The sequence below is a fragment of the Variovorax sp. H27-G14 genome, assembly GCF_046156345.1.
Classification (GTDB): Bacteria; Pseudomonadota; Gammaproteobacteria; order Burkholderiales; family Burkholderiaceae_C; genus Variovorax.
In genome coordinates, this window is sequence record NZ_JAYLVN010000011.1 from 1 (window position 1) to 112,202 (window position 112,202).

Genomic DNA, 112,202 nt, shown 5'->3' on the forward strand with positions numbered 1-112,202 from the left:
GCAGCGTAAGGGCACTACAGAAGCGCTCAAACACATCGAATGCCGGTGCAACGAGCCGGCGAGCGCTGCGACACAACACGCGCGCTCGTCATCAAGTCAATTTACGACTTGATCAGATGTTCCCTAGCGGGGTCTTCTGGAGTTCTTCCGGCTTGCACTCGTCGGTGGCCACTTGGTCACGCCGCCGGTAGCCCGCTCGCTCCTCGTCGGGAAACAGAACGCTCGGGCTTGCCTTTCCGATGAGAAGAAGCTTTGCCGCGACCTGTGCGTCACTATGGCACCGAGGGCAAGCCTTCCCGGATTGCTGCGAAGCAGACATAGAACTCCTCTATTGACTGATGACGACGAGAGACCGCTTCTGGCCGTCAGGCGTCTCCGGCCAGTTTCACATCCCTCTCGGCCTTCCCGAGCAACCAGATTTCACTGCCAATCGGGACACTCTCCCTGGTGGCTGCAGGCAGCGTGCAAAAGAAGCTGAGCACTTTCGCCGGTGGGGTCTGGAATGGGATTTGGAAGAAGGCCCCGCAGTCAAGGCTCTCGCCGTCTGGTCGGACCACGCGAATCTGCTGGTTGACATCGAATCGATAGGCGGACGCGGGGAAGCCGGGGGCGATCATTAGTCCGCGCCCGGACACCAAAAACGTATCCTCGACACGGCAGAGCAAGAATTCGGGCATGTGTATTCAGGTTTGAAGTGGACGTCCGGTTTGGAGCAGATTGAGCACCAAAGCCGACTGACCGCTGCTGGCCGAATTTTGCCTTTTTGGACGCCCGCTGTGCGGGCGCCGCGAACATCATGCGTCAGTTTGCTCGGCCATCTCCAGCGCATCTTCCACCTCGATGCCGAGGTAGCGCACGGTGCTTTCCAACTTTGTATGTCCGAGCAAAAGCTGAACCGCGCGCAGATTCTTGGTCCGGCGGTATACCAGTGAGGCCTTCGTGCGCCGCATCGAATGCGTGCCGTAGGCCGCAGGATCCAATCCGATCTCCTCGACCCATCCGTCGACGATGCGCGCGTATTGGCGCGTTCCAAGGTGGGGAGATGTGCTCACCCGGCTCGGAAACAGAAAGTCCTCGGCGCGAAGGTGGGTGACCTTCATCCAATTCGCCACAGCTTCTCTTGTTGGGTCCGTGAGTTCGAATTGAACAGGACGCCCGGTCTTTTGCTGGATCACGCTGGCCCGAGCGGCAGCACGGTCGCCGGTGGCGACGTCGCGTACACGTAGTTTGACCAGGTCGCATGCTCGAAGCTTGCTGTCAATGCCCAAGTTGAACAGCGCCAGTTCGCGGGTTCGGCAGGAAAGCTGCAAGCGCACACGGATCGCCCAGATCTCCTTGAGCCTGAAAGGCCTCTTCTGTCTGACGCGCTTGTCCTTGTTCCATGGGGGGCGGGGTGTTGAGGCGGTCGGGAATTCCATGTCGGTCTCCTTCGCAGTTTGGGGACCGACACTTTGCCCCTGCTTGGATGGCTTCGCTGGGCCCCAAGCGGCCGTACGGATTTCTCGCAAGCTGCCGCTCAATTTTCGCTGCATACGGAACATGGCGTCGGTTACTCGGTTGCAGCCTTGTCAACTATCAATGGAGTCCAGATTGGACCGGAAGCGGGTACTGGCGAATATCCATCTCCTCGAACGGACACCTATCTCGCACGCGGCGGCGGCGAAACCGCCATCTCTAGGACAGACTTGGAATAGCTGGTTGCCCCGTCACGGTCCGGGCGCTTCAGCTCATCCATCACATACGCAGTGCTGACGGTGGCTCCGACGACGAAGAGCCGGCGATCTGACTTCCGACCTGCATAGATCGACTCCTCAACTGTCGATCCATCGGTTTGCTTTAGGCGGAAGCTGTTGACTTGAGCCGCCCAGCGAGAGTCTTGCCCGGCAAAAAACATTTCCGTGATTTCCCCGGCAATGACTTTCATCTTGATCCTTCCGACCCGAATGCTCTCCCACCAAGCGTCGGAACCGAAGAGGCCGTGCGTACCGCGGAGGCCGAGAAAAGGCTTCTCCAAGTTGAGTGTCATCGCCTGCACCTGCGCAACGTACTCCGGCTTTGCCTTGAGTTCGTCCCTTAAGGTGTAGACGATTCGCATCGGGTTCGCAAGCCTCTCAAGGTTCAGGTACATGCGATCTGGCTCCATAAGTAAGGGACGGCTGCTCCTGCGGAGTCATGAGCTTTGAGAAGTCGCCGATTGCATTCGCACGCTGTTCTGCGACGAGCGGTGTGATGTCTTCGATCGAAAAAAGTACGTCTGCCCATAGCCAACCCTCGATCAGCGAGATGCGGACGTTTGCGAATGCTACGAGTTGGCTCATATCAGATGAATTGCAGCATTGTGTCAAATGTCTGGTGTTGGCCGAAGCCGGCTGGCCGGCGGTAGTCAATGCGCGGCGTCGGAACGGTTACGCGGCGCGCTGCAGGCAGCAAAGTAACTCGCGGCGGGCGTCCGAAGCGGTTTCCCGCATTCAGAGCAAGGTGGCCCGTAAAGGCTTAGGCGATGGTGGTAAAGAGCAAGAGGATTGGTTTCTTTGAAGCCAGTGATGCGCTCGTACGTCGCTAGCGCTTGCTCTCCAAGGTCCGCCTGTGCCTGACGTAAGTCAGTTCCTGTTTTCTCACGATATTCCCGTATCTGCGCCATGAAACTCGTAGGGAAGACAAGTTGATATTCCTCCTCAGTGAGAATCGAAAGGTCGATTTTGCATCGCCAGCAATACATAGAGATGGCCACTCTTCCTCGATCCTTTCTATGAGGCACATGCCTTCCGGCAGCAAAAACAGCGTGTCCGGCTGAACGACCGGTTTTGGCCGGCGACGGAAGTCTAGGTTGCGCTTCCAAAGCTAACGAAGTTGCCACGCCGGAACGGCCACAGTTCAAATGGCGATGAAGTCACGTCGACTGCTCAGCAGGCAAGATGGCCGAATATCACCTTGTCGCTCGGAAACAGCGGAAACGACATATCTTGTTTGATGCATATTTCTTCTCCATCACGGGTGACATGAATGTCCACCAGCACAAAAGTTGGGTCGTCACGCGACAGGTGGTACCTAAAATATTTCGGCGGGTCGTGCGGCACAGCGTAGGCGCCGGTCCTTGCTTCAATCTGCTCAAGCATTTCAGCGATATTGGTGCACGGCAACATCAATCCAGGCTGTGCGACGAACGCATTCAAAGATTGGTCGAAGACCAACACTTGGCCGCGAGGATGTACTTCAGGCATTTGATTGGCTTGGATTTGGCAGTGGCAATCTCGAATTCGGCCTGTCTAGCGAAGGGCTGTTCCTGGCCGACTGTAGCCTCACGCGCGGCTGGTGCAAAGTGCCCCAAGCAAGCCAGTCACGAGCGACAACTGTCGAGCAATCTATTCGTCCGCGCGGGCCGTGCCCATCGCTTCAATCAAGCGCCGTGCCAAGACGTCGCTTGATCACGACGAAGCGCCACGCCGCGAGGCACGTCAACAAGGCGCCCACACCCCAGGACGTCCAGAGGGCCGCCAAAAGCGTGAACCCTTGCGCGATGTCACCCATGTGCGCCCAGAACGACTGGCTCGCGTTTCGAAAGCTCATCAGCCAGGCGCGCTCGAGATACCACACCGCAGGCGGCATTGCGGCGACGCACGATGCGTAGCCAAGGCTTGCGGTTAGCGGGCCGATGAGACCGCGCCAGACGGCTCGCCGCCAAATGAGAAAGGCGACAAATGCAAGGGTTGCGAAGGCAAAAAATCCCACCAGCACGAGCGTATTAAGCAAAGCATTTGTCATGTTCTGATGGACGCGCAGTTGTTTCCGTAGAAGTGAATTGCACTGTACCGATGCAGCCGGCACCGCCGCTTCAATCGATTGAAGGAATCTCTAGACGCTCAGCAAGGGCGCACTGAAATAGCCGACCGTTCGCAGCCCGGCCGGCGCCGCCGTGGCGGCCAAGGCACCGCGGCACAGGGCATCGGTCCATCTGCAGACCGGGGCGAAGAACGACGGCTCGTGGCCGCGTGCTGCCGCCGCCCAATAGCCGCAACGACGAATGGCTGCCGCCTGGCTGAACATCGGCCCACTGTTCCTTGCCATCAAGGGAGGGTCAGGTCCAAACCGAGCATCCTGCTAAGCCCGAAGGCGAGGAGCGAAAGGACCAGAAGCGATAGCACGAAGACTGCAGCCACCTTGCCGCCCGCGCGCAGCACCGCGCTCTGCTTCTCCTTCCCCTCTTTCCCCTGCTTCCCCTTCTCATAGTGCCACTTGATGGCGAAGAACATGCCCGCGCCGAACACGAGAACCTTGAACGCAATGAAGACTATCGGGACCCAATCCATCATTTTTCAGTATTTCCAGGCTATTACTTTGCACTATCTATCGTGAGGGGCGCGGGTCTGCAATCAGTCTCAAGCCGACACCCGACGCGCAACCGCGTATGTCCGCTCCCGCCGGGTTCTGCTTGCGATGTCGCTTCATCGAACTGCTCAACCGTCCACTCTGTGATCGCGCCACCGCCAGGGTGACCAGCCAAGCGGCCGGGTGCTCGCTGTTTGAACAGCCGGCATTGACCGTTTCTGCTTGGAACTCGACCCGGTTTCGGGCTTGACCTGCAATCTCGAACGTCGCGCAGTATCGAGCATCAGCGAGTGCTTCGCTGATGCGGGGAACGGTTTCCGAGATCTGGTCTGAACTCATGGTTGAAGAGACGAAATGGTTCAAGAAGATGGTCGACAGAAAGGCTGCCCTTTGTTCAATGGTCAGCCCTGTCGCATTGGTGGGCTTTCCAAACCAGTCAATGCCCGCGGCGATTGAAGTCATGCTGCGACTTTGCCGAGAGCGGCTCCCGCCACCTTCACCCGGTTGCGCCCGGCCGACTTGCCATCGTAGAGGGCCGCGTCGGCTTCTTTCAGGGCAGCTGTCAGAGCATCTGCGCTCTTGAAGGCGTTCGAAATTCCGAGCGTGATCGTGCAATGCAGCGGGTGGTCGATCCCCTCGACAACGGTCGCGGTGTTTTCGATGACCGTGCGCAAGCGCTCTGCCAGGTGCGTGACTTCGTCAACGTCGGTGTTCATGCAGACGACAACGAATTCTTCACCGCCCGTGCGGACCGTCAAATCTCCCTCGTGCACGTGGGTGCGCAGAACGTCTGCCACACGGCACAGCACCAGGTCCCCCGCGTGGTGACCGTAGCGGTCGTTGACGCGCTTGAAGTGGTCCACATCGGCCATCACCAAATAGGCCGAAGCGGCCGTGCGTGATCTGAAATGTCGTTGCAGCGCTTCCGTGAGTCTTCGGCGATTGAGCAACTTCGTCAAGGGGTCGCGCGCGGCCACGTTGCGCAACTCGTCGGTCAGCCGGCGCAACACCAACCAGATGATCGATGGCGGCAGCACGGTGGCCAGGAATGACATGTAGACATAGAACACGAGCTGAAAACTTCCGCCCATGCGCAGTGCATCCAGCCCCGTGCCCAGAAGATTCACAAACTTGATCGCGTTGAGGATGCAGATGCCGCTGATCAGCACTGCAAAAAATATCATCTCGCCGTACAGGTCCCTGGCAAACGTGAGCACGCCGTAGATCACGGTGATGGTCATGACCAGGAACAGCAGCGCGGACATGCCGGACAGCATGGCGTATCGGGAGACCGGACCGAAGCCCCATTGCACCAGCAGCTGCGCCACGGTGTAGGCGCCGGCCATTGCAAGCAGCGGGCGCCACAAGGGGACGGATCGGCCAAAGAACCGCATGGCGCCCAGCCAATAGGCCACCGGCGCAACGAGCGTGAGCGTGTGATTGGCGACGCTCATCCAACTCCAGGCGGGGCCTCCTTCGGCAAATTGCAGTGCATATGCCGAGCCCAGCAACAGGTTGCCCACCGCAAAGAAGTCCATGCCCATCTTGTTGCCGTGCAGGCGCTTGCTGATGAGAAAGAACATCGCCGAGAAGCACAAAAGGTGTGCGCACAGCATGCCGATGAGAATGGTTGAGACCATGTTGATGCCGAGAGAAGGGGCCAGAAGGACTGGCTCGCAAGGCCAGGTGGCATCGAACTGGCGCTGCGCATAAAGGCGTGGCAGCCATTGCCAGAAAAAGGCATCGGTGGCTCGATGTCCGGTGTCTGAATGTGGCCGTATTGTGCCGGTCGCGGGCAAGAGTCTCAGCTTCCCTGTAGCAGCCACTGCACCGTGACTCGATGGGAGACCATCATGAAAACCGCGGGAAGGGCCATCCATCTCTGGACATGTGAATCAAGCGTGCTGGATCAACGCCGGATGATTTCCGTTTCTCCAGCAGACTTCACTGCATGCCCCGCGGCAGAACGGAACGGCCAACGCCACAGCGGCGCTCATCGTGCGCAGGGCATCGGGTGCTCCCCGCAGCGAAATAAAGGAGGAGGGGCGCAGCCCCGGGGGACATTCGCGGAGGGGAGCACCCGGTGTCCTGTGCACCCGCCCTGAAGGAAGCAAAAAACTCAGCGCAGCGCTTCCACCAGATCCAGCACCATCCGGTCGCCACCAAACTTCTCGATCCCCTGCGTCAACAGCGCATCCACAGCCTGAGCAATGCCATGCCCTGCAGACGACTGCTCAGCCATGTCGTTGTAGTACCCCAGGTCCTTCTTCGCATTCGCCATCGAGAACTTCAGCGAATCGGTGCTGCCCGTCAGCAGCTTGGGCTTGACGCGCTCCAGCGCCACGCCGTTGCCACCGCCCTTGGCCAGCACGTCCACGAACACATCGGGCTTCACACCCGCGCGCTCCGCACAGGCCGCGGCCTCGCACAGCAACGCCACGGTGCCCAGCGACACAAAGTTGTGCAGCAACTTCATCGCATGCCCTGCACCGATGCCGCCCACGTGCGTGATGTTCTCGGCAAAGCAGCGCAGCAGCGGCAGGCATGATGCCAACACCTCCGCGTCCCCACCCACCAGCAGGTTCAACCGGCCTTCGGCTGCTTCTTTCGCGGTGCGCGTCATCGGCGAATCGATGAACTTGCCGCCCTTCGCGCTCACCGCCTCGGCCACCTTGGCGGTGGAGGCTGGCACGGCCGTCGAGCAGTCGATCACCACCGTGCCGGGGCGCAGCGTGCTCAAGGCGCCGCTGTCGCCCAGCATCACCGCCTCGACCTGCGGCGTGCCCGTGACGCACAGAATCAGCACGTCGACCTGCGCGGCCAGCGTGGCCACATCTTTCACCGACGTGGCACCGGCCTTCAGCAGGCCGTCGATCGGCTGGTTGCCCGCGTGCTCCAGCACCGTCAGGTGGTGACCGTGCTTGACGATGTTGCTGGCAATGCCGTGGCCCATCAGGCCGACGCCGACGAGGCCGACGCGCATTTTTTCTTGAGGGCTGGAAGTTTGTTGTTCAGTGGAGGTCATGGTCATGTCATCCGTGCTTGATTGCGATGGTCTTGAGGGTCGTGAAACCGAGCAGGGCCTCAAAGCCCTTCTCGCGGCCGAAGCCGCTAGCCTTCACGCCGCCGAAGGGCAGTTCTACACCACCCGCCGCACCGTAATTGTTGACGAAGACCTGCCCGCAGTGCAGCTTGTGCGCCATGCGCAGCTGGCGCGCGCCGTCGCGGGTCCACACGCCGGCCACCAGGCCAAAGTCCGTGCCGTTGGCCAGGCGCACCGCCTCGGCCTCGTCGGCAAAGGGCATCACCACCAGCACCGGGCCGAACACTTCGCGCTGCGCCAGGTCGCTGTCGTGCGGCACGTCGCGAAACAGCACGGCCTCTTGATAGAAGCCGGTGGCCGACGCATGGGGCGACACCGTGCCGCGCGCCGCCACCTTCATGCCGTTCGCCTCTGCAGTGGCGACCATGTCGCGCACCTGGCGGAACTGCTTTTCGTTGATGAGCGGGCCCATGTCCAGGTCTTCGGCGGGCGTGCCCGCGCGAACCGCGGCAAAGCGCTTGGCCAGCCGCTGCACCACCTCTTCATAGATCGATTGCTCCACCAGCACGCGGCTGCCCGCCGAGCAGGTCTGGCCCGCGTTCTGGACGATGGCGTTCACCAGCACCGGCTCGGCCGCGTCCAGGTCGGCGTCGGCAAACACGATCTGTGGCGACTTGCCACCCAGCTCCAGCGTTACCGGGCAGTGGCGCTCGGCCGCGGCCAAGCCCACGCTGCGGCCGGTCATGGTCGAGCCGGTGAAAGAAATATGGTCGATGCCCGGGTGCGCGCACAGCGCCGCGCCGGCTTCCTTGCCGTAGCCCGTCACCACGTTCAGCGCGCCAGCGGGAAAGCCCACTTCAGTTGCAATCTCGGCCAGGCGCAGCAGCGAGAGGCTGGCATCTTCGGCCGGCTTCACCACGCACGCGTTGCCCGCGGCCAGCGAGGCGCCCACGCTGCGGCCCGCAATCTGCATCGGGTAGTTCCAGGGAACGATGTGGCCCGTCACGCCGTGCGGGTTGCGCACGGTGAGCACGGTGTAGCCGCGCTCGTAGGGCAGCGTGTCGCCGTGCAGCTTGTCGCAGGCGCCGGCGTAGTACTCCATGTAGCGGGCCAGCGCGGTGGCGTCGTTGCGCGCCACGCGCAGCGCCTTGCCGGTGTCGCGCGCTTCCAGCTGGGCCAGCTCTTCATGGTGTTCCAACACGGCGGCGCCCAGCTTGGCTAGCAAGCGGCCGCGCTGCAGCGCGGTCATCGCGCCCCAGGGGCCGTCGAAGTTCTCGCCCATGGCCTGGCGCGCGGCGCGCACGGCGGTGTCGATGTCGGCGGCTGTGCCGCGTGCGATCTCGCCGAATTTTTTGCCATCGCTCGGATCGATCACGTCGATGGTGGCGTTGCCTTCGGACGGCACGCGGCCCCCGTCGATGTAGTGGGTTGCGTTCATGTGTTTTGTCTCCTTGCAGTCAGCGCCGTCAGACGCTGCAATGTCACTTTGGTTCCGGCCAGGGCTTTTGCGCTTCGCGGATCTGCTCGAACGCGCGGCTGAACTGCAGCACGCCCAGGTCGTCGAAGCGGCGTCCGGCAATCTGCAGGCCAATGGGCAAGCCTTCGGCCGAGTAGCCGCAGTTGATCGATGCGGCCGGTTGCTCCGACATGTTGTACGGCACGGTGAAGCCGATGTGCTCCAGCGGCAGCATCGGGTCGTTGGTGGGCGAGGCGTGGTCCGCGGGCGCGGGCATGTTCGGCGACACCGGCGAGAGCACGAAGTCGTAGGCCTTGGTGGCCGCCACCGTGGCCACGCGCGTGGCGATGAACTGGCTATAGGCGTCGAAGATGTGCGCACCCGAAAAACCGGCGGCGCTCTCGGCCCATTCGCGGATGTACGGCAGGATCTTGCCGCGCTGCTCGGCCGTCATGGCCTGCATGTCCAGGCAGGAGCGCATGCGCCAGAAGTGGTCCATGCCCTGCAGCATCTTCGGCGTCATGAAGGCGCCTATTTCTTCCACCTGCGCGCCGGCCGCTTCGATGCGCTTGGCGGCGCGGCGAATGGCAGCGGCAATCTGTGGGTCGAGCGGCAGGCCGCAGCCCGCGTCCATGTGCAGCGCCACGCGCTTGCCCTTCAGGAACGACGGGTCGACCTCGAAGGCGTTCCAGTCGATCGATGGCTCGGGCAGCTCGGAGTAGTCGCGGTCGTCCGGCTGCGCGAGCGAGGCCATCACCAGCGCGGAGTCGGCCACGGTGCGCGTCATCGGCCCGGCGCAGCGGCCCATGTAGGGCGTGCTCAGCGGAATGCGCCCGAAGCTGGGCTTGAGCGTGTAGATGCCGCACCAGCTCGCTGGCAGGCGCAGCGACCCGCCGATGTCGGTGCCCACGTGCAGCGGGCCGTAGCCGGCCGCGGCCGCCGCACCGGCGCCGGCGCTGGAGCCGCCCGGCGTGCGCGACAGGTCCCATGGGTTGCGCGAGAGTTCATGAAAGCTCGACAGGCCCGACGACAGCATGCCCAGGTCGGGCATGGTGGTCTTGGCGACCAGCACCGTGCCGTCTTCCTTCAGGCGCGCGGCGGGGGGCGAGTCTTGCTGCATCGGCACCAGCGCGTAGGCGGCGGTGCCCAGCGGCATCGGGTCGCCTTCGGTCGCAAGGTTGTCCTTGATGGTCACGGGCACACCGTCGAGCGTGCTGCGCGGCGTGCCTGCAAGCCAGCGGGCCTCGGAGGCGCGTGCCTGTTCCAGCGCGAGCTCGGGGCGGAAGAGCCAGGTGGCGTGCAGCTCCGGCTCGTAGGCGGCAATGCGCTCGTTGACCGAGCGCGTCACTTCCACCGGTGACAGTTCCTTGGCGGCGTAGGCGGCGTGCAGCTCCTGCACGCTCAGGGAATACAAAGGCTTTGTCGTCATCGCATCAACCCCAGGAAATGGCGGCCAGGTCGTTCACCACGATCGGCATGTTCGGCCACAGGCCCTTCACTTCCTTGCGCGCGATGGTCGGAAACACCGCCTGGTACAGGAAGCCGTTCACCGCGTCGGTGGCCAGCATGCGTTGGGCGTCGCCCAGCAGGTCGGCGCGGCGCTTCTTGTTCTCTTCGTTCTGAATGGTGACGAACAGGTCGCGAAATTTCTTGGAGTCGTAGCCCCAGTAGTAGTCGGCCTCGGTGTACTTCACCAGGTCGAACGGCTCCACGTGCGCCACCATCGTCAGGTCGAAGTCGTGTGCGCCGCCAAAGGTGCCGCTGAGCCACTGGGCCCACTCCACGTTCTGAATCTTCACGACGATGCCGATCTGCGCGAGCTGCGCCGCAATCATCTCGCCGCCCTGGCGTGCGTAGGAGGGCGGGGGCAGTTGCAGGCGCAGCTCCAGCGGCGTTTTGACGCCGGCTTCGGCCAGCAGCTTCTTGGCCTTTTCGATGTCGAAGGGGTTGATCGACGTCGTGTCGATGAAGCCCGGCGCGCCCATGGCGTAGTGGCTGCCAATGGGCTTGCCGAAGCCGTCCGCCGCGCCCTGCACGATCGCGTTGCGGTCGATGGCCGCCAGAATGGCGCGCCGCACGCGCACGTCGTCCAGCGGCTTCTTGCGGTTGTTGATCGTCAAGATCACCTTGCCGCGCGTGCCCACTTCAATCACCTGAAAACGCGGGTTGCCCTTGAACTGAGCCACCGAGCGCGTGCCCGCGCGCGGAAAGATGTCGATGTCGTTGGCCATCAGCGCGGCCGTCTGCGCGGCGGTGTCCGACATGAAGCGGAACACAAAGCGCTCTGTCTTGGCCAGGCTCGGGTCGCGGTAGGTCGGCGACTTCACCAGCGTGCAGGAGGCGCCGCGCTGCCAAGCGCTCAGCTTGTAGGGGCCGGTGCCCACGGGGGCGGTGGCGTTGGTGTCGGCGCTCTTGGGCTCGACGATGCAGGCGGTCGACTGGCCGAGCATGAAGGGCAGGTCGGAATTGGGCAGCGTGCTGTTCACGCCCACGCTGTGCTCGTCGAGCACCACGGTGCCTATTTCGCTGAAGAAACGCTTGTCCTTGTTGGTGCTCTTGGCACCGCCGGCGCGGTCGAACGCAAACTTGACCACCGCCGCATTGAAGGGCTGGCCGTTCTCGAACTTCACTCCCTTGCGCAGCTTGAAGACGAAGGTCTTCATGTCGGGCGAGAACGACCAGCTCTCCGCCAGCATCGGCGTGACGGAGCCGTCGGCGTTCACCTTGGTGAGCGTCTCGAAGATGTTGTACTGCGTGATTTCCGCAATGGCCGATGCGGCGCCGGTGGTCGGGTCCAGGCCCGGCGGTTCTAGCGGCATGCCGATCGTCAGCGTGTTCTTGCCGGCCTGCGCGCGCGCCTGGGGTAAGAAGACCCCCGGAATCGCTGCCGCCATGGCGGAACTCATCAGTGTGCGGCGCTTCAACATTCGATAGGTCCTGGAGGTGAGGGGAAAAAAGGGAACGCCCGCGTCAGCGGGACGGCGTGTGCAGCACCGCCGAAAGCAGCGTGCGCGTGTACTCATGCTGCGCATGCGCGAACAGGTCGGCCGGTCGGCCGCGTTCGACGATGCGGCCCTTGAAGACCACGCAGACCTCGTCGCACAGGTGGTTGACCACCGCCAGGTCATGGCTGATCAGCAGGTAGCTGATGCCGTACTGCTGCTGCAGGTCCTGCATGAGGTTGAGCACCTGCGCCTGCACCGACACGTCGAGCGCGCTCACGGGCTCGTCGGCCACGATGAGTTTGGGCCGCGTGATGAGCGCGCGCGCAATTGCGATGCGTTGGCGCTGCCCGCCCGAGAACTCGTGCGGGTACTTGTCCATGTCGGTGGTGCGCAGGCCCACGGCGGCCAGTGTTTCCGACGCGCGTTCGCGTTGTTCGGCGCGGCTGGTTTCTGCCAGGGCTTCCAGCGGTTCGGCCACGATGCGCGCGACCGTCTGGCGCGGATCGAGCGAGCCGTAAGGGTCCTGAAACACCATCTGAAAGTCTCGACGCGCGGTGCGCAGATCGTTCTTCGACAGCTTGTGCAGGTCGCGGCCTTCAAGCGACACGGTGCCCGATGTGGGCGTGTCCAGCGCCATCACCAGGCGCGCGATGGTCGACTTGCCCGAGCCCGATTCGCCCACGATGCCCACGCTCTTGCCGGCATGCACGTCGAAGCTCACGCCGTTGAGCGCCTTCACGGTCGGCGGCGGACCGAAGAGCTTTTCGCGCGGCAGCGCGTAGTGGCGGTACAGGTTGTTGACGGCAAGCAAGGGCTGGCCGGGAGAGGTCTTGGCTTGGCTCATGCGGTGGCGCCCCGGGCGGTCATGGCGGCAATTTCGCCCAGGCGCAGGCAGCGCACCGTGTGGTCGCCGGGCAGCAGCGTGGCCTGCGGGCGCGTGCTGTGGCACAGGTCGATGGTGTGCGCGCAACGCCCGGCAAAGGCGCAGCCGCGCGGCATGTCGACCAGCTCGGGCACGCTGCCGCGAATGGTCGGCAAGCGGCCGGCGCGCACCGCGCCCAGCGCAGGGCGCGCCGCGAACAGGCCGCGCGTGTAGGGGTGGGCGCGACCGGCGAAGACGGTGTCCGTCGGGCCGCTTTCCACGGCGCTGCCGCCGTACATCACCAGCATGCGCTGCACGCTGTTGGCAATCACGCCCAGGTCGTGCGATATCAGGATCAGCGCCATGCCCATTTCGGCGACCAGGTTCTGTATCAGGTCGAGCACCTGCTTCTGAATGGTCACGTCCAGCGCGGTGGTGGGCTCGTCTGCAATCAGCAGATCGGGCCCGCAGGCCAGCGCCATGGCAATGCCGATGCGCTGGCGTTGCCCGCCGGAGAACTGGTGCGGATACGCATCGAGGCGCGAGGCTGCATCCGGAATGCCCACGCGCTCCAGCAGCGCCAGCGCTTCCTTGCGGGCCTGGGCCTTCGTGAGGCCGCGGTGCAACTGCAGCGGCTCGCCGACCTGGCGCGCAATGGTGTGCACCGGGTTCAACGCGGTCATCGGCTCCTGAAAGATCATGCCGATGCGGTTGCCGCGCACCTGGCACATCTGCTTTTCAGGCAGGCCGACCAGCTCCTGCCCGTCGAGCTTGATGCTGCCCGTGACCTGTGCGCTGGAGGGCAGCAGGCCCATGAGCGACATCACGGTGATCGACTTGCCGCAGCCCGACTCGCCCACGATGCCCAGCGTTTCGCCGCGCTCCAGCGAGAAAGAAATGCCGCGCACGGCCTGCGCCGGCCCGCGCTGTGTTTGCAGGCCGATCTGGAGGTTGTTGACTTCGAGGAGGGGCATGGCGTTCTCAGCGTGCGCGGGCAAGGCGGGGGTCGAGCAAGTCGCGCAGGCCGTCGCCCAGCATGTTCAGGCCGAGCACTGCCAGGGCAATCGCCATGCCGGGGAAGACGGCCAGCAGCGGCTGCTGGAACATGAGGGTCTGCGCTTCGCTGAGCATGCGGCCCCACGAAGGCTGCGGCGGCTGCGTGCCCAGGCCCAGGTACGACAGCGCCGCCTCGGCCAGGATTGCGATCGCGAAGCGAATGGTGATCTGCACGATCAGCACGGCCGATATGTTGGGCAGCACATGCTGCATGGTGATGGCGAAGCTGCCCTTGCCGCAGGCGCGCGCGGCGGCCACGTACTCGCGCGACCAGATGGCGTTGGCCGATGCGCGCGTGATGCGCGCGAAGGTCGGAATGTTGTAGATGCCGATGGCCACGATGGCGTTCACGATGCCCGCGCCGAACACAGCGGTCATCATGATGGCCGAGAGAATGGCGGGAAAGGCGAGCGTGAAGTCCGACAGGCGCATCACGGCTTCTTCCACCCAGCCGCGCTTGGCGGCGGCCAGCAGGCCCAGCGCGGTGCCCGCCACCAGGCCGATGCCCACGGCGATGACGCCCACCAGGATGGACGCGCGCGCGCCCACCAGCAGCAGCGAGGCCACGTCGCGCCCGTAGGCGTCAGTGCCCAGCCAGTGCGAGCCCGACGGCGCCTGCATCTTGTTGGCCATGTCCATCGCATAGGGCGACCAGGGCGTCCACACGAAAGACAGGAGCGCGGCGATGAGCAGCAGCGCTGCCAGCACGGCGCCAATGACAAAGCTGCGATGCCTTACGGCGCGTTGCCAGAAGCCGGGGAGCTTGAGCGCCGCGGTGCTGGGAGCGACAGTGGCGGTGGTGGCTGTGGTGGCGTTCATATGTCGCTGGCCTTGATGCGCGGGTCGATCACGGCGTAGAGCACGTCGACCACGAAGTTCACGATGACCACCATGGCCGCGAGCAGCATCACGCAGTTGCGCACGACGATGAGGTCGCGGTTGCTGATGGCCTGGAATATGAGCCGGCCCAGGCCCGGGAGGTAGAACACGTTCTCCACCACGATGGTGCCGGCGAGCAGCTCGGAGAACTGCATGCCCATCACGGTGATGACGGGGATCATGGCGTTGCGCAGCACGTGGGTCCAAAGCACCATGCGCTGCGACACGCCCTTGGCGCGCGCGGTGCGCACGAAGTCTTCGCGCATCACTTCGAGCACGGCGGATCGCGTGATGCGCGCGAGGATCGCGGCCTGAACGACAGCGAGCGAAAGGGCAGGCAGCAGCAGCGACTTGATGCCCGCGAAGAAGCCTTCGCCCCAGCCCTCGAAGCCGCCAGCGGAGAACCACTGCAGCTTCACGGAGAACACGAGGATGAGCAGAATCGCGAACCAGAAATTCGGAATGGCAATGCCGACCTGCGCCATGCTCATGAGGCCCACGTCGCCTAGTTTGTTGTGGCGCGCCGCGGCGGTTACGCCCACCAGCAATGCGATGACGGTGGTGAAGAACATGGCGAGCAGCGCCAGGGGCATCGTGAGCGCGAGGCGTTCGAGGATGAGGTCGAGCACGGGCGAGCTGTAGGCGTAGCTGTCGCCCAGGTTGCCGGTGAGCAGGCCGCCGATCCAGTGCCAGTAGCGCGTCCACGCGGGCAGGTCCAGCCCGAGTTTGGTGGCCAGTGCCGCGACGGCTTCGGGCGCGGCGTCGGGGCCCATGAGCATTTGCGCTGCGTTGCCAGGCAATATTTCCAGCACGAGGAACACGATGATCGATGCGCCGACCAGGGTGCCGAGCAGCGTCAATGTGCGCTTGAGCAGGAACAGGCCCATTTCAGTGACTCCGCTGTGGTTGGGTTGTATTGCGTTCAGGGCCCTGTTTTTTGGGGCGCTGTTGTTCAGGGCGCGTGCACAGGCCGCCGGGTACTCCCCTCCGCGAATGTCCCCCGCTTCGCTCCTCCTTTATTTCGCTGCGGGGAGTACCCGACGCCCTGTGCACAGGGCACGCTCGTGGGGATCCCGCGATCAACGACCGCTCCTGACAGCGCACACGCCGATGGGGTGCCTTGCGCAGCGAAATAAAGGAGGAGGCCGCAGGCCGGGGGACATTCGCGGAGCAAGGTACCCGTCGGCGTGGGCGCGCCCTGAACGACGCACACCAAGCTCAACGACACAAGCCCAAAAAAGCGTCATGCCGAAATGCATTCAGCAATAGCGCGACCGACGTCCACGGTATTGGCCGTACCGCCCATGTCGCGCGTACGAGGCCCTTCGCTCAAAACCGTCTCGATGGCAGCAACCACGGCCGCCGAGGCTTGTGCGTACACCGGGTCGTTGTTGCCCAAGTGGTCCAGCATCATTGCGGCCGACCAGATCTGGCCGATCGGGTTGGCGATGCCCTTGCCCGCAATGTCCGGCGCCGAACCATGCACCGGCTCGAACAGCGACGGAAACTTGCGCTCCGGGTTCAGGTTGGCCGACGGCGCAATGCCAATGGTGCCCGTGCAGGCCGGCCCCAGGTCGGACAGGATGTCGCCGAACAGGTTGGAGGCCACCACCACGTCGAACCAGTCCGGGTGCTGCACAAAGTGCGCGCACAAAATGTCGATGTGGTACTTGCTGGTCGCAATGTCGGGGTGGCGCTTGGCAATTTCGGCCAGGCGCTCGTCCCAGTAAGGCATGGTCACCGAGATGCCGTTCGACTTGGTCGCGGCCACCAGGTTCTTGCGCGGGCGGCGGCTGGCCAGCTCGAACGCGTATTCGATGATGCGGTCCACACCCACGCGGGTGAACACCGCCTCTTGAATGGCCATCTCGCGCGGCGTGCCTTCGAACAGGCGCCCGCCCACCGAGGTGTACTCGCCTTCGGTGTTCTCGCGCACCACCAGAAAGTCGATGTCGCCGGGCTTGCGGTGCGCCAACGGACTGGGCACGCCGGGCATCAGGCGCACCGGGCGCAGGTTGACGTACTGGTCGAAGTCGCGGCGGATCTTGATCAGCAGACCCCACACGGCAATGTGATCGGGCACCTTGTCGGGTGCGCCCACCGCGCCGAAGTAAATGGCGTCGTGGCCCTGGATCTTGTCGGCCCAGTCGGCCGGCATCATCAGGCCGGTGCGTACGTAGTGGTCGGAGCCCCAGTCGAAATGGTCGTACGAAAAGTCGATGCCAAAACGGCGGCCGACAGCGTCGAGCACGCGCAAACCTTCGGGCATGACCTCGACGCCGATACCGTCTCCGGGAATGACGGCAATCCTGTGCTTTTTCTGCATTGACTCAACCTGTTCCAAATTTCGTTGCTGTTGCGGACCCGGGCTCGTGACACAGGGCCAGACAAAAATTCTAGAAGCGTGTTCCGTGCCTGCTGATGGGGTTGGCACCCAAACTGCCTTGACAAAATCAGAAGGCGGCGCAAGCCCGTTTCCCTTGGCTGCGACCGATATTCCTGTCATTAAACTGACTTTGACTTCGCAAAATTAGAAGGCTTGGAACACTTTCGTACCGCCGGCCGTGCATGCCCATGGCGCGCGCAGACCGGCTTCATGAAGATTTTCTGAATGCCGCAGCCCTGCGCGCGCAGATACTCCGTGCGCCAGCGACGCACGACCCGGCGTCAGCCAGCACCACCCGGTGCTGCCCGGTGCCACCCGGCTTCAGTGGCCCGCAGACCCATGAACCTCTTCACCGTTTTCGCAAAGGCGTTCGTCCCGCGTGCAAAACGCTGGCTCCAGCCTTCGCTTTTGCGGCGCCTGCTGCTCGCGCAGACGGTGGTGGTCGCGCTGCTGTGGAGCGCCACGGTGGCGCTGTTTCTGTACGACTCCAACAAGCTCTCGGAGCTGCTGCGCTACGACAAGGTCTTTGCTGGCGTCATCGCAGCAGCGCAGAACCTGGCGGGCGAGCCCGATCGGCAGCAGGAGACCCTAAAGGCCTTCGACATGGCATTGCTGGAGACCTCCGGCGACTTCGACTCCAGCGACGACAAGGCACCGGTCATGCAGGTGTGGCAGCACGGCCGGCTGGTCTACAACTCCGAGGCGGGCCTGCCGGCCATTCATACGTCGGTGCTGGGGCGGGTGGAGAAGGTTCGCATCGGCCAGCGCGTGTGGCAGGCGCGCACCATGGCCTCGCCGCTGCACGACACGCTGGTGATGCTGGCCGAGCCGCGTTTTCTGCACCTGAACTTCACCATTGACAACCGCAGCTACTACCTGCTGCCGCTGGGGATCAGCCTGCCGTTTCTGGTGTTTCCCGCATGGCTGTCGGTGCTGCTGGCGCTGCGGCCGTGGCGGCAGGTGACGCGCGAGACGGCCACGCGCGGCCCGGCCGACCTGACGCCGCTGTCCTTCGAGTCGCCGCACAAGGAACTGCAGCCGCTGGTGCGCGGCATCAACGGACTGCTGCGCAGCCTGCGCGAACGCAATGCGCGCGAGCGCGGGCTGATTGCCGACGCGGCGAACGAATTGCGCACGCCACTCGATGCCATGCGCCTGAACGTGCAAGCGCTGAAGGCGCAGACCGCCGACGCAGGCCAGCGCGAACTGATGGCCAACCTGCTGCGCAGCAACGACCGCGCGTCCCGGCTGGTGCGGCAGCTGCAGCAGCTGATGCGCAGCGACGAGATGCCGAACAACGCGAAGCCGGTGGCGCTGAACCTTGGCGAGCTGGTGCAGGGGCGCATTGCGCTGGTCGAGAGCTTGGCGCAGGCGCGCGGCATTGCGATCGACTTTGTCGCGGATGTCGCGGATGTCTCGGGTGTTGGTGAGGCCGGCATGCAGGTATTCGGCGAGCCCGAAAGCCTGATCTCGATGGTGAGCAACGTGGTGGAGAACGCCATCAAGTACAGCCCCGACGGCGGCACGGTCACCGTGCGGGTGACACAGGCGCTTGGCGAGGCCGTGCTGTGCGTGACCGACCAGGGCCCGGGCATTCCGCCGGCCTTGCATGCGCGCGTGTTCGACCGCTTCTTTCGCAACCCGGACCAGACGCAGTCGGGCAGCGGGCTGGGGCTGGCGATTGTCAAGGCGGTGCTGGACCAGCACGGCGGGCGCGTGGCGCTGGGCGAGGGTGTGCAAGGCCGCGGCCTGCGCGTGACGGTGTGGCTGCCGTTGTGGGCCGGCTGACACGGCACTGCATGGCCCGTACCATGGGCCGATGCGAACACTCTCACTCCCCACCGGCGGCGAGATGCCGGTCCTGGGCCTCGGCACCTGGCGCATGGGCGAAAACGCCGACCAGCGCACGGCCGAGGTCAAGGCCGTGCGCGACGCCATCGCGCTGGGCTACCGCCTCATCGACACCGCCGAGATGTACGGCGAAGGCGGCGCCGAGACAGTGGTGGGCCAGGCCATCGGCGAGGCGCTGCGCGCGGGCGACGTGCGGCGCGAAGCGCTTTTCGTCGTCAGCAAGGTCTACCCGCACAACGCCAGCCGGCGCGGCACGCGCGAGGCCTGCGAGCGCAGCCTGAAGCGCCTGGGGCTGGACGCCATCGATCTCTATCTGCTGCACTGGCGTGGGAACCATCCGCTGCACGAGACCGTCGCGGCCATGCACGCGCTGCTGGCCGACGGGCGCATCGCGCACTGGGGCGTGAGCAACTTCGACACCGACGACATGCAGGAACTGGCGCAGTGCGTGGGCGACGGCCCGGCCTGCGCGGCCAACCAGGTGTACCTGTCGCTCGGCGAGCGCGGCCCGGAGTTCAGCCTGCTGCCGTGGCAGCGCGAACGCGGCATGCCGTTGATGGCCTACAGCCCGATCGATCAGGGCGCGCTGGCGCACGACAAGGGGCTGGGCGAATTGGCCGCCAGGCTCGGCGTGACGGCCGCGCAACTGGCGCTGGCCGCGGTGATGGCGCGGCCCGGTGTGGTGGCGATTCCGAAGGCGGTGCGCAGCGCGCACCTGAAGCAGAACCTGGCCGCCGCCGAACTGCAGCTCGATGCGGCGACCCTTGCGGCGCTGGACCGCCTGCATCCACCGCCACGGCGCAAGACGCCGCTGGCGATGATCTAGAAAAAACTCAATGTGCCTCGGCCTGCTTGGCCGCGGCAATGACGGCCTGCTCGTCGTGCTTCGCGCCATTGAGGAACAGGTTCAACAGCACCGCCACGATCGACGCCAGCAAGATGCCGGACTCGATCAGCGAGTGAATCGCGTGCGGCATCCACTGCTTGAAGTTGGGCGCAATCAGCGGGATCATGCCCACGCCGATGGCCACCGCCACGATCATCGCGTTGTGCCGGTTGGTCTTGAAGTCCACGCCCGACAAAATGCGGATGCCCGTGGCGGCCACCATGCCGAACATCACCAGGCCCGCGCCGCCCAGCACCACGGTGGGCAATGACTCCACCAGCGCCGCCATCTTGGGCAACAGCCCCAGCACGATGAGAATCAGCCCGCCGGCCACGCACACGTAGCGGCTCTTGATGCCGGTAACGGCCACCAGCCCCACGTTCTGCGAGAAGCTGGTGTACGGAAAGGTGTTGAAGATGCCGCCAATGAGCGTGCCCAGGCCGTCGGTGCGCAGGCCGCGGGCCAGGTCTTTCTGGCTGATCTTGCGTTCGGTCATTTCGCCCAGCGCGAGGAACATGCCGGTCGACTCGATCATCACCACGATCATGATGAGCGTCATGGTGAGGATGAGGATGGGGTCGAACTGCGGCATGCCGAAGTGAAACGGCAGCACCACGTCGACCCATGCGGCCTTGCCCACCTTCTCGTAGGTCATGAGGCCGGTAACAGACGCCACCACGGCGCCGATGACGATGCCCAGCAGCACCGAGATGTTGGCGACGAAGCCCTTGGCGTACTTCACGATCAGCAGAATCGACACCAGCACCAGCGCGGCCACGCCAAAGCCCGAGAGGTCCGCGTACTTGGGGTTGGGCACGGTGGGCATGATGGCAAAGCCCTTGGGCACGGCCGGTATGGAGCTGCCGGGCGAGGTGACCTCGGCCAGCCACCTGGCGTACACCGGGTCGACCAGCGCGGGCGCGGTCGGGCCCACGGGGTTGCCGAAGATCCAGTTGATGCCCACGCGCATCAGGCTGATGCCGATGACAGTGATGATGGTGCCGGTGACCACCGGCGGAAAGAACCGCAGCATGCGGCTCACGAGCGGCGCGATCAGTATCGACACGACCCCCGCGCCAATGATGGCGCCGAAGAGCAACTGCGCACCGTTCTGCCCCGGGTTGGCGTTGGCAATGGCCACCATCGGCGCGACCGATGCAAAGGTCACGCCCATCATCACGGGCAGCTTGATGCCGAAGAACTGCGTGGCGCCCAGCGCCTGAATCAGCGTGGCAATGCCGCAGCAGAACAGGTCGGCGGAGATGAGCAGGGCGACCTCGTCGGGCGAGAGCTTGAGCGCGCGCCCCACGATGAGCGGCACCGCGACGGCACCCGCATACATCACCAGCACGTGCTGCAGGCCCAGGGCCGCGAGCTTGCCGGTGGGAAGGCGCTGGTCCACGGGGTGCACCGTGGAGAGCTGAGGGGAAGCGTCGACCGTCATCGTGTATCTCCAGTGAGAGAGAAGGCGTGGGCGGAGCGATTCGATGCAGCGCCCACACATCGTGTACGCGAAACTGTATACAGTTTATGGACACAATCGCTTCAGGAAAACCCGAGGAAGCGTGCACGCTGGTGCAGGGCGCACCGATGCAAGGATCAGGCCGGCAGTGCCCGTGTCTGCACCAACGCCTGCACCCGCGCCTAGGCCTGCGCCCGTGCCTCGCGCACCGTCAGCCCCGAAGGCGCCTGTTTTGCCTCGTGCTTGGCGATGGCGGCCTCGCTGGCCACGTCTTCGGCGTGCCTGAACATGCCCGGCGGTATGCGCACCGCGCCAATGGCCAGCGTGGTGAGCGGCGTGAACCGCATCACGCCCTGGCGGTCTTCGGCCTCGATGCCGCCGGACTCGCGGGCGGCATCGTCGTACAGGTCGCGCGCCTGGTGGTTGAACTCGGCAATCACGCGGGCGCAGCGCGCGTGCCAGTCGGGGCTTTGGAACAGCAGCAGAAAGTCGTCCCCGCCGATGTGGCCCACAAGGTCGCGGTGCGGGTCGGCATGCTGCACGGCCGTGCGCGCAAGCAGCAAGATCATTTCGTCGCCGCGCCAGTAGCCGTAGTGGTCGTTGAACACCTTGAAGTTGTTCAGGTCGGCGTAGCAGGCAACAAAGTCGGCGCCGCTGTCCAGCAGGCGCTCGATGTGAATGTTGATGGGAATGTTCCCCGGCAAAAAGGTCAGCGGGTTGGCATGCCGCGCGGCCTCGATGCGCGCCTCCGTCACCGCGCGCACCAGCTGGTGGCCGGTGCCCAGGCCCACATAGCGCTTCTGCTCGGTGACGATGAAGCCTTCGCTCAGGTAGCGTTGGTCTTTCGACATCAGGATGCCCAGCAGGCTCTCCACGTTGTCCTCGCGCTCCACGATGCGGGGCGACTCGCTGCCGTACGACAGGCAGGGCCGCCGGCCATGCACCTCGCGGAAGTACAGCCGCGCGTAGTCGTTCATGAACGCCTGGCGGTTGATCAGCGCCACGGGCCGCCCCTTGTCGACCACGGCCAGCGCATGCAGGTCGGGGTGCTGCTGAAAGATGGCCGAGACCTCGTCCACGGGCGTCTGCGGGCTGAGCGCCGGCGCCTGAATGACCGACAGGCTGCGCAGCACGTTCGGCTGCGAAGGCTGGGTGGCATACGGCATGACCGCGATGCGCGTGTCCCGAATGACCTTGGCCACGGGCGCGGGCAGGGTCGGCTGCAGCGTGGGCGCCGGCTGGCCGAGCAAAAAGCCCTGGCCGTGGGCAATGCCCAGGTCGCGCAGCACGCGCAGGTCTTTGGCGTCTTCCACGCCTTCGGCAATGAGCTCGGTGCCCAGGGCATGGCTGAAGCCGACGATGGCGCGCACCAGCTCCACGCTCTGCGGGCTGCCGGCAATGCCGCGTGTGAGCTGCTTGTCGAGCTTCACCATGTCGGGGCGAAGCTCGCGCCAGCGCCGCAGGTTGGAGTGCGCTTCGCCGAAGTCGTCCAGCGCCAGGCGCGCGCCCATGGCGTGCAGCGCCTGCACCGCGCGCGCCAGCCCCTCGGCGGGGCCGCTGGCCGCGTGCTCCGTGAGCTCGACCGTGACGTCGCGCGCCGAGATGTCGTTCTGCGCGAGCATGCGCGCGAGCCAGCAGGCCGAGCCCACGCCGCCCATGGCCGCGGTGAGCGCGTCGGGGCTCAGGTTGACGAAAAGCCGGCCCGGCGCGGTCAGGCGGCCCCATTCGGCGAAGACGGTCTGCGCGCAGTGCAGCTCGAACTCGGTCAGCCGCGACTCGCTGGCGGCCAGCGCAAACAGCGCCTCAGGTGTGTGCAGTGCCGTGTTGGCGGGCCCGCGAACCAGCGCCTCATGGCCGAAGACCGTGCCGTGCCGCAGGTCCACGATGGGCTGAAAGAAGGCCGTGATGGTGGGGTACGGAGCAGCCGCGTCGCTGGGCCGAGGTTGCCGGGGCATGCTGGAAGGTGGGTTCAACGGTGCCGCCTGCGCAGGATGCTGTGGAACCGGTTGGCTTCGAGCATGACGTGGGTGTGTGACAGTCGCGCCGGCCTGCGGCCTTCAGGCGAGCAGCGCCTTCACCAGGTCGAGCTGCCGGTCGGGCTGGCCGGCCTCCAGGTCCAGGCTGGCCTCGATGCGTACCAAATGCTCGGTCATGTGGGCCACGGCGCCTTGCACCTCGCCCTTGCGGCACAGGCGCAGAAACTCGGCATGCTCGTCCGACGAGCAATGCGGGTCGTTCGACGAGTGGTACAGCATGGCAATGAGCGAGCTGCGCGCCACCAGTTCGCGCACCAGTTCGGCCAGCGTGTGGTTGCCGGTGGCCTCGGCCAGCGCCACATGGAAGTCGCCCAGCAGCTTCTCGCGCACCGTGCCGGTGGTGGTGGTCTGGCGCAGCGCGGTGCGCTCGAACTTGATGTGCTGCTCCAGCAGCTGGTAGTCACGCGGGCGGGCGGCGGCAATGAACAGGCGCACCACCTCGCTCTCCAGAATGCGGCGCACCGCGAACACCTCGCGCGCTTCGGCCACCGTGGGCTGGCAGACGAAGGCGCCCTTGTCGGGAATCATCTCGATGAGCTTGTCCTTCGACAGCATCAGCAGCGCGGCGCGCACCTTGGTGCGGCTCACCGAATACACCCGGCCCAGCGCCTCTTCGCGCAGCCAGGTGCCGGGGGGCAGGCGCTTTTCGACGATGGCGGTGGCAATGTCGTTGGCAATGCTCTCGATGGAGCTGTTCTTGTCGGCGGGCGCCGCGCCGGCTGCGGCCGCCGCCTCCACGGGCGTGGGCGCGGCAAGGCTGGACGGAGTCTTGAGAGATTTGGAACTGGCGCGGGGCATGCGCGGATTGTGGCCTAGCCGGCCGGTGGGGCCGAGAGCGTGAACCCCTGCAGCGCACCCACCATGGTCTTGGGCAGCGGCCTGGCCAGCTCCCCGCGCTTGCTGGTGCGCAGTTTCAGGGTGACCAGCGACTCGATGAGCTTGGTGCCTGCGGCCACGCCGTCGATCACCGGCACGCCGAGCAGGCCTTCGATGTGCGCGCACAGGTCGGTCATGCCGGCGCAGCCGAGCACGATGCAGTCGGAGCCGTCCTGCTCCAGCGCAATGCGGCACTCCTGCACGATGCGCTCGCGGGCGTTGGAGCCGGGCTCTTCGAGCTCGAGCACCGGCAGCTCGCAGGCGCGCACGTTGGCGCAGAAGCGCTCCATGCCATACACCTCGGCCAGGTGCCAGGCCTGGCCCATGGTGCGGCCCAGCGTGGTGACCACGCTGAAGCGGCTGCCGACCATGCTGGCCAGGTGCATGGCCGCCTCGGCAATGCCCACCACCGGGCCGCGGGCCAGTTCGCGCGCGGCCTTCAGGCCGGGGTCGCCGAAGCAGGCGATCACGTAGCCGTCGATGCCCTCGCGCTCGCCCGCCGCAATCTCCTGCAGCAGGCCCGGCACGGCCAGTGCCTCGTCGTAGTGGCTCTCGATGGAGACCGGCCCCATGGCCGGGCTCACGGCAATGATCTCGGTGCCGGGGTGCGCCACCGCGCGGGCGCAGGCGCCGATCTTCTCGGTCATGCTCCACGTGGTGTTGGGGTTGATGATCTTGATGCGCACGGCGCGGTCCCTTTCGTTCTTTTCAGTTCAAGTCTTGCGGTTCTGGTTCACCAGCAGGTACAGCACAAAGCCCAGGCCCATGCCGATGAACCACGCGTAGTTGGCGGCGCCGCGCAGCGTCGGCACCATCACGCAAACAATGGGCACCAGCGCCGAGGGCACCAGCGCCATGATCGCCTTCGGGTTGTAGCCGCCGCTGTACCAGTACTCGCCCTTGGTGCTCATGGTGTAGAGCGCGTCCACGTCGATGCGCTGCTTGCGCACGTAGTAGTAGTCGGCAATCAAGATGCCGAACAGCGGGCCGATGAACGAGCCCAGCACGTCCAGCGTGTAGTGAATGACCTCGGGGCTGTTGTAGAGGTTCCAGGGCGTGAGAAACACAGAGCCCACCGCGGCAATCATGCCGCCCGTGCGCCAGCTGATGTGCTGCGGCGCCACGTTGGAAAAGTCGAAGGCCGGCGAGACGAAGTTGGCCACGATGTTGATGCCCACGGTGGCGATCATGAAAGTCAGCGCGCCCAGCACCACCGCGGTGGTGCTGTCGATCTTGCCCACGGTGTGCACCGGATCGGTGATGAGCTCTCCAAACACGGGCAGCGTGGCCGCCGTGGTGACGACCGTCAGCAGCGAGAAGAACACGAAGTTGATCGGCAGGCCCCAGAAGTTGCCCTTCTTCACAGCCTCGAAGCTCTTGCCGTAGCGCGAGAAGTCGCCGAAGTTGAGCATCGGCCCGCTGAAGTAGCTCACCACCAGCGCAATGGCCGAGAGCATCACTGGCAGCGCGTCCCAGCCCTGGAACTTGATGCCGCCCAGGTTCAGGTCGATCTTGCTCCAGCCGGCCTTCCACACCAGCCAGCCGCACAGCACGGCCATCACCACGTACACGGCCGGGCCGGCCCAGTCGATGAACTTGCGAATGGCTTCCATGCCGTGCCAGAACACGAAGGCCTGCAGCACCCACATGACCATGAACGCGACCCAGCCGAGCGTGGACAGGCCCACGAAGCCGTGCTGCGCCACGTCGGCATACGGCGCGAGGCTGGGCGCCATGTGCAGCGCCAGCACCATGAATGCGGCCGACGCCAGATAGGTCTGCACGCCGTACCAGGCCACCGCGATCAGCCCGCGAATGATGGCCGGAATGTTGGCGCCCAGCACCCCGAAGGACGCGCGGCACACCACCGGGTAGGGCACGCCCGTCACCTGGCTGGGCTTGGCCACCAGGTTGCAGAAGAACTGCACGATCACGATGCCCACCAGCAGCGACACCAGCACCTGCCAGCTCGACAGCCCCAGCGCGAACAGGCTGCCGGCGGTGATGTAGCCGCCCACGCTGTGCACGTCGGACATCCAGAACGCGAAGATGTTGTATTGGCCCCAGGTCTGTTTTTTCAGCGGCGCGAGGTCCTCGTTGGTCAGGCGCGGGTGGTAGCCGGGCTTGATGAGGGCGTTTGAGTTCGCGTGCGGCGCAATGCCGGCTTCGCTTGCCCCCGCGGGGGCCTGGCTGACGACTGTGCTCATGGTCTTTCCTCGTGCGAGTGGGTAGGTGTGCGGGACCCGTTTTTTGACGCAAATTTCGCGCCGTCTTTCGAGTGCGTTATTTGTATACAAAAACTGCACGCAATCAAGACCATTCGGGGAATCATATATCCGTAGATTCCCTGATGCGTTTTGGCGTTGTCGAGATGGCAGAGCGATCGGTATGCCTGGGCAGCGACAGGCTCACCGTCCGCTGCCGGCGCAGGCCTGGTAGCAGATCAGGTGCTGGGAATGCCGTGACTTACGGCTCCAGGCCCTGCGCACACTTGTCGTGCTCGGCACGTGCCGCGGCTCGGCGCCACGCCGGTTACCGTCCACCGGCGACTTCGCTTTTGGCCTACCCGACGATGTTGCACTCTCGGTGCAGCAGCGCCAGCGCATCCTCGGTGGCTTGAACCCGGTCGCTGCGCAGAACGGGCTCGGCCTCTTCGACGAAGTCGTTCCACAGTTGCAGGTAGTCGCCCTGCAGCTGAACGGGGGCGTGCTGCAGCACAAACTGCCGGGGCAGATCGGTATCGAGGCCCGATGTCCGGATCTTCTTGACCAGGCTGGCGGCGGTCTTTTTGGTGAGCAGCGTGGTGTGTTTGCCGTGCGTGCCGATGCGCAGGAACAGTGTCAACAGCGAACTGTCGTCGGTGTGGCCCTCTGTGGCCTTCTCCCACAAGACGCTGTTGCTGCGCTCGAGATGGTCCAGGTCGGCCATGGTGTCTTCGAACCAGAAATAGCGGCCCAAAAAGGCCGGCGTCTGGTCGAAGAGTTTGTACACGTGGAGCGTGGCATCCAGGATCCTTGGCATGTCCTGCATGACAGAGGCCTGCACCGACTGCACCACCTCTCGGTAGGAGGCCGGCAGATCTCTGGGCAAGCTCATGGGTACCGGCGTCGCCTGGCCATCGGCTCGTGGCGCATATTTCTTGCGCAGACCCAGCACCATCTTCTCGAATGCGGCCCAGTCCGGCATGGCGCTGCGTCGGCATGCGCGCACCAGCAGCGCCGTGCGGATCACCGCTTCTGCATCTCTGCCGGCATCGTCCAGGTCATCGGCATCCAGACCCAGCTGGGCTGCCATCCAGACGGCAGCTTCCACCAGGGTGGTCGCGTGGCTGCGGGCGGTACGCTCGGCTTGGTATTCGTGCAGGCTGCGCAGCGACCACTTGGCGAGCAACGGAATGTGCTTGTTCTCGAAGACCCCCTGCGCCTGCATGCCGAAATGGCTGCTCTGGGGCATGGCGATCAGCGCCTTGAGCATGTCCGAACCGCCCTTGGAGCGCGACAGCAGACTGTGGTCCCGCAGCGACTGGGCGGCCTGGTCCAGGTCGCCGCCAGTCGAATGCTCCAGGTACAGGCTCACCAGGTTGATCAGCCTGTCCCTGGCGCGCTCCAGGTCGGGACGCAGGTATTCGGTGCCGAAGTAACGCGCGATCTGCACCATGCCCTTGGGCGCTTCCTGGCAAATGGCGGCCAGCTTCTCGGGCCCGATGATGCCGTGGCGCACGCCATGCTGCAGGGCCTTCTCAAAAAAGGGCCGCCCGTCGAACAGCGCGACGGCCTGGGGGGTGACGTCCGGGGTGGTGTGGTGGGGGGTGGGCATCGAGGGCATCGCGGGCATCGTGCAATCAGGCGCTGTGGCTGGCGCCGTCAGATCGCCGACTCTTCCTCGTCGTCGCGTGCCGCCGGTGTGCTGCTGCCCCGATCGGTGTCGCTGGTTTCCACGCGCGTGTCTTCGTCTTCAACGGCCTCTTCGTCGTCCCCCACGCCGCGGTCATGGGCGCGTGCCTGGGCACGCAGCACCAGCAAGGTCTCGGTGAAGAGGTCGGGGCACTCGTGGCGCATGCGCCAGGCCAGCTCCATCCAGTCCTGGTCGGCCACCTCGTCCAGCGGGACTTTGGGGGTGGCGTAAGCCGACGCCAGCAGCTCGGTCTCGGAGAGCATCTCGCCGTCTTCTTCCGCGGTGTCGAAGGTCCCGCTGCGGGCGAAGGATTCGATGCGCGCCCATTTCTCGGCGAAGTAGTTGGCCATGGCTTCGCTGCCGCCCTCCAGATCGCCCACGGCGGTCAGGAACGCCACCGGGTCCGCGTCCTCCCTGAAGACGATGGCGTTCACCATGCCGCGCAGGTGCGTGTGGGTCAGGTCCTTGTAGCGCTTCTCGATCACGATGGCGTGCGCGAACTGTGCCGGGGTGACCAGCAGGCTCACGACCGACTCCCGGGACGGGTCGTACTCGCGCATCACCGCGAGGATGTCCTTGGGCTCCAGCTGGTCGAGCACCACCATCAGCGCGCTGTCGCCCTCGGTGTCCGCCAGTTCGGTGAGCGCGGACTCGGCGCCGGCAATGTCGCCTGCGGCAATCAGGCTGCGGGTCTTGGTGATCAGGGCGAGGTGGTTCATTGCTGTGGGTGTCTTGCGTGGCGGTCTGCTCAGTCTTTGCGGTCGAAGCCCTGTTCGGACATCCAGTCGGCGCGCGCGTCCTCGCGGGTCTGGCCATCGGCGTCGTCCAGGTCGTCGGCCGACAGGGGCTGGCTGTCGTCCGTGTCGTCGTCGGCGTTGGTCGCGTCTTTTTCGCTGTCGTCTTCGTCGCTTGCATGGGCGGGCGCGTGCCGGGGGCTGCCCACCATGTACTCCAGCGCGGCAGCCACGCTCAGAAAGTGGTCGCCGGCGGCCTGCTGGCGCAGCAGCTGCACGGTCGGCCTGGCCCATGGGGCGATGTCGATGGTCTTGCGCAGGCTCTCCCACGCCGCCAGGTCCTCGGGCTCGCAAGCGAGCAACTGGTCCATGGCCGGGGCTGACGTGAAGTGGAAAGCCTTGTGCAGCACGACTGCCACCATTTCGGGCGCGACCTCCAGCATGTGAACCAGAAACGCGATCTCGCCGCGCCGCTCGGCCAGCCGCCGATCCAGCACGAAATGCCCCTCGGAGTCGTGGCGCATGTCGTCGAGTTCAGCCAGGTACGCGGTGTTCAGGTTGTGGAAAAAGGGGGATACGTGCATCGATACCTAGATGAGCCGTTGGAAATAGTCTGCCCAGATAACGCGCGCGGTTTGCAGTGGGTCGTCCAGCAGGTTGCGCTTGCGGTTGTTGTCATAAGTCTCCCGCTTGCCTCTGTCGCCGAGGATGTCGTAGGCCTCCTGAACAGCACGGAAACGGGTGGCAGCGTCCGGCGCAGGGTTGCGGTCAGGATGGTGCCGGGCGGCTTGCTGGCGGTAGGCCGTCTTGATGTCCGCCTGACTCGCGCTGCTGCTGACGCCCAAGGCGAGATAGTGGTCTTGCACGCGGTGCCTTTGCGAGTTGCGGGTGTCACGGCGAGCCGCAGAAGGCGTTGATTGTAGGCAAGGCGTGCGAGCTCGTGCCTCGTTAGGCCCTGTTCTGGGGTTGATCGAACCTGCAGCGACCGCGCAGCGTTGTCGCGAAGCCCTTCAGCGCCGGTCGGCCGGGCATCAAGGGAAAGTCGATTCACGGGCTGACGATCCGCCGGTCTGCTGCTCGTGCGCCAAGTCCGACGGCGCGTACCGGAGCGGCCTACACGCGCGCAATCGAAGCGCTGACGCACCGGGCGAACAGCGCCCACCAGAGTCTGGGTTCCGATTCATCTTGAAGAACGTTCACGCGTTCGACGGCATTCACAGGAGACGACGATGGCAAACAACACGCTGACCGAACAAGGCTCACCCAACCGCGACCCCCTCACTGGAACCCCCGGCGCCCACCCCGTGGGCACGGGCGTGGGCGCAACCGGTGGCGCTATCGCGGGGGCTGCGGCTGGCTCGGTCGTCGGCCCGGTAGGCACGGTCGTGGGGCTGGTCGCTGGCGCTGTCGTCGGTGGCCTGGGTGGCAAGGCCGTTGCCGAGGGCGTCAACCCCACGCTGGAAGAAGCCTACTGGCGAGAGAACTACACGAAGGAGGCCTATTACGACGCCGGCCGAACCTATGACGACTACGGCCCGGCCTACGAGCTGGGCTGGTCGGGCCGCGTGGCGCGCGGTTCGGACTTCGAAGGGGCCGAGCAACAACTGGCGTCCGAATGGGCGAGCCGACGCGCAAGCTCCGGCCTCGAGTGGGAGCAGGCGCGCCCGGCCACGCTGGCCGCATGGAACCGTGCCGACGAAACCTACTACGCCAAGCAGGCCAATGGCAGCGACATCGTGAGCCACGAAGACTTGTCGAACGAGGATGTGGTCAGCGTGCTGAACGACCTGCTCGAGAACGCCCGCGACGGCGAATATGGCTTTCGCACATGTGCCGAGCAGGTCGAGACTGCCAACGCCAAGCAGTTGTTCTTCAGCCGTGCCGAAGGCTGCCGCCAAGCCGGCGAAGAGCTCATGCAGCTTGTTCGCAAGTACGGCGGCGAGCCCGCCTCAGGCGGCACGGCCGCGGGCGCCATGCACCGAGGCTGGCTCCAGTTGAAGGGCAGCGTGGGCGCAGACAGCGAGCTCTCCATTCTTGAGTCTTGCGAGCGGGGCGAGGACACGGGCATCGCGCGCTACCGCAAGGCGCTGAAGCAGAGCCTGCCGGTCGACGTGCGCACCGTGGTGCAACGGCAAGCTGATGGCGCGCAGAAAAACCACGACCAGATTCGCGACTTGCGGAATGCTGCAAGGGCGCGAGACTGAAGAAGATCTGATGCGGTTTTGAAGCCTTTGCTGCAGGGGAGGCTGCCGGTGGATCGGCAGCCTCTTCTCGCATCTCGCACACCCTACCTGCAAACAGCGGTCAGGCGTCCTTGAGGCGGTGCTTCTCCAATAGCTCTTCAAGCACCTCTTCGAGCGTCGACCATGAGGGGAACAGCATCGCGCCCTCGGATGAACTCCAACGCCCGCCGGCGGCCGCTATCTGGTTGGCGAGGTCACCCACAGCCCCCAGCACGGCGGGCTGTGACCAGCCCATCGACGGCACCGTTTCGCGAACCTCGCAGCCCAGCCGGGCGGCCAGTGCCTGAGAACGAAGGCCTTGTCGACCAGCAGGCGAGAGCATGTTTTTTCTCCATATTCGCCCAAGCGCCACTTTGTCAGTTCATTCGCAACGCGCGTTTCCCATTCGTGGACGAAATGATCAGCGCGAATTTTCAGACGTGCCAGCGCAGCTTCGCTGTTGGGCTGCTGGGCAATGACAAACACGCACCGCGTGTCCGCGCCTTGTCGCAATTCTGCTTTCCCGAAGCAGGCGCCTTCACTGCTCTGTTTCAGTTCAACCCAACACGTCCAACCGGGGGGCAAATCGAGTTCTGGAAGGTCGTTGAACATACGCAAGCAGCATAGGCTTTCCATCGGTGCGTAGACGGTTTCTATTTCTCGACAAGGTCTTTTGACGAGTGCTCAGGAACCCACGGGGCGAAGTCATCGAAGGACCCTTCGCGAGATTCGCGGCGTTTGTCCGACTCCAACATGAGAAAGAAACCCGCGAGAAAAACGCGGCCAAGCCGGAACGCTGAAGGTGGTCGATGACGTTGCAAGCGCCTAACCCGGCACACGCAATGCTTCGACCCAACCCCCAGGTACCAACCAAGGAGCATGAAATGAAGAGCACCCTTCCCAGCGGTTCCGGCGGTGAAACCCTTCCCACCACCAGCGACGTGCCCTCCGACCCTCCCCGGCCTGACGTGCCGGCAGGCGAACCGGTTTCTCGCGACGAAGCGATTCGGCGCGCGGCATATGCCGCGTATGAACGTCGTGGCGGCCAGTCGGGCGACGAGACACAGGACTGGCTCGAAGCCGAGGCCGAGGTGGACCGCCAGCACCAGGGCAACGAATGATGGTCAGAGCCCTTCGTACATACCCCATTCCGGAGGCCAGAAACCCATGACCCATCCCATGCAAGCCGGCCCGCAGCCGCCATTCGATACGCCGAAGCAGGTTCCCCCGGGTCTGGAGTCAGAAATGAACCCGCGGCCCGACTTCGGCGAGACCTCCTATGTCGGCTCCGGCAAGCTCAGGAACAAGGCCGCACTGATCACAGGCGGGGACAGCGGAATCGGCCGTGCCGTGGCATTGGCGTTTGCCCGCGAAGGGGCCGATGTGCTCATCTCGTATTTGCCGCAGGAGGAGTCAGACGCGCAGTTCACCGCACGGCTCATCGAAGCCGAAGGGCGCATCTGTGTTCCGGTACCAGGCGACATTTGCAGCGAAGCGCATTGCATCAGCCTGGTGCAAACGGCGATGGAGCGCTTTGGCAAGCTGGACATTCTGGTGAACAACGCCGCCTTTCAGATGTCGCACAAGGACCTGAGCGAGATCACGGAGCAAGAGTTCGACAAGACGTTTCGAACCAACGTCTACGCCAACTTCTTTCTCTGCAAGGCCGCCTCTGCGCACATGAAGCCGGGCAGCGCCATCATCAGCACCGCGTCGGTCAATGCAGACAAGCCCAACGCGACGCTGGTGGCTTACGCCGCCACCAAAGGGGCCATCCAGAACATGTCGGGCGGCATGGCGCAACTGCTCGCCGAGAAGGGAATCCGTGTCAACTGCGTGGCACCTGGCCCGTTCTGGACGCCCTTGATCCCATCGACGCTGCCGCCGGACAAGGTGAAAGACTTCGGCACGCAGACGCCCATGAAACGCCCGGGTCAGCCGGCGGAGTTGCAGGCGGTGTATGTGCTGCTGGCCTCCGACCAGGCGAGCTACATCTCCGGCGCGACGGTGCCGGTCACGGGCGGGGTGCCGTTCATTTGATCCGCGATGCGGCTCGGGCTCATTGCGGCGGCAAGCCGCTGGCCCGCAGCCGCACGGGAATCGACTTGGAGGCCGGCACCTTGCTTTGCTCGGCGTGGTGCGCCAGTGGCACCAGCGGATTGCATTCGGGGTAGTAGCCGCCAACGCAGCCGCGCGGAATGTCGTAGGGCGTCACGCGCAGGCCGTGTACCTCGCGCACGTGCCCGTCGTTCACCGCCGTGCCAGCAGTAACTAGGTCGCCTTCCTTGAAGCCGAGCCTGGCGATGTCCTCGGTATTCATCAACAGCACCGTGCGCGTGCCGTAAACGCCGCGAAACCTGTCGTCCATGCCGTAGATGGTGGTGTTGAACTGGTCGTCGCTGCGCAGCGTCATGAGGCGCAGAACGTCGGGGCCTGCGACGGGCGTGTCGGGGTCGGCCACCATGCTGTCGAAGGCCATGAAGTTGGCCTTGCCCGTCTTTGTCTTCCACACGCGGTGGCGCGCCGGCACCGGCCTTTGGAACCCGCCCGGTGTGCGAAAGCGTGCGTTGAAGTCGCCGAATATGTCGGGCCAGGTCGCCTCGATGGCATCGCGCACCAGGGCATAGTCGCCCACCCATGCATCCCAAGGCACCAGCGCGTTTGGCGGCAGCGTCGCCTTGGCGATGCCGGCGACGATGGCAGCCTCTGACAGCAATGTGGCCGCCGCCGGTTCGGCCATGCCCTTGGAGGCATGCATGAACCCGGTCGAGTCTTCGACCGCCACGGTCTGCTCGCCCGTGGCCTGGCGGTCGATCTCGATGCGGCCGAGGCACGGCAGCACATACGACACCTCGCCATGCACGAGGTGGCTTCGGTTCAGCTTGGTCGCGATCTGCACAGTCAACCGCAGACGGCGCCAGGCCGCTTCCACCAAGCCCGTTTCAGGCACCGCGCGAACAAAGTTGCCACCCAGCCCGATGAACGCGCGCACCGAGCCGTCCAGCAGCCCTTCGCACACCTCCACCGTGTTGAGGCCTTTCTTGCGCGGCGGCTCGAAGCCGTAGAGCGAAGCCAGCTTGTCCAGCGGCACCAGCTCGGGCTTTTCGCTGATGCCGACGGTGCGTTGGCCCTGCACGTTCGAATGCCCGCGCACCGGGCAGATGCCGCCACCCAGCCGGCCGATATGGCCGCCGAGCAACAGCAGGTTGCTGACCATCTGAACGTTCTGCACGCCCTTGCGGTGCTGCGTCAGGCCCATACCGTAGATGCCGATGAGTGCCTTCGCGCGCGCGAACACTTGTGCGGCCGCCTCGATTTCTTGCTGCGCAAGACCTGATTCGCCTTCGATGTCGGCCCATGAAGCCGCCCGAACCGAATCGGCGAAGGCGTCGAAGCCGTGCGTGTGCTGCGCAATGAAGTCGGCCGCCAGCACGCGCGTGCCGCCGCTGCGCTGTGCCTCGTCGTCCATCGCGACCAGCGCCTTGCACAGGCCGGTGATCGCGGCCAGGTCACCGCCGATCTTCAGCTGCAGGTACTGCGTGCTGATGGTGGTCTGCGCGGGCGTGAGCATCTCCAGCGGCGACTGGGGGTTGACGAAAACCTCCAGCCCCCGTTCCCTGAGCGGGTTGAAGCTCACGATCGGCACGCCGCGTTTGCGTGCGTCCTGCAGCTGGTGCAGCATGCGCGGGCTGCTCACGGCGGTGTTCTGGCCGAAGATGAAGATCGCATCGGTGTGCTCGAAGTCGTCGAGCGTCACCGTTCCCACGGGCACGCCAATGGTCTGTGGCAGCGCGACCGAGGTGCTTTCATGGCACATGTTGGAGCTGTCGGGCAGGTTGTTGTTGCCGTACAGCCGCGCCATCAGCTGGTACATGTAGCTCGTCTCCAATGAGGCGCGACCCGATGCATAGAACACCACCGATTCGCGGTTGTCGGTGCGCAGCTGGCGCAGCTCGGCGCCGATGCCTTCGAACGCCTCGTTCCAGCTGACCTCTTCGTAGTGGTCGGTCTCGCGGTTCCATCGCAGGGGCACTGTGAGGCGGCCGCCCGCTTCCAGGTCGTGATCGGTCCACTGCGCAAGCTCCGTGACGGTGTGCTGTGCGAAGAATGCCGCGGGCAATCTTTTGCTTGTCAGCTCCCATGCGGTGGCCTTGGCACCGGCTTCGCAGAACTCCGCCGTGTGGGGGTGGGCGGACTTGGCCCATGCGCAACTCACGCAAGCGAAGCCATCGGGTTTGTTCTGCGCCAGCAGCGCGCGGGTGCCGTTGATGGCGATGTGCTCGCGCAGCAGGCTGGTGGTGACGGCTTTGATGGAACCCCAACCACCGGCAGCATGTGTATAGGGTCGGAATTTGGCAGGGTGCGTCATGGGTGTCTTTGCATGCCCGCGAAGGCCGAGCAATGAAAGGCACAAACATCGGCTGGCGCGACGAGCACGTGTGTAGGACATACGCTGCTCGCCGTGCGAGCTTGGCCGTCTGATTGCGCGGACCGAGCTCACGATGCCATCGGCGCCCGTCGGCGCCCATCGGCCCCTATCGACAATGAGGCGGCCCAGCCTCAGCCGATCGCGTTCACGCCCTGGTCGCGCAGACGCTGCTTCAGCGACTCCCAGCGTCCGGCTTCCCAGTCGGCAAAGCACTGTGCGAGCAGAAGGTGCGAATGCACTTCTGCCGTGACCACTGTTTTCCGTGAGCGCCACCAACCCGTCTTTTCGGTCTGCATGAAATGCACCGCGTCATAGGGTGCCTCGTCCATCGGCACATGGCTGACGTAGAACTCGGCCTTGGCGGCCGGGGCCAGGAACACGATGGCGGGCAAAGGCCCTTCCTGCGTTTCGGACCATGTCGTCATGACACCCTTCCAGTCGACCGACCTGATCAGCGCGATGGCCGCTTCGGCACCGTCGACGTGGCCCTTGTCGGCGATGTCGGTAGAAGGAAAACCCGATTGGATGGTTGTGTAGAGCAGCATGGCGTTGTGGGCGTGCGTAGCTCAACCGCTGCAGCTGTTCGCTGCGTCGACCGCCTTGTTGCGCATGTCGAACCACTGATTGGCGGCATCCGCAACCGCCTTGCCAGAACCGCCGTTCATGGCGCCCACCAAAGTGCGCGTGCCACCGATCAGGCTGTCGATCTTCTCCTTGTACATCGCGCACACAGGGTCCCATGCGGGGGGTGCGTTCGGGTCCTTGCGCAGCGTGCCCAGTTCGGTGTTGGCCGCGCTCACGGCCTGCAGCGCGGCGTCGATGGCAGGCACGTTCTGTTTGTCTTCGAGCGCGAGCCTCACGGCAGCCGCAAGCTTGCGCGTTTCCAGCGACACCTTCAGCTTGTGAAAGCCGACGGTGCCGGGCTTGAGCGCGGCCAGTTCGGCCTCGTCCCGCTTGAGCGTCTGCGCTGACAGCGCGTTGCCGAAGGCCACCGCCGCCTTGTCGGCCGCATCGAGTGCAGCGACCAGCGGTGCATTCATCTGGCGCGCCTTGATGCCCTTGTCGCTCAGGTATTCCTTGGTGCTCGTGTAAGTGCCGGCCTCCTTGATCAACGGGTTGACCGCCTCCAACGCGGCCTTCAGCGCCTTGCCCGGTTCGTCCAGCGCAGGCAAGGGCTGCGTCATGGCCATCGCCTTGTCCAACGCGCGCAAGGCGTCGTCGACGTCGCCAGCGTCAAACCTGTAGCTGTCGAGCGGGGCGCCCGGCTTGGCCACCTTCGGGTTGGCGCGCTGATAGTCCCGCAGGATCTTGCCGAAGCTGTGCCATTGCAGCAGCTTGTTGTAGGCCACGACGTAGGCGTTGAGCTTTTCGGCTTGCTGCTTCTCGGGAACGACCAGGCCGGCCGGCGCCGAGGCTGCCGAGGCTGCCGATGTGGCCGTGGGGGCTTCCGGCTTGCAACCGGCAAGCGCGAAGAGCAACGGCAGCGCCAGAAAGGAAACGAAGCGGGCAGCGTTGCTTCGGCAAGGAATCGTCATGCGGGGTCCTCCTGAATATTGGAGTCGGCGACTCTATACGGCAGCAACCGCCTGCGTCTTCAGGTGACTGTGCTAAGGGCTGTTGGCACTGCCCAGGCCGGCACGACGGATTCAGGCGCACAAGATCGCCTCCGACCGAGTCGTCCTGGCCACACACGAGTGACCCACCCGCTGTTCAGCGCTTGAAGAACATCGTCCTTCGCGTGTTGCGAAACGCAGGTCGAACCCGCGAGCTCCATGCCGTTGCGCGCACCGCCAGCCAGGCCGGGCTGCCGAGTGTGTCCACGCTTTCAAGGTCGTAGCAGGCGTAGTAACGAGGAGAGCCAGAAGCAACGACATAGCGCGCGGCCCGCACTGTGCCTTTGACGGCAGCCAGCCCGGGCAGATGTTCCTGTGCGTACCAGGCGTTGAGGTCTTCTTCGAACGCCGCAAGCACGTCTGTTTCCACGACGTAGTGGAACGAGGCGACCAGCCCATGCGAAGCGCCCGCTATCTCCTGCGTGCAGACAAGGCGATGCCATCCGGGGCCGCTGCCCGGCAATGGGCCTGCCGGTGACACGTCGCCCGGCGTGTAAAGATAGCTTGCGCTGCCGTCAACGGCCTGACAGTGCCGCACGTCCGCAGTGCGCTTGCGCAGTTCAGCCATGAGCGGTTCATCGGGGGCGGCAGCTGTGTCCTGCTTGAACAGCCAAAGGTCTTGCATGGATCGCTCCGGCTTCAGTGCGAAACGTTCAGCGCCACGAGCAGCCGTGACACCATGTTGTAGGCCGCCACGGTGGCCACAAGCTCCACGACGCCCTTGGCGTCGAAGTGCTGCTGCACCTGTGTCATGAGCTCCTGCGGAACCACGATCTGGCGGGTCATTGCATCCGTGAGCGCCAGCACCAGACGTTCCACCGGTGTGAATATTTCCGGCAGTGCCTCGCTGCGAACGGCCGCGATCTTCTCGCTGCTCACGCCGGCCTTTTCCGCATGGGGCACATGCGCATCGAACTCGAAGCTGGCGCCATTGAGCACGGCAACGCGAAGAATGATCAGCTCGCGCAAGCCCGCCGGCACGCCGGTCTGGCTGCGCACGGCAGTGAGCAGGCGCTCCCAGCCCGAAGCGATCGGGCCGCTGTTGAGCAGCACCTGGTAGAGCAGCGAAACACGGCCGCGCTCGGCCATGATGCGCGACTCGACCTCGGCCAGTTCGGGCACCGTGCCGGGCTGCACCAAGGGAACGCGAATGAGGGAGGGGGTCATCAATCGATCCTGATGTTTTTGTCGTGAATCAGTTGGGCCCACTTCTGGGTGTCTCGCTTCAGCAGTGCGGCCAGTTCCTGAGGCGTCGATGGCGCGGGCTCGGTGCCGGCCTTGAGCAGCTTCTCGCGCACCTGCGGATCGGCCAGAGTGTTGCGCACGGCCTTGTTGAGCGCTTCAACCACTGCCACCGGCGTTTTCGCGGGCGCGAACATGGCGTACCAGTTGTTCGTGTCCACGCCCTTGATGCCTTGCTCCTCCAGGGTCTTGACGTCGGGCAACGACGGCAGCCGCTTGGCCGAAGCGACGCCAAGCGCCTTCAGACGCCCGCCCTGCACGTAGGTGAGCAACCCGGGCACATCGCCGAAAAAGCCGTTCACCTGGCCACCCATCAGATCGGTGATGGCGAGGGCGCCGCCCTTGTAGGGCACGTGCAACAGCTTGGCGCCGGTGGCGTCCTTCAACTGCTCGATGGCCAGGTGCGGAATGCTTCCGATGCCGGACGACGCAATGGCGGTGGGGTTGGCGCGGCTCTTGGTTGCGGCCACGAACTCGGCGGCATCCTTCGACGGCTCGTTCTGGTTGGCGACCAGCAGCTCCACGTTGTTGACGACCACGGCAACCGGCGCGAAATCGCGTTGCATGTCGTAGGGCAGGGTCTTGTACAGCGCGGGGTTGATGGCGGCGGCGCCCACGCTGGTCAGCCATACCGTGCTGCCGTCGGGCGGGGCACGCATGACGCTGACGGCGCCAATCGCGCCGTTCGCACCCGGCTTGTTTTCGACGATGACGGTGCGCCCCAGCTCCTTGCCCAGCCGCTCCGCCATGATCCGCGCGACCAGTTCGACCGGGCCTCCCGGTGCGAAGGTGACGACGATGCGCGTGACTTGCGGTTGGGCCACCGCGTTGGTTGCGAGGGACAGGCCGAGCGCGCCGGCAAGAAGAAATTGCTTGATCATGGTTTTGTCTCCGTCAGTTCAGTTGTTGGAATGATTTCAATCGCAACGCGCGGTCATGCCGCCGTCCACCACCAGCTCCGTGCCGGTGATGAAGCGGGCCTCGTCGCTGGCCAGGAACAGCACGGCGCTCGCGGTGTCGCGCCCGTCGCCCATGAAGCCGAGGGGAATGCGCTTTTGGCGTTGGGCGAGCAGCGCTTCGACGTCGCCGCCCGCGCGCTGCCTGGCCAGCCGCGTCTCGACCATCGGTGTGTGCAACTGTCCCGGCACCACGCTGTTGACGCGCACGCCCTGCGCGGCGTGTTGAACGGCAATGACGCGCGACATTTGAATGACGCCCGCCTTGGTCGCCGCATAGGCCACCTGCGCGCTGCCGGTCCAGCGCATGCCCGAGGTCGAGGAGATGTTGACGATCGAGCCTGCCCCCTTCGCCAACAGCGTGGGCAGCACATGCTTGCAGGTCAGGAACACGCTCTTGAGGTTGATGTCGATCTGCGAGTCCCATGCGTCTTCTGCAAGTTCCACCGGACCCCCAGCGGCGGAGCCACCGACGTTGTTGACCAGGATATCGATCGTGCCGCACGCCTCCAGGCAAGCAGCCACCATCGCTGCGACGCTGTCGCTGCGGGTCACGTCGCACACCCACGGTGTGATCGAGGCGCTTGCCGCGCCCGCGAGCGCCAGGGTTTCATCCAGTCGTGCACGGTCGCGGTCGACCGCCAGCACCTTGGCGCCTTCTTCGGCCAGCCGTACCGCAATAGCACGGCCGTTTCCCCATCCGGCGCCGACACAGCCGGCACCGGTCACGATGGCCACCTTGTTCGCAAATCTCAGGCTCATGGGGTGTCTCCAAATTGATAAAGTCGTTCAGGGTTGTGCACGAGCAGGGCTTCGCGCGCGGCCTGGCTCGGTGCGATCTCGGCGACGAGATCGAGCAGTTGCTGCTCGTCGGGCATGGGACCGGCGTGGTTGGGGTGGGGCCAGTCGTTGCCCCACAGCACGCGGTCGGCGAACTCCGAAACCAATGTCCTGGCGAAGGCCTGTGCGTCTGCATAGGGCGGGCCGAGCCGCGTGATGCGGTCCATGCCGCTGACCTTCACCCAGAAGCGCTGGTCGGCCATCAGCTTGAGCAGCGCCTTGAAATCCGGCTGGTCCAGGCCCAGGGCCGCGTCGATGCGGCCGATGTGGTCGATCACCACCGGTGTCGGGCAGCGCCGCAGCGCCGGGGCCAGGTCGGTCAGCAGGGAAGGGTCGCCGTGGATCTGCAGGTGCCAGCCCAGGGGCGCGAAGCGCGCTGCCAGTGCAAGCACGTCTTCGATCGGCGCATGCCGTCCCAGGTGTCCCATGAAGTTGAAGCGAACACCCCGAAAACCCGCCGCGTGGAGGCGTTGAAGCTCGGCATCCGGGACATCCGTTGGTAGCAGGGCAATGCCACGGTAGGCGCCGGGGCGAGACGCCAAGGCGTCTTCCGTCGCGCTGTTGTCGAAGCCGTGGCAGCTCGACTGAACCACCACGCAGCGCGTCAGGTCCAGGCTGTCGTTCAGCGCGTACAGGGCTTCCTTGGGGGCATCTTCCTTCGGAACGAAGGTGGCCCCGGCTGCATAGGGGAAACGCGAGCGAGGGCCGAAGACATGGCAATGTGCATTGCATGCCGCGGAGGGGAGATTCAATGTCATGCAGCGAGTGTTGCAACCCGCGAAACACGACGATAGGGTGCTCCAGCTATAGCAGCTATGCTCGATGGCTATGGAACTGCGTCAGCTTCTCTACTTCGTGACGGTGGTCGACGCCGGAAGTCTCAGTCGAGGTGCCGTGGTGCTCGACCTCGCCCAGCCCAGCCTGAGCAGGCAGATCGCGCTGCTCGAGGCCGATCTCGGACAACGGCTGCTCGTGCGAACAGGGCGGGGCGTGCTGCCGACCGAAGCAGGGGAGGCCTTGCTGGTTCATGCCCGCGCGATGCTCGACATTGCACGGCAAGCGCGTGATGCGCTGCGCGACATGGACGAGAGCCCTGCCGGCCGCATCATCGTCGGCATGCCGCCCCGTGTGGCGCTGGGCTTGAGCACGCCGCTTGTCCAGCGATTCAGGGAGCGGTTTCCTCGCGCCGTGATCACGGTGCTCGAAGGGCTGAGCGTGGCACTGCGCGAGTCATTGATTGCGGGAAGGCTGGACCTTGCGCTGCTGTTCGACCCCGCGCCCTCACCCCAGTTGACGTTTCAGCCGCTGATGCGAGAAAAGCTGCTGCTGGTCGCCCCGCCCGCAAGCCGATTGCCGGCCAAGGTGGGCCTTGCCGCATTGGCGAACTACCCGATGGTGCTGCCGAGCGCACCGAACGCCATTCGCCATCTGCTCGACTCTGTGCTGAACCCGCGTCGCATACAGCTGCAGGTTCTTGCGGAAGTCGGTGCGGTTCAAACCGTGCTCGCGTTGGTGGCGACGGGCGTTGGATGCACCATCTTGCCGGAAAGCGCGCTCCGGGCGAGCGGCAACGAGAAGCTGCAGCGCGCGCCCATCGGGCCGCCCACGATCTGGAACGCCATGGTGCTGGCGACGCCGGTGGCCCGCCCCGCAACGCGGCTGATGCGCGGGACCGCGCAGCTCCTGCAGGAACTCGACTTCCGGCGCCCTTAGGCTGGCAAGGTCGGATCGCACATAGCCGATAGACATAGCTGATATAGATGCAATCAGCTTACGGGCAAGGGTCTCGCGATGGAGACTTCGCCCCCATGCCCACTGAAAACCAATCAACGCCCGCTGCCATGGCGCCGTCGCAGAGCAAGCTCGTCTCGTACCGACCGAGCCACACGAACGCAGATGTCCAGATCGAATTCAACGACCAGGGCACGGGGCCCGTGGTCTGCATCCTGCCGTCGCTGGCGCGGTCGGGGCGAGACTACGACGTTGTGGCGGCCCACCTCGCCGCATCGGGCTTTCGCGTCTTTCGGCCCGAGCCGCGCGGCATCGGTCGCAGCAAGGGGCCGATGGACGGACTCGATCTGCACGACTTCGCGCGCGACGTTGCCGCGGTGCTCGACAGCGAGAAGGTCGGCCCTGTCGTGATCGTCGGCCATGCGTGGGGCAGCCAGCCGGCCCGCACGCTGGCGGCGGACCGTCCCGATCTCGTGCGCGGCGTCGTCATGGCGGCGGCCTCTGCCGGCAAGCTTGCGCCCGGCTCGACCGAGAGGCCCTACAGCCGGCTGCGCGAAGAAATCGATGGCGCGGGCGATCTCTCGCTGTCGGAAGCCCGAAGGCTCGAGTGCCTTCGCAAGGCTTTCTTCGCGCCGGGGCACGACCCCAGCGTGTGGCTTGGCGGCTGGTTCCCTGCAGCCCACGAAGTACAAGCTCGCGCCCGCGAGATCACCCCGGTGGACGACTACTTTTCCGCGGGCGACCGTGTCCCCATCCTCGATCTCCAGGCCGAGCATGACGCCGTGGTCATCCCCAACATCATGAAGCCGATGCTGGGCGATCGCGTCACCGTCCAGATCATTCGCGACGCGGGGCATGCCATGGCCCCCGAGCAACCGCGCGCAATGAGCGACGCCATTGCGTCTTTCGCGCGCAAGCTGTACCGCGCGGACTGAGCCATCTGAAGGACCACGTCAAAGGCCTGCTCAGCCCAATGCCAAAAGTGCGGCGATCGCTTTCTCCCGTAGCGAAAGCAGCGGGCCGCTGAGTTCCTGCGCCACATCGTCCATGGCGGCTGTGGTGGCGACACTGACGTTGAGCACATAGACCGGGCGGTCCGCCAGAACGATCGGCGTCGACAGGGCGATCACCTCCGGTTGCCATGCCGCGCTGCAGTAGCCGCGCTGCTCCACGCTCAGTTTCGCGGACTGGATCTCGTCGCGCAAACGCCCCCACCCGGTGGGGCGCCTGCTGCGCCACTGTGCCAGCAGCGCGCGCCGCATGGCTTGCGGCGCCACTGCCAGATACGCGCGGCCCAACGATGTGAGTTCCATCGGCACCCGTCGACCTGCAACCACATGGCGCAGCGCCACGCGGCGGTTGTAGCGAACGGATTCGAGATACACCATTTCGTCGCGGTCCGGCACCGCCAGGCCGACGTTGATGTGCATCTTTTCCGCCAGTGCACGCATCAGCGGGGCCACGGTATTGAGCACCGGCGAGCCCGCGCGCATCGCGTGGGCCAAGCTCAAGACCTGCGCCGCAAGGCGGTAGGCCCGATGGGCGCGATCGTGCTCCAGCAAGCCGGTTTCCACCAGCGTTTGCGTCAGGCGGCTCACGGTGGCGCGCGACAGCCCGGTGCGTTCCGCGAGCTCGCCGTTGCCCAGCAGATCGGCCCCTGGCCTGAACGCTCTGAGCACTTCGACACCGCGCACCAGCGACCGGTTGAGCGCCGGGTCTTCATGGTGGGGGCGGCGCGCTTTGGCAGGGGGCGTGGTCGACATGGTCCGCAGGTGAAGTGGGGTGCTGAAAACGCGAGAAGGGGCGCCGTGCAGCGTATCACCCATTTCCATCTGCTGGAAATGGGGGGCTGTGCGAAGCGCCTGTCAAACCTAAGCTCCACGCATTCGATGAGCAACGCAGTCAATGCGGCCGTCGACGGGGCTTCTCGTACTTCCCTTTGCAAACCGGAGACAAATCCATGCAGATCACGCCGACCTGGGCGCGCGCCAAACGTGCCGCCTTTTTCTCTTGCGCCACTGTGGCGGCAAGCCTGGTGGCCTTCGCCGCGTTGCCCGCTTCCCCCGTCTTTGCGGCATTGGCGGCGTTTCCGGACAAGGCCGTGAAGATCGTGGTGCCGTTCGCACCGGGCGGCGGCACCGACCTTGTGGCGCGGACCATGGGCATCACCATGGGCCAGGAACTGGGCCAGCCGGTCATCATCGACAACAAGCCCGGTGCAGGCACCCTCATCGGCACCGACGCCGTCGCCAAGAGCCGACCCGACGGCTACACGCTGGTCATGGCGACCGTCGCGCATGTGGTGAACCCCAGCCTGCTGTCGAAGCTGCCCTATGACTACGAGAAGGCCTTCGCACCCGTCATGCTGGTGGGCATTTCGCCGAACGTGCTCGTCGTTCGGGCCGAGAGCCCTTACAAGTCCGTGGCCGACGTCATTGCCGCCGCCAAGGCCCATCCCGGCAAGCTCTCGTTCGCATCGCAGGGCGCCGGCACGTCGGCGCACCTCGCAGGTGAACTCTTCAAGAACCTCACCAAGACCGAGATGACGCACATCCCCTACCGGGGCGCCGGCCCGGCCATCACCGATCTGCTGGGCGGCCAGGTCGATGTCATGTTCGCAACGGCGGCCGCAGTCGGCACGTTCGTGGAAAGCGGCAAGCTGCGGGCGCTGGCCGTGACGACCGCAACGCGCTCCACGGCGCCCTCGCTGGCCAAGGTGCCGACCGTCGCGGAGAGCGGCGTGCCCGGTTACGTGGCGGACAGCTGGTATGGCCTTTACGCGCCGGCCGGAACGCCACGCGACGTGATCATGAAGCTCAACGCTGCCGCCAAGAAGGCCGTGCAGACCGAGGCCTTCCGCAAGCGCGTGGAAGGTGAAGGCCTCGTGATCGACGCCGGTTCACCGGAGGCGTTCGACCTCTACGCCAAGGGCGAGGAAGCCCGCTGGCGCAAGGTCGTCAAAGAGAACCGCATCACCACCGACTGAGGCTCAAGGGAAAACGAAATGACCGAACACCTGATCGAACTCGACGTTGCCAATGGCGTGGCCACGCTGTGGCTGAACCGCCCTGAAAAGCGCAACGCCATGAGCGACGACATGCGCACCGAATTCATTGCCGCCCTGGAACACGTGGCCAGCGACAAGGCGATTCGCGCCCTGGTGCTGACGGGCAGGGGCAAGGGCTTCTGCGCCGGTGGCGACATCGCCGGCATGCAGCGCCGGATGCAAGCGCCTGCGGGCGAGGTGGGCTTCAACGGCTGGGCCCGCCAGCAACGCGTGCACCACACGCAGTCGCTGCTGCACACCATGCCCAAGCCGACCATCGCTGCCGTCAACGGCGCCGCGTCGGGCCTGGGTGCCGACACGGCGCTTGCCTGCGACTTCATCATGGCCTCGGAGGCGGCGAGCTTCACTTGGTCTTACATCCACCGCGGCATCATTCCCGACGGCGGCGGCATGTACTTCCTGCCGCGCCGCGTGGGCCTGGCCAAGGCCAAGGAGTTGATCTTCAGTGGCCGCAAGGTCGAAGCCGAAGAGGCGCTTCGCCTCGGCATCGCCGATCGCCAGGTCGATGCGGACAGCCTGGTGGCGCAGGCGCAGCGCTGGGCGGCCGAAATGAGCAAGGGCTCCGCCACGGCGCTGGCCCTGGGCAAGACCATCCTCAACCAGAGCTTCGAGTTGTCGGCCCATCAAGTGTTCGCCCAGGGCAGCCAGGCGCAAGGCATTTGCTACACCAGCGCTGAGCATCGCGAGTCGGTGATGGCTTTCCTGGCCAAGACATCCGGCACGGCCGCCAAGGAATGAGCGCCATGAACGACATGAACGACATGAATGCCATGAGCGCCGTGAGCGCCATCTCCAGGCTCCTCAGGCCCCGCAGCGTCGCCGTCATCGGCGCCTCGGGCGACCCCACCAAGACCGCTGGCAGGCCCATCGCTTACCTCGTGAAGCATGGCTTCTCCGGTGACATCTATCCGGTGAACCCGAAGGCCGACCGCATCGGCGAGCTGGCCTGCTATGCAGACGTGGCGTCGCTGCCGGCGGTGCCGGACGTGGGCATCGTTTTGCTGGGAGCCGAGCGTGCTCACCTGGCAGTGCGCGACCTGGCCGCTCGCGGCACCGCCGCCGCCATCGTGCTGGCCAGCGGCTACACCGAGACCGGCGAAGAGGGGGCACGCCGCCAGCGGCAGTTGATGGAGGCGGCCGGGTCCATGCGCATCCTGGGGCCGAACACCATCGGCCTGGTCAACCTCACGGACAACATCGTGCTTTCGGCCACGGGGGCGCTGGAGATGGCGCACTTTCCGGTCGGCGGCATCGGCGTGGTGTCGCAGAGCGGCGGCATCCTTGGCTCACTGCTGTCTCGCGCGGCGGTGCGCGGCATCGGCCTGTCCAAGCTGATCTCGACCAGCAACGAGGTCGACCTGGAGTTGGCGGACTTCATCGATCACCTCGCCGAAGACGAGGCCACCAAGGTCATTGCGCTGTACGTCGAGACGGTGCGCAATCCGCAGAAGTTCCGCGCCGCGGCACTGAAGGCCGCACGGGCGGGAAAGCCCGTGGTCGCTTTCAAGATCGGCCGCTCCGAGGCGGGCGCCCAGGCCGCGGTGTCGCACACCGGCGCGCTGGCCGGTGCCGACCGCATGTACGACGCGCTCTTCAGGCAGGTGGGCGTGATCCGTGCGCAGACCTTCAATGACCTGCTGGACATTCCGGCCGCGCTGGCCACCGGCCGCAAGCTGCGCGGCAACCGGGTCGCGATTCTGACCTCCACCGGCGGCGCCGGCACGCTGGTGTCGGACGACCTGGGCTTGTCCGGCTTCGATACGCCCGCCCCCGATGCCGCGACGGCACAAGCATTGCGCGCGCTGCAGACCGGCGACCATGCCGTGCTCGATCGAAACCCGATCGACGTGACCCTGGCGGGCCTGCGGCCCGACCTGTTGCGCGGCGCCATCGACGTGCTGTTGAAGAGCCCCAGCTACGACGCCTTGGCCATCATCATTGGCTCGTCCAGCCTGGCCATGCCTGAACTGATGGCCGGCGCGATCCAGGATTGCCTGCCGACCTCGGACAAGCCCGTCATTGCCTACCTGAGCCCGCATGCGCCGGAAATTGGCGCACTGCTGACCCAGCGCGGCGTGCCCGCCTTTGCCGCGGCGGAAAGCTGCAGCGCCGCGCTCGGCGCCATGCTGCGGGTCGGCCAATGGAAAGACCCCGGCGAGCCGACGGCCGCCGCGCACCCGGTCGCCGTAGGCGATCTGCCTTCGGGCTCGCTCGACGAGGCACAGGCCAAGCAGCTGTTCAGTCGCTTCGGTGTGTCTTGCGCGCGCGAGCTTGTCGTGACCGCACCTGAAGAGGCGGAGGCCGCGGCGCGCGAACTCGGTGGCCGGGTCGTGCTGAAGATCCTGTCCGCGCACATCACGCACAAGAGCGACGTCGGCGGCGTCGCGGTGAACCTCACGCCCGAAACAGTGGGCGCGCGCCTGCTGGCCATGGCCTCCGAGGTCGAGGCCAGGACCGGCACGCGGCCACAACGATTTCTGGTGCAGGAAATGGTGGCCGGCGGCACGGAGCTCATCCTGGGCATGCACCGCGATGCGCTGGGCACGGCCATCCTGCTGGGCATGGGCGGCATCACCGCCGAGCTGTTCAAGGACACGACGATGCGGCTCCTGCCGGCCCAAGGTGGCCTGGGCCGCGACGAAGCGCTGGGCATGGCCAGGGAGCTGAAGACCTGGCCGCTGCTGGACGGCTTTCGCGGCCGGCCCAAGGCCGATGTAGCGGCCTTGGTGACGGCCATCGTCGCTTTCTCCGGCATGGCGGCGCAACTGGGCGACCGTCTGGTCGAAGCCGAGATCAATCCGGTGTTCGTGCTGCCGCAGGGGCAGGGCGTGCGCGCCGCCGATGGCGTGGTCGTTCTCGCCTGAAGAAACCGAACCCTTGAATCAGGAGAACCTGGATGCACGCAACAGAAGTATTTGCGCGGTACGCGGCCGAGTTCGACCGACAGCCGCTCCCGGCCGATGTCATGCACCACGCCAAGCGCGCTGTGATCGACTGGTACGCATCGCTTTTCCCGGGCCTGGATGCGGCACCGGTGCGCCTGTTGGAGCAAACCCTGGCCGACGACCTCGACCGGGGTGGCGCCTTGCTGGCGGGCGGGCGCCCCGCCACTGCGCGCGCTGCCGCGCTCATCCATGGCACGGCCGCGCATGCCGCGGAGGTCGACGACAGTTTTCGCGAGGCCATGTACCACCCGGGCGCCGCGACCATCGCGGCCGCACTGGCTGCGGGGCAGGAGACGGGTGCCTCCGGGCTTCAGTTCCTGCGCGGCGTGGTGCTGGGCTACGAGGTGTCCACGCGAATCGGCGTGGTGATGGGCCGGCCGCATTACAAGTTCTGGCACAGCACGGGGACCGTGGGCAGCTTCGGTGCCGCCGCTGCGGCTGGTGCATTGATGGCGCTCGATGAGGCGGCCTTTGCCCACGCACTGGCCACCGTTGCCACCTTCACGGCGGGCCTGCAGCAGGCGTTCCGCATGGATTCGATGTCCAAGCCGCTGCATGCGGGGCGTGCGGCGGAGGCCGGTCTTCTCGCGGCCCAACTGGCGCGGCGCGGCCTCACAGGTTCTCTGGACGTTCTCGATGGCGAAGCAGGGCTGGGCCAGGCCATGAGCAACGGCCCGGACTGGTCGCAGGTCGGCGCGACGCTGGGGCAGGACTTTCACATCACCCGCCTCACCTTCAAGAACCATGTCGGCTGCGGCCACACCTTTCCCGCGGTCGATGGCGCCCTTGCGCTGAAGGCGATGCATAACTTGGCCATCGACGACATCGTGCGCGTGCGTGTCGGCACCTACCGCCCCGCGTTGGACATTGCCTGCTACGAGCGGCCGGCCTCCGCCAACGAAGCGCGCTTCAGCCTGAAGTACATGGTGGCGTCGGCCCTTGTGCATGGCAGCGTGCGCATGGCGGCTTTCGAGCCAGCGCGCCTGGAGGACCCGGCAACGCGAAGCCTGATGGCGCGCATGGAGGTCACGGTCGATCAGGCGCTCGACGCGGCGTTTCCGGGCCAGCGCGCCGCACGCATCGATATCGACACCGCGGACGGACGCCGGCTGAGCCATCTGCAGCCCAACAGGAAGGGCGACCCCGAAGACCCGCTCAGCGACGCCGACTTGGAAGGCAAGTTTCTCGAACTGGCCACGCCGGCAATTGGCGCGGTGCGTGCGGGGGCGTTGCTCGAGCAGCTTTGGCACCTGGAGCAGGCGACCGGGCTCGAACGGCTCGCCTGACGGGTGGCGGTTTCCGCCTGCGCCCGCTGCAGCGCGTGCCAGGCGCGTCTTGCCCAACGCCTCAGCGGTCCCGCATATGTTCCGCGCAGAACGCCTGCACGATCTCCAGCGCCGGCGACTCGCTCGCGCCTTCCAGCGTGATGAAGGCGAACTGCGAAGTGAGGCGCAGCGGCTTGGGCATGCGCAGCTCCACCAGTTCGCGCTGGTCGATCAGCGTGCGCGCCGTTTCCACCGCACCCAGAAACACCACGTCGCTGGTTCGCACCAGCTCCAGCAGGCAGGCGGCCTCGTCGGACTGAAAGCGCACCGCGTCCTTGAAGTGCAGCGCCTTGCCGAAGTAGGCGTCCAGGCTTTGCACCGCCTCGCGGCTCAGGCCGATGCCGCTCGCAGCCAGCGGGTAGTGCGCGAGCCTCGACAGCGACATGGCCTCGGCGCCGCACAGCGGATGGTCGCGGCGGCAGACGAAGCCGATGCGCATCTCGGGCAGCAGCTTCACGCTCAGGTCGTCATGGCGCGGCAGCAATCGTTTGTGCACCACCAGGGCGTCCACCGCGCGGTCGCGCAGCGCCACCAGTTGCTGCTCCGCCGGCCCGCCGATCAGATGCACCCGCAGGCGCGGGTAGGTTTCAGCGATGTGGCGCAGCAGCGGCAGTGCCAGCACCGCAGTGGGCGCCGGCCCCAGCGCGAGCCGCACCGCGCCCAGCGCTAGGTCCGCGAGCAAGGCGGCGCTGCGCTTCATCTCCGACACCTCCAGCGTGACGCGGCGCGCGCGCGAGGCCACCAGCGCACCCAGCGGGGTGAGGCCCTTGCGCTTGCCTGTGCGGTCGATGAGCGGGCCGCCCAGTTCGTCTTCCATCGCCTGGATGCTGCGGCTCAATGCGGGCTGCGTGAGGTGCAGCCGCTCGGCGGCGCGGCTGAAGGAGCCGGTGTCGACCACGGCCAACAGATGCTCGAAATGCTGGAGGTTCATTGCTCGGGCTCCTTTTTTTAAGCATGCGGCCAGGTAATACTGGTGTGATTAATTATGCATTGGACGTGCTGTTGGGTCGGGCCTAGCATCGCCAGCGATTTCACTCATCGAAAGCCGCCCATGACCTGCCTGTTCTCTCGCCTCCACGCCGTTGCGGCATGTGTGCTGGCTTCGGCCGGTGCCTTTGCGGTGGCGCAGCCGGCATCCCCCTCGTACCCTTCCCGGGCGATCACGCTCGTGGTGCCCGTGGCGGCAGGCGGTGCGGCCGATGCACTGGCGCGCTCGTGGGCCGAACGCGTCGGCATCGCGATGGGTCAGCCCGTGGTGGTCGACAACCGCCCCGGCGCCAACGGGAGCGTGGCCGCAAGCTACGTGGCCAAGCAGCCGCCCAACGGCTACACGATCCTGTTCGCGAGCACGTCGAACATGTCGCTCAACCCCTTCTCCTACAAGTCGCTGTCGTACGACCCGGTGAAAGACTTCGACCCGGTGCTGATGCTCGCCGGCACCTCGCAGGTGCTGGTGACCAGCGCCGCCACGGGCATCCGGTCGCTCGACGATCTGCTGAAGGCCGCCAAGGCCAAGCCCGGCGGGCTGGACTTCGGCTCCGCCGGCAAGGGCAACTCCACCCACCTCAACGTCGAGTTTCTGGCGCAGCACTACGGCCTGCAGATGACGCATGTGCCCTACAAGGGCGCGGCGCCGGCCATGGTCGGCCTGATCGGCGGAGAGACCCAACTGGTCGCCGATGCCGTGGTCAGCGTCGTTCCACAAGCGAAGAGCGGTCGCGTGGTGCCGCTGTTGATCTTCGGCAGCCAGCGCTCCCCCGCCTTCCCGGACGTGCCGACGGTCTACGAGGCAGGGCTGAAGAACTATCCCGCCGGCGGCTGGTATGGGCTGATGGTGCCCAAGGGAACGCCCAAAGCGGTGGTCGCGCGCCTGAACAGCGAGACCGAAAAGTTCTGGGCCGACCCGGTCGTCAAGCAACGCATGGACGCGCTCTACATGGACCCGCCGAGCGCGCTCGGCCCCGAGGCCGTGGCGCAGGCCATGAAGAAGGAGGCCGCCGTGTGGGGCCCCGTCATTGCCCGCCTGGGCATCCAGAACGACTGAAGCAAGGGCGAAGCGATGAACCCTTCTTCCATGTCTCCCATGGCCATGCCCCGCGTCCACCTGCCGCGCAGCGAAGACTTTCTGCTCTGGTCGCCCTGCCTGCAGTCGTACGGCTACCGCATCGTCGACCAGCTGTTTGCGACACGCCCCATCGCGCGCGGCGTCGCGCGGCCGATGCGGCGTGGGCAGGAACTGCAGCTCCGCTACAGCCACGCGGGCGAGGCCCGCACCGTCGAAGACTTCATGGACCGCAACAGCGTGGCCGGGCTGCTGGTGGCGCGTGACGGCCAGGTGCTGCTGGAGCGCTACGGCCTGGGGCTGCTGCCCGGCGAACGCTGGAGCACCATGTCGACCGTCAAGTCGATGACCGCCATGCTCGTGGGCGCGGCGGTGCGCGACGGCGCCATCGGCTCCATCGACGACCCGCTCGTGCGCTACCTGCCGCAGTTGCAGGGCTCGGGCTATGCGCGCGTCACGGTGCGCCACCTGATGACGATGTCGTCGGGCGTGGGCTGGTCGGAGGTCTACACCGACAAGCACTCCGACGTGAACCGCTACAGCAAGTCCCTCGCCGACAAGGTGCCCGGCGGCGTGCTGCGCATGCTGCAGGCGGTGCCCGCATTGCACGAGCCCGGTACGCAGTGGCACTACAACACGGGCGACACCTTCCTGCTCGGCTGCGTGCTGTGCGCAGCCACCGGCACCACGCTGGCCGACTTCATGGCGCAGACGGTGTGGAAGCCTTGCGGCATGGAAGACGAGGCGTACTACACGCTGGAGTCCGAAGGCGGCCAGGAAATAGCCGGCAGCCGCGCCGGCATGTCGTTGCGCGACATGGCGCGCTTTGCGATGCTGGTCGCCGCGGACGGCGTGCAGGACGGGTTGCAGGTGCTGCCCGCGGGGTGGGTGCAGGCAGCATCGCAGCGCGCGTTTCAGGTGCCCGATGCATTCCATCCCGCGCGGCTTTCTCTTGGCGTGACGGGCTACGGCTACGGCTGGTGGCTCACGGACGACGGCGCCATGCTGGCGCTAGGGCATTCGGGGCAGCGCATCTATGTGCACCGCAAAGAGCGCCTGGTGGTCGTCAACCTTGCGGTGTACCCGGAGCCGCGCTACGCGAGCGCAGGGGAGCACGACCGTGATGCGGAGTTGAATAGCTTCATTCAGGCGTGCCGGTCGGCGTGAGCGCGGGCAGGGCCGCGGCGCTGCGCGCTGGTCTGGAACCGTCACCCCGCGCGATGCGCTGAAGTATTTAGTCTTTTGTACTAAACATTTGCGTGCCCCGGCCGATATACGAGCAGGCCCCGGCCATCCGGCCTTTGCGCCTCTTTGTTTGTGAGAGCCGTTTCTTTCCTTTTTGGGAGCACGCCATGAAGAAGTTCAAGGACTACAGGATCGGTACGCGCCTGGGCATCGGGTTCTTCGCGGTCATCGCCTTGCTGATGGCCATGGTGGCCATCGGCATCAGCCGCATCCAGGCCGTGGACCGCAACACCGAAATCATTGCGCACGACCGCTATGCCAAAGTGGCGCTCGCACAGACCATCGAGAACGAGGTCAACAAGCAGTCGCGCGCATTGCGCACGGCCCTGATTGCGCGCGACCCGGCCGCGGTCGAAGCAGAGCTTGCAAAAATCGACGCCTCCGCCCCGGTGATTGCCCAGGCCACGGACCGCCTGAAGCTCATCATTCACACGCCAGCAGGCAAAGAGGCCCTGCAGGCGCTGCTGGCGGCGCGCAGCACGTTCCGCGCGCACGAGGAGCAACTGCTGCGCCAGATCAAGGCCGGCCAGATCGAGCAGGGGCGCGACTACCTGGTCAAGGAGATGCTCCCGCCCCAGACCGCCTACCTGTCCGCCATCGAAGCGTTCTCGCGCACCCAGGTGCAGGGCATGGAGCAGTTCGCGGCAGAGGCGGCCGAGCTGGCCCATGGCGCCACGGTGCTCATGCTGGGCATCGGCGTGCTGGCAACGGTGCTGGCAGGCGTGATTGCGGTGGTGCTGACCCGCTCGATCACGCGGCCCGTCGGCGAAGCCGTGCGCATCGCCGAGACGGTGGCCGCCGGCGACCTCACGTCGCGCATCGAGGTGCGCAGCAACGACCAGACGGGCCAGTTGATGCGCGCCCTGAAAGCCATGAACGACAGCCTCTCCCACGTGGTGGGTGGCGTGCGCGGCAGCACGGACGCCATTGCGCTGGCATCGGGCCAGATTGCCGCGGGCAACCAGGACCTGTCGGCGCGCACGGAGGAGCAGGCCAGCTCGCTGGAGCAGACGGCCGCGGCCATGGAGCAACTCACCAGCACCGTGAAGCAGAACGCCGACAACGCGCGCCAGGCCAACCAGCTGGCCGTTCAGGCCTCGGCCGTGGCGGTGGAGGGCGGCAGCGTGGTGGGGCGGGTGGTGCAGACCATGGACGCCATCCATGCGTCGTCACGCAAGGTGGCGAACATCATCGGCGTGATCGACGGCATCGCGTTTCAGACCAACATCCTCGCGCTCAATGCGGCAGTGGAGGCGGCCCGCGCGGGCGAGCAGGGCCGGGGCTTTGCCGTGGTGGCCGCGGAGGTGCGCAACCTGGCCCAGCGCTCGGCGGCAGCAGCAAAGGAAATCAAGGGCCTGATCGACGAGTCGGTGGGCAAGGTGGGCGAGGGCAGCCAGCTGGTGGGGGAGGCCGGCAAGACCATGCAGGCCATCGTGGGCAGCGTGCGGCGCGTGACCGACATCATGGGCGAGATCTCCGCGGCCAGCCACGAGCAGACCAGCGGCATCGAGCAGATCAACCACGCCGTCGCGCAGATGGACCAGGTGACGCAGCAGAACGCGGCCCTGGTGGAAGAGGCGGCGGCCGCGGCCCAGTCGATGCAGCAGCAGGCCGGCAACCTGGTGCAGTCGGTGAGCCTGTTCAAGCTGGCCTAGCTGGCTCGACCGGCTCGACCGGCTCGACCGGCTTGACCGGCTTGACCGGCCTGGCCGGCGTAGGCTGGGGCGCCGCCCCGCGCATGGAACCGGTCTGGATAGGGTTGTCACTCTCCGGCGCGGATTTGTTATCGACTATGTTTTGGATGCCTCGCGCTTGCGCGTCGTCGCCTTCTGTCTCGTCCAGACTTTCAAAAACATCGTTGGAGACCTTTTCATGCACTTCCGATTCAAGCTGCTGGCCCTGACCAGCGCGCTCGCCCTGTCGGCCGCCGCCTTTGCGGCCGACCCGATCAAGATCGGCGTGGACGGTCCCTACACCGGCGGCTCTTCCTCCATGGGCGTGAGCATGCGCGACGGCGTGCGCCTGGCCACCGAAGAAATCAACAAGGCCGGCGGCGTGCTGGGCCGGCAGATTCAGCTGATCGAACGCGACGACGAAGCCAAGAACGAACGCGGCGTGCAAATCGCCCAGGAGTTCGTCAACAAGGAGAAGGTGGTCGCGGCCGTGGGCTACATCAACACCGGCGTGGCGCTGGCCTCGCAGCGCTTCTTCCAGGAGGCGAAGATTCCGGTGCTCAACAACGTGGCCACGGGCTCAATCATCACGCACCAGTTCGACAAGGACCCCGAGAACTACGTCTTTCGCAATGCCGCGCACGACAGCATTCAGGCGCCGATGATCGTGGAAGAAGCCGTCACCCGCCGCGGCTACAAGAAGGTCGCCATCCTGGCCGACTCCACCAACTACGGCCAGCTCGGCCGCGAAGACCTGGAGCGCGCGCTCAAGAACAAGGGCATCACGCCCGTGGCCGTGGAGAAGTTCAACATCAAGGACGTCGACATGACGGCCCAACTGCTGAAGGCGAAAGAAGCCGGCGCCGAGGCCGTGCTCACCTACGGCATCGGCCCCGAGCTGGCCCAGATTGCCAACGGCATGACCAAGCTGGGCTGGAAGGTGCCAATCGTCGGCAGCTGGACGCTGGCCATGGCCAACTTCATCGACAACGCCGGCCCCGGTGGTGACGGCGCGCGCATGCCGCAAACCTTCATTCAGGAGCCGACCACGCCCAAGCGCAAGGCCTTCATCGAGGCCTTCGTCGGCAAGTTCAAGCCCAAGAACAACCGCATGGACTCACCCGTGTCGGCCGCCCAGGGCTACGACTCCATCTACCTGCTGGCAGCCGCCATCAAGCAGGCCGGCAGCACCGACGGCCCGAAGATCAAGGCCGCGCTCGAAGACCTGCAGGCGCCCGTCGAAGGCGTGGTCACCACCTACAACAAGCCCTTCAGCAAGACCGACCACGACGCCATCACCGCCAACATTCCGGTGTTCGGCGAGGTCAAGGGCGGGCGCGTGGTGTTCGCCAATGCCGACGACCAGAAAAGCGCGGGCACGGTGCGCATGAAGAACATGGCGGCCAACGACGCCCTGCTGACGAAGTAAAGACCGGCTGCAGCGCCGGCGCCGCCCCGGGACCCGTCCTGCGGCGGCGCATTTTTTGGTCCATCGTTTTCCGCGAGCCGCCATGCAAATCCTCACCCAACTCATCTTCAGCGGCATTGCGCTGGGCATGATCTACGCCGTCATCGCGTTCGGCTACCAGCTCACCTTCGCCACGTCGGACACTTTGAACTTCGGCCAGGGCAATGCCCTGATGCTCGGCGCCATGGTCGGGCTCACGCTGGTGAACATGGGGCTGAACTACTGGCTGATGATTCCGCTGGTGTGCCTGTTCGGCGCCTTCCAGGGAACGGTGGTGGAGCGCATTGCGGTGCGCCCGGCCATCAAGATCAAGTCGGAGTTCGGCTGGATCATGTCCACCATTGCGCTGGGCATCATCTTCACCAACGTGGCGGAGAACGTGTGGGGGCGCGACGACCTGAAGTTTCCGTCGCCGCTGCCGGAGTCGCCGCTGCACTTTCTGGGCGCCAACGTGCTGCCGATGGAAATTCTGGTGGTCGTGGGCGCGCTGCTCATGATGCTGGCCGTGGAGGTGTTCAACCGCCGCTCGATCTACGGCAAGGCCGTGGTCGCGACCTTCAATGACCGTGACGCGGCCAAGCTCATGGGCATCAACACCGGCCTGGTCATCACCTTCTCTTATGCGCTGTCTTCCATGACGGCGGCCTTTGCGGGTGTGCTGATCGCGCCGCTCACGCTCACGGGTGCGTCGATGGGCGCGGTGCTGGGGCTGAAGGCCTTTGCGGTGGCCATCATCGGCGGGCTGACCAGCGGCATGGGCATCGTGGTGGGCGGCATCATTCTGGGCATTGCCGAGACCACCACCGGCTTCTATCTGAGCACCGGCTACAAGGACGTGCCCGGGCTGGTGCTGCTGCTCATCGTGCTCGCCGTGCGGCCCTCGGGCCTGTTCGGCAAGGCTGCCATCAAGAAGGTGTGAGCACTGTCGCAATGAACCCAGAAAAAATGAAAACCAGCCACCTTCTTCTGGCAGTGGCGGGCGTGGCCGCGCTGCTGCTGTTTCCGATAGGCATCGACAACCCGTACTACATTCACCTGCTCGAGACCATCATGATCTACGCGATCCTGCTGTTCGGGCTCGACATCGTGGTGGGCTACACCGGCCAGGTCTCGCTGGGCCATGCGGGCCTGTTCGGCCTGGGCGCCTATGCGGCCGGCGTGCTGGTGTTCAAGCTGGCGGCGCCGTTCTGGATCACCGTGCCATTCGCCATTGTGTTCACGGCCGGCTTTGGCGCGCTGCTGGCCCTGCCGGCGCTGCGCGTGTCGGGGCCGTACCTGGCCATGGTCACGCTGGCCTTCGGCACCATCATTCAGATTCTCATCAACGAGATGAGCTTTCTGACCGACGGCCCCATGGGCATCAAGCTGGAGAAGCCCTCGCTGTTCGGCCACAAGCTGGACGACCGCGAGTACTACTGGGTGGTGGCGGTGCTGATGGTGCTGGCGCTGGTGGTGGTGCACCGCATATTACGCTCGCACCTGGGCCGGGCCTTCGAGGCGCTGCGCGGCAGCCCGGTGGCCTCCGACTGCATGGGCGTGTCGGTGTACCGCTACAAGGTCTATGCCTTCGTCATCAGCGCCGGTTTTGCGGGGCTCGCGGGCAGCCTGTATGCGTACTCGGAGCAATACATCTCGCCCAACTCGTACAACTTCGAGCTCACCGTGCTGTTCCTGCTGGCGGTGATCATGGGCGGGCGCAAGAGCCGCATTGGCGTGATGCTGGGCGCCACCATCATCGTGCTGCTGCCCAAGCTGCTGGACGACGTGGTGCTGTTTCGCTACGTGTCGGTGGTGCTGGCGGTGCTGGTGCTGGTGACCGCGGTGGTCGCCGTGCGGCGGCAGCGCGCCACCCCGGTGCAGATGGCCATTCCGGTGGTCGGCAGCATCGCGCTGGCGGGCCTGGCTTTCTGGCTCGACGCCATGACCGACTGGCGGCTGTCGATCTTCGGCGTGATCATGCTGTTCGTCGTGTACTACCTGCAGGACGGCATCGTGGGCTTCGTGCGCAAGGCCTTCAACATGCGCCGGCCCGTGGCGTCTGTTGCCGCAACGGGTGGCGCGGCGCCGGCCGATGCGGTGTCTACCGCGGCCCATGCCGGCGGCACCGAACACGTGCTGGAGGCCTCGGGTGTGCTGATGCAGTTCGGCGGCCTGAAGGCGCTGAACAACGTCGACCTGCGCATCCGGCGCGGCACCATCCACGGCCTGATCGGGCCCAACGGTTCCGGCAAGAGCACCATGATGAATGTGCTGACCGGCATCTACGTGCCCACGGCCGGTGCCATCTCCTTTGGAGGGCGCTCGCTGGTGGGGCGCACCTCGGCCGACATCGCGCTGTCGGGCATTGCGCGCACCTTTCAGAACGTGCAGCTGTTCGGCGAAATGACCGCGCTGCAGAACGTGCAGGTCGGCCTGCACCACAGCTTTGCGAGCAACCTGCTCGACGTGGCGGTGAGCACGCCGCGCTACCGGCGCGAGAGCGCGGCGGCCGTGCAGCGCGCGCTGGGGCTGCTGAAGTTCGTCGGCCTGGAGGCGCTGGCCACCGAAGAGGCGCGCAACCTTCCCTACGGCAAGCAGCGCCTGCTGGAGATTGCGCGCGCACTGGCGCTCGACCCGCAACTGCTGCTGCTCGACGAACCGGCCGCCGGCCTTACCGCGCCGGACATCAAGGAGCTGCTGAGCATCATCCGCAAGATCCGCGAGCACGGCGTGACCGTGATCCTCATCGAGCACCACATGGACGTGGTGATGAGCATGTGCGACACCGTCTCGGTGCTCGATTTCGGCCAGAAGATCGCAGAGGGCGAGCCGGCCAAGGTGCAGGCCGACGAGAAGGTGATCGAGGCCTACCTGGGCGGCACCGCATGACGCACAACGCTGACGCAAGAGCAGGAAACCCCCCATGCTGACCATCCAGAATCTGTTCGCGGGCTACGGCAAGGTGCAGGTGCTGCACGGCATTTCCATCGAGGTGCCCAAAGGCAAGGTGGTGACGCTCATCGGCTCCAACGGCGCCGGCAAGACCACCACCATGCGCGCCGTGTCCGGAATGATCGCGCCTACGGCGGGCGAGATTACGCTCAACGGCAAGCGCATCGACGGCCTGGAGTCGTACCACATCGCCAAGCTGGGGCTGGCGCATTCGCCCGAAGGCCGGCGCGTGTTCGCGACCATGACCGTCACCGACAACCTCACGCTGGGCGCCTTCCCGCGCCTGACCGGCAGCCGCCCGCGCGGCGACGTGGCGGGCGACCTGGAGCGCGCGCTGGAGCTATTTCCGCGCCTGAAGGAGCGCCGCACGCAACTGGCCGGCACGCTGTCGGGTGGTGAGCAGCAGATGCTGGCGATGGCGCGCGCGGTGATGCTCAACCCCGAGGTGGTGCTGCTCGACGAACCCTCGATGGGCCTGGCGCCGATTCTGGTGGCCGAGGTGTTCCGCATCATCGAGCGGCTGAAGGGCGAGGGCGTGACGATGCTGCTGGTGGAGCAGTTCGCCGCCGCCGCGCTGGGCGTTGCCGACTACGGCTATGTGCTGGAGAACGGGCGCATCTCGCTTCATGGGCCGGCCGAGAAGCTGCGCAGCGATCCGGCGGTGAAGGCGGCGTACCTGGGCGGTGGGCACTAGGCGGTTGCGGCGCCTTTTTTCAGACTCACCGCGCAACAAAAGGCGCTGCGCGCGCCGAGGCTCGAAGCCCGCTTACCTGCGCGATGGAAGCAGGGCCGACAGCGCGTCGGCCTCCTTCTTCATCGTCAACGCCAGCTCGGTGCCGGCCGCGCCGGCCAGCTTGTCCGACAGCCCCGTCGCAACCAGCGTGTGCGCAATGCGCCCCGACGCATCGAGCAGCGGCACGGCGATGACGGTGACGCCGCTCATGTAGTAGCCGCGGTCGATGCTGAAGCCGCGCTTGCGCACCTGCTCCACCTCACGCTTCCAGGTGGAGAAGTCGAGCGGCTTGTCCCAGCGCAGGGTCTTGAAGCGCTTTTCTATCTGCGGCCAGGTTTCGCTGCTGAAGGCCGCTACCAGGCGGCCCGTGGCGCTCACCAGCGCGGGGAAGCGGCTGCCGACATCCACATGCAGGCGAAAAGGCGCGTTGGAGCGCGACAGGGCCAGCACCACCATCGATTCCATGTCGCGTGTTTCCACGCCGATCATCGTCACGTTCCAGTCCCGGGCCAGCACGTCCAGCACCGGCTGTGCAAGGCTGGCGAAGCCGCTGCTTTCGATGGCGCTGCGCGCCAGGCTCAGCATGCCGGTGCCCAGCGAGTAGCGCTTGGTGTCGCTGTCGATCTTGACCAGGTCTTCGGCGATCAGCGCGCGAAGAATGTGCAGGCAGGTGCTGGGCACCAGCTCCAGTTCGTCGGCAATGGCCTTGACGCCCATCGCGTTGGCGGAGCGCCCCAGCAGCCGCAGGATGGCCACGGCGCGTGTGACCCCGGGAACCGGCCTCACACGCACGGGCTTGATCGGCTTGATGGGTTTGATGGGCGCGGGGGGCTTGGCGAGCGCCCTGGTCGGCTTGGAGGCGTTGGAGGCGTTGGTGGGGCTGGTCTTCATGGGGCTTGCGATGGGCGGGCGCAAGCTTAGCTCAGAAGGTGTACGGCGGCCCAGGCCGGCCCAGGTGTTGCCGACCATGGTGAAAGCGGTGTTCAGCGCGGTCATGGTGTGTGCGCGACCTAGTCCGCCTTCATGCCCGAGGTCTTGATGATCGGCTCCCACTTGCGACGCTCGCCCTGCACGAAATCGGCAAGCTGCTGGCGCGTGCCGCCGCCTGGGTCGAAGCCGTAGTCCAGCAACTGCTGCCGGGTTTCGGGCCGCTTGAGAATGCGGTTCATGGCCTCGTTCAACACGTCGAGCACCGGTGCAGGCGTGCCGTGCGGCGCGAAGAGCGCGTTCCATGCAATGACCTCGAAGCCCGCATAGCCCTGTTCGGCCACCGGCTTCACGCCCGGCACCAGCGCGCTGGGCACCGAAGACGTGACGGCGAGGGCGCGCACATGGCCCGCCTGCATCTGCGAACGCAAGGCCGTGGGCGTGTCGACCAGCAGCGGCAGTTGGCCGCCCAGCACATCGGTCATCGCACTGCCGGAGCCCTTGTACGGCACATAGAAGATCTTGAGGCTGGAGCGCTCCTTGAGCAGCTCGATGACCAGGCGCGCACTGGTGCTGGGCGTGGCGATGTCCGCGGAGCGCGGGTCGCTCTTGAGCGCGCCCACCAGGTCGGCGACGGTGAGCATCGGCGACTTGGCGTTCACCGCCAGCACCATCGGAAAGCTGCCCGTCAGCACGATCGGCTCGAAGTCCTTCTCGGTGCGGGTGCGCGAGCCGGCGTAGAGGTACTGGTTCACCGCATGCGTGGCATTGGTGCCCATGGTGAGCGTGTAGCCGTCGGGCGCCGCGTCCGCGGCCAGGTCGGTGCCCAGGTTCCCGCCGGCGCCGGGGCGGTTGTCGACGATCACCGGTTGCCCCAGTTCCTTGGCCAGCTGGTTGCCCAGATAGCGCGTGGCGATGTCGGTGCCTTGCCCGGCCTGGTAGGCCACGATGATGCGAATCGGCTTGGCGGGGTAGGCCTGCGCCAGCGCGCCCGGCGAACAAAGAGCGATGGCGCAGCCCGTGGCGAGCAGCTTCAAGAATCTCATTTTTGTCTCCTGTGAAGGCATCGATGCCGCGCCTGGCGCCCGTTCGACGGGTCTGTGTTGCAGGCTTGGCCCCGCACCGAAAGGCGGCCCGTTCAGGGTACGTCAGCGTCGGTTGCGGCTTGGAGGCAAGTATCAAAGTCGCGTTGATGCTTGTCAAATACGACATGAAGTTGTACTAATACAAATATCAATCCGGTCTCTGGCCGCTTGTGGCTGACGCATTCGCAGCAGGCGCATGCACCTTCATGAGCGCCTGTGCCACCAGCACCTCCCGGCCCTCGACCTGCAGCAGGCCGCGCATGAACAGCAGGCTGGCGGTGCGCCGCACCAGCTGCGCACGCGCCTCGATGAGCACGCCGGTTGTCACGGGCGCCAGAAATTGGGTGTCGAGTTGCACCGTCACGCAAGGCGAGCGCCCGGCGGCCTCCCAGCCCACGGTGCTGATCGCGTGATCGGCCAGCGTCGCCAGCAGGCCGCCATGCACGACGCCGGCCGGGTTCAGATGCGCTTGTGTCGACCAGACGGCATAGCACCAGCTTTCGCCTTCGCGCAGCGCCCACAGCGGCCCCGCGCCCGACATGAAGGCGCCGGCTGATCGAACCCGGCGCCAGCCTGCGGCGGCCAGTTTCTCGAAGGGGTCTGCAGCTTCTTGCATGGGCGTGAGCTCCTTGTGGGGGATGAGAGAACCCGCAATTTCTACCTCAGCCTGGTATTTGCGTTTGTCTATGTACAAATGCGTGATGCATTTGACAATTCAAAGCAGCGAATCGCATAGTTGGGCACCGCAAGAGGACCTGAACCATGACCCAACTGACCGACTACACCACCTTCGCCGACGCACAGGCGCACTGCTCCACCGAGAAGCTCTGGGCGCTGTTCAGCGGGGATCGGCAGTCGTTCAACATCGCCCATGAATGCGTCGACCGCCATGCGAGCAGCGACAAGGTCGCCATCGTGGTGGCGTATGCGAACGGCAGCGAAGAGGTCATTACCTTCAAGTCGCTGTCGCGCCTGTCGAACCGCTTCGCCAACCTGCTGGTGGCGCGCGGCGTGCAGCCCGGCGACCGCGTCGCGGTGATGCTGGAGCCCTCGCTGGCCTTCTACGTGGCGATCTTCGGCGCCATCAAGACCGGCGCAATCGCGGTGCCGCTGTTCACGCTGTTCGGGCCCGACGGCATTCGCCTGCGCATGGAAGACTGCAAGCCACGCATGCTGGTGACCAATGCCGAGAAGGCGCCGGTGTGCGAAGGCATGGACGGCGTGGATGTGTTCGTCGCCGACGGCGGCCTTCTGCAGAGCCTGGCCGCGTTCCCGGACACCTTCGAGGTGCGCACCAACGCGGAGGACTACGCCATCTTCCAGTACACCTCCGGCACCACGCGCGAGCTGCCGGCGGCCGTCAAGCACAGGCAGCGCGCGCTGGTCACGCTGATGCTGGCCGCGCTGTACGGCACGGGCATTCGGCCTGGTGACCGCTTCTTCTGCCCGTCGTCTCCCGCCTGGGGGCACGGGCTGTGGCACGGCACGCTGGCGCCGCTGGCGCTGGGCGTGACGATTGGCGCGTACTCCGGCAAGTTCGATGCGCCGCGCCTGCTCAAGGCTCTGCAGCACGGTCGCTTCAACGCCATCTCTGCGGCGGCCACGCACTTTCGCATGATGCGCAACTCAGGCGCCGCGGACAAATACAAGTACTACCTGCAGAAGGTGTCCTTCACCGGCGAGCCGATGGACAGCGAAACCGAAGACTTCGTGCGAGCCACCTTCGGGCGGCCGGTGTGCAGCATGTACGGCACCACGGAGATTGGCGTGGTGCTGGTCAACTACCCCGGCGCGAACGATTTCAAGGTGAAGCCCGGCTCGCTCGGCAAGCCCATTCCCGGCGGCCGCATCGACGTGCAAGACCCGCAAGGCCGCACCTGCGCCCCCGGCGTGGTGGGCGAGCTCAAGGTCTGGCGCAACGACGCCTGGATGCCCACCAAGGACCTGGGCAAGGTCGACGCGGACGGCTACTTCTTCCACGCCGGGCGGGCCGACGACGTGATCATTTCCGCGGGCTGGACCATGAGCGCGGTAGAGATCGAAGACGCGGTGCTCAAGCACCCCGACGTGCGCGAGGCCGCCGCCATTGGCGTGCCCGACGAGCTGCGTGGCCAGGTGGTCAAGGCGTTTGTCGTCACCGAGCGCGAGGGCAGCGAGGCCTTCACCAAAGAGATTCAGGACCTTGTGCGCAGCCGCTTGAGCCAGCACGAGTACCCGCGCCACGTGGTCTTTGTGTCGGACCTTCCCAAAACGCCCGCGGGCAAGGTCCATCGCAAGGTGCTGCGGGACCGCGAGCGCGAGCCGGCAAGCGCCTGAGCCTTCACCACGTTCCCCTCATTCCCTTTCATTCCCTTTCATTCACAACCACCCGGAGACCAACGATGTCTGTGCACAGCGAAAGAACCTTTCCCAAGATCACCGAACGCGGCCTGGACGAATTGCGCGAGCGCATCGGACAGAAGATCGAGAACACGCAGGAGCCGTGGTGCTACGAAGCCACGCGCGACAACATTCGCCACTACGCGCACGGCATCGGCGACGACAACCCGCTGTGGTGCGACCCGGCGTACGCCGCCAAGACGAAGTACGGCAGCGTCGTGGCGCTCCCCAGCTTCCTGTTCTCGACCAGCCGCATCGTGTCGGGCTATGTGGGCGGGCTGCCCGGCGTGCATGCGATGTGGTCGGGCGCGGACTGGACCTGGCACAAGCCGGTGTTGCGCAATGACGAGATCCGCACCGAGGCGTACCTGAAAGACCTGGTCGAGCACCAGACGCGCTTTGCGGGCCGCGCGGTGCAGCAGATCTACCACGTCGACTTCTACAACCAGAACGGCGACAAGGTGTCCGAGGCCGACAGCTGGTGCTTTCGCACCGAGCGCGACCATGCCCGCGAGCAGGGCACCAAGTACAAGGAAGTGCGCGCGCGCACGCCCCGGCAGTACTCGCCCGAAGAGATTCAGGAGGCCTTCAAGCTCTACCGCAACGAGGAAGTGCGCGGCGCCACGCCGCGCTACTGGGAAGACGTGGTCGAAGGCGAGGCGTTGCCCGTGATGTTCAAGGGCCCGATGACCGTGACCGGCTTCATCGCCTACGCGCAGGGCTGGGGCGGGCTGTACATCCGCGCCAACAAGATGGCCTGGAAACTGATCGACGCGCATCCTGGCGTGGGCATCACCAACCGCTTCGGCATTCCCGACGTGCCGGAGCGCGTGCACTGGGAAGAAGACTTTGCGCTGGAAGTGGGCGCGCCCGGTGCCTACGACTACGGCCCGGAGCGCACCTCCTGGCTCACGCACCACCTGACCAACTGGATGGGCGACGACGGCTTTCTGCGCAAGGCCAGCTGCAAGATCCGCCGCCACAACCCCGAGGGCGACATGCTGTTCATCAAGGGCCACGTCAAGCGCAAGTACATCGAAGACGGCAAGCACCTGGTCGAGATCGAACACGAAGCGCGCAACCAGGACGACGAACTTTCGGTGCTCGGTTCCGGGGTGGTCGAATTGCCCAGCCGCGGCTAGCATGCACGCGCGGCCCCGGTGCCTTGAGTGACCGGTGCCGCGTGGGTTCAGCCACCAGAAAAAAACAGCCGACAAGGAAGACAAGCAATGCATGGTGCACTCAGCGGCATTCGGGTGGTGGACCTGTCGCGCGTTCTGGCGGGGCCGATGTGCGCGCAGATGCTCGCGGACCACGGTGCGCAGGTGATCAAGGTGGAGCCGCCCGGCGGGGACGACACCCGCACGCTCGGGCCGCCCTTCGACGCGCACGGCGACGCCTCTTATTTCAGCGCGCTCAACCGGGGCAAGCAGTGCATCGGCATCGACCTGTCGAAGCCGGCGGGGCGCAGAGTGCTGGAGCGCCTGCTTGCCGATGCCGACGTGCTGATCGAAAACTTTCTGCCCGGCACGCTGGAGAAATGGGGCATTGCCTACGAAGGCTGGATCAAGCCGCGCTTTCCGCGCCTCGTGCATTGCAGCATCAGCGGCTTTGGTGCCGACGGCCCGCTGGGCGGCCTGCCCGGCTATGACGCGGTGCTGCAGGCGATGTGCGGCCTCATGAGCGTCAATGGCGAACGCGCGAGCGGCCCGACGCGCATCGGCGTGCCCATCGTGGACCACCTCACGGCGTACACCGCGCTCACGGGCATCCTGCTCGCGCTGCAAAGCCGCAGCGTTACGGGCGAAGGGCAGCGCGTGGAGGCCACGCTATTCGATGCGGCGCTGAGCCTGCTGGTGCCGCACGGGGCCAACTACTTTCAGTCGCACCAGGAGCCGGGCCTGCTCGGCAGTGCGCACCCCAACATCGCGCCGTACGACCGCTTCGCCTGCGGCGACGGCGACATCTTTCTGGGCATCATGAACCGCGGCCAGTTCGAACGCTTCTGCGCCGTGGTCGAACGCCCCGCGCTGGCGCTGGACGACCGCTTTGCCGACAACGCCCGGCGCCTGCGGCACCGGGATGCCTTGCGGCTGGAAATAGAAAGCGCCACGCGCCACCATGCGCGCAACGCGCTGTGCGACGCATTGATGGCGGCGGGCGTGCCGGCGGCGCCGGTGCATTCGGTGTCGGAGGCCCTTGCGCAGCCGCATGCCGCGCACCGCGAGATGGTGGTTGCGCGCGACGGCTACACAGGCATCGGGCTCACGGCGCGCTTGCACGGCACGCCTGGTGTGCCGGGCGCGAGCCCGCGGCCTTTCAATTCAGACGCGGCTTGCGTGCTCCAGTCGCTCGGGTTCACCGCGCAGGAGATCGATGCGCTCTTTGCCGAGGGCGCGGTGCCTGCGCCCAGGGTGCAGGCCGAGGACGCGGTGGCGTCGTGAGCCGGACGGCTCACCTCATTTCGTTCCCGTGCTCATGGCGTAGGCCATGCGAAACCGCTTCCGCGAGGAGTCATGCGGCCTTGCGCAGGAACCCCTGGTTGCCGCCGTTGCGGTTGGGGGCGAAGCCGTTGGCCAGCAGCGATTCTTCCGTGGTCTTGTAGAACACGCCGATCTTCGAAATTTCCCGCGCCTGCTGCGCCGTGGCAACAGGCCGGCCGAATTCGCGCGCGATGCGCACCAGTTGCTCGATTTGCGCGACGGTGCCAATCTTGGCGGAGCGCGTCTGGTTCCACAGCACGTCTTCCGTGCCGCAGCGCACGTGCAAGCCCATCGCCACGCCGAACATGTTCACGGGCAGCACGTTGCGCACCGAGCTCTCGACGGTGAGCACCGCCCCGTCAGGCACGGCCCGCACGAAGTTCGACAGGTTGTAGATGTTGGGCGCGTCCATGCCGCCGCTGATGGCCACCCAGTTCATCACCAGCGGGCCCTTGTAGACGCCGCGCCGCATGAGCCGCTCGACCGACTCGAAGCTGTTGATGTTGTAGCACTGGAACGCGCTTTGAATGCCCGCCGCGGTGAGCCGGCGGATGTGCTCCTCGACCCAGCCGGGCTGCGCCGGCACGGTCATCTCCTTGTAGGCCTCGAAGATCGCCGGGTTCTCGCGCGAGGTGCCCTTGAAGTCGGCCAGCTCGGCGTGCTCCGTCACGTTCATCTGAGAGGTGTTGACGGTCACGGTCACCTGGTCGGGCTTGGGCTCCAGCTCGGCCAGCATGTGGCGCGTGTCGTCGCTCAGCCACTTGGCGGCGGCGCCTTCGCTCTCGGGCGCGAAGCTGATGGAGCCGCCGACCTGGATGATCATTTCCGGCACGGCCTTGCGCACGCCGGCAATGAGTTCGTTGAACTTCGACAGCCGCTTGCTGCCCTTGCCGTCGAGCTCGCGCACATGCAGGTGCAGCACGGTGGCGCCGGCGTTGTAGCAGTCCACCGCCTTCTGGATCTGGTCTTCCATGGTGACCGGAATTTCCCCCGGAAAGTCCGAAGGCAGCCAACCCGGCGCATAAGGGGCGGCCGTGATGATCAGGGGTTGCTGGTTCTCGGGGAACAGATGGCCGTCGAGGAAGTTCATGTCGTCGTGTCTCGAAACTGTGATGTGAAGGGATGCGAGCGTGGGTGTGCTCAGTACGGCACGTCGCCCACGATGCCGGCGCGTTCCATCTTTCGCGGGGCGGGCCAGTAGTCGTTCAGCGCGTAGTGCTGCGTGCTGCGGTTGTCCCAGACCACCACGTCACCGGGCTGCCACGACCAGCGCACCTGGTATTCGGGAATGGTGGCGCGGCTCAGCAGGTAGTTCAGCAGCAGCGCCGCGCCGGGCGTCTTGTCGATGCCGTGGCGCACGTTGTCGGGCGTGCTGTAGTTGGCGAAGTGCGTGGTGAAGCTGCCGACGTACAGCACCTTCTCCCCGGTCTCTGGGTGTGTGCGCACCACGGGGTGCTCCTGGGGCGGGTGGTCTTGCCCCAGCTTCCTGCGGGCCTCGGGCGTCATGACGGCGCCGAATGAATGTTCGATGCTGGCCTTGGCGCGCAGGTTGGCAATCTTCTGCTTGATCTCTTCGGGCAGCTCTTCGTGGGCCTGCACCATGTTCACCCAGATGGTGTCGCCGCCAATCTCCGGGCACTCGATGCAGCGCAGCACTGCGCCCATGGCGGGCGCCGGGCGCCACAGGCCGTCGCAGTGGTAGGTGTTCTCGTAGCTGTGCTTGCTGTCGCTGCGGTAGATGCGCACAAGGCCGGGATGCTCGGGGTCGCTGCCGACCACGGGGTGGTCTTCCAACGGGCCGAAGCAGGTGGCAAAGGCCACGTGCTCGGCACGCGTGATGTCCTGCCCGCGGAAGAACAGCACCTTGTGCTTGAGCAGCGCGGTGCGGATCTGCGCGAAGGTGTCGGGGTTGCGCGCGGCCTCGCCGAGGTGCACGCCGTCGACTTGCGCGCCGATGGCGGGCGTGATGGGGCGGATGTTCATGGCTCAGTTCGCCTGGATGTTGTATTTCTTGACGATGGCCGCGTTGCGCTCCGACAGCGTGCGCGTCTCGGCCATCAACGCCGGCGTGTCGACGCTGACTTCGGGCTCCAGCCCCACGTCGACGAGCTTTTGCTGCACCAGCTGCGACCGTGCAGCCTTGTCGATGGTGGCGTGCAGCTTGGCCATCACGTCGGGCGGCAGCTTGCTCGAGCCGATCACGCCGACCCACCCGCGAAACTGCAGGTCGGGGAAGCCGAGTTCGGTGGTGGTCGGAATGTCGGGCAGGTAGCGCGAGCGAACGTTGCCGGTGAAGGCATAGGGGCGCAGCTTGCCGCCGCGGATCAGCGGCATCGAGGTGACCATGCCGTCGAACATGATGTCGACCTGGCCGCCCAGAATGTCCTGCAGCGCGGGCGGCGAGCCCGCATAGCCCACGTGCTGCAGGTCGAGCCCGGCGCGGTCGCTGAGAATCAGCCCCGCGTACTGCGACGTGGTGCCGGGGCTGTAGCTCGCAAAGCTCGACTTGCCCTTGCGCGCCTTCAGCTGCGCGACCAGGCCGGCGAAGTCCTTGGCCGGGTAGGAGGCTGCCGTGACCAGCACGATGCCCGAGCGTGCCAGCGACCCGATGGGCACCACGTCCTTCAGCGGATCGAACGGCATCTTTACAAGCTGCGGTGTCTCGGCCAGCACATTGCTTGCGGCAAGCACCAGGGTGTTGCCATCAGGCGCGGCTTGCAGCATGGCCTGCAGGCCGATGGAGCCCCCGGCGCCGGGGCGGTTCTCGACGATCACCGGGCGCCCCATGTCGATGGACATCTGCTGGCTGAGCACGCGGGCGACGATGTCCATGGTGCCGCCCGGCGGCGCGGGCACGATGAGGCGCACGGGCTTCTCGCCGAAAGCCCAGACGCTGAGCGCCAACGACCATCCGGCCAGCGCCAGGGCGGCGCGCAGAAATTGCTGAATCTTCATGTTTGTCTCCGGTTCTTTGGGTCTCGCACCGGTGTGCGGACGCAGTCAGTATCCGGCGCGGGGGCGGAGCGCGACTTGCTTATCGGAGACATCAAATTGCTTTTGCGAGACAGCCGGACCCTCAGTGCCTTGTTCGCTCCACGCGGCTTGCGCCGGCGAAGGCCGATGCCAGAATCGGGCGTATGAACGAGCCCGCGAGACCGATCTCTCGAATGATGCGCAGCGCAACCTTGAGCGGCTATGTCGAGTTGGTGGAGTCGCTTGGCCGGGACCCGCACGTGTTCATGCGAACCGTGGGCCTGCATGCGAAATTTTTGCAAGACCCCGAGACGCTGATCCCCAGGGATGCCGCGCGCGAGTTGCTGGAAATCACCGCGCGTGCCACTCAAACCGAAGACCTGGCGCTGCGCCTCGCGGCAAGGCGCAAGCTGTCTGCACTCGGGCCCATCAGCCTGGTGCTGAGGGAAGCGCCCACGCCAAGGGATGCCTTGGACACGCTGTGCCGCTACCTGAAGCTGGTGAACACCTCGCTCATCATCCGCGTGGAAGACAGCCCCAGCGTGGTCGTCATCCGCGAAGACTTGCTGCCGACCCCTGGCCTTGCCATGCGCCAGTCGGTGGAGCTGGCGGTAGGCACCCTGTTTCGCATGCTGGGTGACTTGATCGGCCCGCACTGGCAGCCGCTCGACGTGTGCTTCACGCATCGCCCGCCCAAAAACAGTTTCGCGCACCGCGCATTCTTCGGGCGCCACGTCAAATTCAATCAGGAGTTCAACGGCCTGGTCTGCAGGGCGATCGACCTGTCGAGCCCGCGCGCGCAGGGAGACCAGGTGTCGGCGGGATTCGCACGCAAGTACCTGGACGCGGCCATGAAGGACCGCAATGACAGTGCGCAGGAAAGCTGCCGCCAGCTCATGCTGGCGTTGCTGCCGGGCGGCGCCTGCAGCGCACAGGAAGTGGCGCGGCTGCTGCATATTGATCGCCGCACGCTGCACCGCCAGCTCGATGCGGAGGGGTCGAGCTTCAGCCGCCTGCTCGACGAGGTGCGCTCGGGCCTGGTCAGGCGCCATCTGCGGGAGAGCGACCTGCCACTCGGCGAGGTGGCCGAGCGCCTGGGCTTTGGCAGGCTCAGCAGCTTCAGCCACTGGTTTCGCAACCTCTTCGGCTGCAGCGCCTCGCAATGGCGCAGGCAAGCCGCCGAGGTGGCGGCTTCCACCGGGCGGGGCCGGTGACCTGCTTCCACCGGCCGGGGCCGGTGAGGGGGCTTCCACCGGCCAGGGCCGGTGGGGGCTTCAGGCTGGCTTGCGCAAAAAGCCCTGCTGAGCGCCGTTGCGGTTCGGCGCGAAGCCGTTGGCCTGCAGCGTTTCTTCCGCTGTTTCGTAGAAGACGCCGATCTTCATGATCTCGCGGGCCTGTTGCGCCGTGGCAATCGGGCGGCCGAATTCGGTCGAGATGCGCACCAGCTGCTTGATCTGATCGACCGAACTCGCCTTGCCCGTGCGCGTCTGGTTCCACAGCACGTCTTCGATGCCGCAGCGCACATGCAGGCCCAGCGCAATGCCGATCATGTTCACGGGCAGCACGTTCAACACCGAGCTCTCCACCGTGACCACCGAGCCGTCAGGCGCGGCGCGCAGAAAGTTGGCCAGGTTGTAGATGTTCGCCTGGTCCATGCCGCCGCTGATGGCCACCCAGTTCATCACCAGCGGGCCCTTGTAGACGCCGCGCCGGATCATTCGCTCGATGGTCTCGAAGCTGTTGATGTTGTAGCACTGGAACTCGCTCTGGATGCCGGCGGCCGTGAGGCGCCGGATGTGCTCTTCGACCCAGCTGGGGTTGGAGGGCACGACCATGTCCCGGTAGCTCGCGTACAGGTTGGGAAAGCCGCGCGACACGCCGTTGAAGTCGTCCACGCCCGCATGCTCCGTCACGTTCATCTGCGTGGTGTTGACGGTCACCGTCACCTGGTCGGGCCTGGGGGTGAGCTCGGCCAGCATGTGCCGTGTGTCGTCGCTGAGCCACTTGGCGGATTCGCCTTCGTTTTCCGGCGCGAAGCTGATCGAGCCGCCCACCTGAATGACCATTTCCGGCACGCGTGCGCGCACACCGGCAATCAGCTCGTTGAACATCGACAGGCGCTTGCTGCCTTTGCCGTTGGCCTCGCGCACGTGCAGATGCAGCACGGTGGCACCGGCTTCGTAGCAGTCCACGGCCTTCTGGATCTGGTCTTCCATGGTGACCGGAATGTCTTCCGGGAAGTCAGAGGGAATCCAGCCCGGCGCGTAAGGTGCGGCGGTGATGATCAGGGGCTGCTGGTTTTCAGGGTACAGGTGGCCGTCGAGGAAGTTCATGGTGCTGGTGTCCAGGTTGAAGGGTTGAAGGGTTGTCGTTGCACGGAGTTGCGCGACTTTCAATGCGCAACCTGCTTCGGACGGTTGCACCCACGCATTCAGTGTCTGGCTTGCCGCCGAATGAGGCTTGCCAATTTGCGACATGGGTTTGTCAATTTGGGACGCCGTGCGCGCGATCTCGCTGTCGCCTAAAGCCAAGTGCGCGACGCCCGGCGGCAAGCGGCGCACAGGGCAAATCCAGAAGATGGGCCCATCTTGCAAAACGCAGGCAGTCCACTACAACCCAGACAACCGAGACTCACGCACCGCCATGTTCATCCATCGACTGAAACTTTCCCTGATCACGCTGGCCACCCTGTGCGGTTTGGCTGCGACCCCCGCGCTGGCGCAGCAGTGGCCCGACAAGCCCATTCGCCTGGTCGTGCCCGCGCCGCCCGGCGGCATCACCGACGCGTCTGCGCGCCTGCTGGCCGAACAGCTGCGCACGCAACTCGGCCAGCCGGTGTTGGTGGAAAACAAGCCGGGCGGCTCCACCGTGATCGCCCAGCGATCGGTGATGGCCGCCGCGCCCGACGGCTACACGCTCATGGTGGCGCCGTCGAGCTTCCTGTCCGACATTCCTCTCGTTGTGAAGACGCCGCACGACCCGCTGAAGACCTTCACCTTCATCGGAGAGGTCTCCGGCATGGTTCATGTGCTGGTGGCCAACACAAGCTTTCCCGCGAACAACGTGAAAGAGCTGCTGGACTACGCCAAGCAACACCCGAAGTCGGTCAGCGTGGCCAATCTGAGCACGGGCACACGCTCCAACCTGCTGGGCGAAATGCTGCGTGAGCGCAGCGGCAACGACATTCTGGTCGTGCCCTACAAGGGCTCTGCGCCGGCGTTGGTCGACGTGATGGGCAACCAGGTGCAGCTGACCTTCGAAGTAACCAGCAACGTGACTTCGCTGGTGCGCAGCGGCAAGGTGAAGGCCCTGGCCGTGGCGTCGGCCAAGCGCTCGCGCTTTCTGCCCGACGTGCCGAGCTTCGGCGAGCTGGGCCTGCCGGACTTCGTGATGCCAGACGCGAGCATCGGCGTGTTCGTGCTCAGCAGCATGCCCAAGGCGCTGCAGGACAGGCTGCATGCCGAAGTGGCCAAGGCCGTCGACGCGCTCAAGTTCCGCGAGGCGCTGATCGCGCAGAACCTCGACTCGCCGCGCGCCGCATCGGTGGAGCAACTGCGCCAGACACTGGACGCCACGACGGCCCACAATAAGGCCATCATCGAAAAACTGAAACTGAAGATCAGCCCCGAATGAAATTCATGGGGCGCGCCAATGCCCCCATGAAACCCGTCGGCCGATTGATTCGCAGCGCCAGCCTCAGCGGCTACGTCGAACTGGTGAAGTCGCTCGGCCGCGACCCCCACGCCTTCATGCGCACGGTGGGGCTGCGCGCCAAGCTGCTCGACGAGCCCGAGACCATGATCCCGGAAGACGCGGTGCGCGAGCTGCTCGAGATCACCGCGCGCGCCACCCGCACCGAAGACTTTGCGCTGCGCCTGGCCGCGCAGCGCAAGCTCTCCCACCTGGGCCCCATCAGCCTGGTGCTGCGCGAAGAGCCCACGCCGCGCGACGCGCTCGACACGCTGTGCCGCTACCTCAAGCTGGTCAACGCCTCGCTCATCACGCGCGTGGAAGACACGGGCAGCGTGGTCGTCATCCGCGAAGACCTGCTGCCCAGCCCCGGCCTGCCGATGCGCCAGGCGGTGGAGCTGGCAGTGGGCATCATCTTTCGCATGCTGCGCGAGCTGATCGATCCGCAATGGCGGCCGCTGCAGGTGTGCTTCACGCACCGCGCGCCGGCGGATGTGTCGGCGCACCGCGCCTTCTTCGGCCGCAACGTGAAGTTCAATGAAGAATTCAACGGCCTGGTTTGCGTGGCCGCCGACCTGGCCAGGCCGCGCGAACTGGTCGACGAAGGCTCCGCACGGCTGGCGCGCAAATACCTTGAAGCCGGCCTGCGCGACCGCGGCGAGACCATGCAGGAAACCTGCCGCGAGCTCATCCTCGCGTTGCTGCCCGGCGGCGCCTGCACGGTGCAGGAAGTGGCGCGGCATCTGCGTGTAGACCGCCGCACGCTGCACCGCCGGCTCGACGCCGAAGGGCTCACCTTCAGCCAGATGCTCGACCAGGTTCGCGGCGACCTCGTCAAGCGCCATCTGCGCGACAGCGATCTGCCGCTGGGCGAGGTGGCCGAACTGCTGGGCTTTTCGGGCCCGAGCAGTTTCAGCCACTGGTTTCGCAAGCAGTTCGGGTGCAGCGCATCCGAGTGGCGCTGACCGCGCCCATCGTTATTGCTTATCGGGGACATCGATTTGCTGATTCGGGACATCCCGAAGCCCGCGCTTCCCGTTCAGCCGGGTCCTCGCAAGAATCTTGTCTCCCTATGCATCCCTCAGGAGACAGACCATGACCAAGGCCATCCGCTTTCACGAAACCGGGGGCGCCGACGTCCTGAAGCTCGAAGACGTCGAGGTCGGTGAGCCCGGCCCGGGCCAGGCCCGCGTGCGCCACAGCTACATTGCCGTCAACTTCATCGACATCTACTTTCGCACCGGCCGCTATCCGCTGGCGCTGCCCAACGGCCTGGGCTCCGACGCGGTCGGCATCGTGGAGGCGGTGGCGCCGGGCGTGGACGGCATTCGCGCGGGCGACCGCGTGGGCTACCTCATGGGGCCGCAGGGGGCCTACGCGCAGGTGCGCGTGATGCCGGTCGACGTGCTCATTCCGCTGCCCGACGGCATTAGCGAGCGCACGGCCGCCACGCTCATGATGAAGGGCATGACGGCGCAGTACCTGTTCCGCCAGGTGTATCCGCTGCATGGCGGAGAAACCATCCTTTATCACGCGGCCGCGGGCGGCGTGGGCCTCATTGCCTGCCAATGGGCACGAGCGCTGGGCGTGACGATGATCGGCACCGTCAGCACCGACGAGAAGGCCGCCATTGCCAAGGCCAACGGCTGCGCGCACACCATCGTCACCTCGCGCGAGAACATCGTGCAGCGCGTGAAGGAAATCACCGACGGCAAGGGCGTGCCCGTTGTCTTCGACTCCGTGGGCAAGGACACGCTCGAAGCCTCGCTCGACTGCCTGCAGCCGCGCGGCTCGCTCGTGAGCAACGGCACCTCTTCCGGCGCCGTGGTCATCGACACCAAGGTGCTCGCGGGCAAGGGCTCGATCTGGCTCACGCGGCCGGCGATGGTGCACTACATCCAGCCGCGCGCGCACATGCTCGACATGGCACGCGAGCTGTTCGACCACGTGCTGGCGGGGCGCATCGTGAGCGAGCCGCAGCAGGTCTTTGCTCTGGCCGACGCGGCCGAAGCGCATCGCGCCCTCGAAGGCCGCAAGACCACCGGCGCCACGGTGCTCATGCCATGAGGCAGGACGACATCTATGTGGTGGGCATGGCCCGCACGGCCATCGGTACCTTCGGCGGCGCGCTGAAAGAGGTGCCGAACACCCAGCTGGCGACCACGGCCGTCAAGGCGGCCATCGAGCGCAGCGGCCTGGCAGGCGATGCGATCGGGCATGTCGTGATGGGCAACGTGATTCCCACCGACGTGAAAGACGCCTACCTGAGCCGCGTGGCGGCCATCGACGCGGGCTGCCCGGTCGAAACGCCGGCCTTCAACGTGAACCGCCTGTGCGGCTCGGGGCTGCAGGCCATCGTGTCGGCGGCGCAGGCCATTGCGCTGGGCGACTGCGACATCGCCATTGGCGGCGGTTCGGAGTCGATGAGCCGCGGCCCGTACTTCGACACCTCGGCCCGCTACGGCGCGCGCATGGGCGACGCGGTGCTGGTCGACTACATGCTGGGCATCCTGCACGACCCGTGGGAGAAGATTCACATGGGCATTACCGCCGAGAACGTGGCCGCGCGCTACGGCATCACGCGCGAGCAGCAGGATGCGCTTGCGCTGCTGAGCCAGCAACGCGCAGCCGCCGCCATTGCAGCGTGCCGCTTCAAGGACCAGATCGTTCCCGTCGAGGTGAAGACGCGCAAGGGCGTCACGCTGTTCGATACCGACGAGCACGTGCGCGCCGACACGACGCTCGAGGCGCTTGCGAAGATGAAGCCAGCGTTCAAGAAGGACGGCGTCGTTACCGCGGGCAATGCGTCGGGCATCAACGACGGCGCGGGCGCCGTGGTGTTGGCCAGCGGCGACAGCGTGAAGGCGCGTGGCCTGAAGCCGCTTGCGCGCCTGGTGGGCTACGCGCACGCCGGTGTGGAGCCGGCGTACATGGGCATCGGCCCGGTGCCGGCCACGCGCAAGGTGCTGGAGCGCACCGGCCTGAAGGTGAGCGACTTCGACGTCATCGAGTCGAACGAGGCCTTTGCGGCGCAGGCCTGCGCGGTCATCAAGGAGCTGGGGTTCGACCCCGCCAAGGTGAACCCCAACGGCTCTGGCATTTCACTGGGCCACCCCGTTGGCGCGACCGGCGCCATCATCACCGTGAAGGCGATTGCCGAGCTGCATCGCACGGGCGGGCGCTATGCGCTGGTGACGATGTGCATCGGCGGCGGCCAGGGCATTGCCGCCGTGTTCGAGCGCTGGTTCTGAGTTCAGAAGGCGTGCCGAATGCCGAAGTCGTAGCCCATGGCACTCTTCGGCTCGAAGCCGCCGGTGGTGATGTAGCTGGGCTGCGGAAAGATGGCTGGCAGGCTCAGCACCAGCGGCGTGACGCCCATCACGGTCGGGTTGTTGTGCGCGTCGCGCATGCGCATGCGTGCGACCGACGCATAAAGCGCCGTGCGCTTCGACAGGTTGTGCACGTAGCTCAGCGCGATCTTGCTGGTGCTCGCATCGGCATTGGGTGCGTAGGGCGAAACTGGCATGTTGGCGCCGCTGTCGAACTTCACGTTGGCGTAAGACATGCGAAACAGGCCCACCCCGACCGGCACGGTCACGCCGAACATGGCCGCGTTGTACCTGTCGTTCACGCGCGGGTTTGTCGCGCCTGGCAGGCGCTGCATGTCGTCCTTCACGCGCGACAGTTCGCCGAAGAGCTTGGCCACCCCAAAGTCGTAAGACGCGCCGAGGTTGATGGTCTTGATCACTTCCTTGTAGGTCGACGTGTCGGCGACGGTGCTTTCGCCGTAGCCCAGCGCCACGTCGAACGCGCCGCTCGCCCATCCGCCGCGCGTGCCGACATAGCGCCCGCGCTGGCCCGTGGTGGCGGCCGCCGTGGCGGGAAGGCCCTTGATGTTTTCAGGGAACGCGTACTGAACCTGGCCGTAGAAGCCGCCAAGGTTCGACGGCAGAAAGTAGCCGATCGAATTGCTGGTGCGCAGATAGCTGTCGGTGCCCGCGGAAAGCCCGCCGTTCAGCAGGCCGCCGGTAGCCAGCGCGCGCGAGGCAGCGATGTTGCTGTTCACCACCGCAATGAGGTTGGTGCCCACGCCGTTGACCGTCATCGGGTCGAACACCGCGTCGTTCCAGAACGAGGCCGTGTAGTCGCGGCCCATGCGCACTTCGCCGAAAGGGCCGTTCAGGCTCAGCGTGGAGCGGCGCCCGAAATTTGCCACGCCGCCGCCGGTGTCGTTGCTCAGCGGCGCCTCGAGCCAGAAGCTCGCGGCCAGGCCGCCGCCCAGGTCTTCGGTGCCACGAAAGCCCAGGCGGCTCGAACTCAGGCCGGAAGGCGACAGCACGTTCTGGCTCTGCTTCACGGTGCTGGGATTGAGGCTGTTCGCGACACCGTAGGTCGCGCTCTTCGTTTCGTAGTGGCTGACCCCCGCGTCCACGACGCCGAACACGGTAATGGACGACTGCGCGCCCGCACTGGCGGCGCAAGCGGAGCCCGCAAGAACGATGAGATTTTTTAGCATGCCCGGTGTCTCCGATGGCTGGTGATGAAAAACGGGGGTGGCTCAGCTGAGCGCGTGAATCAATTCGTCGGCGCCCGGCCATTCGCCGAAACCCGAGTTCGGGTTCAGGTGGCCGACGGCGCCGAGCTCGACCAGGCGGCTGCCCCAGCAACGCGCCAGTTCGCGCGTGCGATCGAGGCGGGCGAGCGGGTCGTTGCTGCTGGCTGCGACGATGCTGGGGAAGGGCAGTGCGCTGCGCGGAACCGGCAGCCAGCCGTTGCTGTCGAGCACGTCGAGGGTGGGGTAGCCCGCGGGCATGGGTGTCTCGAGGTCCGCGGGTGCGGCGAGCAGCGCGCCGCGAATGGCGAGTGCGTTTCTTGCGCCAAGGGTGTCGAGCGTGTCTGGTGTGCCTGGCGTGCTTGGCGTACCCAAGCGGGCGGCCCAGTGCACCACCATCATTGCGCCCGCGCTGTGCGCGACGATGACGACGGGCCCTTCGATGTCCCGCAGCGCCCGGTCGATGGCGTCGACGCGCGCGGCGCAGCTCAGCTTGTCTTGTTCGAGCGGCGGCACGCTGCGCACTTTGGGCAGCTTGGCCGCGAGCAGTGTCTGCCAGTGATCGGCCACGTGGTCTCGCAGGCCGGGAACGATGAGAACGGTGGGTGTCGTGCGGTTCATGATGCCGCGGATTCTGTGCGGCACCGTGTTCTCCCGATTGACTTTGCGTGCCACGCACTTACCCTTCGATGCCACTCCACAGCCCAGGCTTTCGATGTCTTCCTTGGTTCGTGCCGCCAGTCTCACCAATTACAGCGAAGTTGCACGCGCGAGCGGGCTCGACCCCATGCGCATGTTGCTCGATGCGGGCCTGAGCCCGAGCGTGTTGCGCGAACCCGATCTCATGATCCCGGTGGAGAACGTCGCGCTGTTGCTGCAGGCATCGGCCGCGCAGTCGGGCAATGCGAGCTTCGGGCTCTGCATGGCGGAACAGCGGCTGTTGTCCAACCTTGGTGCTGTCGGCATGCTGATTCGCGACCAGCCTACCTTGCGTGATTCGCTCAATGTGTTGATGCGTTACCAAACGCTGCTGAACGGTTCGCTGTCGCTCATGATCGAAGAGTTCGACGACGTGGTGGTGATCCGCGAAGAGCTCCGTCCGGGCAACGCGCAGCAGCCGACGCGGCAACGCATCGAGTTGGCGCTGGGCGTGATGCTGCGGCTCATGCGTCAGTTTCTCGGCGCCGAATGGCAACCCAGGCGCGTGTGCCTGTCGCACGCCGCTCCGCGCGACCTGGGCGCGCACCGCCGGCTCATGGGCCGCACCATCGAGTTCGATCACGACTTCAATTGCATCGTCTGCGCCAGGCGCGACCTGGACATGCGCAACCCGTGGGCCGACCCTGCCATGGCGCGCTATGCGCAGCAGATGCTCGATGCATCGGCACCTGCGCCCGCACCGGGCGCCGCGGTGCTCGACGACGTGCGGCGTGCCGTGCTGCTGTTGCTGCCGAGCGGGCGCTGCACCATCAAGCAGGTGGCGCAGTACCTGGGCGTGGTGTGCCGCACGGTGCAGCGGCGCTTGGCCGAGCACGGCCAGACCTTTTCGTCGATGGTGAATGACATCCGCAAGGAGCTGGCGACGCGCCACGTGCTGCAGGGCGACCGCCCGCTGGCCGAAGTGTCGAGCCTGCTGGGCTTTTCCGCGCCCAGCGGCCTGTCGCGCTGGTTTCACCACGAGTTCGGTTGCAGCGCCAAGCACAGCCGCGCAGAGCGCCGCAGGGCGGACGCCCCACCGGAGCGGAGCGAGGGCGAGGTCACACCCGAGCGGAGCGAGGACGAGGCCACACTCGGGCGGAGCGACGCCGACCCTGAACTCGCGCGGAAATGACCCGTTGATTCCGCAAGACCTCGTCCTCAAAGTCACCCCACCGCGCGTGCAGCGCCACGTCGTTGCGCGCGGGCGGCTGTTGTCGGCCGCCGATGCGTTGCGCGATGCGGCGGCGCTGATGGTTCGCGCGCCTGCCGGCACGGGAAAAACCTCGTTGCTGGCGCAGTGGCGGCTGGAGCAGCTGGGCCTGGGCGTGCCGGTCGCATGGGTGAGCGCGCAAGCCATCGACGATCCGGACAGGCTCGCGCAGAGCCTGGCCCTGTCGCTGCGCATTGCAATGGGGCGCCCCGCGTTCGGGCGCAGCGTGCTGGAAGACGACCGGCCCGGCAATCTCGCGGGCATGACCGCGCTGCTGGCCGAGCTGGCGCAGTCCGCCGCGAGCGTGCTGGTCATCGTCGACGAGGTCGACCGGCTGCCCGCCGCGTCGCGCGCCGCGCTGGCCTATCTGCTGCGCAACGCGCCGCTCAACGTGCGGGTTTTCATGGCCGCACGGCCCGACGGGCAGCTCGACATCGACGACCTCATCGCCTACGGCCAGTGCGTGGAGATTGGCGCGGCGCAGCTCCGGTTCAGCCTGGAAGAGACCTTGCAGCTGGTGCAGGCGCGGTTCGGCGCGCGAGTCGGGCGCGACGCGGCCGCACGGCTGCATGCGCTCACCGAGGGCTGGCCGCTGGGGCTGCAACTGGCGATCAGCATCGTCGCGCGCGGCACCGATGCGGGCGCCGCCATTGCCGGGCTTGGCGCGGCGGGCGGCGCATTGCAGGGCGAACTCGTCGGGCTGTTGCTGGCCGACATGGACGCCGCCGACCGCGACTTTCTGGTGCGCGTGTCGGTGCTCGAACTGTTGCACCCCGCGCTGTGCCGTGCGGTGACCGGAGTAGACGATGCGGCTGCGCGACTCACACGGCTCGCCAACGACACGCCGGTTTTTGCCGAGACGGAAGGGGGCGACTGGCTGCGCATGCATTCACTGGTGCGAGACGCGTTGCGCCAGCGCTTTGCGAGCCTGGACGCGGCGGCACAGGTCGGTGCGCACGCCAGCGCCGCGCAATGGCTGGCCGCGCACGAGCTGCCCGACGAGGCCGCACGCCACGCGCTGAGTGCCGGCCAGCACCAGCAGGCTTATGCCCTGGCCGAGCGCAGCCTCTACGAATCGCTCATGCGCCACGGCCGGCTGGGCACGGTGCTCGAATGGCTCGCGCAACTGCCGCCCGAAGAGCTCGACAGCCGACCGCGCCTGCTGCTGGCGGTGGCGTGGACGCTGGCGTCCAGCGAGCGGCACGAAGAGGCCGCGCGCTTCGTCGCGCGCATCCTCGCGCAACCCGGGGCAAGCGACGCGCTGCGCTGCGAGTGCGCGTTGATCCTGGGGGGCGCGGCCGTGTTCGCGGACGACCCTGACCGCTTTGTTGCCCTGCATGCGCCGTGGACGGGCGAGGTGCCGTTGACGGATCCGCTGCTGTTGCAGTCGCATGCCAACCGCATGGCTTACTGCGCCCTGCTCGAAGGCGAGCCCGCGTTGGCGCGTTTGCGCGAGCAGCATGCCGCGCGCGGCCATGCCGGTGGTGTCGGCGGTATTGGTGTGATCGGCGGTGTCGGCCAAGGCACCGACTACATCCGGCGCTGGAGCGAACTGGTCATCGGCCTGAGCTACGTGTGGGAGGGCCAGGCCTTGCTGGCCGAGCCCTGCCTGCGCAGCGCCGTGGCCAGTGCCGAGGCGCAGCTGGGCCGGCGCCACCGCTTCAGTTGCAACCTGGCCGCATTGCTGGCGGCGACGGCATGGGAGCTCGGCCTGCCGGGCGATGCCGCGGCCTTGCTGGCGGACCGGCTCGACGTGCTGGAACACAGCGGGCTGCCGGAATCGCTGATGCGGGCCTACCTCACCGCGTCACGCATGGCCGTGGCAGAGGGCGCCGAGCATCGTGCGCTGGAGTTGCTTGCCGCGCTGGATGCCGCGGGCGCCGCACGCCGCCTGCCGCGCCTGCGCATCGCGAGCCTCGTGGAGCAGGTGCGCGTGCATGCGCGCCGCCATCGCGCGCAGACATGCCGCGAGCTGTGCGACCGCATCGACCGGCATCTGGCCGACCCGGCGGTGCCGCAAGGCCCGCTGTGGCACCGCAGCGTCGGCATGCTGCGCGACGTGGCGCACGCCTATGAGGGCATCGCGTCGCGCGAATGGCAAGGCGCGCTGGCGCCGCTGGCGCGTGCCGACGAAAGTGCGCGCGCGCTGGGGCAGGGCGGCCTGCATATCGAACTGCTGGGGCTGCGCGCGCTGGCGCTGGAGCGCTGCGGCCAGCCGTCGGCCGCGCTGGTCCACGAGGCGATAGACCTGGCGCGCGCGCTCGGGCTGCAGCGCGTGTTGGCCGATGCGCATCCCGATCTGGCCGCGTGGGTCGATGCCCTTGCGGTATGCATCGACCGACCTGTCGCGGCGGGCATCGACGGGCCTGCCGTGGCAGCGCCGCCCAGGACGCCCGCGATGCCCCAGTCCACCAGCGCCGTGCTCACGCCCAAGGAACACGAAGTGCTGGCGCTGCTGGCCCGCAACCTGTCGAACAAGGAAATCGGGCGCGCCATGCAGGCCGGCGAAACCACCATCAAGTGGCACGTGAAGAACCTGTTCGCCAAACTCGATGCGGGCACGCGCGCGCAGGTGGTGCAGCGCGCGCGCATTCTGGGTCTGCTGGGCGGTCAACACTGAGCACGCCCCCCTCCCGCAAGGAGGGGGCGTGGGAGGGGGCCGCGGCCTATTCTTTGTCCAGGAGACAAAGACATGATTTCGACGACGACCCTTTCGGCGGCGCATGGCATCGAGGTGCGCCCCATCACCTGCGTTATTGGCGCGGAGCTGCGCAACGTGAGCCTGGCCGAGGCCTCGCGCAACGCGGGCCTGGCGGCGGAAATTCGCGCGCTGCTGGTCAGGCACCGCGTGCTGTTTTTTCGCCACCAGAACATCACGCGCGCCGAGCACGTCGCCTTCGCGCGCCACTTCGGCGAGCTCGAAGACCACCCCGTGATCGGCAGCGACCCCGAGCACCCCGGCCTGGTGCAGATCTACAAGACCCCCGACAACCCGCCCGACCGCTACGAGAACGCATGGCACACCGACGGCACCTGGCGCGAGGCGCCGGCCATGGGCTGCGTGCTGCGCTGCGTGGAGTGCCCGCCGGTGGGCGGCGACACCATGTGGGCCAACATGGCGCTGGCCTACGAGCGGCTGCCGCAGCACGTCAAGGACCGCATCGCCACGCTGCGGGCGCGGCACAGCATCGAGGCCAGCTTTGGCGCCGCCATGCCGACGGAAAAGCGCCTTGCGCTCAAGGCGCAGTACCCCGACGCCGAACACCCCGTCGTGCGCACGCACCCCGACACGGGCGAGAAGATCTTGTTCGTGAACGGCTTCACCACGCACTTCACCAACTTCCACACGCCTTTGAACGTGCGCTGCGGGCAGGACAACAACCCCGGCGCTGCGATGTTGCTCGCCTACCTCGTCGGCCAGTCGCAGATACCCGAATACCAGGTGCGTTGGCGCTGGCAGCCCGACGACGTGGTGATGTGGGACAACCGCGCCACGCAGCACTACGCGGTGATGGACTACCCGCCCTGCCACCGCAAGATGGAGCGCGCCGGCATCGTCGGCGAGGCGACCTACTGAGCGGCTTTTTTTTCTCTCTTTTCAACGAGGCCCACGCCATGAACTTTCTCGACGGACATCTCTACCCTGAAAACCAGCAGCCGCTGATCATCACCGCCGCGCCCTATGCGCCGTCGTGGATTCCCTCCGACTTTCCGCAAGACATTCCGCTCACCATGGAGCAGCAGATCCAGAAGGCGGTGGACTGCTACAACGCCGGCGCCACCGTGCTGCACCTGCATGTGCGCGAGCTCGACGGCAAGGGCAGCAAGCGGCTGTCGAAGTTCAACGAGCTCATTGCCGGCGTGCGCAAGGCCGTGCCGGAAATGATCATCCAGGTCGGCGGCTCCATCAGCTTCGCGCCCGAAAGCGAAGGCGCCGCCGCCAAATGGCTCAGCGACGACACGCGCCACATGCTGGCCGAGCTGGAGCCCAAGCCCGACCAGGTGACCGTGACCATCAACACCTCGCAGATGAACGTGGTCGAACACTGGGACGACGCCGACATCGAAGGCACGTCGATGCAGGACCCCGACATCTACAAGGCCTACAAGGAAATGACCGTGCCCGCGCAGCCCGGCTGGGCCGAGGAACACATTCGCCGCCTCAACAAGGCGGGCATTCAAAGCGCGTTCCAGTGCTACAACATCAACAGCTTCGAATCGGTCGAGCGGCTCATGCGGCGCGGCATCTACAAGGGGCCTCTGGTGATGAATTGGGTGGCCATTGGCGGCGGCATGGACGCGCCGAACATCTACAACCTCGCGAACTTCGTGCGCGCCGTGCCCGACGGCGCCGTGCTCACCGTGGAAAGCTCGATGCGCTACGTGCTGCCCGTGAACATGATGGGCATTGCAATGGGCCTGCATGTGCGTTGCGGCATCGAGGACAACCTCTGGAACCAGTCGCGCACCGAAAAGATGGGCACCGTGGCGCAGGTCGAGCAGCTGGTGCGCATTGCGCGCGAGTTTGGCCGCCCGATTGCCACGGCGCAACAGGCGCGCGAGATTTCGAAGATCGGCGTGTTCTACGACACGACCGAAGAGTCGCTGCTGGCCAACGGCTTCGCGGCCAACCGCAACGGGGCCCAGCAAGGCTACCTGCGCAAGGCGGCCTGAGCCCGGCATGAACGCCCGCGACAGCTACCTCATCGGCCCGCGCCATGCCTGGTTCGCGTTTGCCATGACCTGTGCGCTGATGCTGTTCGACTACATCGACCGGCAGGTCATCGTGTCGCTGTTCCCGCACCTGAAACAGGAGTGGGGCCTGTCCGACAAGGAGCTTGGCGCGCTGGCCTCGGTGGTGTCGGTGACGGTGGCGCTCGCGGGCATTCCGGTCGCGCTGGCGGCCGACCGGTTCAGCCGTGTGAAGAGCATCGTGTGCATGGCGCTGATCTGGAGCCTGGCCTCCATCTCCTGCATGTTCAGCCGCAACTACATGCAGCTGTTGAGTGCGCGCGCGGTGGTCGGGCTGGGCGAAGCGGGCTACGGCTCCGTGGGCACGGCGTTGATTGCCGGCCACTTTCCGACCCGCATGCGCGGCACGGTGCTCGCGGTGTTCTTCTCGTGCGCTTCGGTGGGGTCGGTGCTGGGCGTGGTGCTTGGCGGCGTCATTTCGGCACATTGGGGGTGGCGTGCCGCATTCGGCGTGGTGGGCGTGCCCGGGTTGCTGCTGGCGCTGCTCTACCTCAAGGTGCGCGACTACGACACGGTGCCGCTCATGGCCGGCGGCGCCGCAGCAGGCCACGGCAGCCTGCGTGGCGCGATGAGGCTGCTGGCCGGCGTGCCGACGCTGTTCTGGATCTGCGTTGCAGCGCCGGCGCAGGTCGTTCTTGTCTCCGCTGTGTGGGCCTGGCTGCCAAGCTACCTGAACCGTGTCGATGGCCTCTCGCCCGAGCAGGCGGCGTTGCGCGCGGCGCTGGTGGTGCTGTGCGGCGCGGCAGGTGCCGTGGTGTGGGGCGCGGCGGCCGATCGCGCGGCTCTGCTGCGCCCGAGCGCCAAGCTGCAGCTCACGGCGCTGCTGTGCCTTGTTTCAGCGGTGGTGCTGGGCTTTGCGTTCGGCGCGTCGCGCCTTGGCGTTGTGCTCACGCCGCAGGTTCAGTTCGGGGTCATTGCGCTGGGCGGCTTCTTCATGACCTGCCAGGCGGGCGTGGTGGCGGCCGTGGTGATGGACGTGGTGCATCCCGGTGTGCGCTCGACGGGCGCGTCGGTGTTGTCGCTGGCGCAGAACCTGTTGGGTCTGGCGGCGGGGCCGTTCATTGCGGGCTGGATCTCCGACGCCTGGTCGCTGCAAACCGCGTTGGCCGTCATGCCGATCTTCGGCGTGCTGTCGGCTTGCCTTTTCCTGGTGGCTGCGCGCGGCTACGAGCGTGACGTGGCCCGTGCGGCCTTGCAGGGTTAGCGGGCACCACGGCCGCACGGGGGAGACCTGTTCAAGACCCTGAGGACTTGAGAGCGCGGCGCACGCGCGCTGTGCCAAGGTCAGCCTGCCAGGCCGTGGGCCTGCGCCATCAGCCGCAGGTTCTGCACCGCCGCGCCCGCTGCGCCCTTGCCCAGGTTGTCGAGCACCGCGCTCAACACGATCTGGCCCGTGCGTTCATTGCATGACACGGCCAGGCTCATGTCGTTGGTGCCGTTGTGAACTTGCGGGTCAAGCTCGGTCACGGGCGCTGCAGCCGACAGGGGCCGCACGTGCACATGCGCCGCGCTGCGGTAGCGCTGCGCAAGGCATTCGTGGATGCGCGCGCCGGACGCATCGGCTGGAAGCATGCGCGCGTGCAGTCCGATGGTGAGCACGATGCCTTGGCGGTAGCTGCCATAGGCCGGCACGAAGATGGGCCGGCTCGCCAGGCTCGCATAGGCCTCTATTTCAGGCACGTGCTTGTGCTCGAGTGCCAGGCCGTAGACCTTCAGCGAATGCGCCCCCGCCCCGGCCTCGTAGGCCTCCGCGCCCGCCCTGCCATGGCCCGAATAGCCCGACACGGCCTGGATGACCAGCGGGTAGTCGGCGGGCAGCAGGCCCGCATCCGTGAGCGGTCGCAGCAGCGCGACCGCGGCCGTGGGATAGCAGCCCGGGTTGGTCACGCGCAGCGCCGAGGCGATGCGATCAGCCTGCAGCGCATCGAGCTCCGGCAGGCCGTAGACCCACCCCGGCGTGGTGCGGTGCGCGGAGCTGGCGTCGATGACGCGCACCGCAGGGTTCTCAATCATCGCCACCGCATCGCGCGCCGCCGCGTCGGGCAGGCAGAGGATGGCGATGTCGCTTTCGTTGAGCGCGTCGCGCCGGGCAGCGGGGTCCTTGCGCAGGTTTGTCGGCAGGGTGCGGATGCGGAATTCCGAGCCCTGCAGTCGGTTCTGTAAATCAAGGCCGGTGGTGCCCTGGTCGCCGTCGATGAAGATATTGAGGTCCATGGCTTGGCATCGTAGGCATGCGAGCGCAATGGCTCCAGCTAAATATAAGCAAGCTCAAATTAAGAAAAGTTAAATTACCGGCATGCGAGAACTGAGCCTTGACCATCTGCGCACCCTTGTTGCCATCGCTGACCTCGGGTCGCTGGCCAATGCAGCGCGCGCCCTTCACCTGGCTGCCCCCACCGTCACCGTTCAGATCGCGGAGCTGGAGTCGCGGCTGGGCGGCCAGCTGCTCGTGCGCGGGCGCGGGCCCGCGCAGCCGACCGCTTTGGGTGAGCGCTTCATCGCGCGTGCCCGCAGGCTGCTGGCGGACGCCGACGACGCGGTGGAAGACGTGCGGCGTCAGCTCGCAGGGCAAACCGGCCGCGTGCGGGTGGGGGCCTCTACGGGCGCCATTGCGCACCTGCTGCCACCCGCGCTCGAACGACTGGCGCGCCACCATCCCGGCATCGACGTGAACGTGCAGGTACTCACCTCCAACGAAAGCATGACCCGGCTTGCGGCAGGCAGTCTCGACCTGGCGGTGGTGGCGCTGCCTCAGCCGCCTGTGCGCGGGGTGCATGTGAAGCCGCTGCGGCGCGAAGCCGTGGTCGCCTTTCTGCCGGCGGACTGGAAGGCGCCGCGGCGGCTCACGCCGCAGTGGCTGGCCGAGCGCCCGCTGATCATGAACGACGCCTCCACGCGGCTCTACCGCCTGACTGCGGAATGGTTCTCCGCGGCCGGCGTGCATTGCCGGCCGCGCATCGAGCTCAACTACAACGACGCGATCAGAACGCTGGTCGCGGCCGGCTACGGCGCGGCCTTGTTGCCGCAGGAATCGCAAGAGGCCACGCATGACCCGCGCATTGCCGTTCGCCCGCTCAGCCCGGCGCTCTGGCGGCAGCTGGGGCTGGCGGTGAGTGATCGGAGCGCGAGCGGCCCGACACGCTTCGTGTTGGAGGCGTTGCTGCCTGACAAGGATGCGGCCGCTGTCGCCGCTGTCGCGCGCCCGAGCAAGGCCCGCATCGCTAAAAAAATCGCCAGCAAATGAGAACTACTTGTATTTGATGTAAGATCCGCCCATCGAAAGGCGCAGCGGCTTCGCTCCCTTTCCAACGCTTTCATCGTGGGGCGACCCGAGACACTCAAACGTCTCCAAGGTCGTTTTTTGCTAGCCATCGGTTCTCCGGCCAGCCATGCATTTTTTCCACGCCACTCCCCAAGTTCTTTTTCCTCCTCCTGCTCGAGCGAACCCATGGCGCACGCGGACAGACTCAAGCACACCGGCCTGAAGCCCACACTGCCTCGCATCAAGGTGCTCGAACTGTTCGAGCGCAGCGAGCAGCGCCACCTGGCGGCCGAGGACGTGTACCGCCAGATGCTCACGCTGGACGTCGACCTGGGGCTGGCCACCGTCTACCGGGTGCTCGCACAGTTCGAGCAGGCGGGCTTGCTGAAGAAGAGCCAGCTTGGCGCGGGCAGGGCGGTGTATGAGCTCAACGATGGCGAGCAGCACCACGGCCACCTGGTGTCGCTGACCGACGGCACGGTGCACGAGTTCTTCGACCCGCACATCGAGCAACGGCTCGCAGCCATCGCCAGTGAAAAAGGCTTCGACCTCGACGGCTATGTGGTGACGGTGTTCGGCCGGCCCCGCGCCTGAAAAGTCCACGCGAAAAAAAAGGCCAGATCGCTCTGGCCGTTTTGCATTGCCCGGTCGCCCGAGCGTTCAGTCGTTAGCCGCTCAAATGGCGCTGATGTTCTTGTCCTTGGCAATCTTGGTCCAGCGCGCGCGGTCCGTCGCCAGGCGCTTGCGCATGGCTTCCGCCGGCTGGTAGGCGGCAATGGCGCCTGCGTTGACCAGCTTCTCCTGCACTTCCTTGTCCTTGGAGAGGATGTCGGCCAGCTCCTTGTTGATGCGCGCCACCACGCTGGCAGGCGTGCCCAGCGGCGCAATCAGGCCGCCCCACGAATCGAAGTCGAAGTTGGGGAAGCCCTGCGCCGACACCGTCTTGATGCCGGGCAGCAGCACGTTGGCACGGGCGGAGCTGACGGCAATGGCGCGCAGTTTGCCGCTCTTGATGTGCGGCAGCGCCGCCACCACGTCCGCGAACATGATGCCCAGCTGGCCGCCGAGCAGGTCGGTCACGGCCGGCGCGCTGCCGCGGTACGGCACGTGCTGCATGTCGAACTTGCCCAGGTCCTTCAGTTGCTCCATGGCCAGGTGGCCGAAGCTGCCCGCGCCCGAGCTGGTGTAGTTCAGCGGCGTCTTGGCGGCCTTGGCTTGCGCGATGAGGGTCTGCACCGAGTCCACGCCCGGCATCACCGCCGGGTTGACGACGATGGCCATCGGCAGGTCGTACACGGTGGCCACGCACATGAAGTCTTTCTCCACGTCATAGGCGTTGTTGCCGTACAGCAGCGGGGCCAGCAGCGCGGGCATGCCGAACATCGACAGCGTGTTGCCGTCGGCCGGCAGCTTGATGAAGGTGGCGGTGCCGATGGAGCCGGAGGCGCCGGGGCGGTTGTCCACCACGATCGACACGCCCAGGCGTTCGCCCAGCTTCTGCGACACGATGCGCGCGGCGGTGTCGGTCGGGCCGCCGGCGGGGAAGGCCACGACCATCTTGATGATCTTCGCGGGCCATGCGGCGTCCGCTGCAAAGGCCGGCAGGCCCAGGGTGCAAAGCGCGCCTGCGGCGCCCGTGGCCAGCAGGTGCCGGCGGGTGAGTTGAGCTTGTTTCATGTCTGTCTCGGAGAAGGTTGAGTTCGAAAGTCTTGAATCAGATGGCCTGGCGCGCGCGTGCCGCGGCTATGGCCTGGTCGTCCATGGCGAGCAGCTCGCGCAGCACTTCGTCGGTGTGTTCGCCCAGGTGCGGCGGCGGCCTGCGCACGGGGGCGCGTTCGCCGTCCAGCACGTAGGGCGGCGCCAGCACGCTTTGCTGGCCGGCTTCGGTGTCGTCGAAGTGGTGCAGCAGCTTGGCGTCGCGGGTGCGCGCGGAGGTCAGTGCCTCGTGCATGCCCAGCACTTCGCCGCAGGGGATTTGCGCTTGCGTCAGCTTGGCCAGCAGCTCGCGGCGGCTGAATGCGCGCAATGCCTCTCGCACCAGGGGCAGCAGAACGTCGCGATGGGCGGAGCGCGCGGTGTTGGTGGCAAAGCGCTCGTCGGCCGCCCATTCGGGCCGGCCCAGCACCTGCTCGCAGAAGCGCACGAACTGGCCGTTGTTGCCTACGGTGATGACCAGCGGGCCGTCGGCCGCATCGAACACGCCATAGGGAACGATGGACGGGTGCGCATTGCCGAACTTGGGCGGGTCGCCGGCCTTGAGCAGTGCTTCCATGCCGTAGTACGAGGTGATCATGAGGCCGCTGTCGTACAGCGCCATCTGCACATGCCGCCCGCGCTTGGTGGTATGGCGCTCGTACAGCGCCGCAAGAATGGCCTGACCCGCGAACATGCCGGTGAACATGTCGACCGCCGCCACGCCGAACTTCAGCGGGCCCTGCCCGGCCTCACCGTTCATGGCCATGATGCCGGCCTCGCCCTGCACCAGCAGGTCGTAGCCCGGGCGCTGGGCCTCGGCGGTGGAGCGCGCATAGCCCGAGATGGAGCAATACACCAGGCCGGGGTTGTCGGCGCTGAGCTGCGCGTAGCCCAGGCCCAGCTTGTCCGCGCCGCCGACCTTGAAGTTCTCGACGACCACGTCGCAGCGCGCCGCGAGTGCGCGCGCAATGTCCACCCCGGCGCCGGACTGCAGGTCGATGGTGACCGAGCGCTTGTTGCGGTTGGCGCTGTTGAAGTACGAGGTGTTGCGCGTGCCCACGCGCACGCCCCAGTCGCGCGTGTCGTCGCCGCGGCTGGGGTGCTCGACCTTGATGACGTCCGCGCCCAGGTCGGCCAGCGCCATGGCGCACATGGGCCCGGCCAGCACGCGGGAGAGGTCTAGAACACGCAAGCCAGCCAGAGGCTGGACCGAAGGGGCTTGGGACATGTCGAGGGGGCGAAAAAGGCGAGGGGCGGTCGGGGGGAGGGGAGGCGCAGCACCCATCAAAGGGGTGCAGGCGAACAGCAGGGTCGGCGCGAATTATTCGCCGGCTGATGAGAATTGACAATCGTGCAGAATTTGCACCCACTGTGTAAATTGAAAGTTGACAATGGATGTGCAAGCGCTGGGCCTGCTGGTCGACATCATCGAAGCCGGCAACCTGAGCAAGGCGGCCGCCAAGCTGGGCATGAGCCGCGCCAATGTGAGCCAGCGCATCAACCGCTTCGAGCGCGAGCTGGGCGCGCAACTTCTGATGCGCACCACGCGCCAGCTTGAGCCCACCGACATCGGAAGAAAGCTTTACGAGCACGGCCTGGCCGTGCGGCACGAGGTGAAGGCGGCCAGCGAGGCGGTGAGCAGTCTGGGCAAGAGCCTGCGCGGCATGGTCCGCCTCAGCGTGCCCAGCGGCTATGGCCAGCTGCGCATGTCGGGCTGGCTGGCGTCGTTCATGCAGCGCCATCCGGAGATCACGCTGCACGTGATCTTCGACAACGACATCGAAGAACTGGTGAAGGGGTCAGTCGACTTTGCGGTGCGGGTCATGGCCGAGCCGCCGGCGCACCTGGCGGCGCATGCGCTGGGGCGGGTGCGTTATGTGGCGTGCGCCACGCCGGCGTTCATTGCGCAGAACGGGCGGCCCGCGAGCCTTGACGACCTGAAGCAGCTGCCGCTGATCACCTCGCCGCAGACCAGCGAGCGCCTGAGCACGGCGGGCACGCACGAGGGTGGGCACCGGTATTTGCGGATCAAGCCAAGGCTTATTTCCACCAACTTCCACTTCCTTCGGGATGCGATCGCACAAGGCCTTGGCGTTGGGCTGGTCCCCGACTACATGGTGGAATCCTCGCTGGCGCAAGGCGAGTTGCAGGCCTTTGCGCTGAAGAAGGGCGAGTTGGACTTCCTGTCCACGCAGAAATTCTTGCTCTACGTGCCGAGCCGCTTTCAGACGCAGGCGGTGCGCACGCTGATCGACTTTCTGGTGGAGAAAGAGCGCCCGTAAGGGCGCCCTTGGCCGAACAAGCAGCGCCAGCGCGGTTCGCGCGCTGGCTTGCTCAGGCTCAGGCCGTCACGGGCGAGGCAGCGACCAGGTGCTCCGTCAGGAACCACACCTGCAGCTCGTTCGTGCGCAGCACGTTGCTTACGAACACGTCGTTGCTGCCGTCGTCGCCCGACTCGTCCACCGCCTTGGCCGCCTTGCGCGCCGCAATGATGATGAGCTCATGCGCCTCGGCCAGTCGGCGGATCTGCACGGCGGCGGGCTCGCGGCCACGCGGCGGGCGCTCGATCTTGGTGGTCTCGGCAATGTCGGCAGCCATGGCCAGCGCAATGCCGCCCAGCAGCTGAATGCGTTCGGCCAGGATGTCCACCAGCAGCACTTGCGCCTCGAAGTGCTGGTCGTACATCAGGTGCAGCTGGTTGAAGGTGGGGCCGACCACTTGCCAGTGGTGCTTCTTGTACATGTCGCGCAAGGTAATGGTGTCGGCCAGGCACTGGTTGAGCAACGCCACGCTGTCCTTGCAGACCTTCTCCGACAGGCCGTTGGGCATCTTCACGATCTCGCCGAACTTCTGGGTTTCGTGGCTTGGCTGCTTCAGGTCGGGCTTGACTTCGCTCGCGGCCGGCGAGGCGCGGCCTGATTCGGTCTTCTTGCTGCGGGAGGGGGCTGCCATGGGGAACTCCAAAGTTGAATGTCCCGTTTTTACGGGCTGCCCGAGCCGCTGTTCGTAGGGCAGCAGCCCGAGAACGCCGTGGTGCTCGGCGACTTCGGCTGCGCGTGCAACGGCTTGCTGGAGGCCTGTTGGCGACTTACCGGCAACCTACCGGCGACCTACCGGCCTCACAGCGCCGTCTGGCCGTTCGCGCCTTGCGCCTCCAGCCGTGCGGGCTGGGTCTGCGGCGTGCCCATGGCCGCGAGGTGGGCCGCAAGGTCGGCGGCGAAGATGAACGAGGGGCCCTCGCGGTGCTGCTTGACGTGGTACATCGCCCGGTCGGCCGAGCGCAGCAGCCGGGCCAGCGTGTCGCCGTCGCCCGGGTGGCAGGCAATGCCCAGGCTCATGCCCACCGCGACGCTGCGGCCCTCGTAGTGCACCGGCTGCGTGCCGGCGTCGATCATGCGGCGGGCCATGAGGCTCATGACCTCGCGCGTTTGCGTGCCACGCACCAGCACCGCGAACTCGTCGCCGCCGAGGCGTGCCACCAGGTCGTCCTGGCGCAGTTGCTGGCGCAGCCGCTGCGCGATGGCCATCAGCACCTGGTCGCCCGCGGCGTGGCCGTGCGCGTCGTTCACGCCCTTGAAGCCGTCCAGGTCCAGCAGCATCAGCGCAAAGGGCTGCCGCGCCAGCAGCCATTCCTCGCCGCGGCTTTCAAAGCCGGCGCGGCTGGCCGCGCCGGTGAGCGCGTCGGTGCCCAGCGCCTCCACCAGCTGCTGCGTGCGCGCGGTGAGGGCTTGCTCGGAGCGCAGCACAAGCTGCAGGCGCGAGCCCATCGCCACGGCAAACACAATCAGCTCGGCCACCAGCGCGCCCTGCGTGATGTTCATCTGGTTGGGCGCCCATTCGATCCAGCCCCAGCTTGCGATCACGATCGCCCCCACGCCGCCCAGCAGCAGTGCCACGCCGAAGAAGTACAGCACCGCCGGCCAGTAGCGCCTGCGCATCGCGATCAGCGCGCCAATCACCATCACCACGGTCGATGCCACCACCGAGACCTGCACCAGCTGGAAGGTCATGAGCGGGTGGGCGCCCCAGTTGGCATACGGAATGGCCAGCGCCAGCGCAACCGTGAAGGCCTGCACCAGCCAGTCCAGGCGCGGCGCGAAGTGGCGCAGCCGCAGCAGCCGGCGGCCGAACTGCAGCTTGCAGATGGCCCACAGCGCGGGCCCCGCCGTGTAGGCGAAGCCGGCCGCCGCGGGCCAGTGCGCGAACGGGTAGCGCAAGGCGTGGCCGTTGATGCTGGCCAGCGCCAGCACGCCGCAGGCGCAAGACAGCATGTAGAAGCCGTACAGCCCTTCGCCGAACACCTTGAACAGCACCAGGCCGTACACCATCAGGCCGATCAGCACGCCGTAGCTCACGCCGTCGAACATGCGCTTGTCCTGGGTCGACTGCAGGTAGTCGGCCGGGTCCCACACCTTGACGTCGTAGATGCGCGCGAAGGTCGACTCGACCCTGAAATACGCGGTGTACGTGCCCGGGCCGGGCAGCTTGAAGCGCCAGGCCATCTGCTCGGACGCGGCCGGCCGGCTGGCCCAGGGATGGCGCATGCCGGTGACCACCGGCTCGGCCAGCGCCTGGCCGTTCTCGTCGTAGGGGCCGTAAAAGCGCAGCTCGTGCGTGGAGACGGTCGGCACCAGCATCAGCCATTCGCGTGGGGCATCGGCCGGGTCGGCAAGCTGCATCTGCAGCTTGAACCACAGCACGCGGTCGGACTCCTTGCCTCGCAAGGGCGCGTCGGGGTAGGCGAAGCGCGCTTCCTGCGCTGGCGTGCGCACCTGCTCGATGCGGAGCGAGCGGCTCTCGTCCTCGAACACCTGCAGCCGCTGCACGGCCTGCAGGCCCTGGGGCTGGCGCGACACGCGCAGGGGCTCGCGCTGTGCATCGGCCGGCTGGGCCTCTGCCGCAGCCATGCCGATGCCCGACAGCACCAGCGCGAGCGCGGCGGCCAGCAGCAGCCGCCACGCGCGTCGCAGCGCGGCAATGCACAGGAATACGTGGGCGGCAGCGCGAGTGGTGGCACGGTGGGTGCCGCGTGGCAGAAGGCGGAACATCATCGGGATGTGCGGCAGCAGGTGGCGGAAAACGACGGATTGTCGCCGCCGGCTGGCCGCCACCCTGCACCCTGCACGCGCCCGTGCCGCGGTTGCGCCCTACAGCGCCGCAACCTTCACGAACACCGGGTTCGAATAGAACCACAGGTCGCTGTAGTTGCGCGCGTTGATGGCGTTGAAGCGCGCCACGTTGTCGGTGCCGGTGGTCTGCGTGTCGGCCAGGGGCTCGCCGCCCGCGGTTTCGTTGGGCACGTCGGTGCCCAGGTTGGTGCCGCGCAGGCGGAAATACTGGTTGTTGCCGGCCTTCACGGTGTAGCTCACCGCGAAGTAGCCGTCGGCGTCCAGCTTCCAGTCGGCGCGGGTGAAGCGCTTGACCACGCGGGTCGACGGGTTGGTGTCGCGCGCATAGCCCGGGGTGCCCGGTGTCTCCGGGCCGGTCACGTCGCCGGCAATCAGGTCGATGTGGTCGACCACCGGCTTCACGTTGGCGTACATGCCGCTGCCCAGCAGATACTCGAAGTTGTTGCGCTCCGGGCTCTTGAAGCGAATGGTGATCTTCAGGTCTTCACCCGCCTTGGCCGCCACGTCCGAGCCCATTTCGCCCGCGCCCTTGGCGCTTTGCACCTTGAAGTCGAGCGTGTCGATCAGGCCGCCGTTCACCGCGAAGAGCTTGCCCGAGCGCATGGCCTCGAGCAGCGACTTCGGCTCCTTGACGTCGCCCCACAGGTGGTTGCGCGCGTACTCGCCGGGCGCGTAGCCGCTGCTGTACAGGCCCTTGGAGGTGGTGAAGTGGTAGTCGGAGTCGGCCACGTTCCAGATGTGGCGGCCTTCGGACAGCAGCGCGTCCCAGGTGCCGCCGAGCCTGGCCACCAGGTAGTCGACGCCGCCGTAGGTGCGCGAGGGCAGGTTGGCGGGAATGTAGGCGCTGGTGTAGCCGCCGCGGTCGGGCTCCATCTGGTTGCCGACCATGCCTTCGAGCGAGAACACGATGTTCGGCGCCAGGTCGTTCATCTCGCGCAGCTGCGCGGCCGTGTACTTGCCGGGGTTGCGCGAGGGGTGGTTGATCTGCAGGTAGCTGCTGTCGGGGTAGTTCTTCTTGAGCCAGGCGATGGCCGACAGGGTCTCGGCGTGGGTGGAGTAGGTGGTGCCGGCCTTCGGCCCCCAGGCGCTGACGTCGGCCGGCGGGAACAGCGCGGCGTCGCGGTTGGTGAACAGGTACTCGAACTGGCTCGCGGCCTTCAGCGCGGCGGCGGACATGGGGGCGTCGGTCAGGATGCCCACATTGCCGTGGTCGTGCGAGGGCATGTCCCATTCGAAGGACGCGAAGATCGTCTTGTCGGCGTACTTGCCGCCGGCCTGCAGCGCCTTGATGCGCGGCACCTGGTACTTGGCCATGCCTTCGGAGAACGGAATCTGCGCGGGCAGCAGGCGGCCGTCGTTGTCATAGGACGACAGGCGCAGGTGGTCGGACAGGGCGGCCCAGTCGAGGCCGAAGCGGTCGAATGCCAGGGCCAGCACCTGGTCGAGCGTGGAGACCTGCTGGGTGTCGTCCGACTGCATCGTGTGAACGTGCAGGTCGCCCACGGTCCAGCGACCGGGTGGGGTGGCGGGGGTGGGGTCGACCGGCGCCACGGGGGCGGCCGGCGCGGCAGCGACAGGCGTGGCAGGCGCGGTGGGCATCACCGGAAAAAAGGCACTTCCGTTGGAGCCGCCGCCACAGCCGGCCAGCATCAGCGTGCCGATGGCAAGGGTGGAAAACAGGGTGCGACGAAACGGCAGGCCGGCAGGCAGGGAAGGGGGAGTCGAGAGGGAGATCATGGCGGTTGAAAAACGATGACACCCGCGTGAAATGCGGGCGTCCAGTGGAGCCGCCGAGTCTGTTGGCGCGTCGTGACGGCCAGATGAAAGCGAAACGAAAGTGCGCGCGCACGGCGTTTTAAATTTGGTCGCCAAAGCCCCGAAACGAACCGTATGCCGGTGCGCGCTCTATAAACTGTGGCCCTTCCATGAATTCCAGCGCGCCCCCCCCTTCGCTTACCGCTTCCGTCGATGGCGAGGTGCTGTCCCGCATGGTGCGCACCGATCAACTCGTGGTGGTGCGGCGCAGCGTGCTTTCGGCCATTCCAATCAACGTGGTGCTGAGCTTCACCGCGACGCTGGTGGCCTTGAACTCGGGCAAGGCGTTCGAAGGCCTGAGCTGGCTGCTGCTGTCTTTGGTGGTGAACGGGTTGCGCAGCTACGCGAGCCGCCTGCCGTTCGCACCGTCGCCCGGCGTGGCGACCGAGAGCGGCGTGGCCGTCTCGGCCCGGGCCCGCCCGGTCGACTGGCACCTGCGGCTGGCCGCCGGCATGGCGGTGCTGTCGGGCTGCGTCTGGGCGCTCATTCCGCTGCTGTGCAGCGGCTACTCGTCGCCGCAGGCCGTGTTCTATCTGACGGTGGTGTGCGGCATCAGCGCGGGGTCGGTCACCTACGGCGCCGCCTATGCGCTGGTGCCCATCAGCTTCATCACGCCCGCGCTGCTGTCGGTGGTCGGCTGCCTGGTGTATGCGGGCGGCTTCGACAATCTGGCCCTGGCCGCGATTGTGCTGCTGTACCTCGCAGCGCTGGCGCGCAGCGCGCTGCAAAGCGAAAAGGCGTTCCGCGAAGGAAGCCGCCTGAAGAACGAGGCCACCGCGTTGGCCGTGCAGTTGCGCCAGGTGCATGCGCTGTCGCTCGACGCCACGCAGCAGCTGGCGTTTCGTGCCTCGCACGATTCGCTTACCGGCCTGCTCAACCGCGAAGGTTTCACCGAGGCGGCCACGCTGCACATCGCTTCGCCGGACGGCCGCCAGCAAGGCCTGCTGCTGCTCGACCTCGACGGCTTCAAGGCGGTGAACGACGCCTTCGGCCACAAGGTGGGCGACCGCGTGCTGCAGGACGTGGCCGGCTGGCTGCGGCGCGAACTGGGCGACATGCAGGCCATTCTGGGCCGCTGGGGCGGCGACGAATTCGCGGTGCTCTACACCCTGCGCGAAGAGCGCCAGGCGCCAACGGCCATCGCGCAGGCGCTGATCCGTTCCATTTCGTTCGCCACCGCGCACTACGGCGGCCACCTGGGCGTGAGCATCGGCATCGCGGTGACGGACGACGCCGAAATTGCCGACATGATCAGCTTTGCCGACGAAGCGCTCTACGAGGCCAAGCGCACGGGGCGCAACCGCTTCCAGGTGTTCGACACGGCGCTCAACCAGCGCCTGGCCACGCGGCGCGACGTGGAGCGCGACCTGCTCCACGCCATCGAGGCGCGCGCCATCGGCGTCTGGTACCAGCCCATCATGGCCTGCGACGGCCACGAGGTGCACAGCCTGGAAGCGCTGATGCGCTGGAACCACCCGCGCCACGGCTACATCTCGCCGGAGGAAGTGATCTTCGCGGCCGCCAACACCGGTCTGGCCGAACCGCTGCTGCGCCACCTGGTCGACGAAGTCTGCCGCGGCATGCGCCAGCTGGAGGCGGTGGGCTCGGGGCTGGCGGGCGTGCCGATTGCCATCAACGTGTCGCCGCGCGAAATGGCGCAGCTGGCGGTCGACGACATCGTGCTGGGCCTGCTGAAGTCGCGCGGCATTGCGCCGCGCCGGCTGCAGATCGAAATCACCGAAGAAGTGGCGCTGGACACGCATGCCACGCGCAGCCGCCTGAGCGCGCTGTCGGCCGCGGGCGTGGCCATTGTGGTGGACGACTTCGGCGTGGGCTATTCGTCACTGGCCTCGCTGCGCAGCGAGTATGTGCGCCAGGTCAAGATCGACCGCAGCTTCATCCTGGGGCTGTCGTCGTCGCCGGGCAATGTGGTGCTGGTCGATGCCATCGTTCAGCTCGGGCGCTCGCTGAACATCCAGGTGGTGGCCGAGGGCGTGGAAACGCAGGCCGAGCTCGATGCGCTGCGCGCCCTGGGCTGCAAGCTGGTGCAGGGCTACCACCTGGCGCGCCCGGCACCGCTGGCCGATGTGACGGCATGGGACGTGGCGCGGCTGTTGCTGCTGGCGCCCGCGCCCGTCAGCGCGGCCTGACCCTCCAGAATTGAACCGACCCGGCCCCTCTGCAGACTCTGCAGACTCTGCAAAAGGGGCCGGGTCGTTGCTCCGCCTGGAAGAGGCTCAGGCCAGCAGGTCGCTCAGCGTGCGCGCAATCACCTTGGTGGCGCGGCGCAGGTCTTCCAGCAGCACGCGCTCGTCGCTGCGCTTGGCATGCGACTCCAGCACGGTGCGCGGGCCGGCCCCGTAGATCACGCCCGGAATGCCGGCTTCGCCGTACAGGCGCACGTCGGTGTAAAGCGGCGTGCCCATGGCCTTGATGGGCTCGCCGAACAGCTCGCCGCCGTGCTTCTGGATGGCGTCGACCAGCGGCTTGTTGCCCGCCAGCGGCTGCATCGAGTTGGCGAGCAGCAGGCGCTTGATGTCCACCGTGATACCCGCGCTCTCGGCGGCGGCATCGGCAATCACCTGGCGGATGTTGGCCTCGACCTCGGCCGGGTTCTCCTCGGGGATCATGCGGCGGTCCAGCTTGAACACCACCTTGCCGGGCACCACGTTGGTGTTGGTGCCGCCTTCGACGCGGCCCACGTTCAGGTAGGGATGCGTGATGCCCTCGACCTTGGACGTCACCTGCTGGTACAGCGCGTTCTGCGCATACAGCGCGTTCAGGATCTTCACCGCGCCCTGCAGCGCATCGATGCCCGAAGTGGGAATGGCCGCGTGGGCCATCTTGCCGTGCACCGTCACTTCCATCTGCAGGCAGCCGTTGTGCGCGGTGACCACTTCGTAGCTGAAGCCGGCCGCAATCATCAGGTCGGGCTTGGTGAGGCCGTTTTTCAGCAGCCAGCCAGGGCCGAGGATGCCGCCGAATTCTTCGTCGTAGGTGAAGTGCAGCTCCACGCTGCCTTTGGTCGGCTTGGCCACGGCTTCGAGTGCGCGCAGCGCAAAGGTGAAGCTGGCGAAGTCGCTCTTGCTCACCGCGGCGGCGCGGCCGTAGAGGCTGCCGTCGGCAATCTCGCCGCCGTAGGGCGGGTGCGTCCAGCCTTCTCCGGGGGGCACCACGTCGCCGTGGGCGTTCAGGGCCACGGTGAGGCCACCACCGCTGTCCTTGCCGTCGTTGCCGTATTTGCGGCGCACGATCAGGTTGGTGATCGATTCAAGGCCGTAGTCCTTCACGTCCTGCGCGGGCACGGCGTGCTTCTCGGCGTCGAGGCCAAAGTCTTTCAACAGCTCGGCGGTGCGCTCGGCGTGCGGCGCGTTGTTGCCGGGTGGGGTGTCGGTGGGCACCTGCACCAGTTGCTGCAGAAACTTCACTTCTTCGTCGAAGTGCGCGTCGATCCAGGCGTCGAGCTTTGCGTAGTCGGTCATGTTTGTTCTTCTGTGAATCAGTGGGCTTGTTCGGCGGCAAGGTTGTTCAGCAAAAGCTGGAACGCCTGCACGGCAAGCTGGATGTCGTCGTTGGTGCTCGATTCGAGCGGGTTGTGGCTGATGCCCGAGTTGATGCCGCGCACGAACAGCATGGCCTGCGGCATCACCTCGTGCAGCTTCATGGCGTCGTGGCCCGCGCCGCTGGGCATGCGGAACAGCGGAATGCCCAGCGCGTCGACTGCCTTCTCCCAGCGCTGCTGCCAGTCGGGCGCGCTCGGCGCGGCGGCGGCGCGCATGGTTTCCTCCAGCTCCAAGCGCACGCCGCGGCGCTCGCAGATGTCCTTCAGTGCACTGACCACGTCGTTGGCCAGCGCGTCGCGCTGCGCGTTGTTGGGCGCGCGCAGGTCCAAGCTGAACTTGCAGCGCCCCGGCACCACGTTGATGGAGCCGCTGGGCACCTCGAGCATGCCCACGGTGCCGACCGAGTTGCCGTCTTTCGCGGCGCGCTGCTCGGTGTACAGAATGAGTTCGGCCACCGCGGCGGCCGCGTCGCGGCGCCGGTCCATGGGCGTGGTGCCGGCGTGGCTGGCCATGCCGATCACCTCGCCCACGTAGCGCACGCTGCCGTTGATGGAGGTGACGATGCCCAGCGGCAGGTCGAGCTCGGTGAGCACCGGGCCCTGCTCGATGTGCACTTCCACAAAGCCGAGGTAGCGCGACGGGTCGCGCTGGATCTTCGGAATGTCGGCCTCGTTCAGGCCCGCATGCTGCATGGCCTCGCGCATGGTGATGCCGTCGGCGTCTTTCTGGTCGAGCCAGCGCGCATCGAAGTGGCCGATGAGCGCGCCCGAGCCCAGAAAGGTGGCCTTGTAGCGCTGGCCTTCTTCTTCCGCGAAACCCACCACCTCGAAGGCGAAGGGCAGGCGGCGGTTCTGCTTCTCGAGCTCGCGCACGCAGGCCATCGGCACGAAGATGCCCAGGCGCCCGTCGTACTTGCCTCCGTTGCGCACCGTGTCGTAGTGCGAGCCGGTGAGCAGCGTGCGCGCGCCCGGCTGCGTGGCCTCGTAGCGGCCCACCACATTGCCGACCGCGTCGATGTACACGGAGTCGAAGCCGCAGTCGCGCATCAGGGCGGAGATTTGCGCGGCGCAGGCGCGGTGCGCGTCGGTCAGGTAGGTGACGGTGAGCTGGCCCTTTTCAGCGTAGCCCGGGTCGGTGTGCGCGGAGAGCTGCTCCTGCCAGTCCCACACGTCGTTGCCGAGCGAGACGTCGGCCGCAAACTTGTCGTTCAGGCGAATCTCTGCAATGCGGTGGATGTTGCGCAGCGCCTCGCCCAGCTCGAACGACGGATGGTTGTGCAGCCGGCGCGCGAAGGTGTCGATGATCTCGCGCTTGGCCAGCCCGGTGCCGCGTGGGCCGCGCACCGCCAGGATGAACGGAAAGCCGAACTTGGCGTTGTAGTCGGCGTTGAGCTGCTGGATCTGCGCGAACTCTTCAGGCGTGCAGTCGGTCAGGCCGGCCTTGCTCTGCTCGTTGGTGGACTCGGCCGTCAGCGTCTTGCTGACCATGGCCTTGCCGGCCAGCTCGGGGTGGGCGCGGACCAGGCCGATTTGCTCGGCAACGGTGGATGCCGCCAGGGCCTGCACCAGCGCATGCTTGAGGTGCGCGAGCGAGCGGAACGGGCGCGAGGGCAGCGCGCGCTGGGCGATCCACGGCGAATGCTCGTAGACGCCGTCGAGCAGCGCAACGGCTTCGGCGGGCACGGCCGCGTTGAGTCGGGCCAGAGTCAGGGAGGGCGTGGGGGACGGTGTGGGGGAGGGGGTGAGACTCATGCTGTGGCTCCGGCGTCAGGTGGGTGCAAAGGGATGCGCTTGCTTCCAGTGGCGCGCGATGTCGACGCGCCGGCAGACCCACACCTTGTCGTGCGAGGCAATGTGGTCCAGAAAGCGCTGCAGCGCCGTGATGCGCCCGGGCCGCCCGAGCAGGCGGCAGTGCATGCCGATGCTCATCATCTTCGGGCTGTTGTCGCCAGCGGGGTCGCCTTCGGCATAGAGCGCGTCGAAGGTGTCCTTCATGTACTGAAAGAACGGGTCGGCGTGCGAGTAGCCCTGCGGCAGCGCAAAGCGCATGTCGTTCACGTCCAGCGTGTACGGCACGATGAGCTGCGGCACCACGCTGCCGTCGGTCTTTTGCACCTTCATCCAGAAGGGCAGGTCGTCGCCGTAGTAGTCGCTGTCGTACTCGAAGCCGCCGTAGTCGGCCACCAGGCGGCGCGTGCGCGGGCTGTCGCGCCCGGTGTACCAGCCCAGGGCGCGTTCGCCGGTGAGCTGCTCGATGGCTTCCATGCCAAGGCGCATGTGCTCGCGCTCGGTGGCTTCGTCCAGGTTCTGGTAATGGATCCAGCGCCAGCCGTGGCAGGCGATTTCGTGGCCCAGTTCCTTGAAGGCGGCGGTCAGCTCTGGGTAGCGCTGCAGCGCCATGCCCACGCCGAACACGGTGAGCGGCAGGCCGCGCTTTTCGAACTCGCGCAGGATGCGCCACACGCCGGCCCGCGAGCCGTACTCGTAGATGCCTTCCATGCTGATGTGCCGGTCGGGGTAGCTCGCCGGGTTGAACATCTCGGAGAGAAATTGCTCGGAGCCCGCGTCGCCATGCAGCGTGGCGTTTTCTCCGCCTTCTTCGTAGTTCAGCACGAACTGCACCGCCACGCGCGCACCGCCGGGCCATTGCGCATGCGGCGGGTTGCGGCCGTAGCCGACCAGGTCGCGGGGGTAGGGCAGGGTGGTGTCGTAGACAGTCATAGGCTTTTCAGGACAGCGCCAGTGCGATGTCGTTGGTCGGGACCTTGCGGTCGAACGTGAGGTTGGCCTCCACGTGCTCCAGGTGCTCCGTCATGAGGCGCACGGCGCGCTCTTCGTCGCGCGCGGCCAGCGCCTTCACGATGTCGGCGTGCTCGTCGTTGGAGTGCTCGGCCGCGCTGGTGCTCTGGTACATCAGCGTGATGAGGGCGCAGCGCGAGATGAGCTCGCCCAGAATCTGCGCCAGCACCTGGTTGCCCATGAGCTCGGCCATGCGCACGTGGAAGTCGCCGAGCAGCTCGGTGCGGCCCGAAATGTCTTCGCCCGACACGGCGGACTTTTCAAGCGCCACGTGTTCCTTCAGCGCCTTGATCTTGGCGGGCGTGACGGTGCGCACGAACTCGCGCGTCATCTCGGCCTCCAGCATGCGGCGCACCTTGAACACCTGCTTGGCCTCGTCGACCGCCGGCGCGGCCACGAAGGCGCCGCGCGCGGGCTCCAGGCGAATGAGCTTGTTCTGCGAGAGCTGAAACAGGGCTTGGCGCACCAGCGTGCGCGACACGCCGAAGTGGTCGGCCAGCTTCTGCTCGGCCAGCTTGGTGCCCGGCTGAAGCCGGTGCTCGACGATGGCCTTGGTGAGGGCATCGACGATCGAACGGGTGGTGGAGGACTCCATGTTTTTCATGATAGACCCAAAGCCGGGAACTGTATACACTTTTGTCCACCGGAATATCCCGCACCACCCGATCCGATTTTTGGACCTTCAAGGAGCTCCCCATGGGCCTGAGCACTCACGTACTGGACACGATGCATGGCGGCCCGGCCGCGGGCATGGAGGTGGCGCTGTACACCACGCATGACGAGGCCGCCACGCTGGTGAAACGCTTCACGCTGAACGCGGACGGCCGCAGCGACGCGCCGCTGTACGACAACAACTCGCTCAAGGCCGGCACCTACCGTCTGGTGTTCGACGTGGCGGGTTACTTCAAGGCCCGCGGCGTCGAGCTGCCGCAGCCGAACTTCTTGAACAAGGTGTCGCTGGACTTCGGCGTGGCGCACACCAGTCAGCACTACCACGTGCCGCTGCTTGTGAGCCCGTGGAGCTACTCCACCTACCGCGGCTCCTGATGTGTCAGTCGCCCTGCTGCTGACCTTCGGTCAGCGTATCGAGCTGAAAGCGTCCGCTCTTGTCCCACAGCCAGGTGTCGGTCCAGGTGACCGCGCCCAGGCGGGTGGCGGCGGGGAAGGGCGCGGCCTGCAGCACGGCGCGCTCGATCTCGGCAATCACCTCGGGCGCATGCTGCGGCGCGCGCAGCCAGTGCATCGACACCACCTTGCCGCCCGCGTCCAGGTTCACCTGCAACGTGCCGACCGCATACAAAATCGGCGGCAGTTGCCCGCCGTAGATGCGCGAGCGGTTGATGTCGTAGATGTGGCGGGCTGCATCGCGGCGGTACTCGCGCGGCGTGGCGGCGCTCGATGCACGCGGCGCGCGGCCGGCGGCGGATGCGCTGGGCGCGGACGCACTGCTCAACTGGCCGGGCACTGCCCCCGGGCCGGTGCTGCCGCAACCGGCGAGCCAGAAGGCAGAAAGAACGAAGGCCGTCCATGCAAGGCGGCGGGGCGTAAGCTGGCGATTCATCGCCGGGTTTATACCGTGAGTCTTCACGGGCGGGGCAACCGAAGGTATCGACAACGATGAGCGGTGCGGTCGATCAATTGCTGGCGCGTCTTGGCCGTGAAGACGGCGTGCTGGTGCGTGTGACGTCCACGCAGGGCTCCGCGCCGCGCGAGGCCGGCACGTGGATGGCGGTGTGGGCCGACGGCCTGACCGCCACCATCGGCGGCGGGCAGCTCGAATTCCAGGCCACGAAGGAAGCGCGCGATCTGCTGGCGGGCACGCGTGCACCGTTCGACGGCATCCAGCGCTACCCGCTGGGGCCCAGCCTGGGGCAGTGCTGCGGCGGGGTCATGTACCTGTCTTACCAGCGCATCACGTCGGCCGATGCAGCCGCATTGCAGCGCGAACTGGTCGCGCAGCTCAAGCCGGTGGCGCTGTTCGGCGGCGGCCATGTGGGCGCCGCGCTGGCGCGGTTGCTGGCCGGGCTGCCGTTCGGGGTGCGCTGGATCGACAGCCGCGACGGCGTGTTCCCCGACGCGCTGCCCGCGCAGATCGACACCGAGCATTCAGAGCCGGTACAAGACGCCGTGGCCGCGCTGGCGCCCGGCAGCCGCGTGCTCATCATGAGCTTCAGCCATGCCGAAGACCTCGACATCGTCATCGCCTGCCTGAAGCGCCTGCGCGAGCGCAACGACCTGCCGTACATCGGCCTGATCGGCAGCAAGACCAAGTGGGCCACCTTCAGCCACCGGCTGGAGGCGCGGGGTTTCAGCGCCGACGAACTGGCCCGCATCACCTGCCCCATCGGCGTGCCGGGCATCACCGGCAAGGAGCCCGAGGTCATCGCCGTGGCGGTGGCGGCACAGTTGTTGCAATCGCTGGGCTGAACAGGGTTTCCCCGGCGACCTTGCCTCGAAAAACCATTCCGTCCCTTGCCAAAACTGTATACACTTTCGGTCCACAACAAGCCGCAGCGGAGCGAGGCCCATTTCATGGAGCCTGCGTTCGCGGCACTTTCTCTGCTTACAGTGCCCGCGGTGGTGAGCAGGCTGAAACCCCTTCTTGGCGTTCCCACGCGCCAACTGGGTTGAGAGAGAAGCATATGGAAAGTTACTACCTCGACTGGGCCAACCTGCTTTTGCGCTGGGTTCACGTCATCACCGCCATCGCCTGGATCGGTGCCTCCTTCTACTTCGTGATGCTGGACAACAGCCTGGAGAAGCCGCAGGACCCGGAGTCGCTCGACAAGGGCGTGGGCGGCGAGCAGTGGGCCGTGCACGGCGGCGGCTTCTACAACATGCAGAAGTACGCGCTGGCGCCCAAGAAGCTGCCGGACCACCTGCACTGGTCGTACTGGGAGAGCTACAGCACCTGGCTGACCGGCTTCTCGCTGTTCACCATGTCGTACCTGTGGAACGCGAGCACGTACCTCATCGACAAGTCGAAGATGGACTGGCAGCCCGGCGCCGCCATTGCCGTGGCGCTAGCCTTCTTCGTCGTGTTCTGGATGGTGTACGACGGCATCTGCCAGATCTTTGGCCGGCGCAAGAACGGCGACACCATCGTCGGCGTGCTGATTGCGCTGTTCATCGTCTTTGCGACTTGGCTGGCCTGTCAGTGGTTCGCGGGCCGCGCGGCCTTCTTGCTGGTGGGCGCCATGATGGCGACCACCATGAGCGGCAACGTGTTCTTCTGGATCATTCCCGGCCAGCGCAAGAACGTGGTGGCGCTGCGCGAAGGCCGCCCGGTCGATCCGGTGCACGGCCAGCGCGGCAAGCAGCGCAGCGTGCACAACACCTACTTCACGCTGCCGGTGCTGTTTGCGATGCTGAGCAACCATTACAGCTTTACCTACACCCACAAGTACAACTGGGTGGTGCTGCTGCTGATCATGCTCGGCGGCGCCGCCATTCGGCAGTTCTTCGTGGTGCGCCACCGCTTCAAGCTGGGCAACGCGGGCAACCCGCTGCCGTACGCGATGGTGGGCATCGTGGTGCTGGGCCTGACCATCGTCTGGATGAAGCCCGAGCCCGTGGCCGCACCCGCGGTGTCCGCCGTTGCCGCGCCCGCCGTGCCGTTCGCTCAAGTGCAGAAGGTGCTGGAGCAACGCTGCTTCATGTGCCACGGCCCGGCCGTGCAGATGAAGAACGTGCGCGTCGATTCGCCCGAGCAGGTGGCCGCGCATGCGCAGGCGATCTACCAGCAGGTGGTGGTCACCAAGATCATGCCGATGAACAACGCCACGGGCATCACCGACGAAGAGCGCGCGCTCATCAGCCGGTGGTTCCAGGCCGGCGCCAAGACCAACTAGACCGGCAGACACGGTCCGTCAGAGACCGGCGCAGACCAGACAACAAGGGCGATGAGCGGGCGTTTTGCCCGCAGCACAATCGCCGCATTGGAGACAAAGCAGCCATGACCGCACCGACACCCGCCTTCGGCCCCGCCCTCGATCCGCGCGAAGCACCGCGCGCCTTTCTGGAACACCTCTACCGCGTGGCGGTGGACCGCGCGCTGCCGCTGTCCACGCTGGGCGCTCACCTGCCTTCGCCACCCAAAGGCCGCACGCTGGTGCTGGGCGCAGGCAAGGCCGGCGGCTCGATGGTGCAGGCGCTAGAAGCACTGTGGCCGGCCGACGCACCGCTGTCGGGGCTCGTCGTCACGCGTTACGACCACATTCCGCCGCGCCCTGCGGGCTTGCCGCAGCGCATCGAGCTCGTCGAGGCCGCGCACCCCGTGCCCGACGCGGCCGGCCAGCAGGCCGCCGAGCGCATGCTGGCGCTGACCCAGGGCCTCACGGCCGACGACCTGGTGCTGTGCCTGATTTCGGGTGGCGGCTCGTCGCTGCTGGTGCTGCCGGCCGAGGGCCTGACGCTGGCCGACAAGCAGCGCATCAACAAGCAACTGCTCGAAAGCGGCGCGGGCATCGGCGAAATGAACTGCGTGCGCAAGCACCTGTCGCGCATCAAGGGCGGGCGCCTTGCGGCCGCCTGCGCGCCGGCGCGTGTGGTCACGCTGACGATCAGCGACGTGCCCGGCGACGACGCCGCCGTCATCGCCAGCGGCCCCACCGTGCCCGACGCCACCACCTGCGCCGAGGCGCTGGCCATCCTCGACCGCTACGCTATCGAAGTGCCTGCACCGGTGCGCGCGCAGCTGCAAAGCGGCGCGCTCGAAACGCCCAAGCCGGGCGATGCGGTCTTCGAAGGCCACCAGACGCACATGATCGCCACGCCGCAGCAGTCGCTCGAAGCGGCCGCCAAGGCGGCGCGCGAAGCGGGCATCGAGGTGCACATCCTCAGCGACGAGATGGAAGGCGAATCGCGCGAGGTCGGCAAGGTGCATGCCGCGCTGGCACGTGCCGTGGCGCACCGCGGCGAGCCGTTCGCACGGCCCTGCGTCATTCTTTCGGGCGGCGAGACGACAGTAACGATTCGCCCGCGCCAGCCGGGCCAGGCCCGCGGCCGTGGCGGGCGGGCCGGCGAGTTCTGCATGGGCCTGGCCGGTGCGCTCATGGGCCAAGCGCAGGTGTGGGCGCTGGCGGCCGACACCGACGGCATCGACGGCGTGGAAGACAACGCCGGTGCCTTCGTCACGCCCGACACGCTGGTGCGTGCCACCGCAGCCGGCAAGAAGCTGTCTGACCACCTCGACCGCAACGACGCGTACGGCTACTTCGACGCCATCGGCGACCTGTTCGTGACCGGGCCGACGCACACCAACGTCAACGACTTCCGGGCGCTGCTGGTGCTGTGAGCCGGGGGCCGGGGCAGCAGGGAGGCGTGCCAGCCGCCATGTGTCAACGGCGACCTGCGGGTTCCCCCGCTGGGGCGAGGTTTGTTAACTCGGGTTAATCTACGCACCCGGCAGCCTGCTGCCGCCGTTGTTGCAAGCGCACCCCGTGGGGTGCCGCGTCGCGCATCCAGATTCCCCCCTTTTCATCATCCCGTCCTCGAAGGAAAAGTTCGCATGACCGCCACCTACACCGACACCCGCCTGCTGATCGACAACGAATGGGTCGACGCCACCGGCGGCAAGACCCTGGACGTTGTGAACCCCGCCACCGGCAAGGTCATCGGCAAGGTGGCGCATGCCAGCATTGCCGACCTCGACCGTGCCCTGGCCGCCGCCCAGCGCGGTTTCGACAAGTGGCGCAACACGCCCGCCAACGAGCGCGCCGCCGTCATGCGCCGTGCCGCCGGCCTGATCCGCGAGCGCGCTGGCGACATTGCCAAGCTGCTGACGCAAGAGCAGGGCAAGCCGCTGGCCGAAGCCAAGGGCGAAACCCTGGCCGCCGCCGACATCATCGAATGGTTCGCCGACGAAGGCCGCCGCGTGTATGGCCGCATCGTGCCCTCGCGCAACCTGGCCGCGCAGCAGCTCGTGCTGAAGGAGCCGCTGGGCCCCGTCGCCGCGTTCACGCCGTGGAACTTCCCCATCAACCAGATCGTGCGCAAGCTGGGTGCCGCGCTGGCCACCGGCTGCTCGTTCCTGGTGAAGGCGCCTGAAGAAACCCCGGCATCGCCCGCCGCGCTGCTGCAGGCCTTTGTCGACGCCGGCATTCCCCCAGGCACCGTGGGTCTGGTGTTCGGCAACCCCGCTGAAATTTCGAACTACCTGATCTCCCACCCGATCATCCGCAAGGTCACCTTCACCGGTTCGACCCCGGTGGGCAAGCAGCTGGCCGCGCTGGCCGGTTCGCACATGAAGCGCGTCACGATGGAACTGGGCGGTCACGCCCCGGTGATCGTGGCCGAAGACGCCGACGTGGCGCTGGCCGTCAAGGCATCCGGTGCCGCCAAGTTCCGCAACGCGGGCCAGGTCTGCATTTCGCCGACCCGCTTCCTGGTGCACAACAGCCTGCGCGAAGAATTCGCCCGCACGCTGGTCAAGTACACCGAAGGCCTGAAGATGGGCGACGGCCTGGCCGAAGGCACGACCATCGGCCCGCTGGCCAACGCACGCCGCCTCACGGCCATGGCCCATGTGCTGGACGACGCGCGCAAGAAGGGCGCCACCGTGGCCGCGGGCGGTGAGCGCATTGGCGACACCGGCAATTTCTTCGCCCCCACCGTGCTGACCGACGTGCCGCTGGACGCCGACGTGTTCAACAACGAACCCTTCGGCCCCATCGCCGCCATTCGCGGTTTCGACACGCTGGAAGAAGCCATTGCAGAAGCCAACCGCCTGCCGTTCGGCCTGGCCGGTTATGCCTTCACCAAGTCCATCAAGAATGCGCACCTGCTGAGCCAGAAGCTCGAGCTGGGCATGCTGTGGATCAACCAGCCCGCCACGCCGTCGCCGGAAATGCCTTTCGGCGGCGTGAAGGATTCGGGCTACGGTTCCGAAGGCGGCCCGGAGGCGCTCGAGGCTTACCTGAACACCAAGGCTGTTTCGATCATGGGTGTTTGAGTCGGTTCACTCTTCGGCGGCGGCATTCCAGAAAGCCTGCTGCACGCCGTCGAGTGATTCAAGGTCTTCAATGACCCGGTCGAGCTCCGCGGGCTCGACCGCTGTTGCGTAGAGCGTCGCACCGATCTCGGTGTCGGCCGGCCCGAACGGGTGCTGGTCGACATCGCGCACCGGGTAGTTGGCGGCCTCCAGCAACAGCAGCAGCTGGTCCATCACTTCGGGCCGTGCCGCGCGTGAGCAGATCACGCGCACCACATACGTTGCTTCACTGGCTTCTTCGCTGATCGGCTGGCGGTTGATGCGGTTCACCACGGGCCGCAGCAGCGTGTTGCTGGCCAGCACGAACAGCGCGGCAATCACCGCTTCCCCCAACAGATCCGCGCCCGCGCAGGCGCCCACCGCGGCCGACCCCCACAGCGTGGCCGCCGTGTTCAGTCCCGTGACATTGGCGCCTTCTTTCATGATCGCGCCCGCGCCCAGAAAGCCGATGCCCGACACCACATATGCGACCACGCGCACGGCACCGCCGCTGCCGTCGAGGCGGTTGGCGAGGTCGACGAACACTGCGGCACCTACCGCTACCAATGTATTGGTTCGCAGGCCGGCTGTGCGTTGTCTTACTTGCCGTTCGAGGCCGATCAACGACCCAAGAATGAAGGCTGCAGCCACGCTGACGAATGTGTCGAGCAGGGAGTGCAGGTTGATGTTCTGGATGGCTTGCATTGGAGGCTTTCTTTTTTTATGCCGATGTTCAGTTTGTTGCTGTTGGGTGTCATGCGCGTGTCATTGGGACGTCTGTTTTTGGCGCTGTTGTTCTTGGCGCTGCTGTTCAGGGCGACGCTCACGCCGACGGGGTGCCTTGCTCCGCGAATGTCCCCCGGGGCTTCGCGCTACCGCCTCTCCTCCTTTGTTTCGCTGCGCAAGGCACCCCATCGACGTGAGCGTTTTCAGGGCCGGGGTTGATCGGCGGAACACCTGCAGCGTGCCCAGGTGCACAGGGCGTCGGGTACTCCCCGCAGCGAAATAAAGGAGGAGCGAAGCGGGGGACATTCGCGGAGGGGAGTACCCGGCGGCCTGTGCACACGCCCTGAACAAGAGCCCAGAAACCAAGCACGCAGGGTCAAAAAATCACTGCCACCCGTACCGCCGCGCATACCACCCCTTCACAGCCTGCGTCAGCAGCGCATAGCCAACCAGCATCGCGACAAGCCAGGGGAAGTACATCAACGGCAGTGCCTCCAGCTTGAAGTAGTGCGCGAGCGGTCCCATGGGCAGCCAGATGCCCACCGCCGCAATGGCAGCGCCCATGATCATCAACGGCCATGCCGCGCGGCTTTGCAGGAACGGGATCTTGCGGGTGCGGATCAAGTGCACGATCAACGTCTGCGACAGCAGCCCCTCCACGAACCAGCCCGACTGAAACAGCGTCTGGTGGTCCACCGTGTTGGCCGCGAACACATGCCACATCACCGTGAACGTGAGAAGGTCGAACACCGAACTCAACGGCCCGAAGAACACCATGAAGCGACCCAGGTCCGCGGGGTTCCAGCGCTGCGGGCTCTTCAGAAATTCCTCGTCCACGTTGTCGAACGGAATAGCGATCTGCGACACGTCGTACAGCAGGTTCTGCACCAGCAGATGCAACGGCAACATCGGCAGAAAAGGCAAGAACGCACTGGCCACCAGCACCGAGAACACATTGCCGAAGTTCGAGCTCGCAGTGAGCTTGATGTACTTCAACATGTTCGCGAACGTGCGCCGCCCCTGGATCACGCCCTGCTCCAGCACCATCAGGCTCTTCTCCAGCAGGATGATGTCGGCCGACTCCTTGGCCACGTCCACCGCGCCGTCCACCGAAATGCCGATGTCCGCGGCGCGCAACGCAGGCGCGTCGTTGATGCCGTCGCCCATGAAGCCCACCACATGGCCGTTGGCATGCAGCGCGTGCACGATGCGCTCCTTGTGCGCCGGCGTGAGCTTGGCGAACACCTGGTGCTGCTCGACCAGCACGCGCAGGTCGGTGTCACCCATGTCCTCGATCTCGCGGCCCAGCACGATGCGCCCCGCCGCCAGGCCCACATCAGCGCACACCTTGCGCGTGACCAGTTCGTTGTCGCCCGTCAGCACCTTCACGGCCACACCGTGCTCCGCCAGCGCACGCAGCGCGGGCGCGGTCGACTCCTTCGGTGGATCGAGAAAAGCCACATACCCCAGCAGCGTGAGGCCCGATTCATCGGCCACGCCGTAGGCCGGTTTCTGCGCCTCGGTCTTCAGCGCGCGGCTGGCCACGGCCACCACGCGCAGGCCCAGGGCATTGAGCTCCGACGCCACGCGGTGGATGCGCGCCATCACCTCGGCGTCGAGCGCCAGCACCTCGGCGCCGCGCTCGACCGACGTGCACACCGACAGAATTTCTTCCAGCGCACCCTTGCAGATCAGCAGGTGCTCGCTGCCGCCGTTCGCCACCACCACCGACATGCGGCGGCGAGAGAAGTCGAAGGGCACCTCGTCGATCTTGCGGTAGGCCGTTTGCAGCCGCGTTTCGAGCTGCATCTCGGCATGGCTCAGCACCGCCTTGTCGAGCAGGTTCTTCAGCCCCGTCTGGTGAAAGCTGTTGAGGTACGCAAACTGCAGCACGTGGTCGGAGTCTTCGCCCCAGGCGTTGGTGTGGCGCTCGAGCACGATGCGGTCCTGCGTGAGCGTGCCGGTCTTGTCGGTGCACAGCACGTCCATGGCGCCGAAGTTGTGAATGGCCTCCAGCCTTTTGACGATCACCTTCTGGCGCGACATCACCACCGCGCCCTTGGCCAGCGTCGCCGTCACGATCATCGGGAGCATCTCGGGCGTGAGGCCCACCGCGATCGACAGCGCGAACAGCGCCGCTTCCCACCAGTCGCCCTTGGCCACGCCGTTGATCACCAGTACCAGCGGCGCCATCACCAGCATGAAGCGAATCAGCACCCAGCTCACACGGTTGATGCCCGCCTGAAACGCGCTGGTGCCGCGGTCGGTGGCCGTCACGCGCTGCGCCAGCGCACCGAAGAAGGTGCGATCGCCCATGTGC

The 112,202-nt window shown here is 66.3% G+C and carries 101 protein-coding genes (1 of these 101 running past the window's edge); 42 read left to right on the plus strand and 59 right to left on the minus strand.

Annotated features, from left to right (window positions below; genetic code table 11):
* Positions 1-365 precede the first annotated feature (365 nt).
* From VLK31_RS22835 to VLK31_RS22845, 3 genes are all read right to left on the minus strand, one after another.
* On the minus strand, positions 366-677 hold the full coding sequence (locus tag VLK31_RS22835) for a hypothetical protein (RefSeq protein ID WP_409170739.1): 312 nt from the start codon (positions 675-677) through the stop codon (positions 366-368).
* Positions 678-794: 117 nt separating this feature from the next.
* Complete coding sequence (locus VLK31_RS22840; protein ID WP_409170740.1) at positions 795-1,418, minus strand: tyrosine-type recombinase/integrase; 624 nt, start codon at positions 1,416-1,418, stop codon at positions 795-797.
* Positions 1,419-1,639: 221 nt separating this feature from the next.
* Positions 1,640-2,128 carry a hypothetical protein gene (locus VLK31_RS22845; protein WP_409170741.1) on the minus strand — a complete coding sequence of 163 codons (489 nt, stop codon included), beginning with the start codon at positions 2,126-2,128 and terminating at the stop codon, positions 1,640-1,642.
* Between the two features lie 101 nt (positions 2,129-2,229).
* Here VLK31_RS22845 and VLK31_RS22850 point away from each other — a divergent pair, with 101 nt between their 5' ends.
* Positions 2,230-2,535 carry a hypothetical protein gene (locus VLK31_RS22850; RefSeq protein ID WP_409170742.1) on the plus strand — a complete coding sequence of 102 codons (306 nt, stop codon included), beginning with the start codon at positions 2,230-2,232 and terminating at the stop codon, positions 2,533-2,535.
* Between the two features lie 368 nt (positions 2,536-2,903).
* Here VLK31_RS22850 and VLK31_RS22855 read toward each other — a convergent pair whose 3' ends face one another.
* From VLK31_RS22855 to VLK31_RS22920, 14 genes are all read right to left on the minus strand, one after another.
* Positions 2,904-3,221, minus strand: a complete 318-nt coding sequence (locus VLK31_RS22855; RefSeq protein WP_409170743.1) for a hypothetical protein — start codon at positions 3,219-3,221, stop codon at positions 2,904-2,906.
* Between the two features lie 172 nt (positions 3,222-3,393).
* Positions 3,394-3,762: a hypothetical protein gene (locus VLK31_RS22860; protein WP_409170744.1), complete on the minus strand. Its 369-nt coding sequence runs from the start codon at positions 3,760-3,762 to the stop codon at positions 3,394-3,396.
* Positions 3,763-4,064: 302 nt separating this feature from the next.
* Positions 4,065-4,310 (minus strand): hypothetical protein, encoded by a 246-nt coding sequence (locus VLK31_RS22865; RefSeq protein WP_409170745.1) that lies wholly within the window; start codon positions 4,308-4,310, stop codon positions 4,065-4,067.
* A gap of 34 nt (positions 4,311-4,344) precedes the next feature.
* Positions 4,345-4,788, minus strand: a complete 444-nt coding sequence (locus tag VLK31_RS22870) for a hypothetical protein (protein ID WP_409170746.1) — start codon at positions 4,786-4,788, stop codon at positions 4,345-4,347.
* Positions 4,785-5,966: a GGDEF domain-containing protein gene (locus tag VLK31_RS22875; RefSeq protein WP_409170940.1), complete on the minus strand. Its 1,182-nt coding sequence runs from the start codon at positions 5,964-5,966 to the stop codon at positions 4,785-4,787. The genes VLK31_RS22870 and VLK31_RS22875 overlap by 4 nt, the downstream gene beginning before the upstream one ends.
* A gap of 479 nt (positions 5,967-6,445) precedes the next feature.
* On the minus strand, positions 6,446-7,351 hold the full coding sequence (locus tag VLK31_RS22880) for an NAD(P)-dependent oxidoreductase (RefSeq protein ID WP_409170747.1): 906 nt from the start codon (positions 7,349-7,351) through the stop codon (positions 6,446-6,448).
* 7 nt (positions 7,352-7,358) lie between these two features.
* Positions 7,359-8,807, minus strand: coding sequence for an aldehyde dehydrogenase family protein (locus tag VLK31_RS22885; RefSeq protein WP_409170748.1), 1,449 nt, complete (start codon positions 8,805-8,807; stop codon positions 7,359-7,361).
* Positions 8,808-8,850: 43 nt separating this feature from the next.
* Positions 8,851-10,254: an amidase gene (locus VLK31_RS22890; RefSeq protein ID WP_409170749.1), complete on the minus strand. Its 1,404-nt coding sequence runs from the start codon at positions 10,252-10,254 to the stop codon at positions 8,851-8,853.
* A 4-nt stretch (positions 10,255-10,258) separates the two neighbouring features.
* Positions 10,259-11,752, minus strand: a complete 1,494-nt coding sequence (locus VLK31_RS22895; RefSeq protein ID WP_409170750.1) for an ABC transporter substrate-binding protein — start codon at positions 11,750-11,752, stop codon at positions 10,259-10,261.
* Between the two features lie 43 nt (positions 11,753-11,795).
* Positions 11,796-12,614: an ATP-binding cassette domain-containing protein gene (locus VLK31_RS22900; protein ID WP_409170751.1), complete on the minus strand. Its 819-nt coding sequence runs from the start codon at positions 12,612-12,614 to the stop codon at positions 11,796-11,798.
* Positions 12,611-13,606 (minus strand): ABC transporter ATP-binding protein, encoded by a 996-nt coding sequence (locus tag VLK31_RS22905; protein WP_409170752.1) that lies wholly within the window; start codon positions 13,604-13,606, stop codon positions 12,611-12,613. The genes VLK31_RS22900 and VLK31_RS22905 overlap by 4 nt, the downstream gene beginning before the upstream one ends.
* Positions 13,607-13,613: 7 nt before the next feature.
* Positions 13,614-14,507, minus strand: a complete 894-nt coding sequence (locus tag VLK31_RS22910; RefSeq protein WP_409170753.1) for an ABC transporter permease — start codon at positions 14,505-14,507, stop codon at positions 13,614-13,616.
* Positions 14,504-15,454: an ABC transporter permease gene (locus VLK31_RS22915; RefSeq protein ID WP_409170754.1), complete on the minus strand. Its 951-nt coding sequence runs from the start codon at positions 15,452-15,454 to the stop codon at positions 14,504-14,506. Before VLK31_RS22915 ends, VLK31_RS22910 begins: the two co-directional genes overlap by 4 nt.
* A gap of 356 nt (positions 15,455-15,810) precedes the next feature.
* Entirely contained in the window at positions 15,811-16,893 is a 1,083-nt protein-coding gene (locus tag VLK31_RS22920; protein WP_409170755.1) for a tartrate dehydrogenase, read from the minus strand.
* 399 nt (positions 16,894-17,292) lie between these two features.
* Between VLK31_RS22920 and VLK31_RS22925 the strand changes: the two genes are divergently transcribed.
* Together VLK31_RS22925 and VLK31_RS22930 are read left to right on the plus strand one after the other, a co-directional pair.
* Positions 17,293-18,741: a sensor histidine kinase gene (locus tag VLK31_RS22925; RefSeq protein WP_409170756.1), complete on the plus strand. Its 1,449-nt coding sequence runs from the start codon at positions 17,293-17,295 to the stop codon at positions 18,739-18,741.
* A 31-nt stretch (positions 18,742-18,772) separates the two neighbouring features.
* On the plus strand, positions 18,773-19,630 hold the full coding sequence (locus VLK31_RS22930; protein WP_409170757.1) for an aldo/keto reductase: 858 nt from the start codon (positions 18,773-18,775) through the stop codon (positions 19,628-19,630).
* 7 nt (positions 19,631-19,637) lie between these two features.
* Here the strand turns inward: VLK31_RS22930 and VLK31_RS22935 are convergent, their stop codons facing one another.
* The 9 genes from VLK31_RS22935 to VLK31_RS22975 all read right to left on the minus strand — a co-directional run bounded on the left by VLK31_RS22935 (position 19,638) and on the right by VLK31_RS22975 (position 29,558).
* Positions 19,638-21,134: a nucleobase:cation symporter-2 family protein gene (locus VLK31_RS22935; RefSeq protein WP_409170758.1), complete on the minus strand. Its 1,497-nt coding sequence runs from the start codon at positions 21,132-21,134 to the stop codon at positions 19,638-19,640.
* Positions 21,135-21,334: 200 nt separating this feature from the next.
* The gene (locus tag VLK31_RS22940) at positions 21,335-23,107 is read right to left on the minus strand and encodes an EAL domain-containing protein (protein ID WP_409170759.1); all 1,773 of its coding nucleotides are present in this window, start codon (positions 23,105-23,107) and stop codon (positions 21,335-21,337) included.
* A 102-nt stretch (positions 23,108-23,209) separates the two neighbouring features.
* Entirely contained in the window at positions 23,210-23,986 is a 777-nt protein-coding gene (locus tag VLK31_RS22945) for a GntR family transcriptional regulator (protein ID WP_409170760.1), read from the minus strand.
* Between the two features lie 14 nt (positions 23,987-24,000).
* Positions 24,001-24,750, minus strand: coding sequence for an aspartate/glutamate racemase family protein (locus tag VLK31_RS22950; protein ID WP_409170761.1), 750 nt, complete (start codon positions 24,748-24,750; stop codon positions 24,001-24,003).
* Between the two features lie 27 nt (positions 24,751-24,777).
* Positions 24,778-26,271, minus strand: a complete 1,494-nt coding sequence (locus VLK31_RS22955; protein ID WP_409170762.1) for an NCS1 family nucleobase:cation symporter-1 — start codon at positions 26,269-26,271, stop codon at positions 24,778-24,780.
* A gap of 355 nt (positions 26,272-26,626) precedes the next feature.
* Complete coding sequence (locus tag VLK31_RS22960; protein WP_409170763.1) at positions 26,627-27,880, minus strand: hypothetical protein; 1,254 nt, start codon at positions 27,878-27,880, stop codon at positions 26,627-26,629.
* A 47-nt stretch (positions 27,881-27,927) separates the two neighbouring features.
* A complete protein-coding gene (locus tag VLK31_RS22965) occupies positions 27,928-28,677 on the minus strand; it encodes a hypothetical protein (RefSeq protein ID WP_409170764.1) in 750 nt (249 codons plus the stop codon).
* A gap of 29 nt (positions 28,678-28,706) precedes the next feature.
* Entirely contained in the window at positions 28,707-29,276 is a 570-nt protein-coding gene (locus VLK31_RS22970; protein WP_409170765.1) for a hypothetical protein, read from the minus strand.
* A 6-nt stretch (positions 29,277-29,282) separates the two neighbouring features.
* Positions 29,283-29,558: a DnaJ domain-containing protein gene (locus tag VLK31_RS22975; protein ID WP_409170766.1), complete on the minus strand. Its 276-nt coding sequence runs from the start codon at positions 29,556-29,558 to the stop codon at positions 29,283-29,285.
* Positions 29,559-29,921: 363 nt separating this feature from the next.
* Between VLK31_RS22975 and VLK31_RS22980 the strand changes: the two genes are divergently transcribed.
* A complete protein-coding gene (locus VLK31_RS22980) occupies positions 29,922-30,896 on the plus strand; it encodes a ferritin-like domain-containing protein (protein WP_409170767.1) in 975 nt (324 codons plus the stop codon).
* Positions 30,897-30,996: 100 nt separating this feature from the next.
* Here the strand turns inward: VLK31_RS22980 and VLK31_RS22985 are convergent, their stop codons facing one another.
* Positions 30,997-31,257: a hypothetical protein gene (locus VLK31_RS22985; protein ID WP_409170768.1), complete on the minus strand. Its 261-nt coding sequence runs from the start codon at positions 31,255-31,257 to the stop codon at positions 30,997-30,999.
* A gap of 65 nt (positions 31,258-31,322) precedes the next feature.
* On the opposite strand from VLK31_RS22985, the gene VLK31_RS22990 reads away from it, so the two are divergent.
* From VLK31_RS22990 to VLK31_RS23000, 3 genes are all read left to right on the plus strand, one after another.
* Positions 31,323-31,541 (plus strand): hypothetical protein, encoded by a 219-nt coding sequence (locus VLK31_RS22990; protein WP_409170769.1) that lies wholly within the window; start codon positions 31,323-31,325, stop codon positions 31,539-31,541.
* A gap of 257 nt (positions 31,542-31,798) precedes the next feature.
* Positions 31,799-32,035, plus strand: coding sequence for a DUF2934 domain-containing protein (locus VLK31_RS22995; RefSeq protein ID WP_409170770.1), 237 nt, complete (start codon positions 31,799-31,801; stop codon positions 32,033-32,035).
* A gap of 46 nt (positions 32,036-32,081) precedes the next feature.
* Positions 32,082-32,954 (plus strand): SDR family oxidoreductase, encoded by an 873-nt coding sequence (locus VLK31_RS23000; RefSeq protein WP_409170771.1) that lies wholly within the window; start codon positions 32,082-32,084, stop codon positions 32,952-32,954.
* A gap of 19 nt (positions 32,955-32,973) precedes the next feature.
* Here VLK31_RS23000 and VLK31_RS23005 read toward each other — a convergent pair whose 3' ends face one another.
* From VLK31_RS23005 to VLK31_RS23040, 8 genes are all read right to left on the minus strand, one after another.
* On the minus strand, positions 32,974-35,283 hold the full coding sequence (locus VLK31_RS23005) for an FdhF/YdeP family oxidoreductase (protein WP_409170772.1): 2,310 nt from the start codon (positions 35,281-35,283) through the stop codon (positions 32,974-32,976).
* A gap of 191 nt (positions 35,284-35,474) precedes the next feature.
* A complete protein-coding gene (locus VLK31_RS23010; protein ID WP_409170773.1) occupies positions 35,475-35,888 on the minus strand; it encodes a hypothetical protein in 414 nt (137 codons plus the stop codon).
* 21 nt (positions 35,889-35,909) lie between these two features.
* The gene (locus tag VLK31_RS23015; RefSeq protein ID WP_409170774.1) at positions 35,910-36,878 is read right to left on the minus strand and encodes a DUF3829 domain-containing protein; all 969 of its coding nucleotides are present in this window, start codon (positions 36,876-36,878) and stop codon (positions 35,910-35,912) included.
* A gap of 175 nt (positions 36,879-37,053) precedes the next feature.
* Positions 37,054-37,581: a hypothetical protein gene (locus VLK31_RS23020; protein WP_409170775.1), complete on the minus strand. Its 528-nt coding sequence runs from the start codon at positions 37,579-37,581 to the stop codon at positions 37,054-37,056.
* Between the two features lie 14 nt (positions 37,582-37,595).
* Positions 37,596-38,123 (minus strand): carboxymuconolactone decarboxylase family protein, encoded by a 528-nt coding sequence (locus tag VLK31_RS23025; protein WP_409170776.1) that lies wholly within the window; start codon positions 38,121-38,123, stop codon positions 37,596-37,598.
* Entirely contained in the window at positions 38,123-39,079 is a 957-nt protein-coding gene (locus VLK31_RS23030) for a Bug family tripartite tricarboxylate transporter substrate binding protein (protein WP_409170777.1), read from the minus strand. Before VLK31_RS23030 ends, VLK31_RS23025 begins: the two co-directional genes overlap by 1 nt.
* 36 nt (positions 39,080-39,115) lie before the next feature.
* Positions 39,116-39,916 carry an SDR family NAD(P)-dependent oxidoreductase gene (locus tag VLK31_RS23035; RefSeq protein ID WP_409170778.1) on the minus strand — a complete coding sequence of 267 codons (801 nt, stop codon included), beginning with the start codon at positions 39,914-39,916 and terminating at the stop codon, positions 39,116-39,118.
* Positions 39,913-40,752 (minus strand): amidohydrolase family protein, encoded by an 840-nt coding sequence (locus VLK31_RS23040; RefSeq protein WP_409170779.1) that lies wholly within the window; start codon positions 40,750-40,752, stop codon positions 39,913-39,915. Before VLK31_RS23040 ends, VLK31_RS23035 begins: the two co-directional genes overlap by 4 nt.
* 70 nt (positions 40,753-40,822) lie before the next feature.
* On the opposite strand from VLK31_RS23040, the gene VLK31_RS23045 reads away from it, so the two are divergent.
* Positions 40,823-41,707, plus strand: coding sequence for a LysR substrate-binding domain-containing protein (locus tag VLK31_RS23045; RefSeq protein WP_409170941.1), 885 nt, complete (start codon positions 40,823-40,825; stop codon positions 41,705-41,707).
* Between the two features lie 95 nt (positions 41,708-41,802).
* Complete coding sequence (locus VLK31_RS23050; protein ID WP_409170780.1) at positions 41,803-42,660, plus strand: alpha/beta fold hydrolase; 858 nt, start codon at positions 41,803-41,805, stop codon at positions 42,658-42,660.
* 30 nt (positions 42,661-42,690) lie between these two features.
* Here VLK31_RS23050 and VLK31_RS23055 read toward each other — a convergent pair whose 3' ends face one another.
* Positions 42,691-43,488 carry an IclR family transcriptional regulator gene (locus VLK31_RS23055; RefSeq protein ID WP_409170781.1) on the minus strand — a complete coding sequence of 266 codons (798 nt, stop codon included), beginning with the start codon at positions 43,486-43,488 and terminating at the stop codon, positions 42,691-42,693.
* Positions 43,489-43,685: 197 nt separating this feature from the next.
* On the opposite strand from VLK31_RS23055, the gene VLK31_RS23060 reads away from it, so the two are divergent.
* Genes VLK31_RS23060 through VLK31_RS23075 form a run of 4 tightly spaced genes read left to right on the plus strand, consistent with a single transcriptional unit; the run spans position 43,686 to position 49,023 of the window.
* Positions 43,686-44,711, plus strand: a complete 1,026-nt coding sequence (locus VLK31_RS23060) for a tripartite tricarboxylate transporter substrate binding protein (protein ID WP_409170782.1) — start codon at positions 43,686-43,688, stop codon at positions 44,709-44,711.
* A gap of 18 nt (positions 44,712-44,729) precedes the next feature.
* Positions 44,730-45,530, plus strand: a complete 801-nt coding sequence (locus VLK31_RS23065; RefSeq protein ID WP_409170783.1) for an enoyl-CoA hydratase/isomerase family protein — start codon at positions 44,730-44,732, stop codon at positions 45,528-45,530.
* 5 nt (positions 45,531-45,535) lie between these two features.
* Positions 45,536-47,656, plus strand: a complete 2,121-nt coding sequence (locus VLK31_RS23070; RefSeq protein WP_409170784.1) for an acetate--CoA ligase family protein — start codon at positions 45,536-45,538, stop codon at positions 47,654-47,656.
* A gap of 32 nt (positions 47,657-47,688) precedes the next feature.
* Positions 47,689-49,023: an MmgE/PrpD family protein gene (locus tag VLK31_RS23075; protein WP_409170785.1), complete on the plus strand. Its 1,335-nt coding sequence runs from the start codon at positions 47,689-47,691 to the stop codon at positions 49,021-49,023.
* Between the two features lie 61 nt (positions 49,024-49,084).
* Here VLK31_RS23075 and VLK31_RS23080 read toward each other — a convergent pair whose 3' ends face one another.
* Complete coding sequence (locus tag VLK31_RS23080; RefSeq protein WP_409170786.1) at positions 49,085-49,993, minus strand: LysR family transcriptional regulator; 909 nt, start codon at positions 49,991-49,993, stop codon at positions 49,085-49,087.
* A 120-nt stretch (positions 49,994-50,113) separates the two neighbouring features.
* Here VLK31_RS23080 and VLK31_RS23085 point away from each other — a divergent pair, with 120 nt between their 5' ends.
* The 7 genes from VLK31_RS23085 to VLK31_RS23115 all read left to right on the plus strand — a co-directional run bounded on the left by VLK31_RS23085 (position 50,114) and on the right by VLK31_RS23115 (position 59,135).
* The gene (locus tag VLK31_RS23085) at positions 50,114-51,106 is read left to right on the plus strand and encodes a Bug family tripartite tricarboxylate transporter substrate binding protein (protein ID WP_409170787.1); all 993 of its coding nucleotides are present in this window, start codon (positions 50,114-50,116) and stop codon (positions 51,104-51,106) included.
* Between the two features lie 15 nt (positions 51,107-51,121).
* Positions 51,122-52,291: a serine hydrolase domain-containing protein gene (locus tag VLK31_RS23090; RefSeq protein WP_409170788.1), complete on the plus strand. Its 1,170-nt coding sequence runs from the start codon at positions 51,122-51,124 to the stop codon at positions 52,289-52,291.
* 185 nt (positions 52,292-52,476) lie between these two features.
* On the plus strand, positions 52,477-54,024 hold the full coding sequence (locus VLK31_RS23095; protein WP_409170789.1) for a methyl-accepting chemotaxis protein: 1,548 nt from the start codon (positions 52,477-52,479) through the stop codon (positions 54,022-54,024).
* Between the two features lie 217 nt (positions 54,025-54,241).
* Entirely contained in the window at positions 54,242-55,471 is a 1,230-nt protein-coding gene (locus VLK31_RS23100; protein WP_409170790.1) for an ABC transporter substrate-binding protein, read from the plus strand.
* A gap of 82 nt (positions 55,472-55,553) precedes the next feature.
* A complete protein-coding gene (locus tag VLK31_RS23105) occupies positions 55,554-56,429 on the plus strand; it encodes a branched-chain amino acid ABC transporter permease (protein ID WP_409170791.1) in 876 nt (291 codons plus the stop codon).
* A gap of 26 nt (positions 56,430-56,455) precedes the next feature.
* A complete protein-coding gene (locus tag VLK31_RS23110) occupies positions 56,456-58,378 on the plus strand; it encodes an ABC transporter permease subunit (RefSeq protein ID WP_409170792.1) in 1,923 nt (640 codons plus the stop codon).
* 34 nt (positions 58,379-58,412) lie between these two features.
* Positions 58,413-59,135, plus strand: a complete 723-nt coding sequence (locus VLK31_RS23115) for an ABC transporter ATP-binding protein (RefSeq protein ID WP_409170793.1) — start codon at positions 58,413-58,415, stop codon at positions 59,133-59,135.
* Positions 59,136-59,207: 72 nt separating this feature from the next.
* Here VLK31_RS23115 and VLK31_RS23120 read toward each other — a convergent pair whose 3' ends face one another.
* From VLK31_RS23120 to VLK31_RS23130, 3 genes are all read right to left on the minus strand, one after another.
* The gene (locus tag VLK31_RS23120) at positions 59,208-60,170 is read right to left on the minus strand and encodes an IclR family transcriptional regulator (protein WP_409170794.1); all 963 of its coding nucleotides are present in this window, start codon (positions 60,168-60,170) and stop codon (positions 59,208-59,210) included.
* A gap of 14 nt (positions 60,171-60,184) precedes the next feature.
* A complete protein-coding gene (locus VLK31_RS23125; RefSeq protein WP_409170795.1) occupies positions 60,185-61,147 on the minus strand; it encodes a Bug family tripartite tricarboxylate transporter substrate binding protein in 963 nt (320 codons plus the stop codon).
* Between the two features lie 187 nt (positions 61,148-61,334).
* The gene (locus VLK31_RS23130; protein ID WP_409170796.1) at positions 61,335-61,802 is read right to left on the minus strand and encodes a PaaI family thioesterase; all 468 of its coding nucleotides are present in this window, start codon (positions 61,800-61,802) and stop codon (positions 61,335-61,337) included.
* A 146-nt stretch (positions 61,803-61,948) separates the two neighbouring features.
* On the opposite strand from VLK31_RS23130, the gene VLK31_RS23135 reads away from it, so the two are divergent.
* The 3 genes from VLK31_RS23135 to VLK31_RS23145 all read left to right on the plus strand — a co-directional run bounded on the left by VLK31_RS23135 (position 61,949) and on the right by VLK31_RS23145 (position 66,009).
* Positions 61,949-63,502 (plus strand): acyl-CoA synthetase, encoded by a 1,554-nt coding sequence (locus tag VLK31_RS23135; protein ID WP_409170797.1) that lies wholly within the window; start codon positions 61,949-61,951, stop codon positions 63,500-63,502.
* Between the two features lie 65 nt (positions 63,503-63,567).
* The gene (locus tag VLK31_RS23140; RefSeq protein WP_409170798.1) at positions 63,568-64,707 is read left to right on the plus strand and encodes a MaoC family dehydratase N-terminal domain-containing protein; all 1,140 of its coding nucleotides are present in this window, start codon (positions 63,568-63,570) and stop codon (positions 64,705-64,707) included.
* Between the two features lie 87 nt (positions 64,708-64,794).
* Entirely contained in the window at positions 64,795-66,009 is a 1,215-nt protein-coding gene (locus VLK31_RS23145; protein ID WP_409170799.1) for a CaiB/BaiF CoA transferase family protein, read from the plus strand.
* A gap of 70 nt (positions 66,010-66,079) precedes the next feature.
* On the opposite strand, the gene VLK31_RS23150 is transcribed toward VLK31_RS23145, so the two are convergent.
* The 3 genes from VLK31_RS23150 to VLK31_RS23160 are packed head-to-tail and all read right to left on the minus strand — an operon-like array spanning position 66,080 to position 69,003.
* Positions 66,080-67,138 carry a 3-keto-5-aminohexanoate cleavage protein gene (locus VLK31_RS23150; RefSeq protein ID WP_409170800.1) on the minus strand — a complete coding sequence of 353 codons (1,059 nt, stop codon included), beginning with the start codon at positions 67,136-67,138 and terminating at the stop codon, positions 66,080-66,082.
* Between the two features lie 50 nt (positions 67,139-67,188).
* Positions 67,189-68,031 (minus strand): TauD/TfdA dioxygenase family protein, encoded by an 843-nt coding sequence (locus VLK31_RS23155; protein WP_409170801.1) that lies wholly within the window; start codon positions 68,029-68,031, stop codon positions 67,189-67,191.
* Between the two features lie 3 nt (positions 68,032-68,034).
* Positions 68,035-69,003: a Bug family tripartite tricarboxylate transporter substrate binding protein gene (locus VLK31_RS23160; RefSeq protein WP_409170802.1), complete on the minus strand. Its 969-nt coding sequence runs from the start codon at positions 69,001-69,003 to the stop codon at positions 68,035-68,037.
* A gap of 212 nt (positions 69,004-69,215) precedes the next feature.
* On the opposite strand from VLK31_RS23160, the gene VLK31_RS23165 reads away from it, so the two are divergent.
* Complete coding sequence (locus VLK31_RS23165; RefSeq protein ID WP_409170803.1) at positions 69,216-70,235, plus strand: AraC family transcriptional regulator; 1,020 nt, start codon at positions 69,216-69,218, stop codon at positions 70,233-70,235.
* A gap of 60 nt (positions 70,236-70,295) precedes the next feature.
* Here VLK31_RS23165 and VLK31_RS23170 read toward each other — a convergent pair whose 3' ends face one another.
* Positions 70,296-71,354 (minus strand): 3-keto-5-aminohexanoate cleavage protein, encoded by a 1,059-nt coding sequence (locus VLK31_RS23170; RefSeq protein ID WP_409170804.1) that lies wholly within the window; start codon positions 71,352-71,354, stop codon positions 70,296-70,298.
* Between the two features lie 310 nt (positions 71,355-71,664).
* Here VLK31_RS23170 and VLK31_RS23175 point away from each other — a divergent pair, with 310 nt between their 5' ends.
* The 4 genes from VLK31_RS23175 (at position 71,665) to VLK31_RS23190 (ending at position 75,962) form a co-directional block, all read left to right on the plus strand.
* Positions 71,665-72,654, plus strand: a complete 990-nt coding sequence (locus VLK31_RS23175; RefSeq protein WP_409170805.1) for a Bug family tripartite tricarboxylate transporter substrate binding protein — start codon at positions 71,665-71,667, stop codon at positions 72,652-72,654.
* A gap of 26 nt (positions 72,655-72,680) precedes the next feature.
* Positions 72,681-73,676: an AraC family transcriptional regulator gene (locus tag VLK31_RS23180; RefSeq protein WP_409170806.1), complete on the plus strand. Its 996-nt coding sequence runs from the start codon at positions 72,681-72,683 to the stop codon at positions 73,674-73,676.
* Positions 73,677-73,806: 130 nt separating this feature from the next.
* Positions 73,807-74,778 carry a quinone oxidoreductase family protein gene (locus tag VLK31_RS23185; protein ID WP_409170807.1) on the plus strand — a complete coding sequence of 324 codons (972 nt, stop codon included), beginning with the start codon at positions 73,807-73,809 and terminating at the stop codon, positions 74,776-74,778.
* Entirely contained in the window at positions 74,775-75,962 is a 1,188-nt protein-coding gene (locus VLK31_RS23190; protein WP_409170808.1) for an acetyl-CoA C-acyltransferase family protein, read from the plus strand. Before VLK31_RS23185 ends, VLK31_RS23190 begins: the two co-directional genes overlap by 4 nt.
* Before the next feature lie 2 nt (positions 75,963-75,964).
* On the opposite strand, the gene VLK31_RS23195 is transcribed toward VLK31_RS23190, so the two are convergent.
* Positions 75,965-77,227, minus strand: a complete 1,263-nt coding sequence (locus VLK31_RS23195) for a porin (RefSeq protein WP_409170809.1) — start codon at positions 77,225-77,227, stop codon at positions 75,965-75,967.
* Positions 77,228-77,269: 42 nt separating this feature from the next.
* Complete coding sequence (locus tag VLK31_RS23200) at positions 77,270-77,884, minus strand: RBBP9/YdeN family alpha/beta hydrolase (protein WP_409170942.1); 615 nt, start codon at positions 77,882-77,884, stop codon at positions 77,270-77,272.
* A gap of 94 nt (positions 77,885-77,978) precedes the next feature.
* Here VLK31_RS23200 and VLK31_RS23205 point away from each other — a divergent pair, with 94 nt between their 5' ends.
* From VLK31_RS23205 to VLK31_RS23225, 5 genes are all read left to right on the plus strand, one after another.
* A complete protein-coding gene (locus tag VLK31_RS23205) occupies positions 77,979-79,094 on the plus strand; it encodes an AraC family transcriptional regulator (protein ID WP_409170810.1) in 1,116 nt (371 codons plus the stop codon).
* A gap of 4 nt (positions 79,095-79,098) precedes the next feature.
* Entirely contained in the window at positions 79,099-81,792 is a 2,694-nt protein-coding gene (locus VLK31_RS23210) for a LuxR C-terminal-related transcriptional regulator (protein WP_409170811.1), read from the plus strand.
* A gap of 72 nt (positions 81,793-81,864) precedes the next feature.
* Positions 81,865-82,749, plus strand: a complete 885-nt coding sequence (locus tag VLK31_RS23215; protein WP_409170812.1) for a TauD/TfdA dioxygenase family protein — start codon at positions 81,865-81,867, stop codon at positions 82,747-82,749.
* 38 nt (positions 82,750-82,787) lie between these two features.
* Positions 82,788-83,846 (plus strand): 3-keto-5-aminohexanoate cleavage protein, encoded by a 1,059-nt coding sequence (locus VLK31_RS23220; RefSeq protein ID WP_409170813.1) that lies wholly within the window; start codon positions 82,788-82,790, stop codon positions 83,844-83,846.
* Between the two features lie 7 nt (positions 83,847-83,853).
* A complete protein-coding gene (locus tag VLK31_RS23225; protein WP_409170814.1) occupies positions 83,854-85,128 on the plus strand; it encodes an MFS transporter in 1,275 nt (424 codons plus the stop codon).
* An 80-nt stretch (positions 85,129-85,208) separates the two neighbouring features.
* On the opposite strand, the gene argC is transcribed toward VLK31_RS23225, so the two are convergent.
* Positions 85,209-86,138, minus strand: a complete 930-nt coding sequence (argC, locus tag VLK31_RS23230) for an N-acetyl-gamma-glutamyl-phosphate reductase (RefSeq protein WP_409170815.1) — start codon at positions 86,136-86,138, stop codon at positions 85,209-85,211.
* Between the two features lie 82 nt (positions 86,139-86,220).
* Between argC and VLK31_RS23235 the strand changes: the two genes are divergently transcribed.
* Together VLK31_RS23235 and VLK31_RS23240 are read left to right on the plus strand one after the other, a co-directional pair.
* On the plus strand, positions 86,221-87,168 hold the full coding sequence (locus VLK31_RS23235; RefSeq protein ID WP_409170816.1) for a LysR family transcriptional regulator: 948 nt from the start codon (positions 86,221-86,223) through the stop codon (positions 87,166-87,168).
* A 204-nt stretch (positions 87,169-87,372) separates the two neighbouring features.
* Positions 87,373-87,780 (plus strand): Fur family transcriptional regulator, encoded by a 408-nt coding sequence (locus VLK31_RS23240; RefSeq protein ID WP_409170817.1) that lies wholly within the window; start codon positions 87,373-87,375, stop codon positions 87,778-87,780.
* Positions 87,781-87,861: 81 nt separating this feature from the next.
* On the opposite strand, the gene VLK31_RS23245 is transcribed toward VLK31_RS23240, so the two are convergent.
* Together VLK31_RS23245 and VLK31_RS23250 are read right to left on the minus strand one after the other, a co-directional pair.
* The gene (locus tag VLK31_RS23245; RefSeq protein WP_409170818.1) at positions 87,862-88,863 is read right to left on the minus strand and encodes a Bug family tripartite tricarboxylate transporter substrate binding protein; all 1,002 of its coding nucleotides are present in this window, start codon (positions 88,861-88,863) and stop codon (positions 87,862-87,864) included.
* Between the two features lie 37 nt (positions 88,864-88,900).
* The gene (locus VLK31_RS23250) at positions 88,901-90,109 is read right to left on the minus strand and encodes a CaiB/BaiF CoA transferase family protein (protein ID WP_409170819.1); all 1,209 of its coding nucleotides are present in this window, start codon (positions 90,107-90,109) and stop codon (positions 88,901-88,903) included.
* 163 nt (positions 90,110-90,272) lie between these two features.
* Between VLK31_RS23250 and VLK31_RS23255 the strand changes: the two genes are divergently transcribed.
* Positions 90,273-91,163: a LysR family transcriptional regulator gene (locus VLK31_RS23255; protein ID WP_409170820.1), complete on the plus strand. Its 891-nt coding sequence runs from the start codon at positions 90,273-90,275 to the stop codon at positions 91,161-91,163.
* Positions 91,164-91,221: 58 nt separating this feature from the next.
* On the opposite strand, the gene VLK31_RS23260 is transcribed toward VLK31_RS23255, so the two are convergent.
* The 3 genes from VLK31_RS23260 to VLK31_RS23270 all read right to left on the minus strand — a co-directional run bounded on the left by VLK31_RS23260 (position 91,222) and on the right by VLK31_RS23270 (position 95,747).
* The gene (locus tag VLK31_RS23260) at positions 91,222-91,833 is read right to left on the minus strand and encodes a Dps family protein (RefSeq protein ID WP_409170821.1); all 612 of its coding nucleotides are present in this window, start codon (positions 91,831-91,833) and stop codon (positions 91,222-91,224) included.
* A 167-nt stretch (positions 91,834-92,000) separates the two neighbouring features.
* Entirely contained in the window at positions 92,001-93,932 is a 1,932-nt protein-coding gene (locus VLK31_RS23265; RefSeq protein WP_409170822.1) for a diguanylate cyclase domain-containing protein, read from the minus strand.
* Between the two features lie 96 nt (positions 93,933-94,028).
* Complete coding sequence (locus VLK31_RS23270) at positions 94,029-95,747, minus strand: S-layer protein (protein ID WP_409170823.1); 1,719 nt, start codon at positions 95,745-95,747, stop codon at positions 94,029-94,031.
* A gap of 188 nt (positions 95,748-95,935) precedes the next feature.
* Between VLK31_RS23270 and VLK31_RS23275 the strand changes: the two genes are divergently transcribed.
* A complete protein-coding gene (locus VLK31_RS23275; RefSeq protein WP_409170824.1) occupies positions 95,936-97,975 on the plus strand; it encodes a putative bifunctional diguanylate cyclase/phosphodiesterase in 2,040 nt (679 codons plus the stop codon).
* 87 nt (positions 97,976-98,062) lie between these two features.
* On the opposite strand, the gene VLK31_RS23280 is transcribed toward VLK31_RS23275, so the two are convergent.
* From VLK31_RS23280 to VLK31_RS23295, 4 genes are read right to left on the minus strand one after another with little or no spacing between them, the layout of a single operon-like run.
* A complete protein-coding gene (locus VLK31_RS23280) occupies positions 98,063-99,307 on the minus strand; it encodes a M20 family metallopeptidase (protein ID WP_409170825.1) in 1,245 nt (414 codons plus the stop codon).
* A 17-nt stretch (positions 99,308-99,324) separates the two neighbouring features.
* Positions 99,325-101,139 carry a 2-oxo-4-hydroxy-4-carboxy-5-ureidoimidazoline decarboxylase gene (gene uraD, locus VLK31_RS23285; RefSeq protein WP_409170826.1) on the minus strand — a complete coding sequence of 605 codons (1,815 nt, stop codon included), beginning with the start codon at positions 101,137-101,139 and terminating at the stop codon, positions 99,325-99,327.
* Positions 101,140-101,154: 15 nt separating this feature from the next.
* A complete protein-coding gene (puuE, locus tag VLK31_RS23290) occupies positions 101,155-102,108 on the minus strand; it encodes an allantoinase PuuE (protein WP_409170827.1) in 954 nt (317 codons plus the stop codon).
* 7 nt (positions 102,109-102,115) lie between these two features.
* The gene (locus tag VLK31_RS23295; protein WP_409170828.1) at positions 102,116-102,790 is read right to left on the minus strand and encodes a GntR family transcriptional regulator; all 675 of its coding nucleotides are present in this window, start codon (positions 102,788-102,790) and stop codon (positions 102,116-102,118) included.
* 92 nt (positions 102,791-102,882) lie between these two features.
* Here VLK31_RS23295 and uraH point away from each other — a divergent pair, with 92 nt between their 5' ends.
* The gene (uraH, locus tag VLK31_RS23300) at positions 102,883-103,233 is read left to right on the plus strand and encodes a hydroxyisourate hydrolase (protein ID WP_409170829.1); all 351 of its coding nucleotides are present in this window, start codon (positions 102,883-102,885) and stop codon (positions 103,231-103,233) included.
* Between the two features lie 4 nt (positions 103,234-103,237).
* On the opposite strand, the gene VLK31_RS23305 is transcribed toward uraH, so the two are convergent.
* Entirely contained in the window at positions 103,238-103,747 is a 510-nt protein-coding gene (locus VLK31_RS23305; protein ID WP_409170830.1) for a hypothetical protein, read from the minus strand.
* Between the two features lie 56 nt (positions 103,748-103,803).
* Here VLK31_RS23305 and xdhC point away from each other — a divergent pair, with 56 nt between their 5' ends.
* The 4 genes from xdhC (at position 103,804) to VLK31_RS23325 (ending at position 109,138) form a co-directional block, all read left to right on the plus strand.
* Positions 103,804-104,613 carry a xanthine dehydrogenase accessory protein XdhC gene (gene xdhC, locus VLK31_RS23310; RefSeq protein ID WP_409170831.1) on the plus strand — a complete coding sequence of 270 codons (810 nt, stop codon included), beginning with the start codon at positions 103,804-103,806 and terminating at the stop codon, positions 104,611-104,613.
* 215 nt (positions 104,614-104,828) lie between these two features.
* Entirely contained in the window at positions 104,829-106,037 is a 1,209-nt protein-coding gene (locus VLK31_RS23315; RefSeq protein ID WP_409170832.1) for a urate hydroxylase PuuD, read from the plus strand.
* A 104-nt stretch (positions 106,038-106,141) separates the two neighbouring features.
* The gene (locus VLK31_RS23320) at positions 106,142-107,482 is read left to right on the plus strand and encodes a glycerate kinase (RefSeq protein WP_409170833.1); all 1,341 of its coding nucleotides are present in this window, start codon (positions 106,142-106,144) and stop codon (positions 107,480-107,482) included.
* A 213-nt stretch (positions 107,483-107,695) separates the two neighbouring features.
* Positions 107,696-109,138, plus strand: a complete 1,443-nt coding sequence (locus tag VLK31_RS23325) for an NAD-dependent succinate-semialdehyde dehydrogenase (protein ID WP_409170834.1) — start codon at positions 107,696-107,698, stop codon at positions 109,136-109,138.
* 6 nt (positions 109,139-109,144) lie between these two features.
* Here the strand turns inward: VLK31_RS23325 and VLK31_RS23330 are convergent, their stop codons facing one another.
* Together VLK31_RS23330 and mgtA are read right to left on the minus strand one after the other, a co-directional pair.
* Positions 109,145-109,861 (minus strand): MgtC/SapB family protein, encoded by a 717-nt coding sequence (locus tag VLK31_RS23330; RefSeq protein WP_409170835.1) that lies wholly within the window; start codon positions 109,859-109,861, stop codon positions 109,145-109,147.
* A gap of 405 nt (positions 109,862-110,266) precedes the next feature.
* A protein-coding gene (mgtA, locus tag VLK31_RS23335; protein WP_409170836.1) for a magnesium-translocating P-type ATPase crosses the window boundary here: on the minus strand, positions 110,267-112,202 show its 3' portion. The gene runs 830 nt beyond the window's last position; 1,936 of the gene's 2,766 nt are visible here — the last part of the coding sequence; the start codon falls outside the window, past its right edge — the gene reads right to left on this strand; the stop codon is at positions 110,267-110,269.

Excerpts from the sequence above, each read along its gene's own strand:
- VLK31_RS22835 (WP_409170739.1), bottom strand. The coding sequence starts at position 677 with ATGCCCGAATTCTTGCTCTGCCGTGTCGAGGATACGTTTTTGGTGTCC.
- VLK31_RS22840 (WP_409170740.1), bottom strand. The coding sequence starts at position 1,418 with ATGGAATTCCCGACCGCCTCAACACCCCGCCCCCCATGGAACAAGGAC.
- VLK31_RS22845 (WP_409170741.1), bottom strand. The coding sequence starts at position 2,128 with ATGTACCTGAACCTTGAGAGGCTTGCGAACCCGATGCGAATCGTCTAC.
- VLK31_RS22850 (WP_409170742.1), top strand. The coding sequence starts at position 2,230 with ATGTCTTCGATCGAAAAAAGTACGTCTGCCCATAGCCAACCCTCGATC.
- VLK31_RS22855 (WP_409170743.1), bottom strand. The coding sequence starts at position 3,221 with ATGCCTGAAGTACATCCTCGCGGCCAAGTGTTGGTCTTCGACCAATCT.
- VLK31_RS22860 (WP_409170744.1), bottom strand. The coding sequence starts at position 3,762 with ATGACAAATGCTTTGCTTAATACGCTCGTGCTGGTGGGATTTTTTGCC.
- VLK31_RS22865 (WP_409170745.1), bottom strand. The coding sequence starts at position 4,310 with ATGATGGATTGGGTCCCGATAGTCTTCATTGCGTTCAAGGTTCTCGTG.
- VLK31_RS22870 (WP_409170746.1), bottom strand. The coding sequence starts at position 4,788 with ATGACTTCAATCGCCGCGGGCATTGACTGGTTTGGAAAGCCCACCAAT.
- VLK31_RS22875 (WP_409170940.1), bottom strand. The coding sequence starts at position 5,966 with ATGGTCTCAACCATTCTCATCGGCATGCTGTGCGCACACCTTTTGTGC.
- VLK31_RS22880 (WP_409170747.1), bottom strand. The coding sequence starts at position 7,351 with ATGACCTCCACTGAACAACAAACTTCCAGCCCTCAAGAAAAAATGCGC.
- VLK31_RS22885 (WP_409170748.1), bottom strand. The coding sequence starts at position 8,807 with ATGAACGCAACCCACTACATCGACGGGGGCCGCGTGCCGTCCGAAGGC.
- VLK31_RS22890 (WP_409170749.1), bottom strand. The coding sequence starts at position 10,254 with ATGACGACAAAGCCTTTGTATTCCCTGAGCGTGCAGGAGCTGCACGCC.
- VLK31_RS22895 (WP_409170750.1), bottom strand. The coding sequence starts at position 11,752 with ATGTTGAAGCGCCGCACACTGATGAGTTCCGCCATGGCGGCAGCGATT.
- VLK31_RS22900 (WP_409170751.1), bottom strand. The coding sequence starts at position 12,614 with ATGAGCCAAGCCAAGACCTCTCCCGGCCAGCCCTTGCTTGCCGTCAAC.
- VLK31_RS22905 (WP_409170752.1), bottom strand. The coding sequence starts at position 13,606 with ATGCCCCTCCTCGAAGTCAACAACCTCCAGATCGGCCTGCAAACACAG.
- VLK31_RS22910 (WP_409170753.1), bottom strand. The coding sequence starts at position 14,507 with ATGAACGCCACCACAGCCACCACCGCCACTGTCGCTCCCAGCACCGCG.
- VLK31_RS22915 (WP_409170754.1), bottom strand. The coding sequence starts at position 15,454 with ATGGGCCTGTTCCTGCTCAAGCGCACATTGACGCTGCTCGGCACCCTG.
- VLK31_RS22920 (WP_409170755.1), bottom strand. The coding sequence starts at position 16,893 with ATGCAGAAAAAGCACAGGATTGCCGTCATTCCCGGAGACGGTATCGGC.
- VLK31_RS22925 (WP_409170756.1), top strand. The coding sequence starts at position 17,293 with ATGAACCTCTTCACCGTTTTCGCAAAGGCGTTCGTCCCGCGTGCAAAA.
- VLK31_RS22930 (WP_409170757.1), top strand. The coding sequence starts at position 18,773 with ATGCGAACACTCTCACTCCCCACCGGCGGCGAGATGCCGGTCCTGGGC.
- VLK31_RS22935 (WP_409170758.1), bottom strand. The coding sequence starts at position 21,134 with ATGACGGTCGACGCTTCCCCTCAGCTCTCCACGGTGCACCCCGTGGAC.
- VLK31_RS22940 (WP_409170759.1), bottom strand. The coding sequence starts at position 23,107 with ATGCCCCGGCAACCTCGGCCCAGCGACGCGGCTGCTCCGTACCCCACC.
- VLK31_RS22945 (WP_409170760.1), bottom strand. The coding sequence starts at position 23,986 with ATGCCCCGCGCCAGTTCCAAATCTCTCAAGACTCCGTCCAGCCTTGCC.
- VLK31_RS22955 (WP_409170762.1), bottom strand. The coding sequence starts at position 26,271 with ATGAGCACAGTCGTCAGCCAGGCCCCCGCGGGGGCAAGCGAAGCCGGC.
- VLK31_RS22960 (WP_409170763.1), bottom strand. The coding sequence starts at position 27,880 with ATGCCCACCCCCCACCACACCACCCCGGACGTCACCCCCCAGGCCGTC.
- VLK31_RS22965 (WP_409170764.1), bottom strand. The coding sequence starts at position 28,677 with ATGAACCACCTCGCCCTGATCACCAAGACCCGCAGCCTGATTGCCGCA.
- VLK31_RS22970 (WP_409170765.1), bottom strand. The coding sequence starts at position 29,276 with ATGCACGTATCCCCCTTTTTCCACAACCTGAACACCGCGTACCTGGCT.
- VLK31_RS22980 (WP_409170767.1), top strand. The coding sequence starts at position 29,922 with ATGGCAAACAACACGCTGACCGAACAAGGCTCACCCAACCGCGACCCC.
- VLK31_RS22985 (WP_409170768.1), bottom strand. The coding sequence starts at position 31,257 with ATGCTCTCGCCTGCTGGTCGACAAGGCCTTCGTTCTCAGGCACTGGCC.
- VLK31_RS22995 (WP_409170770.1), top strand. The coding sequence starts at position 31,799 with ATGAAGAGCACCCTTCCCAGCGGTTCCGGCGGTGAAACCCTTCCCACC.
- VLK31_RS23000 (WP_409170771.1), top strand. The coding sequence starts at position 32,082 with ATGACCCATCCCATGCAAGCCGGCCCGCAGCCGCCATTCGATACGCCG.
- VLK31_RS23005 (WP_409170772.1), bottom strand. The coding sequence starts at position 35,283 with ATGACGCACCCTGCCAAATTCCGACCCTATACACATGCTGCCGGTGGT.
- VLK31_RS23010 (WP_409170773.1), bottom strand. The coding sequence starts at position 35,888 with ATGCTGCTCTACACAACCATCCAATCGGGTTTTCCTTCTACCGACATC.
- VLK31_RS23015 (WP_409170774.1), bottom strand. The coding sequence starts at position 36,878 with ATGACGATTCCTTGCCGAAGCAACGCTGCCCGCTTCGTTTCCTTTCTG.
- VLK31_RS23020 (WP_409170775.1), bottom strand. The coding sequence starts at position 37,581 with ATGCAAGACCTTTGGCTGTTCAAGCAGGACACAGCTGCCGCCCCCGAT.
- VLK31_RS23025 (WP_409170776.1), bottom strand. The coding sequence starts at position 38,123 with ATGACCCCCTCCCTCATTCGCGTTCCCTTGGTGCAGCCCGGCACGGTG.
- VLK31_RS23030 (WP_409170777.1), bottom strand. The coding sequence starts at position 39,079 with ATGATCAAGCAATTTCTTCTTGCCGGCGCGCTCGGCCTGTCCCTCGCA.
- VLK31_RS23035 (WP_409170778.1), bottom strand. The coding sequence starts at position 39,916 with ATGAGCCTGAGATTTGCGAACAAGGTGGCCATCGTGACCGGTGCCGGC.
- VLK31_RS23040 (WP_409170779.1), bottom strand. The coding sequence starts at position 40,752 with ATGACATTGAATCTCCCCTCCGCGGCATGCAATGCACATTGCCATGTC.
- VLK31_RS23045 (WP_409170941.1), top strand. The coding sequence starts at position 40,823 with ATGGAACTGCGTCAGCTTCTCTACTTCGTGACGGTGGTCGACGCCGGA.
- VLK31_RS23050 (WP_409170780.1), top strand. The coding sequence starts at position 41,803 with ATGCCCACTGAAAACCAATCAACGCCCGCTGCCATGGCGCCGTCGCAG.
- VLK31_RS23055 (WP_409170781.1), bottom strand. The coding sequence starts at position 43,488 with ATGTCGACCACGCCCCCTGCCAAAGCGCGCCGCCCCCACCATGAAGAC.
- VLK31_RS23060 (WP_409170782.1), top strand. The coding sequence starts at position 43,686 with ATGCAGATCACGCCGACCTGGGCGCGCGCCAAACGTGCCGCCTTTTTC.
- VLK31_RS23065 (WP_409170783.1), top strand. The coding sequence starts at position 44,730 with ATGACCGAACACCTGATCGAACTCGACGTTGCCAATGGCGTGGCCACG.
- VLK31_RS23070 (WP_409170784.1), top strand. The coding sequence starts at position 45,536 with ATGAACGACATGAACGACATGAATGCCATGAGCGCCGTGAGCGCCATC.
- VLK31_RS23075 (WP_409170785.1), top strand. The coding sequence starts at position 47,689 with ATGCACGCAACAGAAGTATTTGCGCGGTACGCGGCCGAGTTCGACCGA.
- VLK31_RS23080 (WP_409170786.1), bottom strand. The coding sequence starts at position 49,993 with ATGAACCTCCAGCATTTCGAGCATCTGTTGGCCGTGGTCGACACCGGC.
- VLK31_RS23085 (WP_409170787.1), top strand. The coding sequence starts at position 50,114 with ATGACCTGCCTGTTCTCTCGCCTCCACGCCGTTGCGGCATGTGTGCTG.
- VLK31_RS23090 (WP_409170788.1), top strand. The coding sequence starts at position 51,122 with ATGAACCCTTCTTCCATGTCTCCCATGGCCATGCCCCGCGTCCACCTG.
- VLK31_RS23095 (WP_409170789.1), top strand. The coding sequence starts at position 52,477 with ATGAAGAAGTTCAAGGACTACAGGATCGGTACGCGCCTGGGCATCGGG.
- VLK31_RS23100 (WP_409170790.1), top strand. The coding sequence starts at position 54,242 with ATGCACTTCCGATTCAAGCTGCTGGCCCTGACCAGCGCGCTCGCCCTG.
- VLK31_RS23105 (WP_409170791.1), top strand. The coding sequence starts at position 55,554 with ATGCAAATCCTCACCCAACTCATCTTCAGCGGCATTGCGCTGGGCATG.
- VLK31_RS23110 (WP_409170792.1), top strand. The coding sequence starts at position 56,456 with ATGAAAACCAGCCACCTTCTTCTGGCAGTGGCGGGCGTGGCCGCGCTG.
- VLK31_RS23115 (WP_409170793.1), top strand. The coding sequence starts at position 58,413 with ATGCTGACCATCCAGAATCTGTTCGCGGGCTACGGCAAGGTGCAGGTG.
- VLK31_RS23120 (WP_409170794.1), bottom strand. The coding sequence starts at position 60,170 with ATGACCGCGCTGAACACCGCTTTCACCATGGTCGGCAACACCTGGGCC.
- VLK31_RS23125 (WP_409170795.1), bottom strand. The coding sequence starts at position 61,147 with ATGAGATTCTTGAAGCTGCTCGCCACGGGCTGCGCCATCGCTCTTTGT.
- VLK31_RS23130 (WP_409170796.1), bottom strand. The coding sequence starts at position 61,802 with ATGCAAGAAGCTGCAGACCCCTTCGAGAAACTGGCCGCCGCAGGCTGG.
- VLK31_RS23135 (WP_409170797.1), top strand. The coding sequence starts at position 61,949 with ATGACCCAACTGACCGACTACACCACCTTCGCCGACGCACAGGCGCAC.
- VLK31_RS23140 (WP_409170798.1), top strand. The coding sequence starts at position 63,568 with ATGTCTGTGCACAGCGAAAGAACCTTTCCCAAGATCACCGAACGCGGC.
- VLK31_RS23145 (WP_409170799.1), top strand. The coding sequence starts at position 64,795 with ATGCATGGTGCACTCAGCGGCATTCGGGTGGTGGACCTGTCGCGCGTT.
- VLK31_RS23150 (WP_409170800.1), bottom strand. The coding sequence starts at position 67,138 with ATGAACTTCCTCGACGGCCATCTGTTCCCCGAGAACCAGCAACCCCTG.
- VLK31_RS23155 (WP_409170801.1), bottom strand. The coding sequence starts at position 68,031 with ATGAACATCCGCCCCATCACGCCCGCCATCGGCGCGCAAGTCGACGGC.
- VLK31_RS23160 (WP_409170802.1), bottom strand. The coding sequence starts at position 69,003 with ATGAAGATTCAGCAATTTCTGCGCGCCGCCCTGGCGCTGGCCGGATGG.
- VLK31_RS23165 (WP_409170803.1), top strand. The coding sequence starts at position 69,216 with ATGATGCGCAGCGCAACCTTGAGCGGCTATGTCGAGTTGGTGGAGTCG.
- VLK31_RS23170 (WP_409170804.1), bottom strand. The coding sequence starts at position 71,354 with ATGAACTTCCTCGACGGCCACCTGTACCCTGAAAACCAGCAGCCCCTG.
- VLK31_RS23175 (WP_409170805.1), top strand. The coding sequence starts at position 71,665 with ATGTTCATCCATCGACTGAAACTTTCCCTGATCACGCTGGCCACCCTG.
- VLK31_RS23180 (WP_409170806.1), top strand. The coding sequence starts at position 72,681 with ATGAAACCCGTCGGCCGATTGATTCGCAGCGCCAGCCTCAGCGGCTAC.
- VLK31_RS23185 (WP_409170807.1), top strand. The coding sequence starts at position 73,807 with ATGACCAAGGCCATCCGCTTTCACGAAACCGGGGGCGCCGACGTCCTG.
- VLK31_RS23190 (WP_409170808.1), top strand. The coding sequence starts at position 74,775 with ATGAGGCAGGACGACATCTATGTGGTGGGCATGGCCCGCACGGCCATC.
- VLK31_RS23195 (WP_409170809.1), bottom strand. The coding sequence starts at position 77,227 with ATGCTAAAAAATCTCATCGTTCTTGCGGGCTCCGCTTGCGCCGCCAGT.
- VLK31_RS23200 (WP_409170942.1), bottom strand. The coding sequence starts at position 77,884 with ATGAACCGCACGACACCCACCGTTCTCATCGTTCCCGGCCTGCGAGAC.
- VLK31_RS23205 (WP_409170810.1), top strand. The coding sequence starts at position 77,979 with ATGTCTTCCTTGGTTCGTGCCGCCAGTCTCACCAATTACAGCGAAGTT.
- VLK31_RS23215 (WP_409170812.1), top strand. The coding sequence starts at position 81,865 with ATGATTTCGACGACGACCCTTTCGGCGGCGCATGGCATCGAGGTGCGC.
- VLK31_RS23220 (WP_409170813.1), top strand. The coding sequence starts at position 82,788 with ATGAACTTTCTCGACGGACATCTCTACCCTGAAAACCAGCAGCCGCTG.
- VLK31_RS23225 (WP_409170814.1), top strand. The coding sequence starts at position 83,854 with ATGAACGCCCGCGACAGCTACCTCATCGGCCCGCGCCATGCCTGGTTC.
- argC (WP_409170815.1), bottom strand. The coding sequence starts at position 86,138 with ATGGACCTCAATATCTTCATCGACGGCGACCAGGGCACCACCGGCCTT.
- VLK31_RS23235 (WP_409170816.1), top strand. The coding sequence starts at position 86,221 with ATGCGAGAACTGAGCCTTGACCATCTGCGCACCCTTGTTGCCATCGCT.
- VLK31_RS23240 (WP_409170817.1), top strand. The coding sequence starts at position 87,373 with ATGGCGCACGCGGACAGACTCAAGCACACCGGCCTGAAGCCCACACTG.
- VLK31_RS23245 (WP_409170818.1), bottom strand. The coding sequence starts at position 88,863 with ATGAAACAAGCTCAACTCACCCGCCGGCACCTGCTGGCCACGGGCGCC.
- VLK31_RS23250 (WP_409170819.1), bottom strand. The coding sequence starts at position 90,109 with ATGTCCCAAGCCCCTTCGGTCCAGCCTCTGGCTGGCTTGCGTGTTCTA.
- VLK31_RS23255 (WP_409170820.1), top strand. The coding sequence starts at position 90,273 with ATGGATGTGCAAGCGCTGGGCCTGCTGGTCGACATCATCGAAGCCGGC.
- VLK31_RS23260 (WP_409170821.1), bottom strand. The coding sequence starts at position 91,833 with ATGGCAGCCCCCTCCCGCAGCAAGAAGACCGAATCAGGCCGCGCCTCG.
- VLK31_RS23265 (WP_409170822.1), bottom strand. The coding sequence starts at position 93,932 with ATGATGTTCCGCCTTCTGCCACGCGGCACCCACCGTGCCACCACTCGC.
- VLK31_RS23270 (WP_409170823.1), bottom strand. The coding sequence starts at position 95,747 with ATGATCTCCCTCTCGACTCCCCCTTCCCTGCCTGCCGGCCTGCCGTTT.
- VLK31_RS23275 (WP_409170824.1), top strand. The coding sequence starts at position 95,936 with ATGAATTCCAGCGCGCCCCCCCCTTCGCTTACCGCTTCCGTCGATGGC.
- VLK31_RS23280 (WP_409170825.1), bottom strand. The coding sequence starts at position 99,307 with ATGACCGACTACGCAAAGCTCGACGCCTGGATCGACGCGCACTTCGAC.
- uraD (WP_409170826.1), bottom strand. The coding sequence starts at position 101,139 with ATGAGTCTCACCCCCTCCCCCACACCGTCCCCCACGCCCTCCCTGACT.
- puuE (WP_409170827.1), bottom strand. The coding sequence starts at position 102,108 with ATGACTGTCTACGACACCACCCTGCCCTACCCCCGCGACCTGGTCGGC.
- VLK31_RS23295 (WP_409170828.1), bottom strand. The coding sequence starts at position 102,790 with ATGAAAAACATGGAGTCCTCCACCACCCGTTCGATCGTCGATGCCCTC.
- uraH (WP_409170829.1), top strand. The coding sequence starts at position 102,883 with ATGGGCCTGAGCACTCACGTACTGGACACGATGCATGGCGGCCCGGCC.
- VLK31_RS23305 (WP_409170830.1), bottom strand. The coding sequence starts at position 103,747 with ATGAATCGCCAGCTTACGCCCCGCCGCCTTGCATGGACGGCCTTCGTT.
- xdhC (WP_409170831.1), top strand. The coding sequence starts at position 103,804 with ATGAGCGGTGCGGTCGATCAATTGCTGGCGCGTCTTGGCCGTGAAGAC.
- VLK31_RS23315 (WP_409170832.1), top strand. The coding sequence starts at position 104,829 with ATGGAAAGTTACTACCTCGACTGGGCCAACCTGCTTTTGCGCTGGGTT.
- VLK31_RS23320 (WP_409170833.1), top strand. The coding sequence starts at position 106,142 with ATGACCGCACCGACACCCGCCTTCGGCCCCGCCCTCGATCCGCGCGAA.
- VLK31_RS23325 (WP_409170834.1), top strand. The coding sequence starts at position 107,696 with ATGACCGCCACCTACACCGACACCCGCCTGCTGATCGACAACGAATGG.
- VLK31_RS23330 (WP_409170835.1), bottom strand. The coding sequence starts at position 109,861 with ATGCAAGCCATCCAGAACATCAACCTGCACTCCCTGCTCGACACATTC.